Origin of the sequence: Pseudomonas sp. ACN8 (assembly GCF_002303925.1) — a bacterium.
Taxonomy (GTDB): domain Bacteria; phylum Pseudomonadota; class Gammaproteobacteria; order Pseudomonadales; family Pseudomonadaceae; genus Aquipseudomonas.
Map to the genome: position 1 here is coordinate 1 of NZ_MRCS01000011.1, position 115,343 is coordinate 115,343.

88 protein-coding genes and 1 pseudogene (1 of these 89 running past the window's edge) are annotated in these 115,343 nt (G+C 60.6%); 44 read left to right on the forward strand and 45 right to left on the reverse strand.

Annotated elements, in window-relative coordinates; genetic code table 11:
• Positions 1 to 179 (forward strand): annotated as a pseudogene (locus tag BSF44_RS30640) (IS110 family transposase); the annotation flags it as partial.
• Positions 180 to 282: 103 nt separating this feature from the next.
• On the opposite strand, the gene nagE reads toward BSF44_RS30640, so the two are convergent.
• The 7 genes from nagE to BSF44_RS08180 form a co-directional block, all read right to left on the reverse strand.
• Positions 283 to 1,998, reverse strand: a complete 1,716-nt coding sequence (nagE, locus tag BSF44_RS08150) for an N-acetylglucosamine-specific PTS transporter subunit IIBC (RefSeq protein WP_095943058.1) — start codon at positions 1,996 to 1,998, stop codon at positions 283 to 285.
• Between the two features lie 29 nt (positions 1,999 to 2,027).
• Positions 2,028 to 4,544: a phosphoenolpyruvate--protein phosphotransferase gene (ptsP, locus tag BSF44_RS08155; protein ID WP_095943059.1), complete on the reverse strand. Its 2,517-nt coding sequence runs from the start codon at positions 4,542 to 4,544 to the stop codon at positions 2,028 to 2,030.
• 151 nt (positions 4,545 to 4,695) lie between these two features.
• Positions 4,696 to 5,718 carry an SIS domain-containing protein gene (locus tag BSF44_RS08160; RefSeq protein ID WP_095943060.1) on the reverse strand — a complete coding sequence of 341 codons (1,023 nt, stop codon included), beginning with the start codon at positions 5,716 to 5,718 and terminating at the stop codon, positions 4,696 to 4,698.
• Positions 5,699 to 6,805, reverse strand: coding sequence for an N-acetylglucosamine-6-phosphate deacetylase (gene nagA / locus BSF44_RS08165; protein WP_095943061.1), 1,107 nt, complete (start codon positions 6,803 to 6,805; stop codon positions 5,699 to 5,701). Before nagA ends, BSF44_RS08160 begins: the two co-directional genes overlap by 20 nt.
• 64 nt (positions 6,806 to 6,869) lie before the next feature.
• Positions 6,870 to 7,601: a GntR family transcriptional regulator gene (locus tag BSF44_RS08170; protein ID WP_095943062.1), complete on the reverse strand. Its 732-nt coding sequence runs from the start codon at positions 7,599 to 7,601 to the stop codon at positions 6,870 to 6,872.
• A gap of 295 nt (positions 7,602 to 7,896) precedes the next feature.
• Positions 7,897 to 8,400, reverse strand: a complete 504-nt coding sequence (locus tag BSF44_RS08175) for a murein L,D-transpeptidase family protein (RefSeq protein WP_007982819.1) — start codon at positions 8,398 to 8,400, stop codon at positions 7,897 to 7,899.
• A gap of 121 nt (positions 8,401 to 8,521) precedes the next feature.
• Positions 8,522 to 9,073: an NUDIX hydrolase gene (locus tag BSF44_RS08180; protein ID WP_095943063.1), complete on the reverse strand. Its 552-nt coding sequence runs from the start codon at positions 9,071 to 9,073 to the stop codon at positions 8,522 to 8,524.
• A 14-nt stretch (positions 9,074 to 9,087) separates the two neighbouring features.
• Here BSF44_RS08180 and BSF44_RS30300 point away from each other — a divergent pair, with 14 nt between their 5' ends.
• The 9 genes from BSF44_RS30300 to guaA all read left to right on the forward strand — a co-directional run bounded on the left by BSF44_RS30300 (position 9,088) and on the right by guaA (position 16,627).
• Positions 9,088 to 9,231 carry a hypothetical protein gene (locus BSF44_RS30300; protein WP_172435319.1) on the forward strand — a complete coding sequence of 48 codons (144 nt, stop codon included), beginning with the start codon at positions 9,088 to 9,090 and terminating at the stop codon, positions 9,229 to 9,231.
• Positions 9,221 to 9,820: a CoA pyrophosphatase gene (locus BSF44_RS08185; protein ID WP_095943064.1), complete on the forward strand. Its 600-nt coding sequence runs from the start codon at positions 9,221 to 9,223 to the stop codon at positions 9,818 to 9,820. Before BSF44_RS30300 ends, BSF44_RS08185 begins: the two co-directional genes overlap by 11 nt.
• A 71-nt stretch (positions 9,821 to 9,891) precedes the next feature.
• Complete coding sequence (locus BSF44_RS08190) at positions 9,892 to 10,416, forward strand: gamma carbonic anhydrase family protein (RefSeq protein WP_057716270.1); 525 nt, start codon at positions 9,892 to 9,894, stop codon at positions 10,414 to 10,416.
• Positions 10,413 to 10,628, forward strand: coding sequence for a DUF1289 domain-containing protein (locus tag BSF44_RS08195; RefSeq protein ID WP_095943065.1), 216 nt, complete (start codon positions 10,413 to 10,415; stop codon positions 10,626 to 10,628). Before BSF44_RS08190 ends, BSF44_RS08195 begins: the two co-directional genes overlap by 4 nt.
• A 151-nt stretch (positions 10,629 to 10,779) precedes the next feature.
• On the forward strand, positions 10,780 to 11,247 hold the full coding sequence (locus BSF44_RS08200; protein WP_095943066.1) for a VUT family protein: 468 nt from the start codon (positions 10,780 to 10,782) through the stop codon (positions 11,245 to 11,247).
• A gap of 87 nt (positions 11,248 to 11,334) precedes the next feature.
• Positions 11,335 to 12,516: a formate-dependent phosphoribosylglycinamide formyltransferase gene (purT, locus tag BSF44_RS08205; protein WP_095943067.1), complete on the forward strand. Its 1,182-nt coding sequence runs from the start codon at positions 11,335 to 11,337 to the stop codon at positions 12,514 to 12,516.
• Between the two features lie 186 nt (positions 12,517 to 12,702).
• Positions 12,703 to 13,251: a sugar ABC transporter ATPase gene (locus BSF44_RS08210; RefSeq protein ID WP_095943068.1), complete on the forward strand. Its 549-nt coding sequence runs from the start codon at positions 12,703 to 12,705 to the stop codon at positions 13,249 to 13,251.
• Positions 13,252 to 13,480: 229 nt separating this feature from the next.
• On the forward strand, positions 13,481 to 14,950 hold the full coding sequence (gene guaB / locus BSF44_RS08215; protein ID WP_095943069.1) for an IMP dehydrogenase: 1,470 nt from the start codon (positions 13,481 to 13,483) through the stop codon (positions 14,948 to 14,950).
• A 99-nt stretch (positions 14,951 to 15,049) separates the two neighbouring features.
• On the forward strand, positions 15,050 to 16,627 hold the full coding sequence (guaA, locus tag BSF44_RS08220) for a glutamine-hydrolyzing GMP synthase (RefSeq protein WP_008053207.1): 1,578 nt from the start codon (positions 15,050 to 15,052) through the stop codon (positions 16,625 to 16,627).
• A gap of 82 nt (positions 16,628 to 16,709) precedes the next feature.
• On the opposite strand, the gene BSF44_RS08225 is transcribed toward guaA, so the two are convergent.
• On the reverse strand, positions 16,710 to 19,670 hold the full coding sequence (locus tag BSF44_RS08225; protein WP_095943070.1) for a membrane-targeted effector domain-containing toxin: 2,961 nt from the start codon (positions 19,668 to 19,670) through the stop codon (positions 16,710 to 16,712).
• Positions 19,671 to 19,909: 239 nt separating this feature from the next.
• On the opposite strand from BSF44_RS08225, the gene BSF44_RS08230 reads away from it, so the two are divergent.
• Positions 19,910 to 21,286: a multicopper oxidase family protein gene (locus tag BSF44_RS08230; protein WP_095943071.1), complete on the forward strand. Its 1,377-nt coding sequence runs from the start codon at positions 19,910 to 19,912 to the stop codon at positions 21,284 to 21,286.
• A complete protein-coding gene (tadA, locus tag BSF44_RS08235) occupies positions 21,286 to 21,783 on the forward strand; it encodes a tRNA adenosine(34) deaminase TadA (protein ID WP_095943072.1) in 498 nt (165 codons plus the stop codon). Before BSF44_RS08230 ends, tadA begins: the two co-directional genes overlap by 1 nt.
• Positions 21,784 to 21,916: 133 nt before the next feature.
• On the opposite strand, the gene cmoB is transcribed toward tadA, so the two are convergent.
• The 7 genes from cmoB to BSF44_RS08270 all read right to left on the reverse strand — a co-directional run bounded on the left by cmoB (position 21,917) and on the right by BSF44_RS08270 (position 31,802).
• Entirely contained in the window at positions 21,917 to 22,873 is a 957-nt protein-coding gene (gene cmoB, locus BSF44_RS08240; protein WP_095943073.1) for a tRNA 5-methoxyuridine(34)/uridine 5-oxyacetic acid(34) synthase CmoB, read from the reverse strand.
• Positions 22,870 to 23,649 (reverse strand): carboxy-S-adenosyl-L-methionine synthase CmoA, encoded by a 780-nt coding sequence (cmoA, locus tag BSF44_RS08245; RefSeq protein ID WP_172435320.1) that lies wholly within the window; start codon positions 23,647 to 23,649, stop codon positions 22,870 to 22,872. The genes cmoB and cmoA overlap by 4 nt, the downstream gene beginning before the upstream one ends.
• Before the next feature lie 180 nt (positions 23,650 to 23,829).
• On the reverse strand, positions 23,830 to 24,465 hold the full coding sequence (locus BSF44_RS08250) for a lysoplasmalogenase (RefSeq protein WP_095943075.1): 636 nt from the start codon (positions 24,463 to 24,465) through the stop codon (positions 23,830 to 23,832).
• 2 nt (positions 24,466 to 24,467) lie between these two features.
• Positions 24,468 to 24,860, reverse strand: coding sequence for a protease inhibitor I42 family protein (locus BSF44_RS08255; protein WP_095943076.1), 393 nt, complete (start codon positions 24,858 to 24,860; stop codon positions 24,468 to 24,470).
• Between the two features lie 218 nt (positions 24,861 to 25,078).
• Complete coding sequence (lon, locus tag BSF44_RS08260; protein ID WP_095943077.1) at positions 25,079 to 27,496, reverse strand: endopeptidase La; 2,418 nt, start codon at positions 27,494 to 27,496, stop codon at positions 25,079 to 25,081.
• 297 nt (positions 27,497 to 27,793) lie between these two features.
• Positions 27,794 to 30,205, reverse strand: coding sequence for a glucose/quinate/shikimate family membrane-bound PQQ-dependent dehydrogenase (locus BSF44_RS08265; protein WP_095943078.1), 2,412 nt, complete (start codon positions 30,203 to 30,205; stop codon positions 27,794 to 27,796).
• A 214-nt stretch (positions 30,206 to 30,419) separates the two neighbouring features.
• Positions 30,420 to 31,802: a carbohydrate porin gene (locus tag BSF44_RS08270; protein WP_095943079.1), complete on the reverse strand. Its 1,383-nt coding sequence runs from the start codon at positions 31,800 to 31,802 to the stop codon at positions 30,420 to 30,422.
• Between the two features lie 370 nt (positions 31,803 to 32,172).
• Between BSF44_RS08270 and BSF44_RS08280 the strand changes: the two genes are divergently transcribed.
• Together BSF44_RS08280 and BSF44_RS08285 are read left to right on the forward strand one after the other, a co-directional pair.
• Positions 32,173 to 32,403 (forward strand): VF530 family DNA-binding protein, encoded by a 231-nt coding sequence (locus tag BSF44_RS08280; protein ID WP_046041003.1) that lies wholly within the window; start codon positions 32,173 to 32,175, stop codon positions 32,401 to 32,403.
• Positions 32,404 to 32,405: 2 nt separating this feature from the next.
• Positions 32,406 to 33,065: a Pr6Pr family membrane protein gene (locus tag BSF44_RS08285; RefSeq protein ID WP_095943081.1), complete on the forward strand. Its 660-nt coding sequence runs from the start codon at positions 32,406 to 32,408 to the stop codon at positions 33,063 to 33,065.
• A gap of 99 nt (positions 33,066 to 33,164) precedes the next feature.
• Here the strand turns inward: BSF44_RS08285 and BSF44_RS08290 are convergent, their stop codons facing one another.
• Together BSF44_RS08290 and BSF44_RS08295 are read right to left on the reverse strand one after the other, a co-directional pair.
• The gene (locus BSF44_RS08290; protein WP_095943082.1) at positions 33,165 to 33,947 is read right to left on the reverse strand and encodes a siderophore-interacting protein; all 783 of its coding nucleotides are present in this window, start codon (positions 33,945 to 33,947) and stop codon (positions 33,165 to 33,167) included.
• Positions 33,944 to 34,519, reverse strand: coding sequence for a PadR family transcriptional regulator (locus BSF44_RS08295; protein ID WP_095943083.1), 576 nt, complete (start codon positions 34,517 to 34,519; stop codon positions 33,944 to 33,946). The genes BSF44_RS08290 and BSF44_RS08295 overlap by 4 nt, the downstream gene beginning before the upstream one ends.
• 506 nt (positions 34,520 to 35,025) lie before the next feature.
• On the opposite strand from BSF44_RS08295, the gene BSF44_RS08300 reads away from it, so the two are divergent.
• The 6 genes from BSF44_RS08300 (at position 35,026) to BSF44_RS08325 (ending at position 42,091) form a co-directional block, all read left to right on the forward strand.
• Positions 35,026 to 35,505: a CS1 type fimbrial major subunit gene (locus tag BSF44_RS08300; protein WP_095943084.1), complete on the forward strand. Its 480-nt coding sequence runs from the start codon at positions 35,026 to 35,028 to the stop codon at positions 35,503 to 35,505.
• A gap of 111 nt (positions 35,506 to 35,616) precedes the next feature.
• Positions 35,617 to 38,139: a CS1-pili formation C-terminal domain-containing protein gene (locus BSF44_RS08305; RefSeq protein ID WP_095943085.1), complete on the forward strand. Its 2,523-nt coding sequence runs from the start codon at positions 35,617 to 35,619 to the stop codon at positions 38,137 to 38,139.
• An 89-nt stretch (positions 38,140 to 38,228) separates the two neighbouring features.
• The gene (locus BSF44_RS08310; RefSeq protein WP_256589035.1) at positions 38,229 to 39,443 is read left to right on the forward strand and encodes a hypothetical protein; all 1,215 of its coding nucleotides are present in this window, start codon (positions 38,229 to 38,231) and stop codon (positions 39,441 to 39,443) included.
• A gap of 59 nt (positions 39,444 to 39,502) precedes the next feature.
• Positions 39,503 to 40,246 (forward strand): pilus assembly protein, encoded by a 744-nt coding sequence (locus tag BSF44_RS08315; protein WP_095943158.1) that lies wholly within the window; start codon positions 39,503 to 39,505, stop codon positions 40,244 to 40,246.
• Between the two features lie 62 nt (positions 40,247 to 40,308).
• Positions 40,309 to 40,803: a CS1 type fimbrial major subunit gene (locus BSF44_RS08320; RefSeq protein ID WP_095943087.1), complete on the forward strand. Its 495-nt coding sequence runs from the start codon at positions 40,309 to 40,311 to the stop codon at positions 40,801 to 40,803.
• A gap of 25 nt (positions 40,804 to 40,828) precedes the next feature.
• Complete coding sequence (locus tag BSF44_RS08325) at positions 40,829 to 42,091, forward strand: hypothetical protein (protein WP_095943088.1); 1,263 nt, start codon at positions 40,829 to 40,831, stop codon at positions 42,089 to 42,091.
• Between the two features lie 79 nt (positions 42,092 to 42,170).
• On the opposite strand, the gene BSF44_RS08330 is transcribed toward BSF44_RS08325, so the two are convergent.
• Positions 42,171 to 46,820 carry a dermonecrotic toxin domain-containing protein gene (locus BSF44_RS08330; protein ID WP_095943089.1) on the reverse strand — a complete coding sequence of 1,550 codons (4,650 nt, stop codon included), beginning with the start codon at positions 46,818 to 46,820 and terminating at the stop codon, positions 42,171 to 42,173.
• A gap of 171 nt (positions 46,821 to 46,991) precedes the next feature.
• Positions 46,992 to 50,114 carry a transglycosylase domain-containing protein gene (locus BSF44_RS08335; RefSeq protein WP_095943090.1) on the reverse strand — a complete coding sequence of 1,041 codons (3,123 nt, stop codon included), beginning with the start codon at positions 50,112 to 50,114 and terminating at the stop codon, positions 46,992 to 46,994.
• A 752-nt stretch (positions 50,115 to 50,866) separates the two neighbouring features.
• Here BSF44_RS08335 and BSF44_RS08340 point away from each other — a divergent pair.
• Positions 50,867 to 52,288, forward strand: coding sequence for an amino acid permease (locus tag BSF44_RS08340; protein ID WP_095943091.1), 1,422 nt, complete (start codon positions 50,867 to 50,869; stop codon positions 52,286 to 52,288).
• Positions 52,289 to 52,401: 113 nt separating this feature from the next.
• On the opposite strand, the gene BSF44_RS08345 is transcribed toward BSF44_RS08340, so the two are convergent.
• Entirely contained in the window at positions 52,402 to 53,541 is a 1,140-nt protein-coding gene (locus BSF44_RS08345) for an OpgC family protein (RefSeq protein ID WP_095943092.1), read from the reverse strand.
• 244 nt (positions 53,542 to 53,785) lie between these two features.
• Here BSF44_RS08345 and BSF44_RS08350 point away from each other — a divergent pair, with 244 nt between their 5' ends.
• The 3 genes from BSF44_RS08350 to BSF44_RS08360 are packed head-to-tail and all read left to right on the forward strand — an operon-like array spanning position 53,786 to position 56,608.
• On the forward strand, positions 53,786 to 54,160 hold the full coding sequence (locus BSF44_RS08350) for a GtrA family protein (RefSeq protein ID WP_095943093.1): 375 nt from the start codon (positions 53,786 to 53,788) through the stop codon (positions 54,158 to 54,160).
• Entirely contained in the window at positions 54,157 to 55,098 is a 942-nt protein-coding gene (locus BSF44_RS08355; protein WP_095943094.1) for a glycosyltransferase family 2 protein, read from the forward strand. Before BSF44_RS08350 ends, BSF44_RS08355 begins: the two co-directional genes overlap by 4 nt.
• Before the next feature lies 1 nt (position 55,099).
• Positions 55,100 to 56,608: a glucosyltransferase domain-containing protein gene (locus tag BSF44_RS08360; protein WP_095943095.1), complete on the forward strand. Its 1,509-nt coding sequence runs from the start codon at positions 55,100 to 55,102 to the stop codon at positions 56,606 to 56,608.
• 27 nt (positions 56,609 to 56,635) lie between these two features.
• Here BSF44_RS08360 and BSF44_RS08365 read toward each other — a convergent pair whose 3' ends face one another.
• Positions 56,636 to 58,255 (reverse strand): FMN-binding glutamate synthase family protein, encoded by a 1,620-nt coding sequence (locus BSF44_RS08365; protein ID WP_095943096.1) that lies wholly within the window; start codon positions 58,253 to 58,255, stop codon positions 56,636 to 56,638.
• A 148-nt stretch (positions 58,256 to 58,403) separates the two neighbouring features.
• Positions 58,404 to 59,204: a LuxR C-terminal-related transcriptional regulator gene (locus tag BSF44_RS08370; RefSeq protein WP_095943097.1), complete on the reverse strand. Its 801-nt coding sequence runs from the start codon at positions 59,202 to 59,204 to the stop codon at positions 58,404 to 58,406.
• Between the two features lie 124 nt (positions 59,205 to 59,328).
• Between BSF44_RS08370 and BSF44_RS08375 the strand changes: the two genes are divergently transcribed.
• Both BSF44_RS08375 and BSF44_RS08380 read left to right on the forward strand, forming a co-directional pair.
• Positions 59,329 to 60,150, forward strand: coding sequence for a carbon-nitrogen hydrolase family protein (locus BSF44_RS08375; protein ID WP_095943098.1), 822 nt, complete (start codon positions 59,329 to 59,331; stop codon positions 60,148 to 60,150).
• A gap of 232 nt (positions 60,151 to 60,382) precedes the next feature.
• Positions 60,383 to 61,708: an APC family permease gene (locus BSF44_RS08380; protein ID WP_095943099.1), complete on the forward strand. Its 1,326-nt coding sequence runs from the start codon at positions 60,383 to 60,385 to the stop codon at positions 61,706 to 61,708.
• Between the two features lie 7 nt (positions 61,709 to 61,715).
• Here the strand turns inward: BSF44_RS08380 and BSF44_RS08385 are convergent, their stop codons facing one another.
• Genes BSF44_RS08385 through BSF44_RS08405 form a run of 5 tightly spaced genes read right to left on the reverse strand, consistent with a single transcriptional unit; the run spans position 61,716 to position 70,066 of the window.
• Positions 61,716 to 63,122 carry an ATP-binding protein gene (locus BSF44_RS08385; RefSeq protein WP_095943100.1) on the reverse strand — a complete coding sequence of 469 codons (1,407 nt, stop codon included), beginning with the start codon at positions 63,120 to 63,122 and terminating at the stop codon, positions 61,716 to 61,718.
• Positions 63,119 to 64,933: a DAHL domain-containing protein gene (locus BSF44_RS08390; RefSeq protein ID WP_095943101.1), complete on the reverse strand. Its 1,815-nt coding sequence runs from the start codon at positions 64,931 to 64,933 to the stop codon at positions 63,119 to 63,121. Before BSF44_RS08390 ends, BSF44_RS08385 begins: the two co-directional genes overlap by 4 nt.
• Positions 64,930 to 65,883, reverse strand: coding sequence for a cytochrome-c peroxidase (locus BSF44_RS08395; protein ID WP_095943102.1), 954 nt, complete (start codon positions 65,881 to 65,883; stop codon positions 64,930 to 64,932). Before BSF44_RS08395 ends, BSF44_RS08390 begins: the two co-directional genes overlap by 4 nt.
• A 47-nt stretch (positions 65,884 to 65,930) precedes the next feature.
• Positions 65,931 to 67,805: a bifunctional diguanylate cyclase/phosphodiesterase gene (locus tag BSF44_RS08400; protein ID WP_095943103.1), complete on the reverse strand. Its 1,875-nt coding sequence runs from the start codon at positions 67,803 to 67,805 to the stop codon at positions 65,931 to 65,933.
• Entirely contained in the window at positions 67,802 to 70,066 is a 2,265-nt protein-coding gene (locus BSF44_RS08405) for an EAL domain-containing protein (RefSeq protein ID WP_095943104.1), read from the reverse strand. The genes BSF44_RS08400 and BSF44_RS08405 overlap by 4 nt, the downstream gene beginning before the upstream one ends.
• 252 nt (positions 70,067 to 70,318) lie before the next feature.
• On the opposite strand from BSF44_RS08405, the gene BSF44_RS08410 reads away from it, so the two are divergent.
• The 4 genes from BSF44_RS08410 to BSF44_RS08425 are packed head-to-tail and all read left to right on the forward strand — an operon-like array spanning position 70,319 to position 73,331.
• Positions 70,319 to 71,677 (forward strand): HD domain-containing phosphohydrolase, encoded by a 1,359-nt coding sequence (locus tag BSF44_RS08410; RefSeq protein WP_095943105.1) that lies wholly within the window; start codon positions 70,319 to 70,321, stop codon positions 71,675 to 71,677.
• 57 nt (positions 71,678 to 71,734) lie between these two features.
• Positions 71,735 to 72,169 carry an NUDIX domain-containing protein gene (locus BSF44_RS08415; protein WP_095943106.1) on the forward strand — a complete coding sequence of 145 codons (435 nt, stop codon included), beginning with the start codon at positions 71,735 to 71,737 and terminating at the stop codon, positions 72,167 to 72,169.
• Positions 72,170 to 72,192: 23 nt separating this feature from the next.
• Positions 72,193 to 72,831, forward strand: coding sequence for a LysE family translocator (locus BSF44_RS08420; RefSeq protein WP_095943107.1), 639 nt, complete (start codon positions 72,193 to 72,195; stop codon positions 72,829 to 72,831).
• 2 nt (positions 72,832 to 72,833) lie between these two features.
• Complete coding sequence (locus BSF44_RS08425) at positions 72,834 to 73,331, forward strand: GNAT family N-acetyltransferase (RefSeq protein WP_095943108.1); 498 nt, start codon at positions 72,834 to 72,836, stop codon at positions 73,329 to 73,331.
• Between the two features lie 121 nt (positions 73,332 to 73,452).
• Here the strand turns inward: BSF44_RS08425 and metR are convergent, their stop codons facing one another.
• Positions 73,453 to 74,370 carry a transcriptional regulator MetR gene (metR, locus tag BSF44_RS08430; RefSeq protein WP_008021042.1) on the reverse strand — a complete coding sequence of 306 codons (918 nt, stop codon included), beginning with the start codon at positions 74,368 to 74,370 and terminating at the stop codon, positions 73,453 to 73,455.
• A 117-nt stretch (positions 74,371 to 74,487) separates the two neighbouring features.
• Positions 74,488 to 79,716 (reverse strand): dermonecrotic toxin domain-containing protein, encoded by a 5,229-nt coding sequence (locus BSF44_RS08435; protein WP_095943109.1) that lies wholly within the window; start codon positions 79,714 to 79,716, stop codon positions 74,488 to 74,490.
• A gap of 217 nt (positions 79,717 to 79,933) precedes the next feature.
• On the opposite strand from BSF44_RS08435, the gene BSF44_RS08440 reads away from it, so the two are divergent.
• A complete protein-coding gene (locus BSF44_RS08440; protein ID WP_095943110.1) occupies positions 79,934 to 80,968 on the forward strand; it encodes an alpha/beta fold hydrolase in 1,035 nt (344 codons plus the stop codon).
• A 115-nt stretch (positions 80,969 to 81,083) separates the two neighbouring features.
• Here the strand turns inward: BSF44_RS08440 and BSF44_RS08445 are convergent, their stop codons facing one another.
• The 7 genes from BSF44_RS08445 to BSF44_RS08475 all read right to left on the reverse strand — a co-directional run bounded on the left by BSF44_RS08445 (position 81,084) and on the right by BSF44_RS08475 (position 89,636).
• The gene (locus tag BSF44_RS08445; RefSeq protein ID WP_095943111.1) at positions 81,084 to 82,412 is read right to left on the reverse strand and encodes a sigma-54 dependent transcriptional regulator; all 1,329 of its coding nucleotides are present in this window, start codon (positions 82,410 to 82,412) and stop codon (positions 81,084 to 81,086) included.
• Positions 82,409 to 84,304 (reverse strand): sensor histidine kinase, encoded by a 1,896-nt coding sequence (locus BSF44_RS08450; RefSeq protein WP_095943112.1) that lies wholly within the window; start codon positions 84,302 to 84,304, stop codon positions 82,409 to 82,411. Before BSF44_RS08450 ends, BSF44_RS08445 begins: the two co-directional genes overlap by 4 nt.
• 168 nt (positions 84,305 to 84,472) lie before the next feature.
• Complete coding sequence (locus BSF44_RS08455; RefSeq protein WP_056721096.1) at positions 84,473 to 85,207, reverse strand: amino acid ABC transporter ATP-binding protein; 735 nt, start codon at positions 85,205 to 85,207, stop codon at positions 84,473 to 84,475.
• Positions 85,204 to 85,875, reverse strand: coding sequence for an amino acid ABC transporter permease (locus BSF44_RS08460; protein ID WP_095943113.1), 672 nt, complete (start codon positions 85,873 to 85,875; stop codon positions 85,204 to 85,206). Before BSF44_RS08460 ends, BSF44_RS08455 begins: the two co-directional genes overlap by 4 nt.
• Positions 85,875 to 86,621 carry an amino acid ABC transporter permease gene (locus BSF44_RS08465; RefSeq protein ID WP_095943114.1) on the reverse strand — a complete coding sequence of 249 codons (747 nt, stop codon included), beginning with the start codon at positions 86,619 to 86,621 and terminating at the stop codon, positions 85,875 to 85,877. The genes BSF44_RS08460 and BSF44_RS08465 overlap by 1 nt, the downstream gene beginning before the upstream one ends.
• A gap of 194 nt (positions 86,622 to 86,815) precedes the next feature.
• Complete coding sequence (locus BSF44_RS08470) at positions 86,816 to 87,730, reverse strand: glutamate/aspartate ABC transporter substrate-binding protein (RefSeq protein WP_095943159.1); 915 nt, start codon at positions 87,728 to 87,730, stop codon at positions 86,816 to 86,818.
• A 277-nt stretch (positions 87,731 to 88,007) separates the two neighbouring features.
• On the reverse strand, positions 88,008 to 89,636 hold the full coding sequence (locus tag BSF44_RS08475) for a glucan biosynthesis protein D (RefSeq protein WP_095943115.1): 1,629 nt from the start codon (positions 89,634 to 89,636) through the stop codon (positions 88,008 to 88,010).
• Positions 89,637 to 90,054: 418 nt separating this feature from the next.
• Here BSF44_RS08475 and BSF44_RS08480 point away from each other — a divergent pair, with 418 nt between their 5' ends.
• Entirely contained in the window at positions 90,055 to 90,240 is a 186-nt protein-coding gene (locus BSF44_RS08480; RefSeq protein ID WP_095943116.1) for a hypothetical protein, read from the forward strand.
• Positions 90,241 to 90,303: 63 nt separating this feature from the next.
• Here the strand turns inward: BSF44_RS08480 and BSF44_RS08485 are convergent, their stop codons facing one another.
• The gene (locus BSF44_RS08485; RefSeq protein ID WP_095943117.1) at positions 90,304 to 90,816 is read right to left on the reverse strand and encodes a Bro-N domain-containing protein; all 513 of its coding nucleotides are present in this window, start codon (positions 90,814 to 90,816) and stop codon (positions 90,304 to 90,306) included.
• Positions 90,817 to 91,367: 551 nt separating this feature from the next.
• Here BSF44_RS08485 and BSF44_RS08490 point away from each other — a divergent pair.
• Complete coding sequence (locus tag BSF44_RS08490) at positions 91,368 to 92,405, forward strand: type II toxin-antitoxin system PemK/MazF family toxin (RefSeq protein ID WP_095943118.1); 1,038 nt, start codon at positions 91,368 to 91,370, stop codon at positions 92,403 to 92,405.
• 225 nt (positions 92,406 to 92,630) lie between these two features.
• Here BSF44_RS08490 and BSF44_RS08495 read toward each other — a convergent pair whose 3' ends face one another.
• The 8 genes from BSF44_RS08495 to BSF44_RS08530 form a co-directional block, all read right to left on the reverse strand.
• A complete protein-coding gene (locus BSF44_RS08495; RefSeq protein WP_095943119.1) occupies positions 92,631 to 94,115 on the reverse strand; it encodes an APC family permease in 1,485 nt (494 codons plus the stop codon).
• Between the two features lie 214 nt (positions 94,116 to 94,329).
• Positions 94,330 to 95,754 carry a gamma-aminobutyraldehyde dehydrogenase gene (locus BSF44_RS08500; RefSeq protein WP_095943160.1) on the reverse strand — a complete coding sequence of 475 codons (1,425 nt, stop codon included), beginning with the start codon at positions 95,752 to 95,754 and terminating at the stop codon, positions 94,330 to 94,332.
• A gap of 166 nt (positions 95,755 to 95,920) precedes the next feature.
• Positions 95,921 to 96,730 (reverse strand): ABC transporter permease, encoded by an 810-nt coding sequence (locus BSF44_RS08505; RefSeq protein WP_015093712.1) that lies wholly within the window; start codon positions 96,728 to 96,730, stop codon positions 95,921 to 95,923.
• Complete coding sequence (locus BSF44_RS08510; RefSeq protein ID WP_095943120.1) at positions 96,720 to 97,667, reverse strand: ABC transporter permease; 948 nt, start codon at positions 97,665 to 97,667, stop codon at positions 96,720 to 96,722. Before BSF44_RS08510 ends, BSF44_RS08505 begins: the two co-directional genes overlap by 11 nt.
• A 1-nt stretch (position 97,668) precedes the next feature.
• Entirely contained in the window at positions 97,669 to 98,706 is a 1,038-nt protein-coding gene (locus BSF44_RS08515; protein ID WP_095943121.1) for an ABC transporter ATP-binding protein, read from the reverse strand.
• A 217-nt stretch (positions 98,707 to 98,923) separates the two neighbouring features.
• A complete protein-coding gene (ydcS, locus tag BSF44_RS08520; RefSeq protein WP_095943122.1) occupies positions 98,924 to 100,075 on the reverse strand; it encodes a putative ABC transporter substrate-binding protein YdcS in 1,152 nt (383 codons plus the stop codon).
• Between the two features lie 84 nt (positions 100,076 to 100,159).
• Entirely contained in the window at positions 100,160 to 101,659 is a 1,500-nt protein-coding gene (locus BSF44_RS08525) for a gamma-aminobutyraldehyde dehydrogenase (protein ID WP_095943123.1), read from the reverse strand.
• 105 nt (positions 101,660 to 101,764) lie between these two features.
• Entirely contained in the window at positions 101,765 to 102,679 is a 915-nt protein-coding gene (locus tag BSF44_RS08530; RefSeq protein ID WP_007975056.1) for a LysR family transcriptional regulator, read from the reverse strand.
• A 186-nt stretch (positions 102,680 to 102,865) separates the two neighbouring features.
• On the opposite strand from BSF44_RS08530, the gene BSF44_RS08535 reads away from it, so the two are divergent.
• The 11 genes from BSF44_RS08535 to BSF44_RS08585 all read left to right on the forward strand — a co-directional run.
• A complete protein-coding gene (locus BSF44_RS08535; protein ID WP_095943124.1) occupies positions 102,866 to 103,558 on the forward strand; it encodes a tellurite resistance TerB family protein in 693 nt (230 codons plus the stop codon).
• A 290-nt stretch (positions 103,559 to 103,848) separates the two neighbouring features.
• Complete coding sequence (locus BSF44_RS08540) at positions 103,849 to 105,471, forward strand: methyl-accepting chemotaxis protein (protein ID WP_095943125.1); 1,623 nt, start codon at positions 103,849 to 103,851, stop codon at positions 105,469 to 105,471.
• Positions 105,471 to 106,007, forward strand: coding sequence for a chemotaxis protein CheW (locus BSF44_RS08545; RefSeq protein WP_095943126.1), 537 nt, complete (start codon positions 105,471 to 105,473; stop codon positions 106,005 to 106,007). The genes BSF44_RS08540 and BSF44_RS08545 overlap by 1 nt, the downstream gene beginning before the upstream one ends.
• The gene (locus tag BSF44_RS08550; protein ID WP_095943127.1) at positions 106,004 to 107,281 is read left to right on the forward strand and encodes a protein-glutamate O-methyltransferase CheR; all 1,278 of its coding nucleotides are present in this window, start codon (positions 106,004 to 106,006) and stop codon (positions 107,279 to 107,281) included. The genes BSF44_RS08545 and BSF44_RS08550 overlap by 4 nt, the downstream gene beginning before the upstream one ends.
• Entirely contained in the window at positions 107,278 to 107,958 is a 681-nt protein-coding gene (locus BSF44_RS08555) for a chemotaxis protein CheW (protein ID WP_095943128.1), read from the forward strand. The genes BSF44_RS08550 and BSF44_RS08555 overlap by 4 nt, the downstream gene beginning before the upstream one ends.
• Positions 107,955 to 110,234, forward strand: a complete 2,280-nt coding sequence (locus tag BSF44_RS08560; protein ID WP_095943129.1) for a hybrid sensor histidine kinase/response regulator — start codon at positions 107,955 to 107,957, stop codon at positions 110,232 to 110,234. The genes BSF44_RS08555 and BSF44_RS08560 overlap by 4 nt, the downstream gene beginning before the upstream one ends.
• Positions 110,231 to 111,241, forward strand: a complete 1,011-nt coding sequence (locus tag BSF44_RS08565; RefSeq protein WP_095943130.1) for a chemotaxis response regulator protein-glutamate methylesterase — start codon at positions 110,231 to 110,233, stop codon at positions 111,239 to 111,241. Before BSF44_RS08560 ends, BSF44_RS08565 begins: the two co-directional genes overlap by 4 nt.
• A gap of 48 nt (positions 111,242 to 111,289) precedes the next feature.
• Positions 111,290 to 112,291, forward strand: coding sequence for a PleD family two-component system response regulator (locus tag BSF44_RS08570; RefSeq protein ID WP_095943131.1), 1,002 nt, complete (start codon positions 111,290 to 111,292; stop codon positions 112,289 to 112,291).
• 203 nt (positions 112,292 to 112,494) lie between these two features.
• Positions 112,495 to 113,590, forward strand: a protein-coding gene (gene prfB, locus BSF44_RS08575; protein ID WP_095943132.1) for a peptide chain release factor 2 whose coding sequence is annotated in 2 segments (ribosomal slippage) — positions 112,495 to 112,566 and positions 112,568 to 113,590 — 1,095 coding nt in all. Because the reading frame shifts where the segments join, the coding sequence is not laid out codon by codon here.
• Positions 113,591 to 113,705: 115 nt separating this feature from the next.
• Positions 113,706 to 115,208, forward strand: coding sequence for a lysine--tRNA ligase (gene lysS / locus BSF44_RS08580; protein WP_056721048.1), 1,503 nt, complete (start codon positions 113,706 to 113,708; stop codon positions 115,206 to 115,208).
• Positions 115,209 to 115,306: 98 nt separating this feature from the next.
• Positions 115,307 to 115,343, forward strand: the 5' portion of a protein-coding gene (locus tag BSF44_RS08585; RefSeq protein WP_056721047.1) for a TetR/AcrR family transcriptional regulator. The gene runs 680 nt beyond the window's last position; 37 of the gene's 717 nt are visible here — the first part of the coding sequence; the start codon lies at positions 115,307 to 115,309; the stop codon falls past the right edge of the window.

A 115,343-nucleotide genomic window follows, 5' to 3' on the forward strand; every position in this document is an offset into this window, starting at 1 on the left:
TTCTGCACAATGCAGCGATGTCGGCTAGCCGTACGAAAGCCTGGAAAGGGTATTACGAAGAACAAAGAACTCGGGGGTTCAGCACCACTCAGGCGCTAGTGATGCTGGCTCGCAAGCTTGCTCGGGTGGTATTCGCCTTGCTGAAAGGGCAAAGCGAATATCAGCCAAAAGCCAGTTGAGGACTTTCCCTCAACCATAGAATCTCCCACAGTGGTCCGGTGTATGCAGATCCAATGTGGGAGCGAGCCTGCTCGCGATGACGGCCTGTCAGGCACCGAAAATCTAAACCTTCGCACTTACCTCACTGCGATTGACCAACGCTTCCAGCGCATCACTCAAGCTAGGCGCCTTGTCGCCGATCAGCAAATGCCAGATGCCGCCTTCCAACTGGCTGACACCCTGGCAACCCAACGCTTTCAAATCACATTCCGACAACGCCTTGCCATTGGCCAGTTGCAGCCGGATGCGGGTCATGGCCACGCAGTCGAGTTGCAGCACATTGTCGCCACCGCCCAGGGCATTGAGCCATTGCTGCGCCTCGGGTGCCGCCACGGCGGCAGGTAGCGGTGCGTCGATTTCTACCGCCGGTGAGGACACGATGGCCCGGCCCAGCGCCGGCATCGCCAGGCGAATCTCATCGGCAATCGCGTCGGCCATTGGTCCGACCACCACCTGCAAACTTCCGCCCTTGCCCGGACGCACCACAGCCATGGCGCCGAGCGCTTTCAAATCGGTATCCGAGGCCTTGTTGCGATCCACCATGTCCAGGCGCAAGCGGGTGGTGCAGGCGCCGACAGTGATCAGGTTTTCGGCACCGCCCAGGGCCTTGATGTAAGCCCCGGCGCGTTCATTGTCGGCCACTGCAACCTGCGGGGTGGCAGTGCTGGTTTCGCGGCCTGGTGTCTTCAGGTCGAAGCGGCGGATACAGAAATCAAACACCACGTAATAGATCACCGCATAGGCCAGGCCCACCGGGAACACCAGCCAGCCGTTGGTGGACTTGCCCCAGCCAAGAATCATGTCGATGAAGCCGCCGGAGAAGGTGAACCCCAAGTGAATGTTCAGCGCATTGGTGATGGCCATCGACAAACCGGTCAACAACGCATGCAGCAGAAACAGCAACGGTGCGAGGAACATGAAGGCGAATTCGATCGGCTCGGTGACGCCGGTCAGGAACGCGGTCAGGGCCATCGACAGGAAGATCCCACCCATCACCTTGCGCCGTTCCGGCAGGGCGTTGCGGTACATCGCCAGGCAGGCGGCGGGCAGGCCGAAGATCATCATCGGGAACATGCCGGTCATGAACTGGCCGCCTTTCGGGTCGCCGGCGAAGTAGCGCGACAGGTCGCCAGTCACCAGCGCGCCGGTGGTGGGGTCGGTGAAATTGCCGAACACGAACCACGCCATGTTGTTGAGGATGTGGTGCAGGCCGGTGACGATCAGCAGGCGGTTGAACACGCCGAAGACGAACGCGCCGAAGCTGCCGCTTTCCATCATCAGCGTGCCGAAGCTGTTGATGCCGTGCTGGATCGGCGGCCAGATGTAGCCGAACACCACGCCCAGGCCTACAGCAGCAAACCCGGTGACAATCGGCACAAAACGCCGGCCCCCGAAGAACGCCAGGTACTCCGGCAACTTGATGTCCTTGAAGCGGTTGTACAGCGCGCCGGCCATCAAACCGCTGACGATCCCGGCAAGCATGCCCATGTTGATGCTCGGGTCGAGCACCTTGAGGGTGGAGATCATCACCAGGTAGCCGATCACCCCGGCGAGCCCCGCCGTACCGTTGTTGTCCCGGGCGAAACCGACCGCGATGCCGATGGCGAAGATCATCGCCAGGTTGGCGAAAATCACCTGGCCGGCGTCGTGGATGATCGCGATATTCAGCAGGTCGGTATCGCCCAGGCGCAGCAGCAGGCCGGCAATCGGCAGGATCGCGATCGGCAGCATCAGCGCGCGGCCGAGGCGTTGCAGGCCTTCGATGAAAAGTTGGTACATGGCGGTTCTCCGTGGATTCTTGTTGTTCTTTAGCTCAGAGGCCAATGCTGGTGGCAGGCGTGACGTACCGCGCTGGCACTGCTCAGCTTGAGCAGGCCCTGGCTGATGCGCCGGCATTCGCTGGCGTCGAGATGACGCACGCGATCCTTGATTTCACCGACTTGTACCGGGCTCACCGACAGTTCACTGACCCCCAGGCCGATCAACACTGGCGTGGCCAGCGGATCGGACGCCAGTGCGCCGCACACGCCCACCCAACGGTTGTGCTGCGCCGCACCGGCGCAGGTCTGGGCGACCAACCGCAGCAATGCCGGGTGCAGCGCATCGACGCGGGCGGCGAGCCCGGCGTGATCGCGGTCCATCGCCAGGGTGTATTGCGACAGGTCGTTGGTGCCGATGGACAGGAAGTCCGCGTGCTCGGCCAGTTGCTCGGCCAGCAGCGCGGCGGCCGGAACCTCGATCATCACCCCCAGCTCCGGGCGTTGCGCCAGGCCGAGTTCACCGCACAAGGCGTCGAGGCGCTGGCGGATGTGCAGCAGTTCATCGACTTCGGTGATCATTGGCAGCAGGATCCGGCAGCGTGACAAGGGGCGGATGTGCAGCAGCGCGCGCAGTTGCTGGTCGAGCAGTTCAGGGCGAACCTGAGCCAGGCGAATGCCGCGCAGGCCGAGCACCGGATTGGCCTCGGCGGGCAGTGGCAGGTAGTCCAGTTGCTTGTCGCCGCCGACGTCGATGGTGCGGATGATCACCGACTTGTCGCCCATGGCATCGAGCACCGCTTGATAGGCGTGGTGTTGTTCCTGTTCGTTCGGGGCGGTGTGGCGGTCGACGAAGAGAAACTCGGTGCGCAGCAAGCCGACACCGTCGGCGCCATTGGCCAATGCGTCTGCTGCTTCCGTGCTGGACGCCACGTTGGCGGCGACTTCAATGCGCAGGCCGTCGGTGGTCAGCGCGGGTGTGTGCGCCTGGGCCTGCTGTTCGGCCCGGCGTTGTTGCTGTTGCTGTTGCAGCTGGCGCACGTCGGTCAGGCGCTGTGTGCCGGGTGTCAGTTCGAGGCGGCCGCCGTCGGCGTCCAGCACCACCGCTTGGCCCTGTTGCTGATCGAGCAGCGACGAGCCCAGTGCGACCATGCACGGCAGGCCTTTGCCCCGGGCCAGAATCGCCACGTGGGAGGTCGCGCCACCTTCGGCCATGCACAGCCCGGCGACGCCTTGCTGGCTCAGTTGCAGCAAATCCGATGGCGTCAGTTCATGGGCCGCGACGATGGCGCCGGCCGGCACGTCGTAATGCCAGGTATCGCCGAGCAATGCGCGCAGCGCCCGTTGCTTGAGGTCGCGCAGGTCGTTGGCGCGTTCGGCCAGCAGCGTGCTGCCGGTTTGCTGGAGGACTTCGCATTGCGCGTCGATGGCCTGGCTCCAGGCGTGGGTCGCGGCCGTGCCCTGGGCGACGCTTTGACTGGCGGCGTCCACTAGAGCCGGGTCTTCGAGCAGTGCCAGGTGTGCGGCGAAAATCGCCTCTTCAGCGGTGTCCTTGTGTTTTTTCGCCAGGGTCAGTGTGTGTTCGATTTCACTGCGCACCTGGCTCAGTGCCGCGTCCAGCACTTGCTGTTGTTGCTGCGGATCATGATGGCCGGCATCCACCGGCAGGCTGATCGCATTCAGGCGAAACAACGGCCCGCCGACCAGACCGGGCGCCGCGCAGACGCCGTGCAACACGCCGGCTTCGGCAGTGCGATTGCGTTGGGCAATCGTGGCTGGCGCGGCGGCGTGGTGGTCTTCGGCCAGGGCTGTGGATAACGCGGTCAACAAGGCTTGCAGTGCGGCTTCGGCATCCGGGCCCTGGCAACTGACCTGGACCTCCGCCTGTTCGCCGATGGCCAGCCCCATCAGGCCGATCAGGCTGTCGCAGGTGGCCGACTTGCCGGCGAAATGCAGCTGCGATTTGCTTTTGAACCCTTGCGCGGTCTGACGGATCAACGCGGCCGGCCGTGCGTGCAGGCCGCCACGGTGAGCAATGCGCACCTGACCGACAATCTCGACGCCGGCAAACTCGGTTTCGACCTGTGCGCTCGACGTCTGTCGACGAATGATGTGCAGCAGCGGCTCGCCGACCTTTACCGACTTGAGGGTGATGGGCCGTGCCTGAAAGTCCTGGCTGTTGGTGAGGATCAGCAGGCTGACCAGGCTTTTGCACTGTTGCGCGACCTTGTCCAGGTCGTAGCGCAGCAGCGGTTGGCCGTTGGCGACACGCGCGCCTTCCTTGACCAGCATCGAGAAGCCCTGGCCTTGCAGCTCGACGGTGTCGAGGCCCAGATGCAGGAGCAATTCCGCGCCATTGTCGGCACGCAGGGTCACGGCGTGGCCGGTGCGGGCGACATGCACCACCACGCCGGCGCAGGGAGCGTGAAGCGTGTCGTTGAGCGGATCGATGGCAATGCCGTCACCCATGGCGCCGCTGGCGAACACCGGGTCCGGGACTTTGGCGAGCGTGAGCACCGGGCCGCTGAGCGGGGCGCTTAAGGTCAGCTCTTTATTGTTGTTATGCATGGGCTCGGTCTCATAAAAAGTTCAGATCAGCTCGCCCTCTGTAGGAGCGAGCCTGCTCGCGAAGAACCCGAGAACAACGCGTGCATTCAGGAAGAACGCGTCATCGTTGACGTCCATCGCGAGCAGGCTCGCTCCTACAGGGTGATTGCCTTTAGTGCGTACGAGTGACTTTGCTCAGGTGCCGCGGCTGGTCCGGGTCCATGCCACGGGCCACGGCCAGGCCGGCGGCCATCACGTAGAAACTCTGGATCGCCAGAATCGGGTCGAGGGCCGGGTGTTCGGCGCGGGTCAGGGTCAGGTCGCGTTCAAGCACGTCATCCGGCGCGGCCAGCAGGACCCGGGCGCCGCGTTGGCGCATGTCGGCGGCCAGGCTCAGCAAACCGGCCTGTTCGGCACCCCGTGGGGCAAACACCAGCAACGGGTAGTTGTCGCCGATCAAGGCCATCGGGCCGTGACGGACTTCGGCGCTGCTGAAGGCTTCGGCCTGGATCGCCGAAGTCTCCTTGAACTTGAGCGCCGCTTCCTGGGCGATGGCGAAACCGGCGCCACGGCCGATCACCATCAATTGCTGGCAATCGCGCAAGGCGTCGATGGCCGGGCTCCAGTCCTGTTGCGCGGCGTGGCGCAGGCCTTCGGGCAAGGCACGACCGGCTTCGAGCAATTCGGCGTCTTCTTTCCAGTGGCCAATCAGTCGCGCGCTGGCGCTGAGGGTGGCGATGAAGCTCTTGGTCGCGGCGACGCTGCTTTCGGTGCCGGCACACAGCGGCAGGCTGAATTCGCAGGCGGCTTCCAGCGGCGACTCTTCGGCGTTGACCATCGAAATACTCAGGGCGCCGCGCTTGCGCAACAGGCGCAGACTGTTGACCAGGTCCGGGCTTTGCCCCGATTGGGAAAAGGCGAATGCCACCTGGCCACTGACCTTCAACGGCGCCTGCTGCATGGTCACCACTGACATCGGCAACGAGGCCACCGGAAAACCCAGCAGTTGCATGGTCAGGTAGGCGAAGTAGCTGGCGGCGTGGTCGGAGCTGCCGCGCGCGACGGTCATCACCACTTGCGGCGGCTGACGACGCAGGCGCCCGGCGATCTCGATCATCTGTGGGTCGAGTGTTTGCAACTGGGCCTGCACGGCTTCGAACGAGGACAGCGCCTCTTCAAGCATTTTTGAAGTCAATGTCTTCTCCTTCGACCATGACAGCGGTCAGTTTCAGTGAGCGATCCAGCCGCACGCAGTCGGCCCAGGCGCCCGGTTGCAGGCGCCCGCGTTCGGTGATGCCGAGGTAATCGGCGGGGAATTGCGACAGGCGCTGCGAAGCTTCGGCGATGGGCAGGCCGATCTTCACCAGGTTGCGCAGGGCCTGATCCATGGTCAGGGTGCTGCCGGCCAGGGTGCCGTCGGGCAGGCGCACGCCGCCCAGGCATTTGGTCACGGTGTGGCTGCCGAGCTTGTATTCACCGTCGGGCATGCCGGCGGCGGCGGTCGAGTCGGTGACGCAGTACAGGCACGGAATCGAGCGCAGAGCCACGCGGATGGCGCCGGGGTGCACGTGCAGCAAGTCCGGAATCAGTTCGGCGTATTTGGCGTGGGCCAGGGCTGCGCCGACGATCCCCGGCTCCCGGTGATGCAGCGGGCTCATGGCGTTGTAGAGGTGAGTGAAACTGCTGGCGCCGGCCTCCAGCGCGGCCACGCCTTCCTCGTAACTGCCCAGGGTGTGGCCGATCTGCATACGCACGCCACGGCCGCTCAGGTCGCGGATCAAGGCGTCGTGACCGGCGATTTCCGGGGCGATGGTGATCACCCGGATCGGTGCGAGCGCCAGGTACGCTTCGACTTCGGCCATCAGCGCGGTGTGGGCGAAGTTGGGTTGCGCGCCGAGTTTGCCGGGGTTGATGTAGGGGCCTTCGAGGTGCACGCCGAGTACCCGGGCGCAGCCTTGGGGGCGCTGCTCACAGAATTCGCCGACGGCCTTGAGCACGCTGGAGATTTCTTCGCTCGGTGCGGTCATGGTGGTGGCCAGCAGCGACGTGGTGCCGAAGCGCACGTGGGTTCGGGTGATGGTTTCGAAAGCGGGCGCGCCTTCCATGATGTCTTTGCCGCCGCCGCCGTGAACGTGCAGGTCGATGAAGCCCGGTAGCAGGTACGGCAGGTCGTTGTCCGCCGGATCGCAGGGCTGGCCTTCGATCGACACGACCTTGCCGTGCTCATGAACCAGTCGGCCGCGAACCCAGCCGTGGGGGGTGAGGATGTTGTCTTCGGACATGTCGGGATCTCGGTGTTTAGCGACGCAGCTCTTTATCTACGGAGCTCTTTATCTTCGAAGCTCTTTATCTACGAAGCTCTGCGACAAAGTCGTAGTAGTCGTTACGGCAATAGGTGTCGGTGACTTCGATGGGCGTGTTGTCTTCCAGGTAGCCGACCCGGGTCATCAGCAACATGGCGGTGCCGGGGGGGATGCCCACCAGTGCGGCGAACTCGTCCGAGGCGTTGATCGCCTGGATGTGCTGCAGGGCGCGGACCACCGGCTTGCCGATGCCGTCGAGGAATTCGTAGAGGGAGTCACCGACTATTTGCGGCTTGGGAATGATCGAGGCGGGCAGGGTGCTCATCTCGATGGCCATCACCGTGTCGTCGGCCTTGCGCAGGCGTTTGAGGCGCGCAACCTTGTCGTTGGGCGACAGACCGAGGCGGATCAGCTCTTCATGGGTCGGCAGGGTGATTTCCCGCTCCAGCCATTGCGAGCCGGGCACGAACCCCTTGAGGCGGAGCATTTCACTGAAGCCGGAAAGGCGCGACAACGGTTGTTCGAGGCGCGGCGTGATGAAGGTGCCGGAGCCCTGGTTGCGGCGGATCAGGCCTTGTTCGAACAACACTTCCAAGGCCTTGCGGGCGGTGACGCGGGAGATGCCCAGCGTCTCGCTCAGATTGCGTTCCGATGGCATCGCCTGCTCGGCTTTCCACTGGCCGGCGTGGATCGCGGCTTCCAGGTTACGTGCCAGTTGCAGGTACAACGGCGTGGGTTGGGTATCGTCGGGGCGCAGGGCCTGGAGATCGTTCATGGCGGTTGTCCGGGGCGGATATTGGAATGTTTTTGCCCGTGAATGGGCGAAAATTAATACCACTTGAATACCATGTCAACGCCAGAGCTTTGCTGTTTGTGTAAGGAAACCTGCCTTGTCGGCTGGTTGGAGTGGGGGGTGGTTTGAAGTGGTATTAGATGGGCGGATTTTGAAGGCAAAGATCGCAGCCTGCGACAGCGCCTGCAGTGCGAAATGGTATTCACGCTGCAGGCGCTGCCGAAGGCTGCGATCTTTTGAATTTATTTTTCGATGGCGACCAACGGTCGTGGGGGGATTACGGGCGGATTTCGATCATCGTGCCGTCCGGCACCAGGTTCCAGACTTCGCGCATGTCCATGTTACGCATGGCGATGCAGCCGTCGGTCCAGTCCAGGGTGTGGAACAGGTCTTCGGGGGTGTCTTCGCTGTCCGGGGTGCCGTGGATCATGATCATGCCGCCGGGCTCGACGCCCTCACGACGGGCACGGGCAGAGTCGCTGATGTTCGGGTAGGAAATGTGCATCGCCAGGTTGAAGCGATCGCTGATCTTGCGCCAGTCGACCCAGTAGAAGCCTTCCGGGGTGCGCTTGTCGCCTTCCATCAGCTTGGGCCCCTTGGGACGCTTGCCCAGGGAAATGCGATAGGTCTTGAGCGGCTTGCCGTCATTGATCAATTGCAATTGATGGGAAGACTTGAGAATCAGGATCTTCTCGATGACCTTGCCGTCCAGGGTTTCCACGGCAGAAGCCTGGGACACCGTGACGAACGACAAACAGAACAGGGCAAGCAACCAGCGCATTGAAACGATTCCCCAGGAGGTGTCGCGACTATTTATGTATAGAAGTTTTTGCAGGAGCTGCCGCAGGCTCGTGCCGCGTTCGGGCGGTCTTTCGGCGCCTTTGAGTGATGCCGGGATGACATCAGATAATGGCAGACTGAGCAAGTGGCGGGATCGATTCAGACCGAACGGGATAGACCTCGGTCCGCCGGTCAGCGAAGAAGCATTCTAAGGTACGGCCCACCGTGCGGAAAGCCAGCTCATCCCATGGAATGTCCGCTTCGTCGAATAGTTGCACTTCCAGGCTCTCGGGGCCGGCTGAAAAGTCCAGGTCCGCCAGTTCTGCACGGAAGAACACATGCACCTGGCTGATGTGCGGCACGTCGATCAGGGTATAGATGCTCAGGTTGCGCACCCGGGCGCAGGCTTCCTCGGCGGTTTCGCGAATGGCGGCCTGTTCGATGGTCTCGCCGTTCTCCATGAAACCGGCGGGCAGGGTCCAGTACCCGCGACGTGGCTCGATGGCCCGTCGGCACAACAACACCCTGGTGCCCCAGGTCGCCACGCAGCCGGCGACGATGTTGGGGTTCTGGTAGTGAATGGCCTGACAACTGTCGCAGACAAAACGCAGGCGCGAATCGCCTTCGGGAATGCGCTGGGTCACCGGGTTACCGCACTGGCTGCAAAATTTCATGCTGGGGTTCCTGAATGCTGCGCCTATCTTGGCGTGCGGCAGTGCCGGTCGGCAAGTTGTCGTTTCGCGACATGGGGCGGTTGCGGGGGTTGGGCGGCCGCAGCGATTGGTGCATGATGCCGGGTAAGGCACAGATCGAGAACACTCATGCTGGATGAGCTACTGCATCGGGTTAGTCACCACACACCACGCACACTGGAGACCGACCGTCGTTTTCCCGAGGCCGCGGTGCTGGTGCCCATCACCCGCAGTGACGAGCCCGAGCTGGTGTTGACCCTGCGTGCCAGCGGCCTGTCGACCCATGGCGGCGAAGTCGCCTTCCCGGGCGGGCGCCGTGACCCCGAAGACCCCGACCTGATTTTCACCGCCCTGCGTGAAGCCGAAGAAGAGATCGGCCTGCCGCCTGGGCTGGTCGAGGTGATCGGCCCGCTCAGCCCGCTGATCAGCCTGCATGGCATCAAGGTCACGCCCTATGTCGGGGTGATCCCGGACTTTGTCGAATACCGGGCCAACGATGCCGAGATCGCCGCGGTGTTCAGTGTGCCCCTTGAGTTCTTCCGCAAAGACCCTCGCGAACATACCCATCGCATCGATTATCAGGGCCGCAGCTGGTACGTGCCGAGCTATCGCTTTGGCGAATACAAGATCTGGGGCCTGACGGCGATCATGATCGTCGAGTTGATCAACCTGCTGTATGACGCCAAAATCAGCCTGCATCAGCCTCCCAAAAGCTTTATCAATATCTGAAGCCATCGTTCGAATGGCCTGAATCCTGGTTTTGCTGACAAAAGCCCGCCTGAGCCTTGAGGAATACCACAATGAAATACCGCCTGGGCGACGCCCGCGTCGAAACCCATCCACAGAGCTGGGTCGCACCCAATGCCGTGCTGGTGGGCAAGGTCAAGCTGGAAGAGGGCGCCAACGTCTGGTTCAACGCCGTATTGCGCGGCGACAACGAGTTGATCCTGATCGGCAAAAACAGCAACGTCCAGGACGGCACCGTGATGCACACCGACATGGGCTACCCGCTGACCATCGGCACCGGCGTGACCATCGGCCACAACGCCATGCTCCACGGCTGCACTGTCGGCGACTACAGTCTGATCGGCATCAACGCGGTGATTCTCAATGGCGCGAAGATCGGCAAGAACTGCATCATCGGCGCCAATTCGCTGATCGGCGAAGGCAAGGAAATTCCGGACGGATCGCTGGTCATGGGCTCGCCCGGCAAAGTGGTGCGCGAGTTGACCGAGCCGCAAATCAGGATGCTGGAGGCCAGCGCTGCTCACTATGTACACAACTCGCAGCGTTATGCCCGCGACCTGGCCGAGCAGGAAGAATGACCGCCACTGAACGCCCGGTTGCATCGCCCTGCGTGAACATTTGTGCACTGGATGACGATGACATCTGCACCGGTTGCCAGCGCACGGTGGAGGAGATTACCCGCTGGAGCCGCATGGACAACGACGAGCGGCGCAAGGTGCTGGGGTTGTGTCATGAGCGGGCCAAGGCCAGTGGGTTGATCTGGATGATCGGGGCAAAACCGCGGTTGTAGGAGCGAGCTTGCTCCGGGCGGCGTTCCGACGATGGACCCGCGAACGCCGCGGGGTGTCAGGTTTGCCGCGTTATCGTTCACGACCATCGCGAGCAAGCTCGCTCCTACATGAAGTATTCTGTGCGGCAAATTGACAGGTACTTTCCCGCCCATGCTCTTCCTGATCGCCTACATCAGCAGCGTCGTGCTGATCAACTACGCCTTTTCCACCGCCCCCCACCTGGACATCATCTGGTCGGCCTGGGGCGGGCTGGTGTTTGTGTTGCGCGACATGGTGCAAGCCCGGTTCGGGCATGGCGCCCTCGCGGCGATGCTGGTGGCGCTGGTGTTGTCCTATGTCACCTCCGATCCGTCCATCGCCCTGGCCAGCGCCACGGCGTTCGCGGTTTCCGAGTGCATCGACTGGCTGGTGTTCAGCATCACCAGGCGCCCGCTGCACGACCGCCTGTGGATAAGTTCGGCCCTGAGCATTCCCCTCGACACCTTTATCTTTTTCGGCATGATCGACGCCCTGACGCCGGGGGTGATCCTCACCGCCCTGGGTTCGAAATTCGCCGGGGTCACCGCCGTGTGGCTGATCATGGCCTGGCGCCTGCGCAAACAGGCTGTCGTCGGCTGAAGTTCATGTAAAATGCCGCGCTTTCTCCCCATGGGAAGCGCGCATGGCGACGCGTCCCTCGATGATCCGCTCCTTGAGGACCTTCAGATGACCCGTATCGGAACCCCATTGTCGCCGACCGCGACCCGCGTATTGATGTGTGGCTGTGGCGAGTTGGGCAAGGAAGTGGTGATCGAGCTGCAACGCCTGGGCGTTGAAGTGATCGCTGTGGACCGTTACGCCAACGCGCCGGCCATGCAGGTGGCGCACCGCAGCCATGTGATCAACATGCTCGACGGTGCCGCCCTGCGCGCCGTGATCGAAGCCGAGAAGCCGCATTTCATCGTGCCGGAAATCGAAGCCATCGCTACCGCGACCCTGGTGGAACTGGAAGCCGAAGGTTTCACCGTGATCCCGACCGCCCGCGCCGCGCAATTGACCATGAACCGCGAAGGCATCCGTCGCCTGGCCGCTGAAGAGCTGGACCTGCCAACCTCGCCGTACCACTTCGCCGACACCTTCGAGGACTACAGCAAGGCCGTCGAGGACCTCGGTTTCCCATGCGTGGTCAAGCCGGTCATGAGTTCCTCGGGCAAGGGCCAGAGCCTGCTGCGCAGCGTCGATGACGTGCAGAAAGCCTGGGACTACGCCCAGGAAGGTGGCCGCGCCGGCAAAGGTCGGGTGATCATCGAGGGCTTCATCGATTTCGACTACGAAATCACCCTGCTGACCGTGCGCCACGTCGGCGGCACCACCTTCTGCGCACCGGTCGGCCATCGTCAGGAGAAGGGCGACTATCAGGAATCCTGGCAGCCCCAAGCCATGAGCCCGATTGCCCTGGCTGAGTCCGAGCGTGTTGCCAAAGCGGTGACCGAAGCCTTGGGTGGCCGTGGTCTGTTCGGCGTCGAGCTGTTCATCAAGGGCGATCAAGTGTGGTTCAGCGAAGTCTCGCCGCGTCCGCACGACACCGGCCTGGTGACCCTGATCTCCCAGGACCTGTCGCAGTTCGCCCTGCATGCACGGGCCATTCTCGGTCTGCCGATCCCGTTGATCCGTCAGTTCGCGCCATCGGCTTCGGCGGTGATTCTGGTGGAGGGACAGTCGACCCAGACCGCTTTCGCCAACCTGGGCGCTGCCTTGAGCGAGCCGGATACCGCGCTGCGCCTGTTCGGCAAGCCGGAAGTCAACGGCCAGCGCCGCATGGGCGTGGCCCTGGCTCGCGACGAATCGATCGAAGCCGCCCGCGCCAAGGCAACCCGCGCTTCCCAGGCGGTTGTCGTAGAACTGTAAAAACAGCTATGGCGGGCCTATACCTTCTATAGGCATCGCGCCATTGCTTTACCTGTAGGAGCGAGCCTGCTCGCGATGGACTCAAGAACACCGCGGGGAACCAGACTCCCCGCATTATCGTTAACGTCCATCGCGAGCAGGCTCGCTCCTACAGGTCATTTATCAATGTTCCAGGCCTGTACCCCCATGAATTCGCAAAGCATCATCGTCCCGAAAATCTCCACCCTGCCGGTGCACGAACCCCGGGCCCGGGCCGTCGTGCGCTGGCTGGTGCGCAAGAACATCATCCAGGAAGAACTGACCACTTGCGGCCGCACCGGCAATCGCATGGCCCACGCCATCGCCGACGGTGCCCGCGCAGTGGTCCTGCACCCGGAGGCCCTGCCATTCGGCGAAGCGGTCAATGGCCTGGAGATCATCACCAAGCGTTGCATCTATACGCCAGCCAAGGGATTCCTTGAAGAGGCAGGCTGCGCCGAGTGCCGCAAGGAAATCGGTGAAGCCCTGTTCGAAAGCCTGGAAGACTGGATGCCGGGGCGCACCGACAACTTCACCTGCCCCGAATGCGGGCATGAAGACGACATCAACGGCTTCCTGTTCCTGCAGGAATGCGGCTTCTCCAACCTGGGTTTCATCTTCAACAACTGGGCCGAAGCCGGGTTCAAGCAGAGCTTTATCGATGAATTCGCCGATTGGCTGGATCAGCCTGTCAGTTGGGTGAAAGTCGAACTCTGATGACCCTGTAGGAGCGAGCCCGCTCGCGATGAACTCAAGAACACCGCGGGGAACCAGAATGTTCGCGTTATGGTTCACGACCATCGCGAGCGAGCTCGCTCCTACAGAAAAGCAGCAATATCATCCCGTACATCAGTAAAGCCAATAATAGACAGAGTTTTACATTGAACCCGAGGGGGTGTCTGACTATAATGGCGCGCTTCCATTTTCCCGCTCGGGAGCCCCCGCGATGCTGCGTATCAGCCAAGAAGCTCTGACATTCGACGACATTCTCCTAGTGCCCGGTTATTCCGAGGTGCTTCCTAACGAAGTCAGTCTCAAGACCCGCCTTACCCGTGGCATCGAGCTGAATATTCCACTGGTCTCCGCCGCCATGGACACCGTCACTGAAGCCCGTCTGGCAATCGCCATGGCTCAGGAAGGTGGTATCGGTATCATCCACAAGAACATGACCATCGAGCAGCAAGCTGCCGAAGTGCGCAAGGTCAAGCGTTACGAAGCCGGTGTGGTCAAGGACCCGATCACCATCGTCGCCGACGCCACCGTGCGCGAGTTGTTCGAACTGACCCGCATGCACAACATCTCCGGCGTTCCGGTGCTGCACAATGGCGACCTGGTCGGCATTGTCACCTCCCGTGACGTGCGTTTCGAGAACCGTCTGGAAGCCACCGTCCGTGAAGTGATGACGCCTAAAGAGCGTCTGGTCACGGTCAAGGAAGGCGCCGACAAGAACGATGTGCGTGAACTGCTGCACAAGCACCGCATCGAGCGCGTGCTGATCGTCGACGACAAATTCGTCCTCAAAGGCATGATGACCGTCAACGACATCGAAAAAGCCAAGGCTTACCCGCTGGCCAGCAAGGACGATCAAGGTCGTCTGCGCGTCGGCGCTGCAGTCGGCACCGGTAAAGACACCGGTGACCGCGTTGCCGCCCTGGTTGCTGCCGGCGTTGACGTGGTGGTGGTAGACACCGCTCACGGTCACTCCAAGGGCGTGATCGACCGCGTTCGCTGGGTCAAGCAGAACTTCCCTGAAGTGCAGGTGATCGGCGGCAACATCGCCACCGGCGCTGCCGCCAAGGCCCTGGCCGAAGCGGGCGCTGACGCCGTCAAGGTCGGTATCGGCCCTGGCTCGATCTGCACCACCCGTATCGTCGCCGGTGTCGGCGTGCCGCAAATCAGTGCCATCGCCAACGTAGCCGCTGCACTCGAAGGCACTGGCGTACCGTTGATCGCCGACGGCGGCATCCGTTTCTCCGGTGACCTGTCCAAGGCCATCGTGGCCGGTGCTTCCTGCGTGATGATGGGCTCGATGTTCGCCGGTACCGAAGAAGCGCCGGGCGAGATCGAACTGTTCCAGGGTCGTTCGTACAAGGCTTATCGCGGCATGGGTTCGCTGGGCGCCATGTCCCAGGCTCAAGGTTCCTCCGACCGTTATTTCCAGGACTCCTCGGCAGGCGCCGAGAAGCTGGTTCCGGAAGGCATCGAAGGGCGTGTTCCGTACAAGGGCACCCTGAGCGCGATCATCCACCAGTTGATGGGCGGCCTGCGTTCCTCGATGGGCTACACCGGCAGCGCCGACATCGAAGAGATGCGCACCAAGCCTGAGTTCGTGCGGATCACCGGCGCCGGCATGGCCGAATCCCACGTTCACGACGTGCAGATCACTAAGGAAGCGCCAAACTACCGCGTAGGTTGAGCCTTCAAGCAACACGCTAAGCAACCGGGGCTGTTTTATTCAGCCCCGAGTTGTTTCTGAATCACGACTGTTTCCGAATTTTTTAGACGAGACTGAATCATGGCCCTCGACATTCACGCCCACCGCATCCTGATCCTCGACTTCGGTTCCCAGTACACCCAACTGATCGCCCGCCGCGTGCGTGAAATCGGCGTGTACTGCGAACTGCACCCGTTCGACATGGACGAAGATGCGATCCGCGAATTCGCTCCTAAAGGCGTCATCCTCGCCGGCGGCCCGGAGTCGGTTCACGAAGCCAACAGCCCGCGCTGCCCGCAAGCGGTTTTCGACCTGGGCGTGCCGGTCTTCGGTATCTGCTACGGCATGCAGACCATGGCCGAGCAACTGGGCGGCAAGGTTGAAGGTTCCGAGCTGCGTGAGTTCGGTTATGCCCGCGTGGACGTGGTCGGCAAGAGCCGTCTGCTCGACGGCATCGAAGACCACATCGACGCCGACGGCCTGTTCGGCCTCGACGTGTGGATGAGTCACGGTGACAAAGTTACCCGCATGCCGGAAGACTTCCACATCCTGGCCAGCACCCCGAGCTGCCCGATCGCCGGCATGTTCAGCGACGAGCGCCGCTACTACGGCGTGCAGTTCCACCCGGAAGTGACCCACACCAAGCAGGGCGGTCGCATCCTGTCGCGCTTCATCCTCGACATCTGCGAGTGTGAAGCCCTGTGGACTCCCTCGAAAATCGCTGAAGACGCCATCGCCCAGGTGCGTGCTCAGGTCGGCACTGACAACGTCCTGCTCGGCCTGTCCGGCGGTGTTGACTCGTCCGTGGTTGCCGCGCTGCTGCACAAGGCCATCGGCGACCAGCTGACCTGCGTGTTCGTCGACAACGGCCTGCTGCGCCTGCACGAAGGTGAGCAAGTGATGGCCATGTTCGCCGAGAACATGGGCGTCAAGGTGATCCGTGCCAACGCCGAAGAGCAGTTCCTGGGCAACCTGGCCGGCGAAGCCGACCCGGAGAAGAAGCGCAAGATCATCGGCCGTACCTTCATCGACGTGTTCGATGCCGAATCCTGCAAGCTGGACAACATCAAGTACCTGGCCCAGGGCACCATCTACCCGGACGTGATCGAGTCGGCTGGCGCGAAAAGCGGCAAGGCCCACGTGATCAAGTCGCACCACAACGTGGGCGGCCTGCCGGAAGAAATGAACCTCAAGCTGGTTGAACCGCTGCGCGAGCTGTTCAAGGACGAAGTCCGTCGTCTGGGCCTGGAACTGGGCCTGCCGTACGACATGGTCTACCGTCACCCGTTCCCGGGCCCGGGCCTGGGCGTGCGCATCCTCGGTGAAGTGAAGAAGGAATACGCCGACCTGCTGCGTCGCGCCGACCACATCTTCATCGAAGAACTGCGCAAGGCCGACTGGTACCACAAGGTCAGCCAGGCGTTCGTGGTGTTCCAGCCGGTGAAATCGGTTGGCGTGGTGGGCGATGGCCGTCGTTACGCCTGGGTCGTGGCCCTGCGTGCCGTGGAAACCATCGACTTCATGACCGCGCGTTGGGCACACCTGCCTTACGAACTGCTGGAAACCGTTTCCGGCCGCATCATCAATGAAATCGAAGGCATCTCCCGCGTCACCTACGACGTGTCGAGCAAGCCGCCAGCGACCATTGAGTGGGAATGATCGAATTGAACCTGTGAAATCAGGTTCAAATCGATAATACCAAGCGAAGCCCCGGTTCGAGAGCCCCGGGGCTTTTTGCGTTTCAAGGGACGCGTGTGGGTTTCAAGCCGTTGCGACTCAGGGCTTGCGAAAGCTCGGCCAGGCTGGTGAATCGCTTGTTATTGATGCTGACCCACTGCGGACGCTCAATGTATATGCCTGTGGCGTCAGAGCGGATGAGGGTGCGCACCAGTGAGCCGTCCCGGGCACGGTGAACCAGTTCGAGCTGGTTGCCGTACTTTTCGATGCTGACCATGCCCGGTTGATTGAGTGCTGCGTCGAGTACCTGTTCTCTGGCAAGCTCGGGGGATTCCAGTTCCAGAAGCAGGTCGTTCTTGACCGTGAACACAGTACTGTCAATTCCGCCGTTGGTACCGGACTCTCCCGGGTCTGGCTCAATGGTCGTGGACTGACCGACCCTGGCACTTTTTACCCGCAAGCCGATACCACCTTCCAGTTCACTGAGGCCCGCGACACCTTCCCAGGTATTGGAATGAGTATTGCCAACCAGTGCAATCCATCGATGAGACCCTCTGGCAGCCTGATCCCCTTCGATGATGATTTTGGCGAAGTAATTCATCATTTTTTGCCGGTGGAAGGGGGTTACCCCCTGCATGTTATCGACGCGATAGCTTGCAGCGCAGTCGATCGCCTGCACACGAATGTGGTTTTTCTGCGCGGTCTTGACCAGTTTCATAAAGGTGAATCGGCCAGAGGGATCGGTGAAATGACCTGCATCGAGATTCTTCAGATAGCGTTTCAGGCTTTTCGACATTACGCCGCTCTTGTTGAAAACATCCAGGTCCGCCTGATGGAAGTCGTTGAACAGGTGTTCCATGTACAAGGTTTTAACCTTTTGTTTGCCGAGTATCTCCATGTTCTCGATCAGGAACTCTTTGCTGCCAATACTGGAGTGGCCTTCGCCGACGACCAGGGCGGGTGACTCTTCGAACAGCGTCTCGATGATGTCCTTGGGTCGGCTCACCGGGCCAAAGACCGGAGTGGTCGGCCTGGGGGGGAGTTCAGGAAGGTTTTGATAGTAGGCCTGAGCGTCTCGATACAAGGTTTTTCTCAGGGCCTTGAACTGCATCAGAGCGCTGTCGGGATTGAAAATGTCGTCGTAAGCGTCACTGAGTTCTTTGTCGGCGCCAGCTTCGGTGACGTAAGGCTTCAACTCGGCCCGTAGCGCCTGAGGGACGTCATAGGCAGTGGCAGGGCTGGCTATCTCAGGCAAAGGCGCAGGCGATCGGCCCCAAGGCCAATTGCCAAAAATCTTGCCGCCGCCATACAGACCGGGGCGGGTCAGCGGTTCCCATTCACCCTCGGCGTTCAAACGAACCGGCAGGCTGCGGTGAAACGAGAACGGGTTGGCGGGGTCGATGATGACCCAGGTCTTCAGCTCGTTGACGTAGCGCACCAGGTAGTAGTCGTCATTGATCCTGACGTAGTTGCCGCCTGTCGCTGGCTGATAGATGTTGCGGTATTTGCCTTCCTCGGCTGCCACCTCCAGGCCGTCGAGGACTTCATTGGTCTCGAAAGGGGCCAGCGGGTTTTCACCTTCCACGACATAGGTTCGACCGGGAGCGGCGACTGTGATTTTCGGTGGGGCGCCTTCGGGGTGTTCGTTTTCGCCGCCGAGATTCTCCTGTGGGGTGAACTCGTCTTTGGCTTCGCCGACTTCCGCCAACTCGGCCGAGCCACCGAGCGCCAGCGCATTGAAGAGGGTGTCGATGCTGCTGAAGATGGCGCCGAGTACACCGGCCTTGCGTTCCTGGGCGTTCATGCCGTTGACGGCCTGGTCGATGTTCAGGCCGATGTTGGCGATGCCGGCACCCACGGCGGCCAGGGCCACGGGCCAGCCGGCGCAGGACATGGCACCAAAGAGTCGGGTGAACGTACTCAGATAGCCGATCCACATTTTCTCCCGCAGGTCGGCATTGGAGCGTAAGGATATATCCGCGTCGTCGAACATGCGTTCCCTGACCGAGTCTCGGAGCCAGGTGAAGGTGTCAACATCGATATCCGGTATGTCTGGTTCGAACAGGCTATGGTCGTATTTGCCCCACGTCACATACAGCAAGTCGATGGTGTGGTTCAGGCCAACGTTGTCCTCATCCTGCTGCTGGGCCGACAAGGGGAAGTGCGCCATGAACCGGGCGCGGTTGTCCGGATGGTTGTTCTGGCACAGCAGCCACCAGTGCAGGTCGCGGGGGGGTTCTAATACATGGAAGGCATCCGTTTCCCCCGGGGTATAGAGAATCTGCCGTCCGTCTCGGTCGATGATGCGCAGTATGTCACTGGACATGTAGTTGCCGATGCACAGCGGCGTGACTCGCAGGCCTTCGACAGGCGGCTCGTGGGCCCTGAGCATGTCCAGGGTAACGGGCCAGGTGAGATGGCCGGCCACTGCCTTGAGCACGGTTTTGAGGTTTTCGTTGCTCAGGCGTGAGCCGTCGTGTTCCTCCAACGCCTTGGAAATGAAATTGAGCTTGGCCAGGGTTCGAAAATTATCCGAATGATTGCGCCAGAAAGCGCCCATCTTCTCCCAATAGCGGTCGTGAAAATTGATGCGCCACAGGTCCTTGATGACCACGCTGGGGTGCATCTTCACTTCGTTGGTTTCGTTGTAGATCCGGGCGTTCGCTCCCTCGTTGTAGAACCCGCCATCACTGTCCAGCAGGTCGGCATTGTCCTGGTCGTGGGCCTGAAAGCGCTGGACCACCAGTTGCGGCAAGGTCAGCGACTCAATGGGCTTGGGATAGTGTTCCCAGAACAGGAAGGCTTTGTTGCTGGTGACCGACGTGTTGTCGAAACGGTGCCACCAGACCCGGTCCGGGTCGATGTGCTGGATGCGGTATTTGTCCAGAATTGCCTGAGCCTCGATATGGGCCATGTCGTGCATGTCGGGACAGGCTTCCACGAACGGAAGCACCAGGTCCTTGAGGGCCTGTACATCGTCGGGGTCCGGGAGTGGGAATTGAGTACTTGTATCTGAAGAATTCATCTCTCTCTCCTTGAGAAATGGATGGGTTTGAGGTCGGCACTATGCGCTGCGGACTACAGCCGGATCTGTAGGGAAAGCGGCGCACGGTGTCAGGGATTAATAGATCTTTGTTGTCAGAGGTCGCCCGGCTGCGGCCCGTCGTCACGTCCGCTTTGCTGTTTCTTTCACAACTGCGGGTGTATCGTATTCGCCTTTTGCGGGCCCCGGGCCTGTCGCTGATACGTGAGGTAGTTGAGTTCATGTCGTTTACCCGTCGCCAAATCCTCGGTGGCCTGGCCGGTCTTGTTGTCGTTGGTGTCGGTGCGGGGGGCGCGTCGCGCTACTGGCTGGGCAAGATGGCGGACGCCGAGGCGGGCCACGACTACGAGCTAATCGCGGCGCCGCTGGACGTGGAGCTGGTAGCCGGGCACAAGACCCAGGCCTGGGCCTTCGGCCCGTCGGCGCCGGGCACCGAATTGCGGGTGCGTCAGGGTGAATGGCTGCGGGTGCGCTTCATCAACCATCTGCCGGTCGCCACCACCATCCATTGGCATGGCATCCGCCTGCCGCTGGAAATGGACGGTGTGCCTTACGTGTCGCAATTGCCGGTGTTGCCGGGTGAGTACTTCGACTACAAATTCCGTGTGCCGGATGCCGGCAGCTACTGGTACCACCCGCATGTGAACAGCAGTGAGGAGCTCGGCCGTGGCCTGGTCGGCCCATTGATTATCGACGAACGCGAGCCGACCGGATTCAAGTACGAGAAGACCTTGAGTCTCAAGAGCTGGCACGTCGACGATGTGGGTAATTTCGTCGAGTTCAGTATTCCCCGGGAAGCGGCGCGGGGTGGTACGGCGGGGCGCCTGGCGACCATCAATGGCGTCCCGCAGGCGGTGATCGACTTGCCGGCCGGGCAGATCATCCGCGTACGCCTGCTCAACCTCGATAACACCCTGACTTATCGCCTGAACATTCCTGGCGTCGAAGCGCAGATCTATGCGCTGGACGGCAACCCGGTCGAGCCACGACCGCTCGGCAAGGAATACTGGCTCGGGCCGGGCATGCGCATTTGCCTGGCGATCAAGGCTCCGCCGGCCGGTGAAGAGCTGTCGCTGCGCAACGGTCCGGTGCGTTTGGGCACGTTTCGTTCGGTGGCCAATAGCGATGCGCCGACCGAGTGGCCGCCGGCACTGCCGGCCAACCCGATCGCCGAGCCGGACCTGGCCAATGCCGAGAAACTCAACTTCAATTTTGAATGGGTCGGCTCGGTATCGGTCAACGTTGATAACGGCAAGCCGCCGAGCCTGTGGCAGATCAACGGCAAGGCCTGGGACATCACCGACAAGACCTGCGCCGACCGCCCGATTGCCAAACTCGAGAAGGGCAAGAGCTACATTTTCGAATTGAAGAACATGACTCAGTACCAGCACCCGATTCACCTGCACGGCATGAGTTTCAAGGTCATCGCCTCGAACCGGCACAAGGTCATTCCGTATTTCACCGACACTTACCTGCTGGGCAAGAACGAGCGCGCGCAGGTAGCGCTGGTGGCGGATAACCCGGGTGTATGGATGTTCCACTGCCATGTGATCGACCACATGGAAACCGGCCTGATGGCCGCTATCGAGGTGGCGTGATGCGTCAGATTCGTCCCGCCGCCATCATCGACCGCAGCCGTGATCGCGAATTCATGCGTGAGGCCCTGGCACTGGCGGCCCAAGGCGCGGCCCTCGGCGAAGTGCCCGTGGGCGCGGTGCTGGTGCAGGATGGAGAGATCATTGGTCGCGGCTTCAACTGTCCGATCACTGGCAGTGACCCAAGCGCCCACGCCGAGATGGTCGCCATCCGCGCCGCCGCCCAGGCTGTAAGCAACTATCGTCTGCCGGGCAGTACGCTGTATGTCACGCTGGAGCCGTGCAGTATGTGCGCAGGGCTGATCGTGCATTCGCGGATTGCCCGGGTGGTGTACGGCGCGCTGGAGCCGAAAGCCGGAATCGTGCAGAGCCAGGGGCAGTTCTTTACCCAAGGCTTTTTGAATCACCGGGTGTTGTATGAAGGCGGGGTGTTGGCGGAGGAATGCGGGGCGGTGCTCAGCGAGTTCTTCAAGGCCCGGCGCGCGAAACCAGCAATCTAGAAAACGACATCAAACCCTGTGGGAGCTGGCCTGCCAGCGATGGCGTCGGCACATCGAGCATTGATGTCGACTGAACCACCGCTATCGCTGGCAGGCCAGCTCCCACAGGGGTATTCGGTGTTCGGGGATTGGCTTACTTGCGAGCGACGATCACCGCCCGCATCGGCGCCGGCAGCCCTTCAACGGTCTTGCTGTGATCTTCGGGATCAAGGAAGTCGCTCAGCGACTGATACTTCATCCACTCCGTCCCACGCTGTTCCTCGACCGTGGTGGTGCTCACATCCACGCACTTTACATCGGTGAACCCGGCGCGGCGCAGCCACAGCTCCAGCGCCGGCACCGACGGCAGGAACCACACGTTGCGCATCTGCGCGTATCGGTCTTCCGGTACCAGCACCTGATGCTTGTCGCCTTCGACCACCAGGGTTTCCAGCACCAGTTCCCCGCCCTTGACCAGGCAATCCTTCAGCGCCAGCAAATGCTCGATGGGCGAACGGCGGTGGTAGAACACGCCCATGGAAAACACCGTGTCGAAACCTTCGAGGTTCGGCGGCAGGTCTTCGAACGGGAAGGGCAGGTGCCAGGCATTCGGCTCGGAAAGATAACGCTGCACCGCCTGGAACTGGCAGAAGAACAGCCAGTTCGGGTCGACACCGATCACGCTGTCGGCGCCGGCGCCGAGCATGCGCCACATGTAATAGCCGTTGCCGCAGCCGACATCGAGGATGCGCTTGCCTTTGAGGTCCAGGTGCGGGGCGACCCGTGACCACTTCCAGTCCGAGCGCCATTCGGTGTCGACGTGCACGCCGAACAGGTCGAACGGCCCTTTGCGCCAAGGCGACAAGCCCATCAGCGCAGTGCGCATTTGTGCGCGGGTCTCGTCGCTGCAATCGGTGTCCAGCTTCAGGCCATTGAGCAAGTCGACTTCACTTGGCTGGATCTTCGGCAGGGCGTCCAGCGCACTTTGCCAGCGCTCCAGATCGCCGTGGCCCTTTTCCATTTTCTTGTCGAGTTGTGCTTGCAGGGTGTTGGCCCATTCGGCCAGCGGAGTGCCGGCCAGTCGGCGGGCGAGGGGGGACAGATCAATCATGGCAAGGCAATCAACGAGGCAAAGTTAAGACACTGGAACCACGGCACGACTTTCGAGAACCCGGCGGCCAGCAGGCGTTCGCGGTGTTCTTCGAGGCTGTCGGGCTTCATGACGTTTTCGATGGCGCTGCGCTTCTGGGCGATTTCCAGCTCGCTGTAGCCGTTGGCGCGTTTGAAGGCGATGTGCAGGTCGGTGAGCAACGCGTGTTCCTGCGCGTCTTCGAAGCGCAGTTTTTCCGAGAGGATCAAGGCACCGCCAGGCAACAGCGACTGACGGATGCGCGACAGCAACGCCGTGCGCTGGTCCGGGGCGATGAATTGCAGGGTGAAGTTCAGCGCGACCACCGAGGCCGGCTGGAACTCCAGCGCGAGGATGTCGCCTTCGATCACCTCGACCGGCAGCAGCTCCTGGAACATCGAATCCTGACCGTTGAGGTACTCGCGGCAGCGTTCGACCATGGCGGCGGAGTTATCCACAGCGACCACCCGGCAACCGTCGGTGCGTACATGCCGGCGCAAGGCCTGGGTCACGGCACCCAGCGACGAGCCCAGGTCGTAGAGCACGCTGCCCGGCTGGGCGAACTGCGCGGCGAGCACGCCGAGGTTTTCGACGATGGTCGGATAACCCGGCACCGAGCGCTTGATCATGTCCGGGAACACCCGCACCACGTCCTCGTTGAAGGCGAAGTCGGGCACCTGGGCCAAGGGCTGGGCGAAAAGGCGATCGGATTCTTTGCTCACGGCGGTTCCAGCGGTGTAGGTGGAAAAGGCCGGCATTTTAGCCAAGTTGGCGCGCGGATGCGCGGGTTGTCTGATAAACCGGCGAGCTGAATCAGGAATCTTCGTTGCCCGTGATATGGCTATCGCGAGCAAGCTCGCTCCCACAATGGATCTGTCGAACACAAATCATGTGTTCACAGTCGATCCATTGTGGGAGCGAGCCTGCTCGCGAAGAATTCAACGCGGTCTTTGGCTGAACGCCGAGGCAGTGATACCCCATTGCCCCAGCCAGTAACTGAGGATGATCACATAAGGCGCCGCGTCGAACGGCACCACAAACCGGCTGATACCAATCACGCTGTCGGAAAACACGAACGCCACTGCCCCCGCCGCCGCCAGCAACGCCGAGCGTTTGGGCACATCGGTCCCGAGTCGGGCCAGGGCGCGCCAGAGCATGGCGCTGATCGCCGTGCCATAGACAATCACGGGCACCAGCAATGGCCCGAGGCCGTTGGAAATCAGAATTCCCAGCAGCACGGCGCCGACGCCGAGGGCCAGCACCAGCGGCAGCACGGCCAGGCGTCGGCAATCACTCAGATAAGCCTTGAGATAAGCCAGATGCGCGACCAGAAACGCGCCCAGCCCAAACACGAACAAGTCCCCCGGCCATGCCAGCAACACGTCGCCGAGCAGGGAGAAAATCAGGCCCAGGCTGATCCAGCGTCGATAATCGCCGGGCGGTGCGTCGTGCAGCCAGCCGAGCAGAGCCAGTACCGGCAGCGGCTTGACCAGCAGGCACAGCAGAGACGCATGCACGCTCACGCCGTAAAGAAAGGTCACTGCGCCCATCAGCGCCAGAATCAGCCAGCCCACGGTCAGTTCACCGAGATCGTGCAGTCGAATGAATCCACCGGCAGCACTTCGGGTGCCCATGGCTGTTGCGAAGTCAGGCGCAAACGCCCGGTGCCGGTCGCAAAAGCCTGAAAGCGCCAGGTCGAGACCCCGGCCGCGCCGATGATGCCGGCATCTTCCGGGTTTCGATAAACCTCAGGCCCCAGTGCGTGCAGCACACCGCCGGCCGAATCCTGGATCGCCCAGCGATAGCCCGTGGTCGGATTGCTCGGCAGGGTCAGGATCAGGTTTTGCCCGTTGCTGAGTTGCACCGGACATTCGCTTTGTTTTTCCACGGTCACGTTGTGCGCAGGTTGCGTGGCGCATCCAGCCAGCAGGGCAAGGGCGAGGGGGACAAACAGGCGAATGGGGGACATAGGCTTCAGGGGCTCCGGCGTTCACGACGAACGGCGAGCATAACTTAAGATGAGACAAAGTGTGACAGCCGGGCAGAATAGCGGTGGCTGGGCTGACGCCATCGCGAGCAGGCTCACTCCTACAGTGGTTGGCGGTGTTCACAAATTGTGTGTTCATCGCAACACCCTGTAGGAGCGAGCCTGCTCGCGATAGCGATGGAGCAGGCACTACATCACTTTCAGAACAACACCTTCGCCACATCCGCAAACCGCTTGGCGAAGTGCACGGTGATGCCTTCCTTCAGATACTCCGGCAGCTCCTCGAAATTGCCCTGGTTCGCCTCCGGCAGAATCAGTTCGAAAATCTTCTGTCGCCGCGCCGCAATCACTTTTTCCCGCACGCCGCCAATCGGCAGTACATGCCCGGTCAACGTCAGTTCTCCGGTCATGGCCACGCCTTTTTTCGGTGGCTGATTGCGCGCCAGCGAAAGCAGGGCACTGGCCATGGTCACGCCGGCGCTCGGGCCGTCTTTCGGCGTGGCGCCTTCCGGTACGTGCAGGTGGACGAAGGCTTCGTCGAAGAACTTCGGATCGCCGCCATAGGACTTCAGGTGCGAGCTGACGTAGCTGTAGGCGATTTCCGCCGACTCCTTCATCACATCACCCAACTGCCCGGTGAGTTTGAAGCCACGGTTGAGGGTGTGGATGCGCGTGGCTTCGATCGGCAGGGTCGCGCCACCCATGCTGGTCCAGGCAAGGCCGGTGATCACGCCGACACCCGACAGCACCTGTTCGTTGCGGAACACCGGTTTGCCGAGGGACGCCTCGAGGTCCTTCGGGCCGAGCTTGATCACGGCTTTCGGCTCGTCGAGCAGTTTCATCACCGCTTTGCGCACCAGTTTGCCAAGGTTTTTTTCCAGCTGGCGCACGCCGGCTTCACGGGCGTAACCGTCAACCAACGCCTTGAGCGCACTGTCGCTGATGCTCAGGCTGCCCTTGGATACGCCGGCTTTTTCAAGCTGCTTGGGCCACAGGTGACGCTTGGCGATGGCGACTTTTTCTTCGGTGATGTAGCCCGACAGGCGTATCACTTCCATCCGGTCCAGCAACGGGCCGGGGATCGAATCGAGGGTGTTGGCGGTGCAGATGAACAGCACTTTCGACAGGTCCATCCGCAGATCCAGATAGTGGTCGAGGAATTCGACGTTCTGCTCTGGATCCAGGGTTTCCAGCAGCGCCGAGGCCGGGTCGCCCTGGTAGCTCTGGCCCATCTTGTCGATTTCGTCGAGCATGATCACCGGGTTCATCACTTCGACGTCTTTCAACGCTTGCACCAGTTTGCCCGGCTGTGCGCCGATGTAGGTGCGGCGATGGCCCTTGATCTCGGCTTCGTCGCGCATGCCGCCGACGCTGAAGCGGTAGAACGGCCGGCCCAGGGATTCGGCAATGGATTTGCCGACGCTGGTTTTACCAACGCCCGGCGGCCCCACCAGCAGTACGATGGAACCGCTGATCTCGCCCTTATAGGCGCCGACCGCGAGGAATTCGAGGATGCGGTCCTTGATGTCGTCGAGGCCGGCGTGGTGTTTGTCCAGCACCTTGCGCGCGTGCTTGAGGTCGAGTTTGTCCTCGCCGTACACGCCCCACGGCACCGAGGTCGCCCAGTCGATGTAATTGCGGGTCACCGCATATTCCGGCGAACCGGTTTCGAGGATCGACAGTTTGTTCATTTCTTCTTCGAGGCGTTTCTGCACCTGCGCCGGCAGGACTTTACCCACCAGCCGCTGCTCGAACTGTTCGAGGTCGGCGCTGCGGTCGTCCTTGGTCAGCCCCAGCTCCTGCTGGATGACCTTGAGTTGTTCCTTGAGGAAGAACTCGCGCTGATGTTCACCGATCTTGCGGTTAACTTCGGCAGAAATCTCTTTTTGCAGGCGCGCGACTTCGACTTCCTTGCGCAGCATCGGCAGGACTTTTTCCATGCGCTTGAGCATCGGCACGCAGTCGAGCACTTCCTGCAGCTCACTGCCGGTGGCCGAAGTGAGCGCGGCGGCGAAATCGGTCAGCGGCGACGGATCGTTGGGGCTGAAGCGGTTGAGGTAGTTCTTCAACTCTTCGCTGTACAGCGGGTTGAGCGGCAGCAGTTCCTTGATCGCATTGATCAGCGCCATGCCGTAGGCCTTGACCTCGTCGGTCGGCTCGGTGGGCTGGTGCGGGTATTCGACTTCCACCAGGTACGGCGGGCGGTGGTGCTTGAGCCAGGTCTTGAGGCGTACGCGGGTCAGGCCCTGGGCGACGAATTGCAGCTTGCCGTTCTCGCGACTGGCGTGGTGCACCTTGACCAGGGTGCCGTAGAGCGGCAGGGCCGAGGTGTCGAAGTGGCGCGGGTCTTCCTGGGGCGTGTCCATGTAGAACAGGGCCAGGCAATGGTGTTCGGACTTGGCCACCAGGTCCAGGGTCTCGGCCCACGGCTCTTCGTTGACGATGACCGGCAGGACCTGGGCCGGGAAGAACGGTCGGTTGTGGATCGGGATGATGTAGACCTTGTCCGGCAGGTTTTGGCCAGGCAGGGCCAGGCCTTTGCCAGGTTTGTGCTGCGGGGCGTTTTCCGGATCGGCGTATTCGCTTGGGTCTTCGGGGAATTCCTGCTGGTCGCTCATGGGGGCACCTGCGCAATGGGTATGGGTCTTAGATGGGGCAGGTTGGCGGTGGTTTCAACGGTCATTTTCTGCGAAGCCGTGTTTCAAAGGCGTGTTCAGCGCACAGACAGGTTAGCTGGGATTCGGCGCGACACCGTTCAACTGTAGGAGCGAGCCTGCTCGCGATGGTGTGTCAGTCGGCATCAATTTGGCTGACACACCATCGCGAGCAGGCTCGCTCCTACAATGGGACGATGGTGACCATAAAAAAGGCGACGCCTGTGAGGGCGTCGCCTTTGTTTTGACTGCCGCTAAAACTTACTCGGACAGTTTGTACGCAATCACATAGTCACCCATCTTGGTGCCCAGTGAGCCGTGGCCCCCGACGACCAGCAGCACGTACTGCTTGCCGTCCTTGCCGGTGTAGGTCATTGGCGTAGCCTGACCGCCAGCCGGCAGGCGCGACTTCCAAAGCTCGTTGCCGGTGTTGACGTCATAGGCGCGCAGGTATTGATCCAGCGTGCCGCTGAGGAAGCCGACGCCGCCGGCGGTGACTATCGAACCGCCCATGCTTGGCACGCCGAGTGGCAGGCCGATAGGCAATGGCGAGCTGTCGCGGCTGGTGCCGTTCTTGCGTTTCCACACGACTTTGCTGGTGGTCAGGTCAATGCCGGCCACATAGCCCCAGGCCGGAGCCTGGCACGGTACGCCGAACGGCGACATGAACGGGTGCATGATCACCGCATAAGGTGCACCCGTGTTCGGTTGCACGCCCGCGGTTTCGCTCTCGCGCTTGCTGCCGGCCGCGACTTCGGCGCGGGGCACCATTTTCGAGACGAAGGCCATGTAGTTCGGGCTGGTGAAGAGCATCTGGCGAACCGGGTCGACCGAAACGCCGCCCCAGTTGAAGACGCCGACGTTACCCGGATAGATCAGGCTGCCCTGTTCCGACGGCGGGGTGTACTGGCCTTCGTAACGCAGTTCCTTGAACTGGATGCGGCACAGCATCTGGTCAAACGGGCTGGCGCCCCACATGGCTTTTTCGGTCAGTTCCGGGGCCAGCAGGTTCAGGTCCGAACGGGCCTGGGTCGGCGCGGTGTGGTCACCTTTCACGGCGCCTTGCGGTACCGGGATTTCCTTGATCGGGATGATCGGCGTGCCGTCACGACGGTCGAGGACGTACAGGCTGCCTTGCTTGGTCGGCTGGATCACAGCCGGCTTGATGCCGTCGGCGGTTTTCATGTCCAGCAGGGTTGGCTGGCTGCCGACGTCCATGTCCCACAGGTCGTGGTGAGTGAACTGGTAGTTCCAGCGCACCTTGCCGGTGGCCAGATCCAGCGCGACCAGGCCGGCACTGAATTTCTCGGCGCCCGGGGTGCGGTCTGCGCCCCACTGGTCAGGGGTCTGGTTGCCCAGTGGCAGGTAGACCATGCCGAGTTTCTCGTCGACGCTGGCCAGCGACCACATGTTGGCCGAGTTGCGGCTGTAGTGCTCGCCCTCTGGCAGCGGTTCGGTCGCGTCGGGATTGTTGCTGTCCCAGTTCCACACCAAATGGCCGTCGTGTACGTCAAAGGCACGGATCACGCCGGATGGCTCGTTGGTCGACTCGTTGTCGGTGACGTGGCCGCCCATGATCACCAGATCGCGGGTGATCGCTGCCGGCGAGGTTGCGTAGTAGCCACCGGGGGTGAATGGTCCGATGCCTTGAGTCAGGTCAACCACACCGTTTTTACCGAAACCTTCGCAGACCTTGCCGGTGTCGGCGTTGAGCGCGATCAGGCGTGCATCGGCGGTTGGCAGGTACAGACGACGCGGGCAGGCCTGGGCGACGGCTTTGCCGGCCTCGGAAATCACTGCCGAAGCAGCGTTTTCAGACTTGGCGTAGGCCGCTTCGTCGTAGTACGACACGCCACGGCAGGTCATGTGGGCGAAGCCCTTGAAGCCCACCGGGCTCTTGATCTGCGGGTCGAAACGCCACAGTTCCTTGCCGGTGTCCGGGTCCAGCGCCAGCACCCTGCTATGGGCGGTGCAGGCATAGAGCATGCCGTTGGCCTTGAGTGGGGTGTTTTCGTTGGTCAGCTCCACCGGATCATCGGCGGTTGGCAGATCGCCGGTCTGGATGCGCCAGGCTTCTTGCAGCTTGCCGACGTTGGCCGGGGTGATCTGCTTGAGCGGCGAGTAGCGGTCACCGAATTCGCTGCGGCCATAGGCCTGCCAGTCGCCTTCGGGCATTTGCGGTGCAGCGCTGGTCATGTCAGCCGAGTCACGACCCAGTTCGCCCAAGGTCTCGCCCGGATGGGTGAACTGGCTGGCCGCGGCGGTGGCGCCGGCCAGGACCACGGCCACGCTCAAGGCACCGGTGCCCAGGGGGGCAGGGCCGTTGATCAGCAATGGACGACGGAACCACGGCAGCAGCATCACTACACCGAGAGCAAACCACAGCGCCAGGCGCGGCACCAGTTGCCACCAGTCCAGGCCGACTTCCCATAGCGCCCAAACAGTACTGGCGAACAGCACCAGTGCGTACAGGCCCAGCGCCGCACGGCGGGCGGCGATCAGCAACACGCCACTCAGCGCGATGCCGATACCGGCCAGCAGGTAATACAGCGAGCCGCCAAGCATGCTCAGCTTGATCCCCCCGGCCAGCATGGCCAGGCCCATCAGTAGAAGCAGAATGCCGAGCAGGGTCGGCCATAGACGGCTTCGACTCGAGGCACTATCAGTGCTCATAGTGTGATTCTCCGTGACGTTTCAAGTAGTCCTGCGCAAGTTCACTGTAGATGACGATCCGGCGCGGGCATGGTTCAGATAAATCGATTCAGTTGACGCATACCCCTGTAGGAGTGAGCCTGCTCGCGATAGCGGTGGGTCAGGCAACATCAATGTTGGCTGTGATGGCCTCATCGCGAGCAGGCTCGCTCCTACAGGGTTTTTTCGGTGTTTTTTAGAACGAGGACTGGACCTTGATCCCGCCGATCAGCGCGTCATCGACCTCGTTCACGCCACCGGGATGGCGGATGTATTGCAGGTTCGGGCGCACGGTCAGCCAATGGGTCACGTGCACGCCGTAATAGAGTTCGGCGCTGTATTCGGTGTCCTGGGGCGGCAGGTAGGACGGATCGTCGTAGTCGAAGACGACATTGGCCTGGTTGGTCGCCTCGGCATTCTTGCGAAAGGCCGGATTGACGTGAACGCGGGCCATGGCGAAACCGATGTCGTCCCGGGCGCGCGCGTCGAACGGGCCTTTGTAGACAAGGCCCGCCTGGACGTAGTTGTCGATGGCGTTGGTCTTCTTGTCGTGCATCGTGCCGTTGGCGAACAGGCTCAGGCCCCGGGAGTGGTCACTGGCGAGGCTGGTGACTTGCTGCTGAAGGCCCAGCCACACGCCGTGTTTGCTCGACGCGCTGCGATAGGCTTCGCCACTCAGGGCGGCAGGCTGGCCATTGCTGTCCTTGTAGACGTCGGTGGCGCTGGCGCTGCTGTAGTAGTAACCGGCGCGGTATTCACCCGGCAGGCCGTTGAGTTTCGGCGTCCACACCAGCTCCACCGGTACGACTGCGCCCTGGGTGCCGCTGCCGCTGAGCTTGAAACCGTTGTCGCGGTCAAGGTTCGACGGGTTCTGCTCGTACGCGCCGATCTGTGCATAAAGCTCTGGCGTCAGGTGATATTTGACCCGCATCGCCCACTGGCTGACCGGCCAGTTGTACCAAATGTCGCCCGCCCAGTTGCCGACCTGGGAGCCGCAGAACGCCAGGTTCTGGAAGTCGCAGGGGAAGCTGTTGAAGTCTTCGCCTTCGCCGAATCGGCCGACCTTGATGTCGAGTCTTTCATCGAGGAACTTCTGTTGATACCACATCTGCGTCAGGCGCCAGGTCTGGCCGCGGCCCCAGACTTCCTGCGCCGAGGTGAAGCCGCCGACACGCGGGTCGTTGATGCGGTCGTTGCTGATGTTGTTGCCGCTGCGTTCGGTGATGGTCAACTGGAACTCGGCGTCGTCCCATCCGAGGATCTTCTGCAAGTCCAGGTGAGTACCCAGGGCGAACTGGTCGCTGTAGCGCGCGGTGCGGTCATGGTCGTAGCCGCCGTGAAGATTGCTGCCCATTTCACCGGTGTAGTCGACTTTGAAGTCGTAGCCTTTTTCCGCGAGTTCTGTGCGAGTGCCGTTCCAGTCGCCGAGCATCCACGGTGAATCGCTATCGAAGGCCGGCGCCGCCTGAACATAGGTGGCAAGGCCCAGCGCGGTGAGGCCGCCGATCAGGGGCAGGACGTTTCGGTGGACAGCAGCTGCAAAGACAGCGCTGTCTCGCAAGGATTTGAAGTCAGGCATAGAGACGGAGTTCTTGATCTTTTTCTGGGGATAAACGGAAAGCAGCAGGCGTGAAGCGAAAGCAGAAGCGTTTCAGCAGGCAGCGGGGCGCAAGGATAATGATCTGTTACAAATAGAGAAAGTGCTTTCGCTGACATGCAGCCTTTCGGATTTTGTAACAGTCAGCTCGTTGTAGGAGCGAGCTTGCTCGCGATGGTCGTGAACGATAACGCGTCAAACCAGATACCCAGCGGCGTCGTTGCGTTTTTCGCGAGCAAGCTCGCTCCTACAGGATTCCAGGATCACCTACATTTAACAGATCGCTTCCACCCAACGAAACCCTCGGCTAAGGTGCGCGACTTCCAATTCACACTCTGCTCGAAGGCCCGGCATGACCGAACACAACACCGATCCGTTGCATGGCGTGACGCTGGAACAGATCCTCAACGCGCTGGTTGAACACTACGAGTGGTCGGGGCTGGCCGAGCGCATCGATATCCGCTGCTTCAAGAGCGAACCGAGCATCAAGTCAAGCCTGACGTTCCTGCGCAAGACCCCGTGGGCGCGGGAGAAGGTCGAACGCTTGTATGTGAAGTTGATGCGCACTAAACGACCGCTTTGAACATGGTCAATCCGCCCGGCTTACGCCGTCGTTTTGTGGCGGTGGCTGCCATGCTCGGCTGGGCGGGATTGAGCATCCAGATGTACCTGATTTTCCATTCACGCTGGACGCTGGGCGCCAGCCTGATCGGCGGGCTGGTGAGTTTTTTCAGCTATTTCACCGTGCTGAGCAACACCCTGGTGGCGACCGTGCTGACCTGCGAATGGACATCCCGCGAGTCAGCCGCGCGTCGCTGGTTCCTGCAGCCCTGGGTCAGCAGTGGGATTGCCGTGAGCATCGCCGTGGTGAGCCTGGCGTACAACCTGCTGCTGCGCCACTTGTGGCACCCCGAGGGTTGGCAATGGCTGGCCGATGAGCTGTTGCACGACATCATGCCGCTGCTGTTCCTGGGGTATTGGTGGCGGTGTGTGCCCAAGGGCACATTACGCGGGTGGCATATCGCGCCGTGGGTGATTTATCCACTGCTGTATTTCGCCTATTCACTGTTGCGCGGGCATCTGCTGGCGGTTTACCCGTATCCGTTCATCGATGTCGACAAGCTGGGTTATCCACAGGTGTTCATCAATGCCGGCGGGTTGTTGGCGGGGTTTGTGGTGATTGCGTTGCTGGTGATCGGGCTGGATCGGTGGCTTGGGTCTCGTACCAAGAGTCAGCGTTTGTAGTGTCTGAGGCGCCGCCATCGCGAGCAAGCTCCCACGTTGGATTGCGTACATCCGCCCTTTGTGGGAGCAAGCCTGCTCGCGAAGAGGCCCGTGAGCAGGTCACTCCTCGTCGCTGTCAGCCAATTTCCAGTACCCCACCGCCTTGACGAACTGCTCGTCCAGCCCGTGTTCATCGAGCAACACCCGACGAATCTGCCGCGACACTTTGCTCTCGGTCGCCACCCAGGCGTACAGGCTACCGGCCGGCACCTGGATCTGGCGCGCGGTGGTCAGCAGGTTGTCCTTGCCTCCTTCGCGCAGCACCCAGATCACATTGACCTCGGCTGCACTGTGCAGCACTTGCTGCTCCTTGCCGTTTTCCACTTCGACGATCACCAGCGCACGGCGATTGGCCGCCAGGCCTTCCAGACGGCGGGCGATGGCGGGCAGGGCGGTTTCGTCGCCGATCAGCAAATAGCTGTCGAAGATGTCCGGCACGATCATCGAACCCCGTGGCCCGCCGATGTGCAGGAACTGCCCGGGTTGGGCCTGCGCCGCCCAGGTCGAGGCCGGGCCGTCGCCGTGCAGCACGAAGTCGATGTCCAGTTCCAGGGTATCGAGGTCGTAGCGGCGCGGGGTGTAGTCGCGCATCTCGGGCAGCGGACCGTTGTCCTTACCGGCGCCCAGCACCAGGGTTTCCAGGGCCGCCGCCTGCTCGGCGTTCTGCGGGAACAACAGTTTGACGTGATCGTCCGTGCCCAGGCTGACAAAACCTGCCAGCTCAGGGCCGCCGAGGGTAATCCTGCGCATGCGTGGAGTCAGGTCGACCACGCGCAACACCTCCAGGCGACGGCGTTTGATCTCATGCATGACGCGGTGAATGGTGGTGATCACTTCAGTCATTCGGCTTTCTCCTGAACGGGTTGAACGGCGGGGCCGTCGACGATGGCCTTGGCGGTGTCGTTGAGCAGGTCACGTACCCGCAGGATCTCGTCAGGGCTCCAGCGCCCATGGTGCATTTGCAGGGCGTGGCGCAGGTTATGCACAGCCTCATGGATTTCCGCCGGGCGATCATGGCCGCGCAGCGAACGCTTGCTGACGTCAATGCGCATCCGCACGCCATCCAGGGCAACGGCTTGCTCTTGCAGGAACAGACGTCCGGCGTCGGTGATGGTGTAGCGTTTTTTTCCGCCTTCGGCGTCGCCCAGGATCAGTTCGCTTTCTTCCAGGAACGTCAGGGTCGGGTAGATCACGCCGGGGCTGGGGCAGTAGGCACCCTCGAACATGCCTTCGATCTGGCGGATCAGGTCGTAGCCATGGCACGGCTGCTCGGCGATCAATGCCGGCAGCAACAACTTCAGATCGCCGGGGGCAAACACCCGGGGCCCGCGGCCGCCGCGTTCGCGGGCGGGGCGTTTCTCGAAGCCGTCACGACCGTTGCCGTGGTCGCGGTGGGGGGAATGATGGTCTCTCATTTTTTGCTTTCTCTCGTCGCGTTTAGATACAACTTAAGATATATCTTTGCGAGAAGGCAAGACCTCCCGACCAGCGGCCACTCCCGGCAGCGGACTGGAAATCATCTTCAAATCACAAAAAACAAGGGTCAGCAGAGCAGGTGCAAATGCCAAAATTAGTGTTAACTCTCTAATCTGTTGTTTTGGGCCATTGTTTACGGGGAGTGTGGTATTAGTCTTACAGAAGCTACTTTGTTAATATCGCCCAGGTCGTGGTGGTTAAAAGGCTGTTTGTAGTCTGTCTCTTACAGTCAAACATTGAGTTTATAGTCATTTCCGGTTTTTTCTTTCTAGAGTCATAGCACTTTGGCTACGCACTTGCAGGAACTTGCCTGCTTACTTTCAAGATAAATTTCACGATCATCTTTCGGCGTTGAAAGTTCAGCTGGGTAAATGACTGCTCGTGACGGTTTTTTACTCGAGATGAATTTTCAGCACTCATCCTTTTTAAAAACAGGTACTGAAAGATGTTCAAGAAAATTGCGTTCGCTGCTCCCTTGGCTGTTCTGGCTCTGAGTTCTTCCATGGCATTTGCCGCTTCCGAAGCCAAGCACTCCATCAGCCTGATCGCCCATGTTCCTTCCGATGACTTCTACGCAGTGCCGGTTGATTCCGACCTGGTCAACAAGGATCAGGACATGAGTTACAACCCAGGCATCGACGCCATGAAAACCGTCGACGGGCATTTTGACGTCCTGCATACCGCCGGCAAGGTCAACGCGCGGCTCGAAGGCGTGCCAAAGCTGATTGCCGGTAGCAAAACCATTGATTTGAAAGTCGAACTCAATGGCAAGACGCTGACCACCACTTCGCAAGAAGTCGTTGGAGATACTGAGTCCAATACGCGTTATCGCGCACCGTTCAAAATCAGTGCAGTTAATGGCGGCAAACCTGATGCCGGCGACTACACCGGTGTTGTCATGTTGGTCGTTGAACCTTCTGTTTAATTAAGGTATTCGACGCTAAAACGCTTACTTGTTCCAAGTAACGTACCCGGTCGGCAAACGTTCCGGTTTGTCGGCCGTGTTTTGACTTCTTTGCAATCAGAGTATTCGTTCATGTTCCCGATGACGCCCATCGCGGCGGCGCTTGCGCTGCTGTTATGTAGCAGTGCATTTGCGGCGCCCACTTCCATTGATAACACGCCGCGGAGTTTGCTGGCACAGGCCAAGGGCCTGCCGGCTGAGTTCGAGGAGCATTTCTTCGATGTTCCGTTGGCGGTTCGGGTCGAGCTCGATCAACAACCCCTCGGCGAGTCGATGATCGTGTTGTCCCGCGATGACCGGGTGACGTTGCTCGACTTCACCGACACCAGCGAAAGCCGTTTCAGTGCCAGCGAGCGCGAGACCTGGGCCGATATCCTGAAACCCGGCGTGACGCTGGGCGCCTGTAGCGGGCAATGTCCGGAACAGATGCTGGCGGTGCACTACAACCTTGAAAATTCATTGCTGTCGATCGTCACCGAAAATGCCGAGCGCGACAGCGAAGCCAAGCGTTATTACGAGCAACCGGAAGGCGGCAGCAGTGGCCTGATGGTGCGTAACCAACTCAATCTCAACGGCGGCCAGGATCAAGATCTGGGCGGTCGTTACGGTCTGGAGGCCAGCGGCAGCCTGGGCAACTGGACCCAGACCTTCAACATGCAACTGTCTCGTCTTGGCGGTCCGGACGACAAGACTTATCACGCGGTGCATGAGCTCTATAGCCAGCGTGAACTGGAAGGCCGTTTTTTCCGTCTGGGCTACTTCACCCCCAACTCCGAAGGCCTGACGCGCGAGCCCCGTTCGTTCGGCACAAGCCCCGATACGGCAGTGGGTGTGATGTTCGGCAGCTCCGACAGCCTGGCGATCGACAACCCCAAACCCAGCGTGTACCCGGTTTATGTCACGGCCAACCGGCAAGGCTCCGTGGAAATCTATCGCGATGGCCTGCTGATCAACACCCAGTCAGTCCCGGCCGGTTTGCAAACCCTCGACACCCGTCCGTTGCCGGGCGGTATCTATGAAGTGGAAGTGCGACTGATTGAGGATGGTCAAATCACCTCGACCACACAGGAGCTGATTTACAAGCCGAGTAACTGGCGCAACTTTGATGAGCGCTGGCGCTACAACCTGTTCGCCGGGCAGGAAAGCAAATTGCTCAGCAACTGGGATCAACAGGCCAGTGGTGATGCCACCGTCGGCGCAGCGATCAACTACTTGCTGCATCCACGGGTGATTCTCGGCCTGTCGGCCCGTCAGGTGCAGGAAACGCTGCAATATGGCAGCTCCATTGACTGGACCCTGGGCAACAGCGTCAGTCTCTACGCCAACCTGTACCAGACTGAAGACCACGGCACCGGCACCGACTTGCAAGGCCTGTACAACTATGGCGCCGGCAGTCTGGTGATCAGCCACAACCGCAGTTGGCTCGACACCACCAACACCTACGAGACCTTGCCCGACGGCACCCGTGTGCGTCAGCGCAACGTATTCACCGGGCAGACCAGCAATTCATCGCTGGCGCTCAATCACCGGATCAGCCGTAAAAGTTCGTTCAACGCGCGGGTGTCTCACAGCGAGGGCAACGTCGAAGGCGTGGGCGCCGATCTGGGCTGGACACAACGCACCGTGTTGTTCGGCAGCGACGCCAACTGGCGGTTGTCGCTGTTTGATCGTCCGGGCAGTTTCAGCAGCGGTGATGCGCGCAATCGTGGCGTCGACCTGAGTATCAACATGGCGTTGGGCGGTCCGGGGCAGCAGATTTCCGGCAGCATCGGCAGCCGCACGGCCCGCGATGGCAGCCGTGACAATAATGGCTCGCTCGGTTACCGCAAGGACCTGCAAGACCACGTGCTGCAAAGCGTCTCGGTGACGGCGCTCAGCGATACCTATGGTGTCGGTCTTTCGAGCCTGGCGAACTTTCGTACCGACGCGATCAACGGCGATGGCTTTATCCAACGCTCGTCGTTCAACGACAACTTCACCGGCGGCCTGAACCTGGACAGCACGCTAGTGGTTGGTGCCCGGCGCATGGCCTTGACCAGCCGGCATCAGGGACGCGGGGCGGGGATGATCGTCGACGTCGAGTCCGACATCGACGGCATCGCCTTGCGCGCCGACGACCTCAGTGGCGGCAGCGCGGCCTTGCGCCCGGGGCGCAATTTCATTCCGCTCACAGCCTACAAAAACAGCTCGGTGAGCTTCGACTTCGAAGGCAATCACGTGCCGGCGGCAAGCATCGAACCGGCGCGTACCCGCTATCACCTGAACAAGGGCGGCGTGGAGTACCGCAAGGTGCGGGTGATGAAAACCCTGACCGTGCTCGGTCGGCTGGTCGACCCGCAAGGGCGGCCGCTCAAGGGGCACCACGTGATCAATCACGCCAGCCGCGGGGTCAGCGAAGTCGATGGCTTCTTCTCGATGGAAATGAATGCCGGCTCGCCCACCCTGGAAGTGCGTTATGCCGACCAGTTGCTGTGCCAGTTCCGACTCGACGTCGATCAGCACCGCAGTGAAAACAACGTGCTGATGATCGGTGATCTGCGTTGTTCGCCGGACACCTTGGCGGATGCCTCTTCCAACCGGCGTACGGCAGGTTGAGCGGCCCCGATTCCGATGTTCAAGAGAGTGTGATCATGAAACCAACCTCTACATGTTCCCGCTTGCTGCGACGCGGTCGCTGGCTGGGGATGCTGGTGGTCGTAGCGGCGCCTTCGGTACAGGCGGTGAATCAGGAGATCCGGGCGCTGTTCACCCCGGACTCTGCCAACCCACAACGAAACATGTTCGTCAATAAAACGCCGGTCAGTGGCTATTGTGCCGACTATCCAAGTGAATGCCGGGACAACGAGACCTTCAGCATTCGCCTGCCCATGCGTTTCGAGTCGACGAGCCCCATGCAACCCAATGCGTCGCCGCGCAACAGTGCGATGTTCAGCATTCCGGCCCTGTGGCGTCCGTTAACGGTGACGAACAGGGAAACGGGCGAAGTGGAAACCGTCGAGGTGCGTATTGCCGGTTTCGGTTCCCGATACATCCTCAGTGATACCGCGGTCAATCTGACAGGTGCCGCCACGGCCATTGAAGGGCATCGCGCCTTATGGGGCGGTCCAGGGGGAGGCTGGGTAAACGCGGCACCTCCGTGTACCTACAGTGGTGTCGGACTGTATTCGGACAACTACTACCGGTTTTTCTGGAAGACTCCGGTACAAGGGACTTGCGTCAAGACTGCGAGTTTTCCGATACCGGCCATGACTTATGACTACCTGGACTTCTCCTATGAACTTAAAACCCCCAATCCGCTGACGATGTCATCCGGTCTCTATACGGGGGACGTGAGTTATCGCATCGGCCCCGGAGGTGACTTCGACATGGGCGACGTGATGCTGCCAAACGACTCCGACTTGACGCTGGATTTCGTCCTGGAAGTTCAGCACACGCTCAAGGTCGATATCCCGCCCGGTGGCGAAAAAGTCCAACTGGTTCCGGCCGGCGGCTGGCAAAGCTGGTTGCACGCGGGGCGCAAGCCTGTGCGTTTGTTTCGGGATCAGACGTTCAATATCTCCGCATCGTCGCGCTTCAAGATGAGTCTGGAATGCGAATACAGCCTGCTGTTCAACTGCATGATTCGCGATTCTGTTTCCCAGCGAACCGCCGTGGTTCAGGTCAGTGTCAGTCTGCCGAACGGTTTGACCGATCTGGCCGGGCAACCGGTTCATCGTCGCCCATTACGTATGGGCCTGGGGCAGGAGAGTTTGAAGTTTCAGCCTGGTTTCTATGTTGATCGGGCGCCCGGTGTTTTGCACTTCGAAATGTCTCCTTATTACGTTAACTCCATTGTGCAATCCGGTGAGGCGGCCAGCTATATCGGAAACATTACCGTGATCTGGGATTCGGAAGTCTGATGGCTCGCGTATCGATTTCGCGTGTCCGATTTGTGTTCTATGTGATGAGGTTCAAAAGTATGAAACGTTTGTGGGCACTGCTGGGCTTGAGTGGTTTTTCCTTCGCGGTTTGCGCCGGGCCGCAAATCAACGTCGGAACGGTCTACGACTATCTGGACAGCGACAAGAGCACCTACCTCAAACGTGTGTTCAACAGCGGCGACAGCACGGCATTCGTCAAGGTCAACATCCTGGAAATCGTCTACGACGCCGATGGCAGTCATCGCGAAATTCCGGTCAAGACCCAGGCGGACGGCAGCGGCCGGGATGGCTTGATGGCCAGCCCTGCGCGGCTGATCGTGCCGGCCAAGGGCATGCAGGGTACGCGTCTGTTGGTCATGGGCGACCGTGACACCGAACGTTACTTCCGTGTGCGCTTCGTACCGGTGGTGCCGGAAAAGGAAGATGAGTTCGCTGTGTCGGCTGAAGACCGGGAAGCCTACAAGGAGAACCTGTCGGCGGGTGTCAACGTGATGACCGGGTTTGGCACGGTGTTTTTCGTGCGACCGAAAAACAGTCGGTTCGACACTGTGATCGATGACAGCGCCGGTGTTTATCGACTGCGCAACAACGGCAACACCGTGGTGCTGATCGATGAGTTCCGCAACTGTTCGCTGAAAAACGAAACCGAGTGCGAGCCGGTCACCAAGCATCACATTCTGGCCGGCAAAACCTTCGAATTCGAGAAGAAGCCCGGTCGTGAGTACCGCTTCAATCTGGTCGAGGGCGCGTCGAAAAAAGCGCTACGCATCGCCAGCCAGTAACACAGCAGGGGCGAGTCGCCCTGGCGGGCTCGCGGCATTTTTTGACGTAACAGGTAGCTGACATGATCAAGCAATCGGCCATTGCCGTGTGCGCAGGTGTTATGGCGCTGGTGACTTCCCTCACGTTCGCGGCACGGGAAGAGCGCACGTTCGAGGTGCGGGTGGATATCCCGACCTTGGGGTTTTACGTGATACCTGCCGAGACGAACTGGATACATCGCGAACAGATATTGCCATGGAACATTCACACAAAAACGCTGGAGGGGCTACGCAAGAATTTCGACGTCAAGCACGACACCAGTGCCATCGAGGCACGGCTGGAGGCCGAGCCTTACTTGTCCAACGGGCGCGACGACCAGAACATCTATTTGCGCGTCAGCTTCAACGGCAAGGAATTGAGCCATGACCCACGACCGCAAGAAGTGGTGCCTGTGGCGCAGGCCGTGGCGGGTGGACGCTTCCCGCTGGAGATCCAGCCGAAAGTGCCCGCTGGCGGTTACAAGCCGGGCCATTACTACGGCAATGTCCAGTTGATATTCACCGCTGCCGCGCCTTGACGTGAGGCAGACTGACGGAGTTCATATGAACGTCTCGCGTTCTTTCGTTTCACGCCCTTTTTGTTGGTTGGCGGGCGCTTTGCTTGCTTGTGCAGCAGCAAGCCCGGTCGAGGCTCAGGTGGCTACGATCACCGCGTTATTCAAGCCGGACTCGGCGCGTCCGCACCTCAACAAGTTCACCAATACCACGCCGCCCAGCGGCTATTGCGCGAATTACCCGCAGCAATGTGAGGCGAATCAGTTTTTCAGCCTGCAGGTGCCGATTCAATTCAATTCCCGTGCGCCGATCCCGGCCAACCATTCTTCCCCCAGGCAAGGGGCAATGTTGAAAGTCCCGGCGCAATGGCGCGAACTGACGGTGCATCACGAAACCACCGGTGACCCTCAGAAGGTCAGGGTGCGTATCGCCGGCATTGGCTCGAAGGCCGTGACGGATGATGTGAAGGAACTGGTGGGGGGCGCCGATGACTACCAGATTGCGCACAATCGATTGTGGGGGGCGAGTTGGGTATACGCACCTTCACCTTGCCAGACCAGCGGGAATGGCTATTACGGTACGTACTTCTACTTGTTTTTCTGGAAAACGCCCATTGTGGGTGCATGTGCAAAACAGGCCAAATTCGACGTCCCCTGGCTGCGTTTCGATTACCTGGATTTCGGCTACGAACTGGAGACCCCCAATCCCCTGGGCATGGCTTCAGGGCAATATACCGGTTCGCTCACCTATAGCGTCGGACCCAATGGCGATTTCGATTTCGGCGATGTCCTGTTGCCGACCGATTCGGCATTGACCCTGGACTTCAACCTCGATGTGCAACACACCCTCAAGGTCGACATTCCCCCCGGTGGCGAAAAACTCCAGCTGGTCCCGGCGGGCGGCTGGCAAAGCTGGTTGCACGCGGGACGCAAACCAGTGCGATTGTTCCGTGACCAGACTTTCCATATTTCAGCGTCGTCGCGTTTCAAAATGTATTTCGAGTGTGAGCGATGGAGTACTTATGATTGCGTGATCAAGGATGCAATCGGCAGGCGACCGGTCGAACTGCGGGTCGGCGTGAGCCTGCCCAATGGTTTGACGGATTTGTCCGGTCAACCGGTCAAGCATCAGCGACTCAAGTGGGGACCCGAAGGCGCGCAAATATTCCAACCCGGTTTCTATGTGGACAGGGCACCCGGCGTTCTGCACTTCGAGGTGCCGGAGTATGAGGTGGAGTGGATGCTGCAACAGCCCAACATCGCGAGCCCGTACACCGGTCGTGTCACGGTGATCTGGGATTCGGAAGTCTGACGGGCTGAATATCAATGGCAAGCAGGCGGCCTGACGCTGTTGCCAGTCGTCAGGCTGCCCGCGGGTCATGTCGGGATGGTCATTGTCCGGCTTTACGCAGGGCCGCTCGGGTCAAGCGCCTGGCCAACTCTTTCTCGCTGTCACCGAGGTCGGTGAGCATCCTGTCGAATTGCGCTTCGCTGATGGGTTCATCGGCAAAGACCACGGTATCGGGCGCCGGCAGATCATTCATGAGTGTCCGGAGCCGGTTGCGCAGTTCGGCGCGCTGGATGTCCGAGGTCGACTCCACCCATTCAAGCTGGGTGGCGCGCAGCGTTTCGAGCGCTTCGTACTTCTTCAGGTACAGTTGTTTGTTGGATTCGATCTGTATCGGCCAAGTGTCCCGCAGATAGCTCTCCCAGAACTCCTGTTCGAGCATGGCGTTGACCAGACCGTCGCCTTCGCTGAGGGCCAGAACGGTGTCGTAGGCCTGATCGATCATCTCGTCAGTGACGCCGGACACCGGCCGATACAGCATGCCTTTGGATTGCCATGGCAGGTTCAACCGCGAGGCGAGGCCGGTCTGGTAGGCCAGATAGACTTCGACTTCGTCCGGGTTGCCGCCACGACTGGCGACATCGGCCCGGGCCACCTCGTTGACCAGTTCCAGGCGCGCGGCGCCTTTGGCCAGGGTCACCAGTTTTTGCTCAAGCTGCGCCGGGTCGGTGGAATACGAATAGGCCTCGGAGACGAGCACGCGAATGCCCATGTTGTTGAATAACTGCGCACCGGCATCGGCGCAATCGACAGGGGCGATGGCCATGGTGTAGAGCTGCTCGCGCAGCTGAGTGTCGATGTACACGGCATCGATCATGCGCGCGATGCGCTGCTCCAATTGCCGGCGAGTTGGGCCAGCAGCGGCAAAATCCGCCGATCTTCCCTGTTTGAGCACCACTTCGATGAACTCAAGGGACCGAGGTTCCTCGGTCAGTTCTCTTAAAGTGCCGATCCTTTCTATCCCCAACCCGGGCACGTCGGCCCAATCATCCGCAGTGCCGTCGAATACTGTCGGGTGAGAAATCACCAGAGGTTCGGGCGGCAATCCCACTGAGCGACGAGTCTCCTGGTATTGCAGTTGGTTCATCTCCGACAGATCACCGACGTTGAGTCGGGTGCGCGCAATGACCCAGGCTTCCGGCCTGCCGGGCACCACCTCGGGAATGACGCTGAGGGGATTGTCCCGCAGGTCCAGGAGAAACCCCCTTGGTCGGGTTTTGGCCAGGGTGCCGGCGGGCCAGGTGGTCAGGCCGGTTTTTTTCAAGGCCACAAGTTTGAGCCTGGGCATGCGACCAATGTCCGGCACTCTCCCCAGGGGGTTGCCGTCGAGCTTGAGTATTTCCAGGTAGGTCAGTTGCTTGAGCCGTAGGACTGCGTCGGTATCGAGCACAATGGCATTGTCGCTCAACTGCAGGCGTTCCAGCCGGTGCATGGCCCCGATCCTGTCGGGCAGCGTCTTGAGCTTGCAACGTCTGGCGCTGAGTTGGCGCAGATTGGGGAAGTCTTGCAGCAAGCCATCCGGCGTTGCCATAAAACGCGTGTTGTCGAGCTTCAGCACCGTGACTTTATCCAGGTATTTTTTCAGCTCCGGCCGTTCCGGCCATGCGTCTTCCAGGTCCACGGGAAAAAACTCCCGCGATAGATCCAGTGCATATCCATCCGGATTGGCACGGTTGCCGAGTTCACTGTTTTTTCGCTCGAAACACTCAAGCAGGCGCTCGGCAATGTGCAGGCGCGTGCCGCGTAGCGGTATCGGATTATCGGCATCCAGCCCGGCGAATTGGTGCTCCCAGAGTTCGACGGTTTTGCGTAGTTCGTCGAGATCCTTTTCCTGTTCCTCCAAAAGCTTCATCGGTTCGCCCTTTTCGATCAGGGCCTGGGCAAAGATGTCGACTTCATTGTCGCTGAAGTGTGGATGCAGGTCGTGAATCCGTTCGTGCAGCGTTTGACCGGACTTGCTGGTACCGGCACCGCGTACCAACAGCATGGTCTCGTGCTCGGCCACAGTACGAATCGGTGGCGTGGCCAGAACCGTCCGGCGCTCGCTCGGTGTTTCGATCTTTGCGATGATCCACTGCTTGAAGAACTCGGTATCGCCCGGTCGATATCCCACCGCTCTCATCCCATCCCTGCCCATGGCCTGGAGCAGGGCTGGAAGAAAATCATCGGCCGCATGGATCTGCTGATCTTCGGCGTCACGCACTTCATACTTTCCGGATTCGTCGCGGATCATCAATCGCACCCGGGTTGCATCTTCCGGCCCGGCGCTGCATCGCAGTTCGCCGTCGATGGCGCCCTGGCGGATCTCGATACGCAGGTTGCCGAAGGTATCGGTTTGCATCCGCAAGGTACCCAGCACCAGGCGTTCGGTATTGCCGCTGACCAACGCGTCGTCGTACAGGCCGTGGGCGGCGCGGACCGCCTGGGTCTCGAACTGAAGCTCCCGGGCCTGGCTTCTCAGACGCAAGGGCAGGCGCTTGTGCCGGGTCATCTGCTGGCGTTCCGACGGGGTGGCGCCAGCGAAGATTTTTTCCGCGACGGTTTCAGGCAGTTCGGGAAAATCGCTGAAAAGTGCGGCCATTTCGGAGGACAACGCAGGAGGCGGATTCACCGGTGCCCCCAGACGTTGCAGGGTATCGGTCAGCAAGGGCGGTGGAGGGGCGTGCTCGATGTGCATCCTGCGCAGCGCGGCCTCTTCAGTACCGCTGATCTGACGGATCTGCTCCAGTTGCGTGTCGCTGAAGGCATCGGTCGTATGGCCTAGGCGGCGCATCAGTGTCGTGCCTTCCCAGCTCCGCGGATTCTCCGTTTCGCAGACCCAGGCACCCTGGCCGTTGTGTCGCAGAGTCGGTGCATAGGCGTCGAACCGCTGCGGATGGCGGATGCGCTGTTGCCCGCTGACCGGGTCGTCCAGCACCTCGAAGTGTTGATTGTTCAGGCGCAAAATTCGCCGGCCGTGATGCAGGTGAATACCCTGTCCATCAGGCTGTGCATCCGCCGGCAAAACCACGTCGGCTCGTTGATAAGGGCTGAGATCAGGGTTCCACAGGCGTGTCTCACCGTTTGCCAACTGCACCGGTTTCAGGCTTTCGAAAAACGGCGAGAGTTTCGCTCGCGCCACATTACCGATTGCGCCACCCGCCGCAAATGCGCCCAACTGGACGATGCTTTCCAGCACACCGATGGTTTGCTCACCGGCCTCTGCCAGGCGACCTTCGGCCAGGTCGACAATGCCCTCGACCACCTCATTGGTCAGTTGATACGCGGTGTACGCCAGCATCAACTCGCCCATGCCGGGCACCAGCGGCGTGACCACCAGCAGTGCGGCGTTGAGTATGTCCGAGAGCATTTTTTCCAGGTTATCCCACCAGGCCCAGCGGGCCATGCGGTCGGCGTACTCGGTGGAAATCGCGATGTCCCGTGCGTCGTTGAACACCTTGTTGATTTTTTGCCGGTGGAAGTAACCCCACAGATCGCCTTTGAAAACGGTTTCCCGATCGATCCTGACGCTCGACAGGCCATATTGCAGGTTGGGGTTATCCACAGGGGTTTCACGCCAGCTCGGCAGGTTGGAGCCGGGCGCAACCGGTTGCCATTTGACCTTGCTCAGCCGGTCGTTCAGCCCGGCAAAGAAATGTCCGCGCTGCTGATGAGGCACGAACTGGCTGAAGAATTGTTGATAGCTCCCGGGGGCGCTGGCATCGCGCAACTGGCGCGTCAGTTCAGCCATGAATTCGAGCGACGACGGGTATTGTTTGAGTGGGTGTTGCGGGTCATGGGGAACATACGCGATGACGGGAAGCGGGTTGGCCGCAGTGTTTGCTTCAGGGGTGATCAGAACGATGCCGGTCAGGCGAATGTCCATCATCGTCAGGTTGTAGCAGTCGACGGAGCGACCGCTCCAGCGCAGGTTCTTGCGGTCATCGAGCAGACCCTGCACCACGTCGAAGGCGTCCTGCTCGATGTCGTTTTTCATCAGTGCCATGTGCGCCGCGATGTTGAGCGCAGTCTTGTGGCTGAGGGTGACTCTGTGGCGCAGGACGTTGCTGGCCACGCGGTTGTGCGGCAGCAGGAATTCGTTCAGGTGCTTTTGATATTGCGCACCAATGTCCAGTTCACGGCACAACGATTTGAACTGCTCGATGCTCAGCTTGTGCTTGAGCTGGACCACGTCGAAATGCCCACGGGCGTTGGGGCGGGTGATGAACTCGGAGTTCTGGGTGAACGCCTCGTCACGGGAAAAATTATGCAGGGCGGCATCCAGCAGCGAGACAGTGCGGCTGGTGGTCCCGGCAGAAAAGTCATGCACCCACCATGACGTTTTTGCCGGTGCATACAACCGCAGCCAAGTCTCTTCGACGTCCTCTTCAACGCCGAAACGCTCCTTCAGTGCCTGTTGCAACAAGGGTTTGGCGAAGGCGTAAACGTCCTGCAGTTCGCTCAGGGCCCGGTCGACATCGTTTTGCGCATACCAGCCAAGCTTGATGCCATGTTTCAAGCGTTCCTGTAGCGCTTGTGCCGCGTTCGCCTGCCAATCGGGAATGCTTACCCGGTCAGCCTTCAGCGCAGTGATACGAGACAGTGGAGCTTCTGAGAGCCAGGAAGGGATGGCCTTTCTGACCAGGTCGAAATGAATGCTTTGATCCGCCAGGTCGTTGGCGAGTGAGTCTGAAATTCTATACGGGTGGGGCATTGCCTGATCGTCCGTTGATCATGGATGGAACGAACAGACTAGATAGGCGGAAGCCCCAAAAAAAGCGCAAAAACAGGTTGGAAACAACGTCTATTGCTCCTCGATCCCCGCAAAATCCAGGAGTTAAAAATATATGGTTACCGCCACGCGGGCGTATCTGTCGATCCATGCCTAGCGGCGGACGGTTGCCTCGGTGGCCGCGGTTGGTTGGCACATCGTGTGGGTGCCCGGTTGCAGGTACGGCGTCAGAATCGGTGCCATGCCCTTGAGCACCTGCACCGGCAACGCCGAGGTGAAGGTAAAGCTTTCCGCCGAGCGACCCGGCACATACGCCGTCAGGGTGCCGAAGTGGGTATCGCCAATGTAGAACACGAACGTGGCCGTGCGGTTGAGCGATTTCGAACTCAGGATCCGCCCGCCGGAGCCAATGGCTTCGATACGGTTGTCACCGGTACCGGTCTTGCCGCCCATGGCCAGCGGAGTACCGTCGGGCAGCTTGAAGCTGCCGGCCACGCGTTTGGCCGTACCGGCATCCACCACTTGTGACAGGGCTTCGCGCATGGCCGTGGCGACCTCGGACGGCATCACCCGTTTGCCGACGTCCGGGTCGTTGATCAGTTGGGTTTCAAAGGGGGTGTGCGCGGCGAAATGCAGGCTGTCGATGCGCAGGGTCGGCATGCGCACGCCATCGTTGAGGATGGTGCCGATCAGTTCGGCCAGGGCGGCGGGACGGTCGCCGGAGCTGCCGATGGCGGTGGCCAGCGACGGTACCAGGTGGTCGAACGGATAGCCGACTTTCTGCCAGCGCTGATGGATGTCGAGGAACGCTTCGATCTCCAGCATGGTGCGGATGCGACTGTCGCGGGCGCCCTTGTGCCGGCTTTTGAACAGCCAGCTGTAGACCTCCTGGCGCTCGAATTGACTGGCTTTGACGATGTCGCTCCACTTGGCGTCGGGGTGATTGAGCAGGTAGCCCATCAGCCACAGGTCCAAGGGGTGGACCTTGGCGATGAAGCCCTGGTCCGGCAAGTCGTAGGAGCCTGGACCGTAGGCCTCGTAGAGCCGCACAAGACGTTCGTCGGTGAGTTTCTCCGTGAGCGTGGCGCCCTTGAGGTGCGAGCGCACGAAGGCGTTGAAGCTTTCCTGGCTGGCCTGCGGCAGCAGGTAGCGGTGCACGGCGGCCATGCGGATCGGGGTCGGGCGCATGCTGTCGAGGAAGGTGTCGAGGCGGTCCTGGGTATCCTTGTTCTTGTACTTCTTCCAGAACTTGAGCAGGAACGAAGTGCCTTCGCGGTCGGCGAATTCGGCCAGGTACTCCTGACGCCGCGGGTCGCGGTCGTCCTTGAGCAGTTCGGCACTGCTGTTGGGGCCGGAGTAGATGGTGTAGCGCACCAGGTCTCGCATCAGGCGAATGAACGGCAGGTTGATCGATTCGCGCAGGGCATCGCGCAGGGGCGGTATCCGGCCGTTGTCTTCCTTGCGGAAGTTGTTGAACACGTGCAGGCCGCCACCGGTGAAGAACGCCTCGCCGGGGCTGGCGGAGTATTTGCGGTCGAGGGCGGCGCCGAGCATTTTTTTCAGGTCGCGGTCCTTGTTCTCGATCAGGTAATCGACCGCCCAGCGGCTCAGGCGGTCCTGGTCCGGTACGTCGACTTTCTTCAGTTCCGCAACGGTCATGCCGACGTATTTGTCGTGCAGTTCGGCGATGATTTGCAGATAGGTGGTCAGCACGCGCATTTTCGCGGTAGAGCCCAGTTCCAGTTTGCTGCCTTCGTTGATGTCGAATGGCTGGTCGGTGCTGTCGGTCTGTACCCGAACCCGCGAGCCGTCCGGGGTCAGTTCGAACAAGGTGAAGCTGTAGCGTACCTGGGTGGTGCTGGTGGGGGTCAGGAGGCGTTCGCCGATCAGGCCGATTTGCGTGGCAAACTCAGGGTCGGCCAGTTTTTTCAGGTACTCGGTGGCTTCGCTTTGCAACTCGCCTTGCAGGGTGCTGGTGGCGGAGAGGTCGAGGCGGTCGAGGTCATACAGCGGGCGATTGAGCATGCCGGCCAGACGGCTTCGCGCCACACTGATGCCCTTGTTGGTTTCAATCGGTTGAATGGTCGGTTGGGTGGCCCAGTCGCGGTAGGTCACTTTGCTGGCCAGGGCGGCGGCGGCGAACTCGGCGTCGATCACATGGTTTTGCGCCAGCAGGCGAATATGGCTGTCGGTGAGGTCGGCCAGTTCATCATGACCCTTGGTCAGGTAGTGCGACGGACGGCGCTGGGCAATCATCAACGACAGCATCTCGCGCAGGGCCAGGCCTTTTTCCGCCATGGTCTTTGGATCCGTCGCGGTGCTGGTCAGCGCTTCGTTGGCCTGATTGAAATCGGAGCCGTACCACACGCGCAACCCTTCAGCCATGCCGTGCACTTCACCGTGGCCCGGTACGGCCGACAGCGGCACGCTGTTGAGGTAGTCGCGAACCACGTTCTGCCGGGCTTCGAGGGTTTGTGGCCCGGCCTGATAGGCGCGTACGGTGGCGGAAATCATCTGGCGAATCTTTTCCGCGCCATTGACCGTCAAGCCATCGGGAGAATGCCGGTACTTCTCAAGTTGCGTGGCCAGGGTACTGCCACCGGCGGATTGGCCGGGCACGTGCAACATCTTGGCCAGTTGGGACCACGCCGCCATGCCGAACCTTGGCCAGTCCACCGCCGGGTTGGCCAGTGGTTGCCTGGGGTCGAGCAGGAAGCGGTTCTCGATGAACAGCAGGCTGTTGACCACCACCGGCGGGATCGAGGCAAAGGTCGAGTAAAGCTGCTGTGGATAGTTGTACTGGTACAGCGGCGCTGCACGGCAATCGGTGATCGACAGCCCGGCCTGGATTTTCTCGGCATAAGGCACGAACAGGCCCTTGTCGCTGTACTTCAACAGCGCCGGGGAAAAGCGGGTTTGCGCCTCGACGACGAAATCGCGCTTGATCAGGCGCGGCAGGAATTCATCCAGAGAGCTGTAGCCCAGGCGCCGATCGAACGGGCCTTCCCCCGGATAGCGAATCGCATCGCTGGGGCCGGGTTTGAGCTCATAGCTCAAGGAGGCGGCGTATTTGCTGACTTCCCGGGCCTGGAACTTCGATGTACGCATCTCCCTTGCAGCCGCCAGCCCCACGACAACCGCGATGATCAACAGCAATAGCCAGAACGCTCCCCATCCGTGCCTGGAACGACGGGGTTTTTCAGGTATAGGCGCTTCATCCTCACATTCATTCGGAACCACGGTTTTACTCGAATCGGTTTGCCACAAAGCGCCCATAGTCGACTGATCCATTCACGCAGATTGATCGGACTTGAATGAAGCTTAGACGGTGGTTGGCGGGGGGGAAGAAAATGTGAAGGGCAAAACGTCGGGTAATGGCTAATTCTGTTCGGTTAAGGAAACTGTAGGAGCGAGCTTGCTCCGGGCGGCGTTCCGACGATGGACTTAAGAGCACCGCGTTTAGCCAGTAAATACGCATTATCGTTAACGACCATCGCGAGCAGGCTCGCTCCTGCAGAGGACCACATTCGCTTAAGTGAACAGCATTAGGGTAATGGCCTCTTTTTTGTGGCGAGCTTGCTCCCGCTGGACTGCGAAGCGGCCCCCATACCAGCAACTCTGATCTGTCTGGAAGATCTGGTTTTTTGGTTTTGCATCTGCTGCGCCAGTAGGCAGGAAGGCTGAAACACTTGAACTAGAGCTTTATAGGCTTTGGCTGGGGGCATGACGACGCACCAAGGCTGTGCAATACTCCGCGCCCTTTAAATGGCGAAAATTCCTACATAATCTAGGTGATGCCCCTCCGTAAGTCGGGTTTTTGCCGGGATTTATGGCTGAATTTTGTGATTTATAGAGTGAATATCTCTGTCGCCAGCTTTTTATACTGCACGACCCGCTGATCTTGCAGGTTTTGTCCTGCAGGACGGTTCTGCTTACAAAGCAGGCCCGGTTACACGAAGCCATCGGCCTATCGGTCGGTGGCTTCAATGCTCGGTGGTCATATCCAACAACAAGATGAGGTGCCCCTTATGCCCGTAGGCAATCACCAGCCCAACGGCGAGACCGCTCAGGGCGGTCCGCTTAAACGCGAACTTGGCGAACGGCATATTCGCCTGATGGCACTCGGTGCCTGTATCGGCGTCGGCCTGTTCCTGGGCTCGGCCAAGGCCATCGAAATGGCCGGTCCTGCCATCATGCTGTCTTACATCATTGGCGGTCTGGCGATCCTGGTGATCATGCGCGCCCTCGGCGAGATGGCCGTGCACAACCCGGTCGCCGGCTCGTTCAGCCGTTACGCCCAAGACTACCTTGGCCCGTTGGCGGGCTTCCTGACCGGCTGGAACTACTGGTTCCTGTGGCTGGTGACCTGCGTCGCGGAAATCACTGCCGTGGCGGTGTACATGGGTATCTGGTTCCCCGACGTGCCACGCTGGATCTGGGCGCTCGCTGCGCTGATCAGCATGGGCTCGATCAACCTGATCGCGGTCAAGGCCTTCGGTGAGTTCGAGTTCTGGTTTGCCCTGATCAAGATCGTCACCATCATTGCAATGGTGTTCGGTGGCATCGGCATCATCGCCTTCGGTTTCGGCAACGACGGCGTGGCCCTGGGGATTTCCAACCTGTGGACCCACGGCGGCTTCATGCCCAACGGTGTGCAAGGCGTGTTGATGTCGCTGCAAATGGTGATGTTCGCCTACCTGGGCGTGGAGATGATCGGCCTGACCGCCGGTGAGGCGAAGAACCCGCAAAAGACCATCCCCGACGCCATCGGCTCGGTGTTCTGGCGGATTCTGCTGTTCTACGTCGGTGCGTTGTTCGTGATCCTGTCGATCTACCCGTGGAACGAAATCGGTACTCAGGGCAGTCCGTTCGTGATGACTTTCGAGCGCCTGGGCATCAAGACCGCGGCGGGTATCATCAACTTCGTGGTGATCACCGCGGCGTTGTCGTCCTGCAACGGCGGCATCTTCAGTACCGGGCGCATGCTCTACAGCCTGGCGCAGAACGGCCAGGCCCCGGCGGGTTTCGCCAAAACGTCGAACAACGGCGTGCCGCGCCGTGCGTTGCTGCTGTCGATTGGCGCGTTGCTGCTGGGCGTACTGCTCAACTATCTGGTGCCGGAAAAGGTGTTTGTCTGGGTGACGGCGATTGCCACCTTCGGCGCGATCTGGACCTGGGCGATGATCCTGCTGGCCCAGTTGAAATTCCGCAAAGGCCTGAGCGCCAGCGAAGCGGCCGGCCTGAAATACCGCATGTGGCTGTACCCGGTCAGTTCGTACCTGGCGCTGGCGTTCCTGGTGCTGGTGGTCGGCCTGATGGCGTACTTCCCGGACACCCGCGTGGCGCTGTATGTGGGCCCTGCGTTCCTGGTGCTGCTGACGGTGCTGTTCTACGTGTTCAAGCTGCAACCGACCAATGTTTCGCAGGGGGCGGTGCGTTCGGCTTCGTAAGCTGTAATGCCTGAAAACCGTAGGAGCGAGCTTGCTCGCGATGGACTCAAGGTCAACACACTCGTCCAGACTGCAAGCGTTATCGTTGACTTCCATCGCGAGCAAGCTCGCGCCTACAGGATTGCGGTTGATCCCTGGGCTGCTTGAGCAGTCCGGTTCAACCGCTTGTTGAACTCAAGCCACGCCCCCAGCAACGCCATCAACCCGGCACCCACCAGCGCCGTGAAGATCTGCATGGCAACAGCGTCGTCGGTCAACGCATTGACCATGTCCGCCAAGGGCGCCAACAGCACGCCCAGACAGAAAATCTCCAGTGAGAATCGGCCCATGCGGCAACTTTGCTGCGCGAGCCAGTTTTGCGTCCATCCGCTGTCGGGAATCAGTTTCGCCGTGACATAGGCCAGTGCGAGGAAGTGCAGCAGGCGCACGGGGGACAGGTCGGTCTTACTGATCGGGTACAGGAAGTCTCGCAGGCTCGCCGGCACCATGGCATCGTGTATGTCCGGCCAACGCCACAGCACGGTCAGCACCGCCGCGACCACGACATACAGCGCCGCACCGACAAACAACGGCTGGCGAATCAATGGGCGGATCTCGGGCAAGCGCGGGCGCTGGCTGTGGATCGCAGCGGCACCGCCGAGCACAAACAGCAACTGCCAGGCGACCGGGTTGAAATACCACACGCCGTCCTTGATGGCCGCCAGGTTCCAGCCGGCCAGCGGCACCATCAGATACAGCGCCAATGACATCGCGACCACCACCCAGGCCTTGCGCACCAGCAGCGGCAGCACCAGGGGCAAGCCCGCCAACAGCACGATGTACAGCGGCAACGGGTCCATCAGGTTCGGCTTGAAGCGCAACAGCAGCTCATCGATCAGGGCCTGCTGAGGATTGCTGATGAAGTGATGCATGCCCATTTCTTCCACCAGGTCCCGTGTTTCCACGTGGCTGTTGGCGAAAAACACAATGCCCATCAGCATCGCCAACAGGAAGATGTGCACCACGTAGAGCACCCACGCCCGGCGCAGGATTTTCACGCAGGCGATCAGAAAGCCTTCGCGCGCCAGGACTTTGCCGTACGCCAGGACGGACGCGAAACCTGCCAGAAACACGAAAACCTCGGCCGCATCGCTGAAACCGAAGTTACGCAGGGTGATTTGCCCCAAGGGGTTGTGGGGCACGTGATCCCAAAAGATGAAGATCAGTGCCAGACCACGGAAAAAGTCGATCCGGTGATCGCGCGCTAAGGTCATGACAGCAGGCTCGTAACAACGGGTGAAAATGGGATTGGCCACGGGCGCAAAGGCCACGCGCCCGATCGGCGGCGCGCAGGGTGGACTGATTCGCGGGCAATTGCAAAGTCGGGATATTACCGGATGTCTCGGGCGTTGCTTCAAGGCTCAACCGCTGGTCTGAAAGGTCGGTCACCCTGCGATTTCTGACAGTAGACAGGCTCCAATATTAATGAGTGCGTCGTTCTTGAAACGGGAGCCTCCCATGAGACTGTTGTGGAAAGGGCTGTCCAGTTACACGGTGATCGGGGTCGCCAACACCCTGATTCACTGGCAGATCTTTTTCCTGCTCAGCGTGGCGGCCGGCTTCAGCCAAGCGGTCAGCAACCTGGCGGCCTTCTGCGTGGCTGCGTCGTTTTCCTTCTACATGAATGCGCAATTCACCTTCGCCGCCAGTGCCACGGTCGCAGGTTACCTGCTGTTCCTTTTGGGCATGGGGGCATTGAGCCTCGGGGTCGGCCATCTGGGCGACCTCTGGCGATTGCACGGTTTGCTCACGGTGGCCGTGTTTTCGGCGTTGAGCCTGGTGTTCGGCTTCCTGTATTCCAAATACGTGGTGTTCCGCGAGCGTGATCAATGAAAATCTCGCTCATTGTCCCGGTGTTCAACGAAGAGCAGTCCATCAACCTGTTTTATCAGGCGGTGCGACGGGAGTTGAGGCTGGGCGACACCGAAGTCGAGATCGTGTTCATCAACGACGGCAGCTCCGACCGCACGGCCGAACAGGCTACGGCACTGACCCAGACGGACGATCAGGTCATGCTGATCAATTTTTCGCGCAACTTCGGCAAGGAACCGGCACTGTTTGCCGGCCTGGAGCATGCCAGCGGCGATGCCGTGATACCGATGGATGTCGACCTGCAGGACCCGATCAACGTCATTCCGTTGTTGATCGAGCAATGGCAAAAGGGTGCCGACGTGGTCCTCGCCAAGCGCCGCAGCCGGGCCGCCGACGGCTACCTCAGGCGCCACAGCGCGTCGATTTTCTACCATGTGCTCAATCGCATCGCCTACACCCGCATCGAGGAAAACGTCGGGGACTTCCGGCTGATGGATCGCAAGGTGGTCAATGTGATCCGGTCCCTGCCCGAGCACCAGTTGTTCATGAAAGGCGTGCTGTCGTGGGCCGGGTTCAACACCGTGGTGGTGGAGTTCGAGCGGCCAGGAAGGGTGGCGGGGAGCAGCAAGTTCAATGGCTGGAAGCTGTGGAACCTGGCCCTGGAAGGCGTAACCTCGTTCAGCACCGTGCCGCTGCGCTTGTGGACTTACGTCGGTGGCGGCATTTCGATTTTCGCGGTGCTCTATGCGGTGTACATGGTGCTGGACAAGATTTTCTTCGGTAACAGCGTCCCCGGTTATCCGTCGCTGATGACCGCGATCCTGTTTCTCGGCGGCGTGCAACTGATCGGCATCGGCATCCTCGGCGAATACATCGGACGCATCTACATCGAGGCCAAGCACCGGCCGCGCTATGTGATCAAGGACATCGTCGGCGGCAAAGACCGGGGCGGACGCTAGCATGGGCCGGTTTGGCGATTTCTTCGTTCGCGAGCTCAGTCGGCATCAGGTCTGGCGGTTTTTTCTGTTTGCGACCTTCTTGTATGTCCTGCCGTTGATCCTCGCGGACTATCCCTACATCGATGATAACTGGCGCTCGCTGGCGGCAGGCATGGCCTGGGCCGAACAGGGCCGACTCTTTGCCCAGTTGTTCTACAACGCGCTGACCTTCAGCCATGCCGCGCCGAACATCTTTCCCTTGCCCTTGCTGATCGCCACGCTGGCCATGGCGTCGGCACTGAGCAGTCTGACGTTCCACTATTTCCGCCAGCCCACCATTGCTTGCTGCCTGGTGCTGTTACCGCTCTGGTACAACCCGTTCTTCCTGCAAAATCTGTCCTATCAATACGACGGTCCCACCACGACGCTGAGCCTGGTGGCGGTGATCTACGCCATCACCTTTCGTCACCCGTGGCGCAGCGTGCAATGGCTGGTGCCTTCGTTCCTGATTGCACTGGCGCTGGGGTTGTATCAGGTCAGCCTGAATGTGTTCCTGGGCCTGTGTTGCCTGGAGTTGCTCAGGGCCGCCAACGATAAGACGGCCCCGGTGCCATGGCGCGACCTGCTGGGCTGGAAAACCGCCCAGGTCATCCTCGGCTTGTTGATCTACAGCGTCAGTGCCGGTCCGTACATGGACTCCAATCGCACATTGCTGCTCGATTGGACAGCGCATCCCTTATTGCAGATCGAGATCAACATTGGCCGGGTCCTGGAAAAAGTCGTGCTGCTGTTCCATGGCGGATGGCTCTGGGTGTTCGGTGGATTGCTGTTGCTCGCGATAGCCGGGGTGGTGCGGTTGGGATTGAACGTAGCGGCGCGTCAGGACGGCGGGCCGAAGAAGCTGTTGATCGGCCTGATGTGTTTGCTGACCGTGCCGGTGGTGACGCTGCTGGTGTCCGGTGTCGCGCTGATTTTCCGCGATTTCAACGAGGGCGCGCGCACCTTGATGGGTTTCGCCGTGCTGCTGGTGTTGCTGTGCTATTTGAGTCATCTGGCGCTGGCGTCGATCCATGAACGACTGCCACTGCTGTTGATCATTCCACTGCTGGCCATGTTGTCGTTGTCGTTCGCCTATGGCCGGGTGCTGACCGTGCAGAAAACCTTCGCGTCCACGGCGCTGGCCAGCCTTGATTACGACATCGCCAGCCGTCAGGCACTGCGCGAGGCCAGGCGGATCTACATGTCGGTGAGTTATTCCGACTACTGGTTGCTGGCGGCGGCAGGCTCGTTCAAGCAGATGCCGGTGCTGCACTACCTGCTCAATACCGACTTTTACATGCTGGCCGAGAATCTGCCGAAAGCGGGGATCACCAACGTGGTGGCGGAGCGGGAGCGGCGCAATGCGACGCGGGTGGGTTATCAGGGCTATGCGCCGCTGGTGGACAGCCAGTTCTACCGGATCTACCTGATCGGTGATTACGGTTTCATCGTGATGAAGGAGCCGACCCCGAGCAAAACATTGCGTTGGTGACGCGCGATTTCGATCGGGGTGGCGAGGTCATGCAGCCGCTATGTCTTGGGGTTCGAAACTGTCGGCCCGGGCCATTTGCCACATCCGCGAATAGAACTCGCCGTTCACTTCACCGGTCAGCAACTCGCCCGGTTTGAGGAACACATGCAGCTGTGAGAACAGCTTGATCTCGGTCGCCGACATGCGTCGCACCAGGTGCTTGGCCGACAGCTGCGACGGATGTTCGAGGCCGGCGGCGGCGAGCATTTCCGCCAGAGCCTTGAGGGTGTTGCGGTGGAAGTTGAACACGCGCTGGGCCTTGTCCGGCACCACCAGCGCGCGCTGGCGCAGGGTGTCCTGAGTGGCGACGCCGGTCGGGCATTTGTTGGTGTGGCAGCTCTGAGACTGGATGCAGCCAATGGCGAACATGAAGCCGCGCGCCGAGTTGGCCCAGTCGGCACCGATGGCCAGCACGCTGGCGATGTCGAAGGCGCTGACGATCTTGCCGCTGGCGCCGAGTTTGATCTTGTCCCGCAGGTTCAGCCCCACCAGGGTGTTGTGCACGAACAACAGACCTTCGCGCATCGGCACACCGATGTGGTCGGTGAACTCCACAGGCGCCGCGCCGGTGCCGCCTTCCTTGCCGTCGACGACGATGAAGTCCGGGAGGATGCCTGTTTCCAGCATGGCCTTGGCGATGCCCATGAACTCCCACGGATGGCCGAGGCAGAACTTGAAGCCCACCGGTTTGCCGCCGGACAACTCACGCAGTTGCGCGATGAAATGCATCATTTCGATCGGCGTGGAAAACGCAGTGTGGCGCGACGGTGACACGCAGTCCTCGCCCATCAGGATGCCGCGGGTCTCGGCGATTTCCCGTGTGACCTTGTGCTTGGGCAGGATACCGCCGTGGCCGGGCTTGGCGCCCTGGCTCATCTTGATTTCGATCATCCGCACCTGCGGCGTCCGGGCTTGAGCCGCGAAGCGTTCCGGGTCGAAGTGGCCGTCGCTGGTGCGGCAGCCGAAGTAGCCGCTGCCCAGCTCCCAGGTCAGGTCGCCACCGTTTTCCCGGTGATAGGGGCTGATGCTGCCTTCACCGGTGTCATGGGCGAAATTGCCGAGCCTGGCGCCCTGGTTCAAGGCGCGGATGGCGTTGGCGCTGAGGGAACCGAAACTCATGGCCGAGATATTGAACACCGACGCCGAATAGGGCTGGGTGCACTGCGGGCCGCCGACGGTGACGCGAAAACTGCTCGGGTCGCTCAAGGGCGCCGGGCGCATGGAGTGGCCGATGAATTCGAAGCCTGATTGATACACATCGATCAGCGTGCCGAAGGGTTTGTCGGCGGTTTCATTCTTGGCCCGGGAATAGACCAGCGAGCGCTGGGCCCGGGAGAAGGGCAGGGCGTCGCTGTCGGATTCGAGCAGGTACTGGCGGATTTCCGGGCGGATGCCTTCGACCAGATAGCGGATGTTGCCGAGGATCGGGTAATTTCGGCGCACAGCGTGCGGGCTTTGCAGCAGATCGAACAGGCCGATCAGGCTGAGGACAGCGGTGACGGCGGTGATCGGCCAGAGCCAGTCGTATTCAAGAAAAGGCAGGCTGGCGAGGGTGAAGATCACGCAGACGGCAAAGAAGGCGTAACGGCTCAGGAGTGACAGGCTCATACGGTTTCCTTGGGTTCGGACTCAATATTGTGGCTAAAACACAAAACACTGTAGGAGCGAGCCTGCTCGCGAAGGCGGCGGTGCAGTCGACATCGATGTTGGCTGACATACCGCTATCGCGAGCAGGCTCGCTCCTACAGAAAAGCTGTCAGGCATTTTGTGCCTGCAGAAAAATCGAAAACAGCTCGGACTGGGATTTGATCCCCAGCTTGCTGTACATGTGTTTCTTGTGAACTTTCACGGTTTCGACCGAGATTTCCAGCTTACGGGCGATTTCTTTACTGGAGCAACCGCTGAGCATCAAACGCCCGACATCCAGCTCCCGGGCCGTCAACTGCGCGCCTTTGAGCTGCTGCACCGAGGCTTCCAGCTGAACCCGCCAGTCGGCTTGCGGCGGGGTGGGGGCCAGGGCCACGACTTCGTTGATTTCATAGGGTAGACGCTGGCGCAACAGGCCGAGTACCCACGGTTGGATCAGCGACAACAAGGCGATCTGCTGGCCGTTGAAGCGTTGCTTGCTGCCCAGGGACAGGCACAGCGTGCGGTCGCCTTCGAGCTGACAATTGAACTGGATTTCATCGGCCACCACATTCAGACGAAAGTAGCGCTGGTAATACTCGGTCAGCTCGAAGTGCTCCGGGGCCACTTCCGACAGGCGATACAGCCCGGTGCGCGACTGTTCGCGGCAGGCGATGTAGAAGGGATCGAGCAGGTACAGGCCGCGCAGGTAATCCTGGAACAACTGGTCGGGGCTGCCGTCTTCGCCGGGGCATTCGGCGAACACCTGCGGGCGCTGATCGGCGCTGAAAAGCAGCGCCACCCAGCTGTCGAAAGGCACGTACTGGTCCAGCAACCGGACAAGCTGAGTCCAGAAATTGGGCTTGTCCAGGGCGTCGATCAGTTGCCCCACCGAACGGTGCCAGGCGATGTCGTCCAGCGAGAGTGTCATGCATCTACCCCTATCGTGTTACCCCGGCGGCGTAATTCCCCGCCCGGTTGCTTGCTGCGCATACTGGCGCACAGACACCGACCGGGCAATCTTTCTGCCGCCCGGCCCATGACAAGGAATACCCATGAAGGTCGAACTCGCCCAATTGGCAGGCCGTGACAACGACACGGCCTACAACCTCGAACGCACCCTGGCGGCGATGGCTGCGTGCGCAGCCGACACGCAGCTGATCCTGTTCCCCGAAGGCCACTTGATGGGCTTCCCTTCGGCGCAGTCCGTGGCGGATGTGGCCGAGGCGCTGGATGGCCCGTCCGTCAGTGCGGTGATCGCCGCCGCACGCCAGCGCAATATCGCCGTGGCCATCGGCATGGCCGAGAACGACAACGGCCGTTTCTACAACACCACGCTGCTGATCACCCCTGAAGGCATCGCGCTGAAGTACCGCAAGACGCACTTGTGGGCCTCGGATCGCGGTGTCTACGAGGCGGGCGATCGCTACGCCACCTGCTTGTGGAACGGCGTACGCGTGGGCCTGCTGATTTGCTACGACATCGAATTCCCCGAAAGCGCCCGCGCCCTGGCGCAACTGGGGGCCGAACTGTTGATTGTCACCAACGGCAACATGGACCCGTACGGCCCGACCCACCGCACCGCGATCATGGCCCGCGCCCAGGAAAACCAGGCGTTTGCGCTGATGGTCAACCGGGTGGAAGCCGGTGACGGTGGTTTGCTGTTTGCCGGCGGCAGCGCATTGGTCGATCCGCTGGGCACCCTGTTGTTCGAAGCCGGACGCGAGGAAGGGCAGTTTGCGCTCGAACTGGACCTGAACCAGTTGACGGCGGCGCGCCAGGATTATCGCTATCTGGATGATCAGCGGCTGAAGTTGCCGGGGGAGGTGATTGAACAGGCTTCTGGATTGCGGGAGTTGCTGATTCCTGCGCGTTGATCCGGGTTCTGTGCTGGCTGGGCTGACGCCTTCGCGAGCAGGCTCGCTCCCACAGGGGGCTCCAGTGGATTCAGATTTTGTGATCGACACAAATCCTGTGGGATCGAGCCTGCTCGCGATGAGGCCCTCCCGGACGACACACCTGCCTGACCAAAGAACAACAACGAAACACCTGTAACTTGCGCCGAACTCGGCTCTGCCATAAATCCAATAAAATCCGGAGTAGTCGCTCATGGCTCGTTTGCAACGCACCCTGTCACTGGGGTCGGTGGTGCTGTTTGGCATCGCCTACATGACGCCGATCATTGTGCTCGGCACCTTTGGCATCCTCGCTCAATCCACCGCCGGCATGGTGCCGGCCGCGTACCTCGCGGCGCTGGTGGCGATGTTCTTCACCGCCATGAGCTACGGGCGCATGGCCTCGGCGTTCCCGGTGGCCGGCTCGGCCTACAGCTATGTGCGCAAGGCCATCAGCCCGAAACTCGGGTTCATCGCCGGTTGGGCGGTGCTGCTCGATTACCTGTTCCTGCCGATGGCGATCTGGCTGATCGGCGCGGCCTACCTCAACTCCGCTTTCCCGGCGGTGCCGCAGTGGGTTTGGGTACTGGCGTTCATCGGCATCACCAGCGCGATCAACATCGTCGGCCTGAAACTGGCCAACGGCATCAACGCCTTGTTGATGCTGGTGCAGTTCCTGGTGCTGATCGCCTTCGTCGCGTTGTGCGTGCATTACGTCGGCGGTGATGGGAGCACGCCGTTGTGGTCGATCAAGCCGTTCTTCAATGGCGACATGCAAATGCCGCTGATCATGAGCGGCGCGGCCATCGCCTGTTACTCGTTCCTGGGCTTCGACGCCGTCAGTACCCTGACCGAAGAAACCCGCGATCCACGCCGCACCATCCCGCGGGCGATCATGCTGATCACTCTGATCGGCGGGCTTGTTTTCGTCGGCGTATCGTACTTCGTACAGATTGCTCATCCGTCGTTCCAGTTCGCCAGCGTCGACTCGGCGGCCTATGAAATTGCCCGCAACATCGGTGGCGACCTGTTCGTCTCGATCTTCCTGATCGGCCTGATCGTCGGCCAGTTCGCCTCGGGCCTGTCAGCCCAGGCCAGCGGGTCGCGACTGCTGTACGCCATGGGCCGCGACGGCGTACTGCCGAAGTCGTTTTTCGGCACCTTGCACGAACGCTTCGGCACGCCGATCAACAGCATCCTGCTGTGCGCGGTGGTGGCTTTGCTGGCACTGAAACTGGACGTCACCACCTCGACCTCGTTCATCAACTTCGGCGCATTCCTGTCCTTTAGCCTGGTCAACCTGTCGGTGATCTTCCATTACTGGATCGGTGGCGAAAACAAAGGTCTGCGCGAATTCGTGCTGTTCCTGCTGTTCCCGTTCATCGGCCTGGCGGCGGATGTGTGGCTGATGGTCAGCCTCGATCACCTGGCGGTTTATCTGGGGTTGAGCTGGTTGGCGATCGGCGTGGTGTACCTGGCGGTGTTGACCGGCGGGTTCCGTCGGCAGCCGCCGGAAATGGATTTCCAGGAAGCGCTCTGAGGCGCCGTCAGGCGGCCGGTCGGGTCTGGCGTAGCGGCAGTTGTACGCGAAACGTCGTACCGGCCCCCAGTTCGCTGCTCACCGAAATATCGCCACCGTGTTTTTTCACAATGCCATAGGACAGGGACAGGCCCAGCCCTGTCCCTTGGCCCACCGGTTTTGTGGTGAAAAACGGATCGAAGATTTTTGGCAGGGTGTCGGGCGCGATACCTGATCCTGTATCGGCGATTTCGATCCACGCCGTCTCGCCTTGCGTCCCGGTACGAAGGGTGATGGTGCCGCGTTCGGGGCCCATGGCCTGCGCGGCGTTGACCACGAGGTTCATGATGACCTGGTTGATTTGCGACGGCAGGCACTCGATTTCCGGCAGCACCTGATAGTCCTTGACCACATCGGCCTTGTACTTGAGTTCGCTGGCGACGATGTTCAGTGTCGACTCGATGCCCTGTTGCAGATTGGCCCATTGCCATTCCTGACTGTTGTCGACCCGGGAGAAATCTTTCAGGTCCCTGACGATCTGCCCGACCCGGCTGATGCCTTCCTTCGATTCCTTGATCAACAGCGGCACGTCCTCGCGCAGATACTCAAGTTCGATCTGCTCGCGCATGTGCTCCAGTTGCAGAGCGGTCGGGCTGCCCGCCAGAACCTGTTCAGCGCTGTGGTAGGCGTCGAGCATGGTCAGCAATTGCTGAAAGTAACCGTCCAGGGTGCCAAGGTTGGAGGAGATGAACCCGATCGGATTGTTGATCTCATGCGCGACACCGGCCGCCAGTTGGCCCAGCGAAGCGAGCTTTTCCGATTGCACCAACTGGCCTTCCAGTTGCTTGCGCTCGTCGATTTCCCGCTGCAAGGCCTCACTGGCCTGCTTGAACTGGGCGGTGCGCTGATCCACCAGATGTTCCAGGTGATGCATCTGCAGCGAGGCCCGTTCGGTCATTTCCCATTTGGTCAGCAAGGTGTTGGCCATCTGCTGGACTTCGATGTTGTCGAACGGTTTCTTCAGGATCAGCAGCCGGTCATGGGCATTCAGGCGATTGAGCAGATCGTCCCAGGAATAATCGGAGTAGGCGGTACAGACCACTACCTGCAGTTGCGGATCCTGCTGCCACAGGTGTTCGATGGTTTTTGCCCCGTCCCAGCCGTCGGGCATACGCATGTCGACAAACGCCAGCGCGTAGGGGCGTTGTTCCTGTAGCGCGCGGTTGAGTTTGCCCAGGCCTTCTTCGCCACCATAGGCCGAATCCAGTTCGAACATCGGGCGCTCGGGTTGGGCCTGTTCGCCAAACAATGCGGCCTCCATCTCGTCGAGTTCTGCCGAGTGAGCCTGGGGCGGGGCGAGGATCTTGCGAAAATCGTCGTGGATCGACGGCATGTCGTCGATCAACAGAATGCGGCGGTTCGAGAGCTCACTCATGCGTTCTCCGTTACGGTGATCAGCGGTATCTGCAAGGTAAACAACGCGCCCAGGCCTGGGCCATCGCTGTGGGCGGTGAGGTGGCCGTTCATCTCGATGGCCGCCAGCGCGCAGCTGTGCAGGCCGAAACCATGACCTTCCTTGCGGGTGGTGAAACCGTGGGCAAAGATCCGCGTCATGTTTTCCGGGGCGATACCTTCGCCATCATCCCTGACGCTGATTTCCAGGAAAGTGTCATCGACGATTCGCACACCGAGGGTCATTTCCCTTGAGCGGTTGCTGAGGTCGGACATCGCGTACTTGGCATTGCTGATCAGGTTGATCAGGATCAGCAGCAAGCGGTGCTTGTCCCCCATCACCTGAGGCACCTCGCTGTATTCCTTGATCACCGTGACGTGATGCCGGGTCAGCGCGCCGGCATTCATGCGCAGTGCGTCTTCGAGCAGTTCGCTGATGTACAGCGGTTCGGTGATGCTGTTGGCCCCGGCATAGGATTGCTGGGTGGCAACGATGTCCTTGATATGGTCGACGCTCTTGCTCATCTGCCCCAGTTCGTCGGTCATCTCCTGCTGTTCCTGGGCGATGGCGCCGACCAGTTGATTGAGATAACCGGGCAGTAGCTTGCCCTTGTCGTCCTCGGTCAGGAAATGGCCAAGATCCTCCGGATGGCCGTTGATCAGTTGCATTGCCTTGCCCAGTCCGAGGGTCTTGCTGCTGCGAAGCTTTCGCGCGATCAGGTCGGCAGAGATGTTCACGCTATTGAGCACGTTGCCGACGTTGTGCAGCACGTTGGTCGCGATTTCGGCCATGCCGGCCTGGCGTGCGGTGGCGAGCAATTCGCTCTGGGCATTCCTGAGCTCGCGGGTACGTTCCTCGACCCGCTGTTCGAGCACGTCGTTGGCGGTTTGCAGAGCGCTGTTGACCCGATTGATCTCGGCGAAGCTGCGGATCAGGCGAAAGGCCAGCCACATCAGCAGCAACACCAGCAGGCCGGAAAACGCCAGCAGGTAGAAATGGTATTTCTTGTCGATTTTCTCGGCCCGTTGCTGATCCTGGTTGAGCATGTTGGTGATGTCGTCCAGACGATCCGCCACGGGAACCTCTTCGATGTCTTCGAGCAAAGCGTTGACAAGCGGCTGCTCGCGCAGGATCAGGGCGACGTGATTGCTGAGGATCCTGATCGGGGTATGAAACTCCCCAGGCAAGCGTTGCGCGTTCACCGCCAGTTTGCTCAGCCCCACCTGAATGTCGGCGGCTTTGTCGACGGAGGTGACCTGGGCGAACTCCAGGGCACTGAGCAACAGGTCATAGGTATCGGTGGCGATGTTTTGCACTTGCAGCTTGTCGAGGTCAGGCAGGTCGGCCAGTTGCGCCTGGATGTCGTCCTCGGCGGTGGGCAGGAAGGCCAGCGAGTTGCGCAGTAAGGCGTTGTGCGACTTGAACTGCTCCACCAGGCGGGTCTTTTCCTGCATCGTCTGCAGAAAAGCCTCGTGGGCATCGTTCCATTGCTGTGACTCGTTGCGCCCATGACCTGACTCCATGGTTTCGAACTGCTCCCATAGCCGGTTCATCTCGTTCATTGGCGAAACCAGAGGGTCGTAGTTATGCGAAATCGCCACCCGGGCCTTGAGGACCTCGTTTTCCCACTGGGCGTCCTGCTGTTTCATCAGGCGGATCAGATCCCGGGATTCCGAGTAGTTCACGGTCTGTTCCGAGTTGGATTTGAAGTACAGAAAAACCAGGGTCGAGGCCAGGAGCACGGCGACGAGCGCGAGTAACAGCAGGCTGAAGCGGCGTGACAGCTTTATCATGACTTACCCTTCCATTCGCCGGTCAGGGTCTTGAGAAACTTCACAATCAGCGCTTTGTCTTCAGCGCTCGGCATGCGTCCCAACTGATACTGGAACATGACGTCCACGGCTCTTTCGAGGGTGGGCGCCGAGCCGTCGTGAAAGTAGGGGGCGGTCAGGGCGACATTGCGCAGGCTCGGGACCTTGAACACCGAGCGGTCCGCTTCGTCACCGGTAATGTTGAACCGTCCCTGGTCGGCGGCGGTCGGGTTGCCGCGATCGGCGATGTAATCACCGAACACCCCGAACTTCTGGAACATGTTGCCACCGATGTTCACGCCCTGATGACAGGCGATGCAGCCGTAGTCCTTGAAGCGCTGATAGCCGTATTTCTCGTCGAGGGTCAGGATGCTCGTATTGCCCAGCAGGTATTGATCGAAACGGGATCCGGGTGTCAGCAGGGTGCGCTCGTAGGCGGCCAGTGCGCTCTGTATGTTGGCCTTGGTCACTGCATTCGGGTACGCCGCGCTGAAGCCTGCGCGGTAGTCTGAATCCTCGTTGATCCGCTGGACGATGGTGTTCCAGTCGCTGCCCATTTCGTGGGGACTGGTAATGACGATGTTGCTTTGCGCCTCGAGCGTTTCGACGCGGCCGTCCCAGAATTGGCGAAAGTTGAGGCTGGCGTTGAACACCGTCGGCGTGTTGATCGATACCGGTTGTCCATCGAAGCCGAGGGACAGTGCACGGGTGTCCGCTCCGCTCTTGTCCAGTTGATGACAACTGGCGCAGGACAGGGTGTTGTTGACCGACAGGCGCGGATCACTGAAGAGCTTGCGACCGAGTTCAACCTGACCGGGGTTCTGTTTCGGTATTTCGGGCAAGGGTTTGAGCGGTTCGTCCAGCGGCGCGGCACCGGCGATTGCACTGAGCCCGTAAAGCAGGATCGCAAGGGAGCGGGGGACAAGGGACATGGGCCATCGTCTCGCGAATTTACCGCCGGACTGTCGTTTCTGCCTGTTCATGATTCGTCTCGCTGTTCTGCCCAGCCAACGGCCAGCAGCCGCGCAAAAGCGTCTGCCGGCAGGGCCTTGCTGAAGTAGTAACCTTGGCCTTCCTCACATTGATGGGCCTTGAGAAACGCCAGTTGTTCCTCGGTCTCGACGCCTTCGGCGATGACATTCAGATCGAGGCTCCTGCCCAGGCTGATGATCGCGCTGACCAGGGCGGCATCGTTGGTGTCATTGCTCAAGCCACGAATGAACGACTGATCGATTTTCAGCACATCGATGGGGAACCGGCGCAGATAGCTCAAGCTGGAATATCCGGTGCCGAAGTCATCGATGGCCAGCCGCACCCCCAGCGTCTTCAGTCGGTTCAGCGCGGTCATGGTCGTCTCGACGTTCTGCATCAGCACACCTTCGGTGATCTCCAGTTCCAGCAGGCAGGGGGGCATTCCCGTCTGTTCGAGTATCTGTTCGATGCCTTCGACGAAATCACGTTGACGAAAGTCGATGGCCGATGTGTTGACCGACATGCGGATCGCCGGCAGTCCGGCCGCTTGCCAGAGCCGTGTCTGGCGACAGGCTTCGGCCAATACCCACTTGCTCAATGGCACGATCAGACCGCTGTCTTCGGCCACGGGGATGAACTCGGACGGATAGACCAGGCCATGCCCGGGTTTTTGCCAACGCACCAGCGCCTCCGCACCGACTACCCGTCCGCTGCTCAGTTCGATTTTCGGTTGGTAGTGCAGGACGAATTCGTGCCTTTGCAGGGCCTGACGAATGCCCGATTCGATGCTCTGCTGCTCCCGGGCACGCTGGTTCATGGCTTCGATGAAGAAACCGATGTCGTTCGGACCGCTTTCCTTGATGTGGCGCATGGCGGATTCGGCTTTTTTGATCAGATCAATGGCCTCGAACCCGTCATCGGGGTAAACGCTGATGCCCAGACTGGCGGTGATGCTGATCTCCTGGCCGGCGATCGACTGTGGGCTGCGCACGGCACTCAGCAATTTTTCGGCGATGCCGCGGGTCTGCTGGGGGTGGTTGATGTCGCTGAGGATCACCACGAATTCGTCGGCGCCATAGCGAAAGACCGAATCGGACTCTCGCACGTACTTGAGCAGTTGTTGCCCGACCCGTTTGAGCATTTCGTCCCCTGCCGGGTGGCCCAGAGCGTTGTTGATGCGCTTGAATCGGTCCAGCCCGAGAAACATCACCACCAGATGCTTGTCATGGCGTCGGCAAGTGGCCAGCGACTGGCTCAGGCGATCACCCAGCAATGTGCTGTTGGGCAACCCTGTAAGGGCGTCGTACTGCAGCAGGTGCGATACCTTGAGCAGTTCGTGTACCCGTGCCTCGATGGTCTGCTCAAGGCTCAACAACTTCAGCGCCGCGTCCTGTGCCAACTGCCATTTCCAGGTCAGGGCGTTGGCCATCTGGCGGATTTCCAGGATGTCGAAAGGCTTTTTCAGAATCAGCAACTGGTCACCGAACTGCAGTCGTTCGGCCACGGCTTCCCAGCTGTAGTCGGAATAAGCGGTGCACAAGGCAATTTGCAGGTTCGGGTCGGCATTCCACAGGTGTTCGATGGTTTCCAGGCCGTCCCAGCCGGGCGGCATACGCATGTCGATAAACGCCAGGGCGTAGGGGTGGCCATCGGCTAGTGCGCGTTCGACCAACGCCAGGGCTTCTTTGCCCTGGTAGGCGGAGTCGAGCTGGAAGTTGAGGCGCGATGATTGCCGAGTCCCGAACAGCGAATGCTCGAGACTGTTCAGATCTGCTTCGGAGCCGGTATCCGGGGTGAGGATCTTGCGAAAATCGGCATGGATCGCCGGTGTGTCATCGATGATGAGAATACGTCGGTTGGTCTGGGGGGAAAGTGTTTTCATCCCTCATCCTCCCTGGAGGACGGAGGAGCGATGCTGCCGTCCTTGAGCAATCGGGCCGCTTGTTCAGGATTCACGGCCTCGCTGAAGTAGAGGCCTTGTGCGCTTGATAGCGGGGCGGCTGACTCTGGCGTGCGGGGCCGATCCGACGGCTGGACACCTTCGGTAATGATGCCGATTCCCAGGTCCCGGGCGAAGTTGACGATTGCCCGCAGGCTGTTGGCGCCAGCCGCATCCTGGGTCGCGCCGTCGATAAAGGATTGGTTGAGCTTCAGGTGATTGACCCGGTAGGTTTTCAGGTAATCGAATGATGAATATTCGGTGCCGAAATCATCGATGGCGATTTTTACCCCCAGCTCCCGCAGGCGAGGCAATACATCGTTCTGGGTCCACTTGGTTTGCGCCAGAGTCGCTTCGGTCACGTCGAAACGCAGGTCCCAGGGGGCGAGCTCCCATCGCGCAGTGGTGCGCAGCACGTCGTAAATGAGCTCCGGACCACTCTTTAGCTGCGCCAGGGACAGTTTGATCGCCATCACGGGGGGTGCCATTCCCTCGTTACGCCACAGGCTCATCTGCCGGCAGGCCTGGTTCAGCACCCAGCGTCCGAGAGGGATGATGGCACCGGTCTTTTCCGCCGCGGGCACGAAAGCCGGCGCCTGCAGTTCGCCGCGCAGGGGATGGCACCAGCGCACTTGCGCTTCCATGCCCAGGATCCTGCCGCTGTGCATATCCACTTCCGGAACGTAATGCAGCGCCAGTTCATCGCGCTCGATGGCCGTCATCAAGTCATTGGCGATGGTCATGCGCTCGGCCACCTCCTGAGTGATCTCCTGCGAGTGGAAGTGATATTGGTTGCGGCCCATTTCCTTGGAACGGTACAGCGCCATGTCCGCCTGGCTCAGCAGGCTGTCGGCGTCGAGGCAGGCGACGCCGTAGCTGCTGATACCGATGCTGACTGAAATATGCAGGGCATTGCCGGCGAGGTTGTACGGCGTCAGCAGCGCATCGCGGATATTGGCTGCCATGGCGGCGGACTGGGTCGGGTCGCTGACGTCCAGTTGCAGGATCGCGAACTCGTCCCCGCCCAGGCGTGCGACCACATCGTTTTCCCGCACGCCGGATTTGATGCGCCGGGCCACTTCCTGCAACAACAGATCACCCACCGGATGGCCGAGGGTGTCGTTGATCCGCTTGAAGTGATCCAGGTCCAGATAAAATACCGCGAATGCCTCTGCGCCTCGACGTGCGGCAGCAAAGGCCTGATGCAGGCGTTCGATCAGGGTGGCGCGATTGGCCAGGCCGGTGAGCCCGTCGGTGCGGGCGAGCAGGGCCATTTTTTCTTCGGCCAGCCGGCGTTCGGTAATGTCGAGAATGATCCCCTCGACTTCCAGCAGGCGACCGTCATGGTCGCGTACGGGAATGTAGCGGTTCTCCACCCAGCGCCATGTACCCTGGCCGGTGCGCAGGCGAAACTCAATCGAGGCGCCCAGCGCATGGCGGTCCAGCACCCGGGCCATGGCCGCATCGACACTGGCCTGGTCTTCCGGGTGGATCAACTGCTGGGCCCAGTTGGCCGAGCTCACCAGATCGGCGGCGACGTGTCCGTAGCGGGTGATGTTATGGGAAATGTACATCAGCGGAAACGATGGCTCGCCGCGCAACCGGTAAAGGATCGTCGGGCTGTTCTGCACGATGATATTGGCGTCGGACAGTTCCCGGGTACGCTCCTGGACCGCCTGTTCCAGCAGGTTCATCTTGAGCGCGGCATCTTCGGTCATCTGCCATTTGACCGTGAGTGCGCTGGCCATCTGGCGTATCTCGATGGCGTCGAAGGGCTTCTTCAGAATCAGCAGGCGGTCGTTCAGCGCCAGCCGTTGGTCGATGTCCTCCCAGGAATAGTCGGAGTAGGCGGTGCACAGCGCCACCTGCAATTTGGGATCGACCTGCCATAACCGTTCGATGGTCTCCAGGCCATCCCAGCCAGGTGGCATGCGCATATCGATGAATGCCATTGCATAGGGACGATCATCGGCCAGGGCGGCTTCGAGCTTGTCCAGGGCTTCGCGGCCCTGAAACGCCGAGTCCAGCTCAAAGTGTTGGGTCTGCGTGGGGGACAGGGTGCCGAACAGGAGGTTTTCGGTTTGTCCCAGGCTGTCGTCCTCGGCAATGCCGGGGCTGAGAATTTTGGCGAAATCGGCATGAATCGACGCGGTGTCGTCGACAATGAGTACGCGGCGATTGATTTGCGGCGGCCGGATATTCATTGATCGGCACCCGCCGGGGTACACGCGTTCAACATCGGGAGCATCCTTTTCCCCTCCACACGTCTGCACACAGGCCGGTTGTATCGTCCAGTGTGCTGAGCATAGTTGCCAGTTCGTCATTTTGCCTGTCGGGTTCAAGCGGTGATTTGCGCCCATGGCGGAAAAATCATCTAGCCTGTCACTCAAGCAAGGGCAAGAAAGGACGTAGGCCCGCGCCAACTGACACATTCACGGTTCACTTGAGGCCATGCCATGGAAGAGCAGTCCGCCCCGCCTTTGCCCCGTCGACCCAAGGTGTTGCTGGTCGATGACGAGGAATCGATCCTCAGCAGTTTGCGCCGCCTGTTGCGCGGCCAACCCTACGATGTGCTGCTGGCCGGCAGTGGCGCGCAGGCGCTGGAAATCATGGCGCAGCAGCCGGTGGATCTGGTGATGAGCGATGCACGCATGCCCAATATGGACGGTGCCACGTTGCTGGCGCATGTCCATCGGCTCTATCCGCAGACCACGCGGATCATGCTGACCGGGCACGTCGACCCGTCGGCGATCATCAAGGCCATCAACGAGGGGCAGATTCACCGCTACATCAGCAAACCCTGGAATGACGACGAAATGCTCCTGACCCTGCGCCAGGCCCTGGAGCACCAGCACTCGGAGCGTGAACGCCAGCGCCTGGAACAATTGACCCGGGTGCAGAACGATCAGCTCAAGCTGCTCAACAGCACACTGGAAAAACATGTCGCCGCCCGCACCGCTGAATTGCAGCAGACTGCCGACATGCTCGACCTGGCTTACGAGGAGCTCAAGCACAGCTATGTCACCGGCACCGAAGTGTTCTCGCTGCTGGCCAACCTGCGCCTGCCACCGACCAAGCAGACCAACCGGCAGATCATCGAACTGTTGCGCGGCTACTGTACGAAACATGGGCTGGATGAAGCCGCCAGCCGCGACCTGACCATGGCGGCCGCGTTGTACAACATCGGCAAGCTGAGCTGGTCCGACAGCATGATGGTCACCCCTTCGGATCTGCTGAGGCACACTGACCGCGACCGCTATCGTGGCTATCCGAAGCAGAGTGAATCGCTACTGATGACCCTGGATCCGTTGAAGGACGCGGCGCAGTTGATCCTGCACCATCAGGAACGCTGGGACGGCAGCGGTTTCCCCGACCGGCTCAAGGGCAATGCCATTCCGTTCGGCTCGCGATTGCTGAAGCTGGCGGTCGACTTCGTCGAGTTGCAGCGCGGATTGATTCTCGAACGACAGATGAACAGCGACGAAGCGCTGCTCTACCTGCGCCAGTACGCCGGACGGCTTTACGATCCTGATCTGCTCGAGGATTTCATTCAGGTCTGCGTCACGTTCGTGAGCGATATCGCTCAGGCCGATCCGCAGGTCAAGGTCCTGACTACCCGCGAGCTGACGGCCGGAATGCTGCTGGCGCGCAATCTCAACGCCGACAACGGCATGCTCCTGCTCAATGCCGGAAAGGTGTTGAACGGCCCGCTGGTGGAAAAACTGATCGCGTTCGAAGCCATGGAAGGCGGCAAGTACAGGATTTTCGTGAAGGTCCCGCAGGATACGCCGCAGGTGCTTCAGGCCAAGGCATGACGGCGGACGGTCGGACATGGGATCCTTGTGATTTCCATCAGGGTCCATGGCTGACACATGACATCTGCATCCACTGTTTCACCGCACATTATCCATATCGCCGCCGCCCTGCTGATCGGCCCTGATGGCCGCACACTGTTGGTGCGCAAGCGCGGCACCACGGCGTTCATGCAGCCGGGTGGCAAGATCGAGCCTCACGAGTTGCCGGTCCACGCCCTGGCCCGGGAGCTGGAAGAAGAGCTGGGTCTGGGCATCGACCCGGCGCAGGCCGCTTACCTCGGTCACTTCTCGGCACCGGCCGCCAACGAGCCGGGCTTTGTCGTACACGCCGAGATTTTTCAGCTGCACATCGATGTCGACGTGACGCCCGCGGCAGAGATCGAAGAAGTGATCTGGATCGATCCGGCCACCGACGGCGGTGTCAGCCTGGCACCATTGACACGGGACCTGATCCTGCCGTTTTATCGAGCGTCGCTGACCGCGATCGCCTGATCATTACGCAAAGGACCTCGCCCATGATCCCGCTTCAAGACCTGCTGATTTTTGCTGCTGCCGCGTTGCTGATGGTACTGACACCGGGGCCGAACATGATCTACCTGATCTCCCGTTCGATCTGCCAGGGTCGCAAGGCCGGGGTGATTTCGTTGCTTGGGGTGGTTGCGGGATTCTTCGTGCACCTGTTTGCCGCCGCCGCCGGTTTGACCGCGGTGTTCCTGGCCGTGCCGATGGCCTATGAGGTGTTGAAGTGGGCCGGTGCGTTGTACCTGTTGTGGCTGGCCTGGCAGGCGATCAAGCCCGGTGCGCGCTCGCCGTTCGAGGCGCAGCAGTTGCCCCCGGATTCGTCGCGCAAGTTGATCACCATGGGCTTTCTGACCAGCGCCCTGAACCCGAAAATCGCGGTGTTCTATCTGTCGGTGTTTCCGCAGTTCATCACGCCGGAGCACGGCTCGGTGTTCAGCCAGAGCGTCATCCTCGGCCTGACCCAGATCAGCGTCAGTTTCTGCGTCAACCTGTTGATCGCCATGTTTGCCGCGGGCATCGCCTCGTGGTTCGTCAACAACCCGACCTGGCTGGCGATGCAGCGCTATTTCATGGGCTTCGTGTTGTCGGCGCTGGCGCTGCGACTGATGCTTGAGCAAAAACGGATGGCTTGAGGATGTGGATCGAACGACTGGATGCCAGCCATGCCCTGGACTACCGGGCGCTCATGCTCGAGGCCTACGACCTGCACCCGCAGGCCTTCACCTCGAGCGTGCGTGAGCGGGCGGCGATGCCGCTGGGCTGGTGGGAGTCGCGCCTGAGCGGCAAGCTGGACGTGGTGTTCGGGGCGTTCGAAGAAGGCCGGTTGGCGGGCATCGCCGGCCTCGCATTCGAGTCTCGGGAAAAGGCCCGGCACAAGGTGACGCTGTTTGGCATGTATGTTTCACCGACGGTCCGCCAGCGCGGGCTCGGCTATCAACTGGTTCAGGCGGCATTGGCCGAGGCGCAGAACGATGCGGGTTTGCGCCTGATCCAGTTGACCGTCACCGCCGGCAATGATGCCGCGTTCAACCTCTACCAGCGCTGCGGTTTCGTCCAGTTCGGACTTGAGCCGATGGCGGTGCGGGTGGGGGAGGATTACTTCGACAAGATCCACATGTGGCGTGAGCTCTAAGGATCACCAGGATCCCTGTAGGAGCGAGCCTGCTCGCGATGGCGGCGTGTCAGTCAATGCAGATATTGAATGTCAGACCGCTATCGCGAGCAGGCTCACTCCTACAGGGATTTTTGTTGCTCTATCGAACGGCGCTGACACCATCGAGCGTCGAAAACGACGTGTCCTTGGCCGTCAGCAAGAAGTCACGCATGTACGGCGCATCGAGCATGTCGGCGCGGATCGCCGCATACAGTGTGGCGAACAAGCCTTTCTCACCCAGCCGCTTGGCTTTCACATAGCCTCGCGAGCTGTATTCATGCAGTGCCCAATGGGGCATGCCGCACACGCCGCGTCCGCTGGCCACCAATTGCATCATCATCACCGTCAGTTCCGAGGTGCGGACCTGGGCCGGTTCGATGTCGGCGGGTTCGAGGAAACGGGTGAAAATGTCCAGCCGATCCCGTTCCACCGGGTAGGTGATCAAGGTTTCCGGGAGCAAGTCTTCGGGAACGATATAGGCCTTGCCGGCCAGGCGGTGCTGGTTGGCCACCGCGAGCATCGCTTCATAAGTGAACAACGGTACATAGGTGATCCCGGCCAGGTCCACCGGATCGGAGGTCACCACCAGGTCCAGATCGCCACGGGCCAGGGCCGGCAACGGGGCGAAGGAAAACCCCGAGGCCAGGTCCAGCTCGACTTCCGGCCAGGCGTCGCGGAACTGGTCGATGGTCGGCATCAGCCACTGGAAGCAACTGTGGCACTCGATGGCCATGTGCAAACGACCGGCGGTGCCACCGGCCAGGCGACTGATGTCGCGTTCGGCGGCGCGCAGCAGCGGCAGGGTGGCGTCGGCCAGTTGCAGCAGGCGCAAACCGGCGCTGGTGAAGCGCACCGGTTTGGTCTTGCGCACGAACAGCGGCATGCCCATGCGCTCCTCCAGCTCCTTGAACTGGTGGGACAGGGCCGATTGGGTCAGGTGCAGGCGATCGGCTGCATCCACCAGGCTGTCGGCTTCGCGCAAGGCGTGCAGGGTCTTGAGGTGACGGATTTCAAGCACCGGGGGCTCCATGAGGAAAACTTGTCGACAAATCGAAAAGGTTGAGTTTGTCTCATGTTGAAGCCGCTGTCGACCACAAGCACGGCGGAGCACATTGCGTGCCCCGCCGTTGTTACTTTACAGCGCGGAAAAGTGTTTGTTGCCCAGCGGTTTGCCGATGTCGCCGCGCCAGATCGCCTCGACCGTACCGCCGCTGGCGGCCACGTCCTTCTGCCATTGCAGGCCCAGGTTGCGTTGTTCCGGCAGTTTCAGATGGCCTTTGACGAAGTCACTGAATTGCGGCTTGGCCGAGGTGTAGTGGAAGTGTGCATACCACAGGGTTCGGGCCGGTACGCTGCGCAGGTCGCGCACCTCGTACTCCTGCAGGAAGTCCCGTCGCCCGTCGGCGCGTTTGCCCAGATCACGCAAGCCACCTTCCTTGCGGATGTCCACCACCTGCTGTTCCATCAAATAGTCCAGATAACCTTCGGTCGGGGTTTTGCTGTTCATGCTTTGATCGATGCGCAGGGTGCGCCCCGTGCGCAACATCTCATCCGCCCGATTGCGCAATTGCAGCGCCACGGCCTCGGCGGGGGATAGGCGTTCGATGTCCAGGGCGCGCGTGGTCAACTCCGTGGCCTCGCTGCTCATCATGTGTTCCAGGTCGACGGGCAGCATGTTTTTCTGAGCATAGCCTTTGACTTTGTTGGTATAGGCGTCCGCGGCCCCCAGCCTTTTTCCGGCCTCTGTCAACAGCAGCCTGACATCGGTCAGCAGCATCGGTTGCGCGGAGACGGCGGGTTCACTGAGGTGATATTTACCGGTGGAGCGGGGCAGCCAGGTTTCCTTGTAGCCATTGATATCTACGATGAAGTGCTGTTGTCGAGTCACGACATCGGTACTGGGCTCGCCAATCAGCAATCGGTTGTCTTCAGTCTCGAACAGTTGTTTTCCGGTGCTTTTTGTCGGAGGTGGGGCTGCAGATCGATTTCCGATGGCATGGCGGGCGAGCGCTTCCATCTGGTCGAGGTCGTCCAGAAACGCACGGACTTGTTTCATATCCAGGTGTTGCGGATAGCCTAGCGTCCAAGCGCCAAGCTGGCGGCGGAACTCGCTGTAAGTGGTCAGGCATTCTTCGAAAACGCGGTTGCGCTGGCCGATATTGGAACGGACTTGTGGTAGTTGATATTGGGTGAATAGGACACGCCCGACCTTTTCGCGGGATTGTTTCAATCGCACTTGGAAGTAAAGCCACGTAAGGTCGTCAACGGCTTCAAAATGGGGGATGGTCTCCAGGACATACGCCGTCCTCAAGTAACGGTAAGTCGAGTCACTGTACGTGTCGTTTAGAAGCTGCATGGTCTTGGCCGCCTCCTCTTTTTGCGGGGAGTGAGTGATTCGACGGACCCATTGTCTGGCGTCTTCGACAGCTTGGTGTTGCTGGCCAAACTCTTTGATAAAGTCCATTCGGGCCTCTTTGCGCTCGGCCAGCAGTTTCAAGTGTGTGGAGGTATTGGTGTCAGGCGTTGCGCTCGAACGATCGATCAACTGGTCGATCCTTGCGTTGTACTCTTGCAGGCGTTCCGTGGAGAGGGCGATCCGTTGGTCCTGACGGTAAAAGACAGTCGCGGCGCAAGTACTTTGGTCTCTGTTGATCAAGGCGCGCTTGTTGCCATGGCTTAACACTTTCAACTCGCCCAAAGTCAGGTACAGGGTCTGCGCGGCTTCGATATCTTCCAGGCAGGCACGGTCGGCAGTCGCGAGAGGCGGACGCTGAGTACCTTCAGGCTTGAAGTAGCTCTTCAGTAAGGCGTCGGTGTTTCTGATTTGAGATTTGAGGCGACGGATATTGGCGTCGACGGTGTTATTCAAGGTCAATTGACGACGCAAGGCACGATCGGTCCACCAGCGTGGCAGCCAGCGGCGAATGGCGACCGGCCAGAGTGGGTCCAATCCATCGGCCATGTGCCCAAGCGCCGCGCCACCACCCACGCCGCCGCCTTCGATCACGGTGCCGTACACCGCGTAATGGGTGTTCCAATGGCCGGATTCATCGAGGGCGATCGGCTGTTTGTAGGTTCGCGTGCTGGTGCCGCTCAAGCGCCAGCGGGGTGGTTTGCCCTCCAGTTCGATGCGATAAATTCGCCCCTGGCTGAGCATGAAGTCGCCATCGGCGTGACGATACACGTTGCGATACAGGCCCTCGGTGCCCGGTTGTAGCCCCGCGAGGGAAACCGGCTTTTCATATTCATAACCCTTGAAGCGTTCCAGGGCGCGCTTCGCCTGATGTCGTGTCGATACCTGAAACGCCCGCGGACTTTTGCTCAGCGCCCGCCACTGTCGGCTGCGGGTGGCGATGCGAGCGGCAGCAGGGGCGGCAGATATGCCGGGGAGAATGTCCATGGCCGCATCGATCAACGACAACAGCACCGCCTCCACCTCGGCCAGGCCATGGCCGACATCACCGCGCAGGAAGGCCGCCACGGCCAGGTTGGCACTGTTCCAGGCGTCGTACAGGGCGATGGTCGTACCGATGAAGGGCAGCATACCCACGGCCATTTTCAGGTAGTTGAACATGGCGCCGGATTGCAGCGCGACCTGTTCCAGATACAGCGCATCGTTGGAGCGCGATGTCGCCCGATGGGCTTCCAACAATCGGCCCATGTGCACGTTCAACAGATGCGTCGCCAGGGATGTGCTGGATGGCCAGGGCGTGCCGACACCGATCAGCCCGTCGAAGTTTTTCAAGCGGGCCTGATTGATCCGGCTGACGTGATGGGCGACATCGCCCTTCAAGGCACGGTCGGCCAGGTAGTTGACCATCGGGGTGCGCAGGCAATCGTTGAACAGGCGCAGCCGTGCCTGCTCAAGGCTGTCGAACTGGCGCAGAAAAACACCGTCGGGACTGTCGGACAGATAGAGCAGGGTCAGACCGCTGACCTGCTCCACGATAAAGGTGACGCCGGAAAGCGTGGTCGGCCCTTGGCCTGAGGTGTCCTTGCCGCCCACGGTCAGGTGTGCCGGCAGCAGTTCGATGCGCTTGCCGTCGCGCGCAAAGGCTTCACGGCTGCTGGCCTCGATGGCGATTTCCAGCACTTGCTGGCCGTTGGTATCGATGTCCTTTGTCAGCACGGCGAATTCGCCTTGCAAACGCAGCATCAGGCGCCAGGGTTCGCTCAGGCATTCACGCCGGTATTCGTTGCTGAATTTCGATGCCGTCGAGGTGCCGAGGAAGGTTTCACGGATCAGCTTTTCATACTGTCCAGCCAGGTCCAGTTCGGTGACCATCTTGCGCAGCCAGGACGTAGTGATGCCGCTTTTCACCTTCTGCCGTTGTACGGCGTCGGCACCGCTGACCTCTACCTGCATCAGCGACAGTCGCCACCACATTTCCTGGTCGATGTTGCTCAGCGCCAGGTCGCCGAGGGACAGCTTGCTGCGTTGCTGGCTGGCGACCAGTATATTTTCCTGGGGTGTCCCTGGTGCCGCGCCTTCAGTGACGACCTTGCGCCAGGTGGTGGAGTCAGGCGCGTCCAGTATCACATCAACGTTCCGGCTCAGGCCGAACGCCTGGCGCAGGTGAGCATCGACGGCCTTTTTACTGAAGGCATCGCGGGGTGGCAACTCACGCTCCAGCCATTCATGGGAGCGCTTCATGGCCGTGATGTATGACTTGAACAGCGTCTTGATCCGCTCACGTTGCACGGCGGACAGAGTGCTTTGCCACGCTGGCAAACGTGCGGCCAGTGCACTGCTGTGAACTTGCTCGACAATGTGCTGGTACGCCAGCTCCCGGGCTGCGGGGACAGGGACCGTCAGACAGGCGAGGGTCTGTTCGCGCAGCTTTTCCAGTTCTGTCTCGCGTTGACTGGCACGGGACGGAACCGGGTTGGCGGTCAACAGCCGGGTCACTTGTTGTTCACAGCTGTGAAGCTGGTTCTGCAAGGCGTACTCGAACGGGTTTGCAGTCAGCGGCAGCAGATGCAGCGTTTGAGTGTTGTCATTGGCCGCAAGCTTGAACAGCGTCTGTTCCAGCGTCTGTCGAGAGGCAAACCGTTGCAGGCCACCGAAACGGCCGGGCCAGTAGAGCAACAGGCTTTCGGTCGAGGACGGCAGCAAGGTCGATGGTTGGGCGAATAGCAATACGCCGTCCAGTTCATGGGTTTGTGTGCCGGTGGTGTCACCTTCGGTATCCGTCATCGACAACACCAGGCGCGCCACCACCACCCCGGCCGGGCGTGGTTGATCCGGTGCATCCAGTACGCTGATCAGCCATTGATGTTCCTCGTGGTTAATCTGGTTCAGGCTCAGTTGCAATTCGGCTTCGGCGCGCAGGCCGTCCAGGCGTGCCTGGTAAAGGGTGGCGTAGTGCGGGCGGTTTTTGTGGCGCAGTTCCAGCATTTTCTGCGCACTGTCGGTGTGCAGCAGCGCGGTTGCGGCAGTGGTACTGGCCTGCTCGGCCATCGTGAGGGCGTTCATTTGCTGTTGCAGACGTTGCAGGCGCTGGTCTGCGTGGTTGCCCTGAAAGTTCTCGCCCAGCAAGGCATCCATTGCCGTGCGCTGTTGCGCCAGTGCCTGGCGACGGATGCCCAGTGGAATGTCGGGGCTTATCTGGCTGAACAGGACACCGTCGTCGTGGGTATCCGCGTCCGGCAGGGTGGCGGGCAGGGCCAGGATCGATTCGTTACGCGACCGGTCCTCAAGTGCGACGTGCAAACGCGACCACAGGGATTCGGCGCTGGTCTGCAGCACCCTCTGCTCAAGCATTGTGTACTCGACCCTGAGGGTGCCTGTCGGTAGCCGGGGTTGGTCGAATAGCTGAGGCTGATGTTCGATCAGCCAGCTTTCCATATCGACACGTTTTTCAAAGGTCATCCAGGCGGATGGCAGGGAAGGCAAGTACAACAACTGAGCGACCGGTTGCTTCGTATCCCGGGTGATGACCAAGGCGCCCGATAGTTTGACTGACAGGCCTTTTTCATCCTTGAACTGCATGTGCTCGACGTAGACCCGTGGAGTGGGAGGCGTTGCTGTCCGCGCGGGTGGGTCGATGATCGCCTGCAGTGTCTGGAACTGTTCGGTATCCAGGATACCCTGGGCAAAAGCCCATTGGCTCGACGCTTCGAAATGCTGGCGGTACAAGCGGTTTGCCTGTGCCTTGCGTGACTGATCCGTACCACGCGCACGGGCATTCCACCAGGTGCTAGCGAGCGGCGACTGCGGGTTTTGCGCCATAAGTGCCCGCCACTGCTCACAGCATTCGTTCCAGCGTTCCGAGGCGCTCAGGGTCAGCCCCTGATCCGGGTTCGCGGACAAAGGGAAGGCAAGGCCGAAATCGGCCGTTAGGGGTGTGGTTTCGTCAACCATGACGATGAATCTCCAGAAGGCCGGACCGTGCCGGCGGTTCGGGCATTAGGAGGCAGTCGTCAAACGGTCGGGTGGTACATAGTTATGGCGAGGCTGAATTTGACGCCGGATGACCGCTCGGCACTCTTCATCAAATTGTCATGGAACTGTGGCAGCGCGCTTGAACAAACTTCATCAGACTCGCGCTCTACTGGGGTTCTGCGTTTTGGTGTTTTTCATGGGTGCTTCATTCCTTTCACGAATCGTATTGTTGGCCGCGCTGTTGTTCGGCCTGCCGTCCATGGCGGCTTCGCGTTGTGACGTCAATGTTCCGACCGAACGGGTGGATCTGGCCCAGGTAAGCCTGGCGTACCAGAGCATCGGTCGTGCGTCGGACCCGGCCTTGTTGCTGGTGATGGGCCTGGGCGGGCAGTTGATTCACTGGCCGGACGAGGTGGTGGTCGCCCTGTGCCAGCAGGGTTTCCGGGTGATCCGCTATGACAATCGCGATGTCGGCCTGTCGACCTGGCGGCAAGCACCGGCCGAAGCCAACCTGACCTTCGAAGTGCTGCGCTACAAACTCGGATTGCCGGTGTCGTCGCCGTATTCGCTGACCGACATGGCCGACGATGGCCTGGGCTTGATGGATGCCTTGCACATCGATCAATTCCACGTGTTGGGCGCCAGCATGGGCGGGATGATCGCCCAGCATATGGCGGCCATGGCACCGCAGCGGGTCGAGAGCCTGACCCTGATCATGACCACCTCCGGCGCCGAAGGCTTGCCGGCGCCGAGTGCGGCGCTGGTGCAGTTGTTGGCCCGGCGCGGCGCACCGAACCGCGAAGTGGCTCTGGAGCAACAGGCCGATCTGCTGGCGGCGCTGGGCAGCCCGATGGTCACCGATGATCGCCAGGCGTTGCTGCATCAGGCGGCGCTGTCCTATGACCGTGCATTCAATCCCGAGGGCGTGAAACGCCAGATCATGGCCATTCTTGCCGAGCCGAGCCGGGTGGTGCTGCTCAATCAGTTGCGGGTGCCGGCGCTGGTGGTGCATGGCACGGCCGACCCGCTGCTGCCGGTGATGCACGGGGTGCATCTGGCGGCGCATCTGCGTGGCAGTCGGTTGATCCTGATTCCGGGCCTGGCCCATCGTTTCCAGGAGGCGTTCAAGGCGCCATTGCTGGGGGCTGTGTTGCCGTATTTGCGCGAGCACCGCGAGGACACTTCGCACTGGGCGCAGATCGAGCCGGTGGCCGATCGCAACCTCCTCTAACCCCCCGATCACCTGTAGGAGCGAGCCTGCTCGCGATAGCGGTGTTTCAGCCAACGACGATGTCGACTGACCCGCCGCTATCGCGAGCAGGCTCGCTCCCACAGGAGAACACCTTCTAATGGCTCAGGCCGTACTTTTTCACTTTGTCGAACAGCGTGGTCTTGGCCATGCCCAGTTCCTGGCTGGCCTGGGTCAGGTTGCCGCCGCTGCGTTGCAAGGCATCGCTGAGCAGGTTGCGCTCAAATGCCTCCACCGCTTCGGCAAAGGCCAGGCCCTGATTGCCGGCGCCGGCGCCGGTCTTCTTGAACGCCGGCAGGCCCAGGGCAAAGCGTTCGGCGACGTTGCGCAGTTCACGCACGTTGCCCGGCCAGTCGTGGCTCATCAGGTTCGAAACGGTCTGGTTGTCCAGTTCCGGCGCCGTGCGGTCGAAGCGCAGACACGACTGCTGCAAGAAGTGTTCGAACAATTGCAGGATGTCCTCACGGCGCTCGCGCAGCGGCGGCAGTTCCAGGGTCACCACGTTGAGGCGGTAATACAGGTCGCTGCGGAACTCGCCGGCCTTGCTCGACTCGACGAGGTCGGATTTGGTCGCCGCGATCACCCGGCAATCCACCGCTACGCTCTGGTTCGAACCGAGGCGTTCCAGGGTGCGTTCCTGCAATACCCGCAACAACTTGATCTGCAAGGGCAGGGGCATGCTTTCCACTTCGTCGAGGAACAGCGTGCCGCCGTCGGCGTGTTCGATCTTGCCGATCCGCCGTTTACCCGCGCCGGTAAAGGCGTTGGCCTCGTGGCCGAAAATTTCGCTTTCGAACAGGTTCTCCGGCAGGCCGCCGCAGTTCAAGGCGACGAACTGCTTGGTGTGGCGGCGACTGAAATCATGCAGGCAGCGCGCAACCAGTTCCTTGCCGGTGCCGGTCTCGCCTTCGATCAGCACGTTGGCCGAGGTATCGGCAACGTTGGCGATCAGCTCCCGCAGGTTCTGCATGGCCGGCGAGCGACCGATGATCCGCCCTTCGAGGGAATCGCGTTCGGCCAGTTGCCGGCGCAACGACGAGACTTCCCGCGCCAGGCTGCGTTGCTCCAGGGCGCGGCGGGCGACATCCACCAGGCGCTCTGGGGAGAACGGCTTTTCCATGAAGTCGTAGGCGCCTTTCTGCATCGCGCCGACGGCCATGGAGATGTCGCCGTGCCCGGTGATCAGCACCACCGGCAGGCTGCGGTCGCGCTCCTTGAGTCGCGTCAGCAGTTCCAGGCCATCGATGCCCGGCAGGCGGATGTCGCTGACGACGATGCCGGCGAAGTTGTCGCCGACCCGCTCCAGGGCTTCTTCGGCGCTGCCCACGCCGATGCAGGGAATGTCTTCCAGGGTCAGCGCCTGCTGGCAGCCGAGCAGCACATGGGGGTCGTCTTCGACGATCAATACACTAAGGTCGTTGTTCATATTGGCTCGGCGGGAGTGAGGCTTACCAACGGTAAACTGAGGACGAATGCGGTACCACCGCTGGCCGGGTGCTCGACACCCAGGTGACCTCCGGTGGCGGCGGCAAGGCTGGCGGAAAGGGTCAGGCCCAGGCCCAGGCCCTGTTCGCCGGGTTTGGTGGTGAAGAACGGCTCGAACAGGTGCTTGCGCGCTTCGGCGTCGATGCCGTGGCCGTTGTCACGTACGCGCAGGCGGTATTTGCCATCGAACGCTTCGCCTTCGAGCCACAGTTCGGGTTGCGGTTGCGCTTGCATGGCGTCCAGGGCGTTACCGATCAGGTTGACCAGAATCTGCTCCAGGCGGGTCTGGTCGATCTGCACCTGCACCTCTTCGAAATGGCGGTGCAGCTGCGTGTTTTTCATTCGTCCATCGAGCAACTGCAACGCCGCGTCCACACCTTTGCCGAGGCAGGCCTGGCCCTTGTCATCACCGCGCCGGGCGAACGAGCGCAGGCTGGCGGTGATTCGGCCCATGCGGTCGATCAGTTCGTTGATGGTCTTGAGGTTGGTGCTGGCCACGTCGAGCTGGCCGCGTTCGAGGAAGCGCACGGTATTGCCGGACAAGGTACGCAGCGCCGCCAGCGGCTGGTTCAGTTCGTGGGCGATGCTGGTGGACATCTGGCCGATGGCTGCGAGTTTTCCGGCCTGTACCAATTCATCCTGGGCGCGGCGCAAGGTCTCTTCGGCCTGCCGGCGTTCGCGGATCTGGCCCTTGAGCCGTTCGTTGCTGGCGCGCAGGTCGGTGGTGCGTTCGGTAATCCGACGCTCCAGCTGATTGTTGGCTTCCTGCAAGGCTTCCCGGGCCGCCAGGCGGGTGGCGATCACCTTGCGCCGCTCGTTCCAGGCGATCAAAAGGAACGCCAGGAGGGCAAACGCCACGGCCACCAGGATCCCCCGGTTGATCGCTTCGCTGCGCAGATCCTGGAGCGGCGTGAGCAGGGTGAAATTCCACGGCGTATCGCCGAGCGGCCGGGTTTGCGCCAGGTAGCTGATGTTTTCGTCGTCGGACACCAGCTCACTGTTGGCCGGGAACGTGAGTTTTTCCACACCTTCGGACAGGGTTTCCCGAGCCAGCGGCTGCAATTCGTTGAGCGGGAACCAGTAGTACTGCAGGCTGCGGGCGAGCTTTTCCTTGGTTTCTTCGCTCAGCGGCACCACCGACTTCAAACGCCGCGCCGGATCGCTGGACAGAATGATGATGCCGTTTTCGTCGCTGACGAAGGCCTCCAGGCGTGCCCGTTGCCAGCGTTCTTCCATGGCTTCCAGGCGGACCTTGACCACCGCGACGCCGATGATCTTGCCGTGTTCTTCCAGGCCATGGGCCAGGTAGTAACCGGGTTCGCCGTTGGTGCTGCCGATGCCGTAGAAGCGCCCCGGCTGACCGCGCACGGCGTTCTGGAAATAGGCGCGGAAGGACAGGTCTTCACCCAGGTAACTGTCGACATCGCGCCAGTTGCTGGTGGCCATGACGCGGCCGGTGGTGTCCATCACGTAGATGGCCCGACTGCGGCTGCGCCGGTTCAGGCCTTCGAGGTAATCGTTGACCGTTTGCCGGTGTTCCGGGGTCGGGTCGGCCAGCAACTGCGAAACACTGGTTTCGAGCTCCAGCAGGCTGGGCAGGTAGGTGTATTTGCTGATTTCGCTTTCGACGGCGCGGGCGTGCAGTTCCAGCTGGCGCTGGCCGTTTTCGCTGAGGCTGCGGATGCCGTAGTGCTCACTGATCCAGAAGCCGATATAGCCCAGGCCGACCATCATGGCGATGATCAGCGGCGGCAGGAACAAATGACGAACCAGACGGGGTTTCACGGCAAGTGATGGCATTGCTGCGCGATAAAGGGTGGGGTCGCATTTCATCACAGATGCCTTGGGTCAACCAGCGATTGCCTGCCTACTCCGACTGTAGGAGCGAGCTTGCTCGCGAAGAACTCAAGGACAACGCGTGCATTCAGGATGAACGCGTCATCGTTAACGACCATCGCGAGCAAGCTCGCTCCTACAGGGTAGGGGCGAGCTACGTTGGTATTAGTGCTGCAGAATCTTGTTGAGGAAGTGCTGTGTACGCTCGGCGCGGGCGTTGATGTCACCGAAGAACTCTTCTTTCTTGCAGTCTTCGATGATTTTGCCGGCGTCCATGAAGATGACGCGGTCGGCCACTTTACGGGCGAAGCCCATTTCGTGGGTCACGCACATCATGGTCATGCCTTCGTGGGCCAGTTGCACCATCACGTCGAGCACTTCGTTGACCATTTCCGGGTCCAGCGCCGAGGTCGGTTCGTCGAACAGCATGACGATCGGGTCCATCGCCAGCGCACGGGCAATCGCCACACGCTGCTGCTGACCACCGGACAGTTGGCCCGGATGCTTGTGGGCGTGAGCCGAGAGGCCGACGCGCTCAAGCAGTTGCAGGCCTTTCTTGGTGGCTTCTTCCTTGCTGCGGCCCAACACCTTGATCTGCGCGATGGTCAGGTTTTCGGTGATGGTCAGGTGCGGGAACAGCTCGAAGTGCTGGAACACCATGCCCACGCGCGAACGCAGTTTCGGCAGGTTGGTCTTTGGGTCGGCGATGGAGGTGCCGTCGACCACGATGTCGCCTTTCTGGAACGGTTCCAGGGCGTTGACGCACTTGATCAGGGTCGACTTGCCGGAACCGGACGGCCCGCACACCACGATCACTTCGCCTTTTTTGACCTCGGTGCTGCAATCAGTCAGTACCTGGAAGTCCCCATACCACTTGTTGATGCTTTTGATAGAGATCATACGGCGAACCTTTTTTGCAGACGCTTGACCAGCTGCGAGGCGGCAAAGCTGATGATGAAGTACACGAGACCGGCGAAAACCAGGAACTCATTGGAGCGGCCAATGATGTCGCCACTGGCGCGCGAAGCATTGAGGAAGTCCACCAGGCCGACGGCGTAGACCAGCGAGGTGTCCTGAAACAGGATGATGCTCTGTTGCAGCAACAGTGGTGTCATCTTGCGGAACGCTTGCGGCAGGATGATCAGGCGCATCATCTGCCCGTACGTCATGCCCAGTGCCTGGGCAGCGCCCATCTGGCCCTTGGGAATCGACTGCACACCGGCGCGGACGATTTCGCAGAAGTACGCCGCTTCGAACATCATGAAGGCCACGATGCAGGATGCGAACGCACCGATCGGCGTGTCTTCGCCAGTGATCCAGCGCAGCACGAACGGTACCGCCAGGTAGAACCAGGTGATCACCAGCAGCAAGGGGATCGAGCGGAAATAGTTGACGTACGCGCCGGCGATGTTCGACAGCACTTTGTTGTGGGACAGGCGCATCAGGGCAAGGATGGTGCCGAGAATGATGCCGCCGATCACGCCCATGGCCATCAGCTTGAGGGTCATGATCATGCCGTTCCACAGGCCCGGCAGGGACGGGATGATGCCCGAGAAGTCGAATTCCATCATTTACCCCCTACGGAAATCAGGCCCGGTACGGCGACTTTCTTCTCGACCATACGCATCAGCAACATCAGGCTCATGTTCAGGGTGAAGTAGATCAGCGTTGCCAGGGTAAAGGCTTCGAACAGGTTGGCGGAGAACTCGGCGGTCTGCTTGGTCTGCGCGAGCAGCTCCATCAAACCGATCAGCGAGGCCACGGAGGTGTTCTTGAAGACGTTCAGGAACTCCGAGGTAAGCGGCGGAATGATGATCCGGTAGGCTTGGGGCAGCAGCACGTTCCAGTAGATTTGTGGCAGCTTGAAACCCATGGCGCGGGCCGCGGACTCCTGGCCTTTTGGCAGGGCCTGGATACCGGTGCGCACCTGTTCGCAAACCCGGGCGGTGGTGAACAGGCCCAGGCATACGACGACGCTGAGGAAGGCCGAGGTGGTCGGGTTCAGGTCCTGCTTGTACCACTCTTGCAGGTCCGCCGGCAGCAGGTCGGGTACCAGGAAGTACCAGATGAACAGCTGAACCAGCAGCGGCACGTTACGGAAGAGTTCGACGTAGCAGGTGGCGATACCCGATACGATGCGGTTCGGCACGGTACGCATGACGCCCAGGATCGAGCCCAGTGTCAGGGCAATGATCCAGGCCGCGATGGCGATGCCGATGGTCCAGGCCAAGCCGGTCACGTACCAGTCGAAATAGGTCTCGCTGCCCACGCCGGTGGACTTGAAGAACACGCCCCAGTCCCAGTTGTAATTCATTAGGGTCTCCCCTCAGTTCAATCGATGTACAAGTGCCCGCTTGGGGGAAGCTCCGTTCCCGCCCGACCTTTACGATCAGGCACACGCTCCCGGCTCGACAGCCACCGGTTCGAGTGTTTCCAAAAAATGCCAGCAGGAAGTGACCACCTCCTGAAAGGGCCAGGGCCCTCTCAGGAGATAAGGTTAGTCAGAAATCAGGACTTCTTGTCGTCAGCCGCTTTATCAGTCGGTTTGGCGATCAGGGCCTTGAGTTCTTCGCTCATCGGGAAGTTCAGGTTCAGGCCTTTTGGCGGGATCGGTTGCATGAACCATTTTTCGTAGATCTTGTTGATCTCGCCCGATGCGTAGGTGGCCTTGATGGCGTCATCCACAGCCTTTTTGAACGGCTCGTCGCCTTTACGCACCATGCAGCCGTAGATTTCGTACGACTGTGGCGTGCCGGTCACGGCCCAGTCATCGGCCTTCTTGGCCTTGGCTGCTTCACCGGCCAGCAGGGCGTCGTCCATCATGAAAGCCACGGCACGGCCGGTTTCCAGCATCTGGAAGGATTCGCCGTGGTCTTTGGCGGAGATGACGTTCATGCCCATCTGCTTGTCGGCGTTCATCGCCTTGAGGATGCGCTCGGACGTGGTGCCGGCGGTGGTCACGACGTTTTTGCCTGCCAGATCGGGGAAATCCTTGTACTTGGAGTCTTTCTTGGACAGCAGACGAGTACCGATTTCGAAGATGCCAACGGAGAAGTCAACCTGCTGCTGACGCTCGACGTTGTTGGTGGTGGAACCGCACTCCAGGTCCACGGTGCCGTTCTGCACCAGCGGGATACGGGTTTGCGAAGTCACCAGGTTGTACTTGACCTGCAGGTTCGGCATGTCCAGGTCTTTTTTCAGCGCTTCGACGACTTTCAGCTGGATGTCGTGGGAGTAGCCGACCGGTTTGCCGGAAGCGTCTGCAATGTAGGAAAACGGGATGGAAGCGTCGCGATGGCCCAGGGTGATGGTGCCGGACTCTTTGATCTTCTTCAGGGTGCCGGTGAGTTCGGCGGCGAAAACTGGCGTGCTGATCAGAGCGGCAGCAATGGCTGCGCCCAGGATATGGGGAACGATGCGCATCAAATTTTCCTCGACATTGTTTTTTTTATGGAGCCAGTTCATCGGCCCTTTTGTGCTGCAAAACACCTGAGCGCTATTGAGAGTCGGCGCAAAGGACATTCGTCGAAGAAGTGTAGAGCATGACTCGTGCCAGACCAGTCTCAATTGATCAACGTATTGATTTATAAGGGAATTAAATATTTTTTGCGTTGAAATTTCAGTGAGATGATCCGGTTAACCGAACCGACCCGCAGGTCGCGTTCGGAAAACCGAATGGCGGCAGGGTGCTACCCGGTCATCAGGTGTACTTGCGTTTGTCCGGCGCAGGCGGGAAGTACTGGTACAACCAGGTTTCACTCAGGGTGCGGTCGTTGGTGCGGATGAACAGGCGCAGCTCGACTGGCTCCACGCTGTCATTGGTCGGGTACCAGTCAAACAGGATGCGGTAGCCCTTGATGTCGTCGAGCTTCAGGATGCTGAAATCCTTGACCTCGCCGTTCGAGCAGGTAACGACCGGCTCGATGCCCGTACCTTCGGGCAAGCGGTCCAGGCCGCCACCGGTGAAGTCCACGGCAAAGCGCCGCGCCCACACCGGCGGATAGTGTTCGCCCGGCGCCCAGCCTTCGGTGAAGCCGCCCATGCCTGAACGAGTCGCGTTGACCCGTGCCAACGGCGTTCCGACTGGCGGCAATGCGCTCCAGTACAACTTGTAGCCGTAGTTCAGCGAATCCCCTGCAGCCACAGGTTTCTTCGGCGTCCAGAAGGCGACGATGTTGTCCATGGTCTCGCCGGTGGTCGGGATCTCCAGCAGATCGACCGAGCCTTCGCCCCATGCGGTGGTCGGTTCAACCCACAGGCTCGGGCGACGGCTGTACCAGTCGACGGTGTCCTGATAGCTGGCGAACTCGTGGTCGGTCTGCACCAGGCCGAAGCCCTTCGGGTCGGTATCGGCGAAGGCATTGAATTGCAGGGTCGCCGGGTTGTTCAGCGGGCGGCAGATCCACTCGCCGTTGCCGCGCCACATGGCCAGGCGGTCGGAGTCATGGATTTGCGGGTGAATGGTGTCGCACATGCGGCGCTCGTGGGTGCCGCAACTGAACATGCTGGTCATCGGCGCAATGCCCAACTGGTCGATGGCGGTGCGTGCATTGACGTGGGCGTCGATCTCCATCACCACGCGCTCGGCCTGGCAGTCGATATCGAAGCGGTAGGCACCGGTGGCGCTCGGCGAGTCGAGCAGGGCGTAGACCACGAAGCGGGTGCTGTCCTTGTCCGGGGTCTCGAACCAGAACTTGGTGAAATCGGGGAATTCTTCGCGCTTCTTGGCGTAGGTATCGATGGCCAGCCCGCGGGCCGACAAGCCGTACTGGCCGGTGGCGTCCACCGCACGGAAGTAACTGGCGCCGAGGAACGACACGACATCGTGCTTGTCCAGTTCCGGGGCCTTGAACAGCTTGAAGCCGGAGAAACCCAGGTCGCCCTTGAGCTGCGCGGTGTCGACCGTGGTGTTTTCATAGTTGAACAGCGACGGGCGGAAATGCACCTCGCGGGCCATCCGGGTTTTCGGATCGACGCTGTACATGCGCACCGGCTGCTTGAACCCCATGCCAACGTGGAAAAACTGCACGTCCAGCTGGCCCTTGAGCTCTTTCCACAAGGAATGATTGCCGTCGTAGCGGATCGCATTGAAGTTCTGCGGCGTCATGGTCGCCAGGGTCGGCGGCAACTGTTGCTTGGTGTCCTGATAGCGGTTGCTGGCGAGCTGTTTGGCCTGGAGTTTCAGCGCCTCGAAATCGAACGCGGTGGCCTCGCCATCAGCGGTGCCACCGGTGGCGGCCCAGGCCTTGGCGGCCAACAGGCCCGTAGCGGACAAACCGGTGTAGGCCGCGATGGCCATGGAGGCTTTGAGCAAGTTCCTGCGGTGCATAAATACAACCTGTCGTGAACAATCCCGTGCCGTTCCTGGCACGTGCTGGATCAGAAATATCGGTTCGGACATGCCTTCGGCCAAACACAACGGACTTTTACACAGATGCCCGACAGCTTAAACCGTTCGATTGAAGAGCAAAATTGATTGATGGCACTGCGCCGTCTCGGCAATGAAACAAGACATGTCGGGAAACAATTCCGACAGGGGTTTCTGATTTAGAGGGCATTTCTGCTTTTTTCGACTAATTACTCTAAAAACCGCTTTTCAGCGCCCGGAATATTTCTATTCTGTGCACATGACCGGTTTATGCCCTTCGGACCGGTGCGGTTCAGCGGGCACCCAGCGGCTGCTGAAAAAGGGATAGGGCGATGCGGTTTTTTGCAGTTTCTTTGACGTCTAGAGAAGGACATCGTCCATGTCGAAAGTACAAGGCATCACCGAAATGTTGGGAATCTTTCCGTGTCTGGCACTGGTGCGACGAAGACGCCGGCTCAACAGCGAGGAAATGAAACTGGTGGAACGCTATCGGGAACTGTCGGAGAGCGACAGGATCGCGATGAGGTATCTGGTGGATGCGATGAGGAGTGTTTCGAGGTTTTAATAAGGCAAACCAAAGGGACGGACTGTGAAGTCTGTCCCTTTTTTATCAGCTCGATTTATCCCTTCAGCGGCAAGTGCCAGCGATTGGGAAGGGTCGCTGCACCTGCATCAACTCAGGCATGTCTCGCCACTTGATCCAGGCGTGATGTTGGTAATGCAGCAAGGGCACTGAAACTCCGGCCCAATTCAAGGAACTCAGGCTTGGCAGGTTTTCCACAGGCGCTGATTTCGCATCACGCAACGAGGGTATGACTTCATTGCTCAACCACTGGCGCAGGTTGCGGTTTTCCGGGACGAAGTGGTGAACCAGCAAGGCGTACATGCCTGATTCGCTGACCATCAGGGTTTCGATTGTTTTGCCGTCCTTGCGCAGCCAGACGGTGCGACGTTGGTCGGGATCGAGTTTCAGGGTCAGGCGTTCATTGAGTGGTTTGCCCATCAAGCGACCCAGATCCTGGGCACAGAACCAGGCTTGGTTGTTTTGCATGAAGGCGTGGAGGAAACGGTTGTGGCGGGTGAAGACATTAGGAATGAAGCAGGAAGGAATTTCAGTCGGATGTGATGTGTGCTTGTGCATTTTTCGACTCCATGTTGAAGAAAGGAGCCGCCAATAATCCTTCGACAGATTTGGGTGGCGGACCGTGGGGCGTTCGAAGTCGGAACGTTCTCGATCAACATGGAAGCCGAGAGGCCCGCGCCACACGGCCCGCCATAACGCGAAACTGAAAGGCAAAAAAATGCCCCAGCTCATATGGGGGCGCGGATGCGCCATGTTGATATGTTCCGGCTTCGACTCCGGGCCGCTGATTAGGCAGCGACGGAGCAAAGCCTATCGGTCAGGCGCTCGCGGCGCCAAGTCTACTCTGGCGACGCTTGTTGTAGGAATCGAGGGTTTTTCAGGAAGGCTGTATCTGTAGGAATTTCCTGTTTTTGCATCTACCGAGGTGACATAGCGTTGCTCCCCTGATTTTTCCTATAACTTTTCCGGGTTCAAGAATGGACTGCAGATTTTTCTGCATTGATCGAGTTTCCAGCTAGTGCTTCTTCTATAAAACGCTTGTGGGAGGCGCGAGTTTTTTCAGAAGAGTCCAGCGAAAAAAACGTTCTTTCTACAAGTCAGGGAAGCAAATGCAGACGATCGTTGTCCGTTATCTCGAAACGGTGATCAATAAAACTACCGGCGGATCCAGCCAAGTCGTTCTGGGAACGGAAATTTACGAAGATATCCGTGAAACACTGATTCCAGGGATGCCGCGCTCCAAGCCGGGGACAGCCCTACACCCGGTTTTCCTGACCAAATGCTTCATCAATGACAGCAATCACCTTTGGCGACTCGAATCGATAAAGTCGACCGCCGCCACGGCTACGCGGCCCGCTGTTTTTTCGGTGCTGATTCAAAGACAGGATGTTTCTAAAGAGATTTTTCTGAATCAGACGCTGAAAAAAGACAAAAGCTTGAAGCTACAGAAACTTCTGGGGCGCCAAGGGAAACTGGTCGAAGTGGACTATGGGTTCGTGCAGCGAAGCGCACGCACAGATGCGTCGAGCAAGTCCAACAAGCGGTACATGGACACGCTGCTTGAGGCCGAGATGCATAAGCGCAGGCTTGCTGTCGTTGTGAAGGTGATATCAAAAAATCTTGTTCAGGTTGCCCCTGTGACATCAAGAGCTATTGCCGTCGAAGACAGGTCAGCCTTCAAGCTGGAACAGGCTACCTTGGACAAAATGCCTCGCTACCAAAACAGCGGAAAAGAAAGCTATGTGCTTTGCAGCATGCTTGAGTGCGTTTCGACCCAACGAATTTTGCCTCCAATCAGCTATTTCGGCGACGGGAGGGATACAGGGAGGAGCGTTAAGTACCCTGTTGCGCTGAGTGTCACCGAGAGCAAGTTGCTGAGGTCAGCGCTGATTCACGCCGTGGGAGCCTCCGGTTATGTTCCGTACAACGACTTACTTCAGGCTCAGCTTAAAGCTCAAAAGCTGCAGGAAGTCGTCGACCAACTCAATACAGCGTTGGACATTCGCAATACCGCATTGAGGCAGCTTGTTGCTGTCCAGAAGCTAGCCAAAAGGTGGGCGGCGGAAATGGGGCTTGAGTATGAGGATGAGCTCGAATTTCAACGAAATCTGGATGCTGAAAATGAAGTCGCGGCCACTGTTTTTTAACAAGCAAAACGAATTGACACCGCCTTCATCGGTTAATATCATTGGCTCACATGGCCTGGCAAAGAGAGCAGAACTCTACCCAGGCGACAGGGTTAATACCCTCTTCTGTGAAAGTAAAACCGCCTTTAGGGGCGGTTTTTTTATGTCTGTTCAAATGCTCAATTTGTTTTAGCAACCTCAACCCTGCCCGCATCGCTGCGGGCAGCGCGTCCGATCAACGAACTATTACCGACTAACCTTCCACGCATCCCCCGCAGGTGCCGTACCGTGGTCATACGGCTTGGCGATCCACATGTAAAGCAGGCCCAGGCCAATCACGATGACAGTGCTCAGCACCATCGCGTAGTTGATGTACCACGCGGCGTCCGGGGTGCGTGGCCAGGCCATGTTGATGATGGCGCCGACGCCGTAGACCAGCGCGCCGACGTTCACCACCCAGCCCCAGGCGCCGAGGGTGAATTTGCCGCTGGGTTTCCAGCCCTTCATGCGGGCGTACAGGGCTGCGAGCACGATCATCTGAAACGCCAGGTAGATGCCGATGGCCGCGAAACTGACGATGGTGGCGACCGCGTCTTGCAGGAAGAAGCCGAGAATGATGATCAGTGCCGGCAGGACACCGGACACGAACAGTGCGGCAACTGGAACCTGAGTCGTAGGGGAAATTTTTTTCAGTAGTCGGCTGCCGATGACCATTTCGTCACGGGCGTAGGAATACAGCAGACGACTGGCCGCCGCTTGCAGGCTGATCACGCAGGAGATGAAGGAAATCATCACCACGCCCATCACCACTTTCGAACCGACCGGGCCGAAGGCGTTGTTGAGGATGGTGGTGACCGGGTCCTTGTCGGTGCCGTTGATCACCGCCTGCATGTCCGGCACGGCCAGGATCAGCGCCAGGCAGGCGAACATCGCCGCGATGCCGCCGATGTAGATGGTCATGCGCATGGCCACCGGGATCTGCTTGCTCGGGTTGGGGGTTTCTTCGGCCACGTCGCCGCAGGCCTCGAAGCCGTAGTACAGGAACATCCCCGCCAGCGACGCGGTGAGGAACGCCGGCAGGTACGAGCCGTCGACGCTGATATCGAAGGTGTTGAACAACACGCTGATGGGTTGATGACGCTCGAAAATCAGCAGGTAAACGCCAACGATCACCGCGCCCACCAGTTCGCAGAGGAAGCCGAACATGGCGATCCGCGCCAGCACCTTGGTGCCGCTGAGGTTGACCAGGGTGGCGAACAACGTCAGGAACAGAGCGATGATGATGTTGGTGTTGTTGCTCGGTTCAAAGCCCATCATGGCGGCGAGGTACGGACCGGCACCTACAGCAACGGCGGCGATGGTGACGCACAGGGCGATGGAGTAGATCCAGCCGACCATCCACGCCCAGCGCTTGCCCACCAAGCGGCGAGCCCACGGGTACACACCGCCGGAAATCGGGAACTGCGAAACCACTTCACCGAAGATCAGGCACACCAGCAACTGGCCGCAACCGACCAGCAAGTAGGCCCAGAACATCGGTGGCCCGCCCGCGGCGAGGCACAGGCCGAAGAGGGTATAAACCCCTACGACCGGAGAGAGATAGGTGAAGCCCAGGGCGAAGTTTTCCCACAGGCTCATGCTGCGGTTGAAGTTGGAGGTGTAACCCAGTTTGCGTAGTTGCTCGGCATCGCTGTCGGCAAGGGCTGCAGAGAGATCGGGTGATGCACTCATGTGTGATTGCTCCGGAAAATCGGCAGATTTCGGATGTCCGAAACCGTGGCGGGGCATTTGCAGCGCCGCCAGGATCGGTGGTTATTATTTTGAATTCCTGATGGTGCTTAGTGCCGGTTTCTACCTTGAAGCCGGGGTGACGCAATCGCCAGCAGGCTGGCTCCCACAGGGAAATGCATTCCAAACTGTGGGAGCCAGCCTGCTGGCGATGCTTTTAGTGCTTGAACATCACATGCCGAACGACGGTGTAGTCCTCAAGCCCGTACATGGACATGTCCTTGCCATAGCCGGACAGTTTCTGACCTCCGTGAGGCATTTCGCTGACCAGCATGAAGTGCGTATTGACCCAGGTGCAGCCGTACTGCAAACGCGCCGACAGGCGATGAGCGCGGCCGACGTCGGCGGTCCACACGGAGGAGGCCAGGCCGTAGTCCGAATCGTTGGCCCAGCCCAGCACCTGTGTTTCATCGCTGAATTTAGTCACCGAGACCACCGGCCCGAACACTTCACGGCGCACGATTTCGTCGTCCTGTTGTGCATCGGCCAACACCGTCGGTTCGAAGAAGTAGCCATTGCCCTCAACCGCCTTGCCGCCAGTGATCAAACGAATGTGCGGCTGGGCAACGGCGCGCTCGACGAAACCGGTCACGCGGTCGCGGTGTTGCGCGGTGATCAGCGGGCCGAGTTCGGTCGACGGATCATCCTGCAAGCCGTACTTGATGCTGCTGACGGCGGCGCCGAGTTTCTCCACGAACTTGTCGTAGATGCCTTCCTGGGCATAGATGCGGCAGGCGGCGGTGCAGTCCTGGCCTGCGTTGTAGAAACCGAAGGTGCGGATGCCTTCGACGGCGGCATCGATGTCGGCGTCGTCGAAGATGATCACCGGGGCCTTGCCGCCCAGTTCCATGTGCATGCGTTTGACGCTGTCGGCGGTGCTGGAAATGATGTTCGAACCGGTGGCGATCGAACCGGTCAGCGACACCATGCGCACTTTCGGGTGGGTCACCAGTGGACTGCCGACGGTAGGACCACGGCCGAACACCAGGTTGAGTACACCGGCCGGGAAAATCTCCGACGCCAGTTCGGCCAGACGCAGGGCGGTCAGCGGGGTTTGTTCCGACGGCTTGAGTACCACAGTATTACCGGCGGCCAGGGCCGGGGCGATTTTCCAGGCGACCATCATCAGCGGGTAGTTCCACGGTGCGATGGAAGCGATCACGCCCACCGGGTCGCGGCGGATCATCGAGGTGTGCCCCGGCAGGTACTCGCCACCGGCTGAACCGCTCATGCAGCGGCTGGCGCCGGCGAAGAAACGGAACACGTCGGCAATCGCCGGGATCTCGTCGTTCAGTGCGGCGCTGTAGGGTTTGCCGCAGTTGTCCGATTCCAGTTTGGCCAGCTCTTCGCCGTGGGCCTCGATGACATCGGCGAGTTTGAGCAGCAGCCGTGAACGCTCTTTCGGCGGGGTTTGCGACCAGCTGTCGAACGCGGCGTCGGCAGCGCGTACGGCGGCATCGACCTGGGCCTCGCTGGCTTCGTTGATTTCCACCAGCACACGACCCAAAGCCGGGTTGAAGACGGGTTGGGCGGGGCCTTCGCCGTCGAGCAGTTGGCCGTTGATCAAGAGTTTGGTTTGCATGGCTTTGTCCTCACTAACACTTTTATTGTTCTGCTTGAACCGGCCCCCTGTAGGAGCGAGCCTGCTCGCGATGGTCTCAAACACACCGCGTTGAACCAGACTGAACGCGTCTTCGTTCACGTCCATCGCGAGCAGGCTCGCTCCTACAGGGGATGTTGGTTGTCGGTTACTTCCCACCACTGCCCGCCACACTCTCACCACCCCGCGTCAGGTAATAGGCACCAAGAATCGGCAGCATGGTCACGATCATCACCAGCATCGCCACGACGTTGGTCACCGGCACGTCCCGTGGGCGGCTGAGCTGGTTGAGCAGCCACAACGGCAGGGTGCGTTCATGGCCGGCGGTGAAGGTGGTGACGATGATTTCGTCGAACGACAGGGCAAACGCCAGCATGCCGCCGGCCAGCAACGCCGAGCCGAGGTTCGGCAGGATGATGTAGCGGAAGGTCTGCCAGCCGTCGGCACCGAGGTCCATCGAGGCTTCGATCAAACTGTGGGAGGTACGGCGCAAACGGGCGATGACGTTGTTGTAGACGATCACCACGCAGAAGGTCGCGTGGCCGACGATGATGGTGAACATCCCCGGTTCGATGCCCAGTGTCTTGAAGGTCGCCAGCAGCGCGATCCCGGTGATGATCCCCGGCAGGGCAATCGGCAGGATCAGCATCAGCGAGATGCCTTGCTTGCCGAAGAAATCCCGGCGATACAACGCGGCCGAAGCCAATGTGCCAAGGACCATGGCGATCAGGGTGGCAATCGAGGCGATCTGCAACGACAGCTTGATGGCTTCCAGCACGTCCGGGCGCGAGAACGCCACGCCGATCCACTTCCAGGTGAAACCCTTGGGTGGAAAACTGAACGCCGCGTCTTCGGTGTTGAAGGCGTACAGGAAGATGATCAGGATCGGGAAGTGCAGAAACACCAGCCCGCCCCAGGCTGCGATGCGCAGGCCCAAAGAAGCTTTCTCAGAGTGCATCGAAGGCCCCCAGTCGTTTGACGATGGACAGGTAGATGGCGATCAGCACGATCGGCACCAGGGTGAAGGCCGCGGCCATTGGCATGTTGCCGATCGCGCCTTGCTGGGCATACACCATGCTGCCGACGAAGTAGCCGGGCGGGCCGACCAGTTGCGGCACGATGAAGTCGCCCAGGGTCAGCGAGAAGGTGAAGATCGAGCCTGCGGCAATGCCCGGGACCGACAGCGGCAGAATCACTTGCGTGAAGGTCTGGCGCGGCTTGGCACCGAGGTCGGCGGAGGCTTGCAGCAGCGAGGGCGGCAGGCGTTCCAGCGAGGCCTGGATCGGCAGGATCATGAACGGCAGCCAGATGTAGACGAACACCATGAAGCGCCCCAGGTGCGAGGTCGACAAGGTGCTGCCGCCGACGCCAGGAATCCCCAGCACGAACTGCAGGACCGGTTCCAGTCCCAGGTGCTGCACGAACCACTGCGCCACGCCGCCCTTGGCCAACAGCAGCGTCCAGGCGTAGGCCTTGACGATGTAACTGGCCCACATCGGCATCATCACCGCGATGTAGAAAAACGCCTTGGTCTTGCCGGTGGTGTAGCGCGCCATGTAGTAGGCAATCGGGAACGCGATGACGGCGCTGGCCATCGACACGACGACCGCCATGCCCAGGGTGCGCAGGATGATGTCGAAGTTCGACGGCTGGAACAGCGCGGTGAAGTTCGCCAGGGTCAGGTCGGGTGTGACCGCCATGGTGAAGTCATCGAAGGTGTAGAAGCCTTGCCACAGCAGCACCAGCAATGAGCCCAGGTAGATCGCGCCGAACCACAGCAACGGCGGCACCAGCAGCATCGACAGGTACAGGTTCGGCCGGCGATACAACAGGTTGGAAAACCTGCGCAACGGCGAGCCGCCTGACGAGGTTTGAGAAATAGCCAGGGTGTTCATCTCACACCCCGCCTGCAAGGGTATCGTGCAACTGGACCATCGCTTCCCGCGCCCAGCGTGCGCTGAGGCGCTGCCCGGTCTGGTGTTGCGCGCTGCTGTCGATCCACTGGATGTTGGCCTGGCTGATGTTCAGGGTCTGGCCGTTTTCCAGTTTCAGTTCATAGCGGGTGGCGCTGCCCTGGTACTGGATGTCGTGCAGCAAACCGCTGACTTCGATCTCGTGACTGGCCAGCGGGCCTTCGGCGAAGCGCACGTGTTCCGGACGAATCGAGAACGGCTGCGGATGGCCACTGAGCTGCTTGGCCAGATCACCGCGAATCACGTTGGAGGTGCCGACGAATTCCGCCACGAAGGTGGTGGCCGGTTTCATGTACAGGTTGCGCGGGCTATCGACCTGTTCGATGCGCCCCTTATTGAACACCGCCACCCGGTCGGACATCGACAACGCTTCGGTCTGGTCGTGGGTGACGAAAATGAAGGTGATGCCGAGCTGGCGTTGCAGCTTCTTCAGTTCGCCCTGCATTTGCTCGCGCAACTTCAGGTCGAGGGCGCCGAGGGGTTCGTCGAGCAACAGTACGCGAGGACGGTTGACCAAGGCACGGGCCAGGGCCACACGCTGGCGTTGGCCTCCGGAGAGCTGCACCGGCTTGCGCTCGCCATAGCCGCCGAGGGCGACCATCTCCAGGGATTCCTGGGCGCGCTTGAGGCGTTCGACCTTGCCGATGCCTTTGACTTTCAAGCCGTAGGCGACGTTATCGCGAACGTTCATGTGCGGGAACAGCGCGTAATCCTGGAACACGGTGTTCACGTCACGCTGGTACGGCGGCAGGCCGGCGGCCTCTTCGCCATGAATACGGATGGAGCCTGCGCTCGGTTGTTCAAAACCGGCGATCAGGCGCAAACAGGTGGTCTTGCCCGAGCCGGACGGCCCCAGCATGGAGAAGAACTCGCCGTCCTGGATGTCGATGGAAACCCGGTCGACGGCTTTCACTTCGCCGAACTGACGGGAGACGTTGGTGAACTGGACTGCAAGCGTCATGGTGCGGTGCTCCAAAAAGGCGAAGGCCGTCGCAGCGGCCCTGCCTGGACTTCTGAAAAAACGAACATCTTTTATCGGTGGGCCGAGCACGATAGTGGCAACGGCGCTGATCAACTGTAGGAGTGAGCCTGCTCGCGATGAGGGCGGAACAGTCAGAATCGTTGTCGACTGACACTCCGCCATCGCGAGCAGGCTCGCTCCTACAGGGTGGGGCGGGTTATCTACCGCCCATGATCGCGATGTAATCCTGGGTCCAGCGGCTGTACGGCACGAACTTGCCGCCTTCAGCCTGTGGAGTTTTCCAGAAGGCGATCTTGTCGAACTGGTCGAAACCGTTGGTCTTGCAGCCTTCGGCGCCGAGCAATTCACTGCCCTGGCACGCCGCCGGAACCGCTGGCAGCGAGCCGAACCACGCCGCGACGTCACCCTGGACTTTCGGTTGCAGCGACCAGTCCATCCATTTGTAGGCGCAGTTCGGGTGCTTGGCCTCGGCGTGCAGCATGGTGGTGTCGGCCCAACCGGTAGCGCCTTCTTTCGGGATGGTCGAGGCGATTGGCTGCTTCTCGTTCATCAGGCCGTTGACCTGATATGGCCACGCACCGGAGGCGACTACGCCTTCGTTCTTGAAGTCGCTCATTTGCACAGTGGTGTCGTGCCAGTAGCGGTGGATCAACGGCTGCTGGGCGCGCAGCAGGTCGAGTACGGCCTTGTACTGGGCTTCGGTCAGTTCATAGGGGTTCTGGATGCCCAGTTCCGGCTTGGCGGTCTTCAGATACAGCGCCGCGTCGGCGATGTAGATCGGGCCGTCATAGGCCTGCACGCGGCCCTTGTTCGGCTTGCCGTCCGGCAGGTTTTCCGCATTGAACAGCACGCCCCAGCTGGTGGGCGGGGTCTTGAACACGTTGGTGTTGTACATCAACACGTTCGGGCCCCACTGATACGGGGCGCCGTAGGTCTGCTTGTTGACCACGTACCAGGGTCCATCCTTGAGGCGCGGGTCGAGGTTTTTCCAGTTCGGGATCAACGCGGTGTTGATCGGTTGCACACGCTTGCCGACGATCAGGCGCAGGGACGCGTCGCCGGACGCCGTGACCAGGTCGTAGCCGCCCTTGGCCATCAGGCTGACCATTTCATCGGAGGTGGCAGCGGTCTTGACGTTGACCTTGCAGCCGGTTTCCTTCTCGAAACCGGTTACCCAGTCGTAGGCCTTGTCACTCTCGCCACGTTCGATGTAGCCAGGCCAGGCCACAATATCCAGTTGGCCTTCGCCCGCCCCGACAGCTTTGAGCGGCTCGGCGGCCTGGACACTGGCGCTGGCCAGCAGCGCGGTGGTGATTGCACTGAGCAGTGCGGTCTTGTGCACGGACATGGGAATTCCCTCTTCTTTAATTATGGTCGGGGCAGTGTCTTGAACGTGGTGAAGCGCGCCGTTGGTGGCTTGTTATTAGCGTAGTCAGAGATGCTCGCCATGGCGGGCCATGATGTGCCGCACCACGCTGTAGTCCTGAAGCGAATCGCTGGACAGGTCTTTGCCGTAGCCCGAGCGTTTCAGGCCGCCATGGGGCATTTCGCTGACCAGCATGAAATGGCTGTTGATCCAGGTGCAGCCGTACTGCAAGCGCGCCGCGACCTGCATGGCCTTGTCGAGATTCTGGGTCCAGACCGACGAAGCCAGGCCGTATTCAGAATCGTTGGCCCAGTCCACCGCTTGTTCCAGCTCATCGAAGCGGGTCACGGTGACCACCGGCCCGAACACTTCGCGCTGGACGATCTCGTCACTTTGCTTGCAACCGGCGAGCAGGGTCGGCTGGTAATAGAAGCCGGCGCCGGAATGCACCGCCGCGCCGGTCACCCGCTCGATGTGCGGCTGGCCGAGGGCACGCTCGACAAAACTGGCCACGCGGTCACGCTGGCGGGTGCTGATCAGCGGGCCGATTTCGTTGTCGGCGTCGCGTTTACCGGCGAAGCGCAGGCTGCTGACCGCCGCGCCGAGCTCGGCCACCAGGCGGTCATGAATCCCGGCCTGGGCATAAATGCGGCAAGCGGCGGTGCAATCCTGGCCGGCGTTGTAATAGCCGTAGGTGCGTACGCCTTCGACCACGGCCTGAATGTCGGCATCGTTGCAGACGATCACCGGGGCCTTGCCGCCGAGTTCGAGGTGGGTACGCTTGAGTGTTTTCGATGCGGCCTGAAGAATCTTCTGGCCGGTGACGATATCGCCGGTTAGCGACACCATGCGCACTTTTGGATGGCTGACCAAATGGCTGCCAACGCCTTCGCCGCCACCGCAAACGATGTTGATCACACCCCGTGGCAGGATTTCGGCGAGTGCCGGGGCCAGGGCCAGGATCGACAACGGCGTGTGTTCCGACGGCTTGAACACCAGGGTGTTGCCGGCGGCGAGGGCCGGGGCGATCTTCCACGCGGCCATCATGATCGGGTAGTTCCACGGCGCGATCGACGCCACGACCCCGATAGGATCGCGCCGGACCATGCTGGTGTAGCCCGGCAGGTATTCGCCGCTGAGCTGGCCGGTCTGGCAACGCACGGCACCGGCGAAGAAGCGGAACACGTCGACCGTGGCGCTCAAGTCGTCCTGGCGGGCCAGGTGCAGTGGCTTGCCGCAGTTCATGGATTCGAGGCGGGCCAGCAGGTCGGCGTTTTTTTCGATGGTGTTGGCGATCTCCAGCAGCAGGTTCGAGCGTTGCTGTGGCGTGGTCCGCGACCAGTTGGCAAAGGCGCGGTGGGCGGCGAGGATGGCGGCTTCGACTTGCTCGGTGCTGGCTTCGGCGATCTGCGTCAGGACTTCGCCGGTGGCCGGGTTGAGGATCGGCTCGACAAAGCCTTGCCCGGCGACCAGTTCACCATCGATCAACAGTGCGGTGAACAACGGGGTCTGCGCGCCAGCCATTTTTCGGGTTCTCGTTTTTTGTGTGGCTTGTTGTGTAGACATGGCAGCGCTCCCTGTGACTGGGGCCCGGCCGTCTTTATTAGATGCAACAAGACTAGTTCGCGGACCCGAGGACAACAAATACTAAATACTGAAGGTGGCGTTCGATTAAATAGATGGCTTGCGCCCGCCGTGGGGTTGTTCGCGAGCGACCGTAAGGAAGGGGTCTACCAGTGCCGGCCGCGCGGTGCCGCGACGCCAGGCCAGGCCGACATCCAGGGTCTGGCTGAGGTCGGCGATCGGTCGCGCTTCGATGATGTCGCCCTCCAGTGACCACGGGCGATAGGTCATGTCGGGCTGGATCGATACGCCCAATCCGGCGGCCACCAGGCTTCGCACCGCTTCGGTCGAAGCTGTGCGCAGGGTGATGCGCGGTTGCAGGGAGGCTGCCGACCACATGCGCTGGGCGTTGCGGTCCATTTCATCGACGTTCAGTTGAATCAATGGCTCGCGGGCCACGTCGGCGAGGTTGATGCTGTCGTGTTCCAGCAACGGGTGCTGGGCCGGCAGCCATAGTCGGTGCGGCGAGTGGGTCAGCACTTCGGTCTGCAAAGCGTGGCGGTCTTCGAGATTGGAGAGGATCAACACGCCGACATCGATTTCGCCGCTGACCAGCAAATGCTCAATGTACGGGCGCTCATCCTCCATTACGCGGATTTCCACGTTGGGGTAGGCGCGCTGGAAGCGGGTGAGCAGATCCGCCAGGTAATAACCGGCCACCAGGCTGGTTACACCGACGATCAATTGCCCGGCGACCTGGTCGGTGCTCTGTTGCAGGCTGCGCTTGGCGTTATCCACGGTAGCCAGGATCAAGTGCGCCTGACGCAGGAATTGATGCCCCTGGTGGGTCAGGGTCATGCCTTTGGCGTGGCGGCTGAACAGGCTGACGCCGATTTCCTCTTCCAGTTGCTGGATCGCCAGGGTCAACGTCGACTGGGAAATGAACGCGGTTTGCGCGGCGGCCGAAATCGAGCCGGTCTCGGCCACGGCGATGAAGTGACGGATCTGACGCAAGGTCATCATGGGAAAGCACCCGGTGGGCTGTTTTTATCGATTGGCCAGAGTGTATATCGTTTTTTCTGATAGTCAGGTTCGAGCGGCAATACGCGCAATGCAACATCTGGAAGCACTCTCGCCCACGGGGCGTGGGCACTTTCGTTTTAGGCTGGTGGTCCTGGTTTAAGGTTAAACGTCTTGTGGAGGCGGTAAATGAACACCCGTGGATTGCTCGATCAACTACTCAAGTCCGGCCAGGACCTGTTGCAGAACAAGGCCGGCAGCTCACAGCAAAAGGGCGCGAGCGGTGGCAACGGTGCCCTCGGCAGTTTGCTTTCCGGCGCGAGTGGCGGGGCATTGGCGGCCGGCGCCATGGGCTTGCTGCTCGGCAGCAAAAAGGCCCGTAAAGTCGGGGGCAAGGTCGCGGTCTACGGCGGTCTCGCCGCGTTGGGCGTACTGGCTTATAAAGCCTACGGCAACTGGCAAGCGCAGCAGGGCGGCGCGGCCGGTACGGAACCGCAAACCCTGGACCGCGTGCCGGCCGCGCAAGTCGAGCTGCACAGTCAGGCGATTCTCAAGGCGCTGGTGGCCGCGGCCAAGGCTGACGGCCATGTCGATGAGCGCGAGCGTGCCTTGATCGAAGGTGAATTCACCCGCCTCGACAGCGACCAGGAGCTGCAACACTGGCTGCACGCCGAGCTCAACAAGCCGCTGGACCCGAGCGATGTCGCCCGCGCCGCCCGCTCCCCGGAAATCGCCGCCGAGATGTACATCGCCAGCGTGATGATGGTGGACGAGGAAAACTTCATGGAGAAGGCCTACCTCGATGAGCTGGCGCGCCAGCTCAAGCTCGAGCCGGGGTTGAAAGCCGAGCTGGAGAAGCAGGTTCGCCAGGCTTCCCTGTAAACCTTCAATCCGTTATCGCGAGCAAGCTCGCTCCCACAAAGAAGTCAAATGTGGGAGCGAGCCTGCTCGCGATGGCGTTTTCAGCCGCCCCACCGCCCCAATGGCCATTGCACGGCCCCTTTCTGCCCAATCACCCCTGGCACCCATCCCCTCCATTAGCGGACAGTCCCAACCCTGAGCCCATCCCGCCTTTTTTCAACGGGATGCGAAGTGGCGCGCATCCGTCTTATAAATGAAACACCGCCCTCGGCTATACTCCCCGCATTTCGAATCAGGCCCGAGGATTGACTGTGAAGAACTGGACGTTGCGCCAACGCATTTTGGCGAGCTTTGCGGTGATTATCACCATCATGTTGCTGATGGTGGTCGTGTCGTATTCCCGTTTATTGTCGATTGAGTCCAGTGAGAGCGTTGTGCGCTCGGACAGTGTTCCCGGGATTCACTACAGCTCCCTGATTCGCGGTGCCTGGGTCGATGATTACGTGCTGACCCAGCAACTGGTCGGGCTGGGGGGTGGTCGAGGCCTGACCCAGGCTGACAAGGAGATGTACCAGGGTATTGAGGAACGGCTGCAACGCGCGATGGCCAGCTACCAGGGCACCATCTTCGAGAAAGATGATCAGGCAAGGTTCGAGGCGTTTGAAAAGCTGCACGATCAATATGACAAGCTGCTCGAAGAGGTGCTCGATGCCTACCAGCAAAAGGACTTCGAACAGGCCCGTCGCATCCTCGCCGAACAGATGACCCCGGCATGGGCTGCCGGCCGCAAACAGCTGGATGAACTCATTGAGTTCAACAGGGAGGCGGCTGAGGCGGCCACTGACTCGATCATTTCATCGGTAGCGATGGCGAAGCTGATCATGGTCATTTCGTTGCTGGTCGCAGTCATTAGTGCCGGGTTGTGTGGTCTTTTGTTGATGCGCGCGATCATGGCGCCGATGAACCGCATCGTGAGAATCCTCGAAATCATGCGCACTGGCGACCTCAGCAGCCGCCTGAATCTGGAGCGCAAGGACGAATTCGGCGCGGTAGAGACCGGTTTCAACGACATGATGACCGAGCTCACTTCTCTGGTGTCCCAGGCCCAGCGGTCGTCGGTGCAGGTGACTACGTCGGTGACCGAGATCGCCGCGACATCCAAGCAGCAACAAGCCACCGCCACCGAAACTGCCGCCACCACCACGGAAATCGGCGCGACCTCCCGTGAGATCGCCGCCACTTCCCGGGATCTGGTGCGCACCATGACCGAGGTCTCCACCGCCGCCGATCAGGCTTCAGTGGCCGCCGGCTCCGGACAACAGGGCCTGGCGCGCATGGAGGAAACCATGCACTCGGTGATGGGCGCGGCCGATCTGGTCAACGCCAAGCTGGCGATCCTCAACGAGAAGGCCGGCAACATCAATCAGGTGGTGGTGACCATCGTCAAGGTTGCCGACCAGACCAACCTGTTGTCGCTCAACGCCGCCATCGAGGCCGAGAAGGCCGGGGAATACGGACGCGGTTTTGCCGTGGTCGCCACCGAAGTGCGGCGTCTGGCGGACCAGACGGCGGTGGCCACCTACGACATCGAACAAATGGTGCGCGAGATCCAGTCGGCGGTGTCGGCCGGGGTGATGGGCATGGACAAGTTCTCTGAAGAAGTGCGCCGCGGCATGTCCGAGGTGCAGCAAATCGGCGAGCAGTTGTCGCAGATCATCCATCAGGTTCAGGCGTTGGCGCCGCGGGTGTTGATGGTCAACGAAGGCATGCAGGCCCAGGCCACGGGCGCGGAGCAGATCAACCATGCGCTGGTGCAGTTGGGCGATGCCAGCAGCCAGACGGTCGAGTCTCTGCGCCAGGCCAGTTTCGCCATCGATGAGCTGAGCCAGGTGGCCGTCGGGCTGCGCAGCGGCGTTTCGCGATTCAAAGTCTGATGAGCGAAATCACGGCCAAACGCTCTGTCGTGACGCAGGCGCTGCATGCCTTGTTTCTGGTGTTTCGCATCGGCAACGAGCGCTATGCCTTGAAGGCTGTCGAAGTGGCTGAAGTGTTGCCGCGTCTGCCCTTGAAGCCCATCCCCCATGCCCCCGCCTGGGTCGCCGGGGTGTTCGCCTATCGGGGCACCGTAGTGCCGGTGATCGACTTGAGCGCACTGACCTTTGGTACGCCTGCACAGGCCCGTACCAGCACGCGACTGGTGCTGGTCAACTATCACCCGGATGAATCCTCCGAGTCGCAGCTACTCGGGTTGATTCTGGAACAGGCGACTGACACCTTGCGCTGCGATCCGGCGGATTTTCAGCCCTACGGCCTGGACAATCGCCAGACGCCTTACCTCGGGCCCGTCCGCAAGGACGAACAGGGTTTGCTGCAATGGGTACGGGTCGGCGATCTGCTGGACGATCAGGTGCGCGCCTTGTTGTTTCCCTCGCCGCCAATGGATCCGGCGCTGCTGCAGGAGCGGCCATGAACAGCGACCAGCGTTTTTTCGACTTCCTCAAGGAAACTATCGGACTGGACGTAACCTCGGTAGGGCCTGCGATCATCGAGCGAGCGGTGCGCCAGCGCAGCATCGTTTCGCAAGCAGTGTCGGCCGATGAATATTGGCGCACCCTGCAGGGCTCGCGGGACGAGCAGCAGGCATTGATCGAAGCGGTGATCGTTCCGGAAACCTGGTTCTACCGCTATCCGGAATCCTTCGTCACCCTGGCGAAACTGGCGGGCAAGCGTCTGGCCGAGATCAACAACCTGCGCGCACTGCGAATTCTCAGCCTGCCGTGCTCCACCGGCGAAGAACCGTACTCGATCGCCATGGCGTTGCTCGATGCCGGGCTCAAACCGCACCAGTTCAAGGTCGATGGCCTGGACGTCAGCCCGTTGTCAGTGGAAAAAGCCCGGCGGGCGTTGTACGGCAAGAATTCCTTTCGGGGTGACGAGATTGCGTTTCGCGACCGTCATTTCATCGTCGAAGGCGAGAGCTATCGCCTCGATCAGCGGGTGCTCGAGCAAGTGCGACTGCAGGTCGGCAACCTGCTGGACCCGGCCTTGCTGGCCGGTGAGCCGCCCTTCGATTTCGTGTTTTGTCGCAACCTGCTGATCTATTTCGACCAGCCGACCCAGAAGCAAGTCTTCGAAGTGCTCAAGTGCCTGACCCACGTTGACGGCGTGCTGTTTATCGGACCGGCCGAAGGCAGTCTGCTGGGGCGTTTGGGGATGCGTTCGATCGGTATCGCGCAGTCCTTTGCGTTCAGTCGACAGGGGGCTGCGGACCCTGACCCCTTGCCGGCGTTCGTTCCAGCGCCGTTGCCAGTGCCGCAACCGCTGCGCAATCCACCGCCTGCGCCAGTGCGCAGCCGTTCGTTTGCCCAGGTTGCGCCGCTGCGGCCTGCGCCTGCAACCTCCGGCCCCGGCTCCGACACTGCCGCGCTGCTGGCCAATATCGCCGTGCTGGCCGATGAAGGCAAAAGCGCCGAGGCGCGAGCGGCGTGTGAAAGCTACTTGCGCAGCCATGAGCCGGTGGCCCAGGTCTTTTATTGGCTGGGACTGCTCAGCGATGTGGCCGGCAATACCCTTGAAGCCCAGGGTTTTTACCGCAAGGCGTTGTACCTCGAACCGCAACATCCCGAAGCGTTGATGCACCTGGCCGGTTTGCTGCAGGCCCAGGGCGACGCGATGGGAGCCAGACGATTACAGGAGCGTGCCGCCCGCAGCGCACGCGCCGCCGACAGTGAGCGTAAACGATGATCGCCTCCGACACCTTCAGCGTCACCCGGGATGCCCAGGCCATCGACGATTGCTGGAATCGCATCGGTATCCACGGCGACAAGTCCTGCCCACTGCTCGGCGAGCATATTCATTGCCGCAATTGTGCTGTGTATTCGGCGGCCGCCACACGCTTGCTCGATCGCTATGCGTTGCAGCAGGAAGACCGCGGGACCGTGTCCGTCACGGTCGAGAGCGAGGTGAAAACCCGCTCGCTGTTGATGTTCCGTCTGGGTGAAGAGTGGCTGGGGCTCGCGACCCGTAGCCTGGTCGAGGTGGCGCCGCTGCAAGCGATTCACTCTTTGCCGCATCAACGTTCCCGGGCCTTGCTCGGCGTGGCGAATGTGCGCGGCGCACTGGTCGCCTGTCTGTCGCTGGTGGAACTGCTCGGGCTCGACGGCGCCAGCAGCATGGCCACCGGTGCACGGGTCATGCCGCGCATGCTGATCATCGCGGCCCACGGCGGGCCGGTGGTGGTGCCGGTGGACGAAGTCGACGGGATTCACGCCATCGACGAGCGCACCCTCGATGCCGCATCGCGCTCGGGTGCTCAGGCCAGCGCCAAATACACCCGTGGCGTGTTGCAATTCAAAGGTCGCAGCCTGCGTTGGCTGGATGAAGAACAGCTGCTGTCCGCCGTGACCCGGAGCCTCACATGACCCCCGAGCAAATGCGCGACGCCTCTCTGCTGGAGCTGTTCAGCCTGGAGGCCGAAGCCCAGACCCAGGTCTTGAGCGCCGGCCTGCTGGCGCTTGAACGCGACCCGACCCAGGCCGATCAACTTGAATCGTGCATGCGTGCCGCGCACTCGCTCAAGGGTGCGGCGCGGATCGTCGGTGTCGACGCCGGGGTCAGCGTCTCCCATGTGATGGAAGATTGCCTGGTCAGTGCCCAGGAAGGCCGCCTGTTGCTGCGCCCCGAGCACATCGATGCGTTGCTGCAAGGCACCGATTTGCTGATGCGCATCGCCACGCCGAACAGCACGCCGGGGGCCGCGGACATCGACGCCTATGTGGTATTGATGGCGCGGTTGCTGGACCCAGCGGCCTTCCTGGTTGCGGCTGTTGCACCGGTGATGGCCGAGCTACAACTCGAGGCACCCGCGCCCAAGGTCGAGCCGCCGGCGCCTGCAGTCGAACCGCCATCGGCGCCAGCCCCAAGCAAGTCCAAGCGCACCACCGAAAACGGCGAACGTGTACTGCGTGTCACCGCCGAGCGCCTGAACAGCCTGCTCGATCTGTCGAGTAAATCCCTGGTGGAAACCCTGCGGCTCAAACCGCACCTGGCGACCATGCAGCGACTCAAGCGCATGCAGAGCAACAGCCTGCGCGCACTGGAGAATCTCAATGTGCATCTCAAGGATCACGTCTTGAGCCTGGAGGCTCAGGAGACCCTTGAGGATGCGCGACGATTGCTCGCGCAATCCCAGCAACTGCTCATGGAAAAGAACGCCGAACTCGATGAGTTCGCCTGGCATGCCAGCCAGCGGGCACAGGTGTTGTACGACACGGCGTTGGCCTGTCGCATGCGGCCGTTTGCAGATGTGCTGACCGGGCAGGTGCGGATGGTCCGGGATCTGGGGCGCGATCTGGGCAAACAGGTGCGGCTGGAAATTGAAGGCGAAAAAACCCAGGTCGATCGCGACGTACTGGAAAAGCTCGAAGCACCGCTGACTCACCTGTTGCGCAATGCGGTCGACCACGGCATCGAAACCCCGGAGCAGCGCCTGCTGGCGGGCAAGCCGGCTGAAGGTTTGATTCGACTGCGCGCTTCTCATCAGGCCGGTTTGCTGGTGCTCGAATTGAGCGATGACGGCAACGGCGTGGACCTGGAAAAGGTCCGTCGCAGCATTGTTGAACGAAGTTTGTCGCCCGCGCAAACCGCTGCTCAGTTGAGTGAAGAGGAGTTGCTGACGTTCCTGTTCCTGCCCGGTTTCAGTCTGCGCGACACAGTCACCGAGGTGTCCGGTCGCGGCGTCGGCCTGGATGCGGTGCAGCACATGGTCCGGCAGTTGCGCGGCGCGGTGGTGCTGGAGCAGGCGGCGGGCGAGGGCAGTCGTTTCCACCTTGAGGTACCGCTGACCCTGTCGGTGGTGCGCAGCCTCGTGGTGGACGTCGGCGACGAAGCCTATGCCTTCCCGCTGGCCCATATCGAGCGTATGTGCGACCTGGAGCCGGCGGATATCGTGCAGGTCGAAGGCCGCCAGCATTTCTGGCACGAAGGCCGGCATGTCGGCCTGGTGGCGGCCAGTCAGTTGCTGCAACGTCCGGCCAGCCAGAACAGCGGGCAAACCCTGAAAGTCGTGGTGATTCGCGAGCGCGATGCGATCTACGGGGTGGCGGTGGAACGGTTTATCGGTGAGCGCACCTTGGTGGTGCTGCCGCTGGATGAGCGTCTGGGCAAGGTGCAGGACATTTCCGCCGGGGCCCTGCTCGACGACGGTTCGGTGGTGCTGATCGTCGATGTCGAAGACATGCTGCGTTCGGTGGAGAAATTGCTCAATACCGGGCGTCTGGAGCGTATTGCCCGTCACAGCAATCAGATGGTCGAGGCGGTCCGCAAACGGATTCTGGTGGTGGATGATTCCCTGACCGTGCGAGAGTTGCAGCGCAAACTGTTGCTCAATCGCGGCTATGACGTGGCGGTTGCGGTGGACGGCATGGACGGCTGGAACGCGCTGCGTTCGGAGGATTTCGACCTGCTGATTACCGACATTGATATGCCGCGCATGGACGGCATCGAACTGGTCACGCTGCTGCGTCGGGACAATCGACTGCAATCGCTGCCGGTGATGGTGGTGTCCTACAAGGATCGTGAAGAGGACCGGCGCCGTGGACTGGATGCCGGGGCCGACTATTATCTAGCCAAGGCCAGTTTTCATGACGACGCCTTGCTCGATGCAGTGGTCGAGCTCATCGGAGGAGCACGAGCATGAGGATCGCAATCGTCAATGACATGCCCATGGCGGTGGAGGCCCTGCGTCGCGCCCTGGCATTCGAGCCGGCCCACGAGGTGGTCTGGGTCGCCGGCAATGGCGCCGAGGCGGTGCGCCAGTGCGCGCTGAACACGCCGGACCTGATTCTGATGGACCTGATCATGCCGGTGATGGATGGCGTCGAGGCCACGCGGCGGATCATGGCCGAGACCCCGTGTGCCATCGTCATCGTCACCGTGGATCGCCAGCAGAACGTGCACCGGGTGTTCGAGGCCATGGGGCACGGTGCGCTGGACGTGGTCGACACCCCGGCCCTCGGCGCCGGCAATGCCCAGGAAGCGGCCGCGCCGTTGCTGCGCAAGATCTTGAACATCGTCTGGCTGATCGGCGACAAGGGTAACCGCCCGCGCTTGGCGCCGACACCCGTGCGAAGTTCCGGCTCGCGCCAGAGCCTGATCGCCATTGGCTCATCCGCCGGCGGGCCGGCAGCGCTGGAGATCTTGCTCAAGGGACTGCCGCGTGATTTCTCTCCGGCCATCGTGCTGGTGCAGCACGTTGACCAGGTGTTTGCCGCCGGCATGGCCGAGTGGCTCGGCAGCGCCAGCGGCCTCGACGTGCGCCTGGCCCAGGAAGGCGAACCGCCGCAAAGTGGCGCGGTGTTGCTGGCCGGCACCAATCATCATATTCGCTTGCTGAAAAACGGCACGCTGGCTTACACCGCCGAGCCGGTCAACGAGATCTACCGGCCCTCCATCGATGTGTTCTTCGAGAGTGTGGCCAGTTACTGGAATGGCGACGCCGTAGGCGTTTTGCTAACCGGCATGGGGCGTGATGGCGCCCAAGGGCTTAAACTCATGCGCGAACAGGGCTACCTGACCATCGCACAGGACCAAAGCAGCAGTGCGGTATATGGCATGCCGAAGGCGGCCGCGGCCATCGACGCTGCCGTGGAGATTCGCCCGCTGGACAAGATAGCGCCACGATTGCTGGAGATTTTCGCCAAATGAGCACATTTTTCCTCATTCCTGGCTCAGGTAGTACTCAGGTGACCGCACATGACTGAATTACAGCTCGACGACTTCAAGACCGACGAAAACGCCGCCATGGTGTTGCTGGTGGACGATCAGGCCATGATCGGCGAAGCCGTGCGTCGCGGCCTGTCGAACGAAGAGAACATCGATTTCCACTTCTGCGCCGACCCGCACCAGGCCATCGCCCACGCGGTGCGTATCAAGCCGACGGTGATCCTGCAGGATCTGGTCATGCCCGGTCTTGATGGCCTGAGCCTGGTGCGCGAGTACCGCAATCACCCGGCGACCAAGGACATTCCGATCATCGTCCTGTCGACCAAGGAAGACCCGTTGATCAAGAGCGCGGCCTTTGCCGCCGGGGCCAACGATTATCTGGTCAAGCTGCCGGACAACATCGAACTGGTCGCGCGCATCCGCTATCACTCGCGCTCTTATATGACCCTATTGCAACGGGACGCGGCGTACCGCGCGTTGCGGGTCAGCCAGCAGCAACTGCTCGACACCAACCTGGTGCTGCAACGCCTGATGAACTCCGATGGCCTGACCGGGTTGTCGAACCGCCGGCACTTCGACGAATACATGGAGCTGGAGTGGCGCCGCGCTCTGCGTGAGCAGAGCCAGATGTCGTTGTTGATGATCGACGTGGATTACTTCAAGACCTACAACGACACCTTCGGCCACCTGGAAGGTGATGAAGCCCTGCGCAAGGTCGCCACCGCCATCCGTGAAGCCAGTGCCCGGCCTTCCGACCTGCCGGCCCGCTATGGCGGCGAAGAGTTCGCCCTGGTGCTGCCCAACACCTCCCAGGGCGGTGCACGATTGATGGCGGAAAAGCTGCGCATGACCGTGGCAGCCCTCAAGATCCCGCACATTTCGCCGAGCGAAGGGGCGAGCCTGACCATCAGCATCGGCCTGTCGACCATGACGCCGACAGCGGGCAGCAATTGCCGCGAATTGATCTCGGCGGCGGACAAGGGGCTGTATTCGGCGAAGAACAATGGGCGTAATCAGGTGGGGATCGGGTAAGCGCATCGAAACCTGTAGGAGCGAGCTTGCTCGCGATGGTCGTGAACGATAACGCATAGAGCAAGATGCCCAGCGGTGCTTTTGGCTTTTTCGCGAGCAAGCTCGCTCCTACAGTCCCTTTTCAGCCAAGCGGACTGCCGTTTCAAGCCGTTTCCCGGTATACTCGCCGGCTTTCAAAAGTTCGCCAACGAGTGCTGCCCGTCATGGAAATCAACCCGATCCTGAACACCATCAAGGACCTGTCCGAGCGCTCCGAAACTATTCGGGGGTATCTTTGACTACGATCAAAAGCATGAGCGTCTGACCGAAGTCAATCGCGAGCTTGAAGATCCGGCTGTCTGGAACAAACCTGAATACGCCCAGGAACTGGGCCGCGAGCGCGCTGCGCTGGCGCAGATCGTCGATACCCTGGACGAATTGAACACGGGTCTGGCCGATTGCCGCGACCTGCTGGACATGGCCGTTGAAGAAAACGACGAAGGCGCAGTGGGCGATGTCGTCGCCGAGCTGGCCCGTCTCGAGGAAAATCTGGCGAAGCTGGAATTCCGACGTATGTTCAGCCATGAAATGGACCCGAACAACGCCTATCTGGACATCCAGGCCGGTTCCGGCGGCACCGAAGCCCAGGACTGGGCCAACATCCTGTTGCGCATGTACTTGCGCTGGGCTGACAAACGCGGTTTCGACGCGACCATCATGGAGCTGTCTGCCGGTGAAGTCGCCGGGATCAAGGGCGCGACCGTGCACATCAAGGGCGAATACGCCTTTGGCTGGTTGCGGACCGAGATCGGCGTGCACCGTCTGGTGCGCAAGAGCCCGTTCGACTCCGGCAACCGTCGCCATACATCTTTCTCTGCGGTGTTCGTTTCCCCCGAGATCGATGACAAGGTGGAAATCGAGATCAACCCGGCAGACCTGCGGATCGACACCTATCGTTCCTCCGGTGCCGGTGGTCAGCACGTAAACACCACCGACTCGGCCGTACGTATCACCCACGTACCGACCAACACCGTGGTCAGCTGCCAGAACGAACGCTCCCAGCACGCCAACAAGGACACCGCCATGAAAATGCTGCGGGCCAAGTTGTACGAGCAGGAAATGCAGAAGCGCAACGCGGCGTCCCAGGCGCTGGAAGACACCAAGTCCGATATCGGCTGGGGTCATCAGATCCGTTCGTACGTGCTCGATGCCTCGCGCATCAAGGACCTGCGGACGAACATCGAACGCAGCGACTGCGACAAGGTGCTCGACGGCGACATCGACGAGTACCTGGAAGCCAGCCTGAAATCGGGCCTGTAACAGACGCCAACACAGGATCGACCGTTTCAGCTCGATCCCTGTAGGAGCCAGCCCTGCTGGCGATCCCCGGGCCGCAAGGTCCGGGGGCAACGAACCTGATGGAATATTTAAAGACATGAGCGACCTAGAACTCGACCCGCAAGCCCTGCAACAGGAAGAAAACTCCCTGATCGCCCTGCGCAAGGAAAAGCTTGCTGCCGAGCGCGCCAAGGGCAATGCCTTCCCGAACGACTTCCGCCGCGAAAACTACTGCGAACAACTGCAGAAACAGTATGCGGACAAGACCAAGGAAGAGCTGGCGGAGGCTGCGATCCCGGTCAAGGTTGCCGGTCGTATCATGCTCAACCGTGGCTCGTTCATGGTGATCCAGGACATGACCGGTCGCATCCAGGTCTATGTCAACCGCAAGACCCTGTCCGAAGAAACCCTGGCGGCGGTGAAAACCTGGGACATGGGCGACATCATTGCCGCCGAAGGCACCCTGGCCCGTTCCGGCAAGGGCGACCTGTACGTTGAAATGACCAGCGTGCGCCTGCTGACCAAATCCCTGCGCCCGCTGCCGGACAAGCACCACGGCCTGACCGACACCGAACAGCGCTACCGCCAGCGCTACGTTGACCTGATCGTCAACGAAGACGTGCGCCAGACGTTCCGCGTGCGTTCGCAAGTCATCGCCCACATCCGCAGCTTCCTGATGAAGCGTGACTTCCTGGAAGTGGAAACGCCGATGCTGCAGACCATTCCTGGCGGCGCGGCAGCCAAGCCGTTCGAAACCCACCACAACGCGCTGGACATGGAAATGTTCCTGCGTATCGCGCCGGAGCTGTACCTCAAGCGCCTGGTTGTCGGCGGCTTCGAGAAAGTGTTCGAGATCAACCGCAACTTCCGTAACGAAGGCGTTTCGACTCGTCACAACCCTGAATTCACCATGTTGGAGTTCTACCAGGCCTACGCCGACTACGAAGACAACATGGACCTGACCGAAGAACTGTTCCGCGAACTGGCGCAGTTGGTCCTGGGCAGCACCGACGTGCCGTACGGCGACAAGGTGTTCCACTTCGGCGAGCCGTTCGTGCGTCTGTCGGTGTTCGACTCGATCCTCAAGTACAACCCCGAGCTGACCGCCGATGACCTGAACGACATCGACAAGGCCCGTGCCATTGCCAAGAAGGCCGGCGCCAAGGTGCTGGGCTTCGAAGGCCTGGGCAAGCTGCAGGTGATGATTTTCGAAGAGCTGGTCGAGCACAAGCTGGAACAGCCGCACTTCATTACCCAGTACCCGTTCGAAGTGTCGCCGCTGGCCCGTCGCAACGACGACAACCCGAACGTCACCGACCGTTTCGAGCTGTTCATCGGTGGTCGTGAAATCGCCAACGCCTACTCCGAGTTGAACGACGCGGAAGACCAGGCCGAGCGCTTCATGGCCCAGGTGGCCGACAAGGACGCCGGCGACGACGAAGCCATGCACTACGACGCCGACTTCGTTCGTGCGCTGGAGTACGGCATGCCGCCAACGGCGGGTGAAGGCATCGGTATCGACCGTCTGGTGATGCTGCTGACCAACTCTCCGTCGATCCGCGACGTGATCCTGTTCCCGCACATGCGGCCGCAAGCGTAAGTGTTTCAAATAAAAAGCCGCCTTTGAGGCGGCTTTTTATTGCCTGTCTGGTACAAACGTATCAACTTGTTACTTTCATCTGAGAGGAAATACCTGTCGTGATTCGTGCAATAGCTCAAGAAGGTGCAGCGGGTG

Excerpts from the sequence above, each read along its gene's own strand:
- nagE (WP_095943058.1), bottom strand. The coding sequence starts at position 1,998 with ATGTACCAACTTTTCATCGAAGGCCTGCAACGCCTCGGCCGCGCGCTG.
- ptsP (WP_095943059.1), bottom strand. The coding sequence starts at position 4,544 with ATGCATAACAACAATAAAGAGCTGACCTTAAGCGCCCCGCTCAGCGGC.
- nagA (WP_095943061.1), bottom strand. The coding sequence starts at position 6,805 with ATGTCCGAAGACAACATCCTCACCCCCCACGGCTGGGTTCGCGGCCGA.
- BSF44_RS08170 (WP_095943062.1), bottom strand. The coding sequence starts at position 7,601 with ATGAACGATCTCCAGGCCCTGCGCCCCGACGATACCCAACCCACGCCG.
- BSF44_RS08175 (WP_007982819.1), bottom strand. The coding sequence starts at position 8,400 with ATGCGCTGGTTGCTTGCCCTGTTCTGTTTGTCGTTCGTCACGGTGTCC.
- BSF44_RS08180 (WP_095943063.1), bottom strand. The coding sequence starts at position 9,073 with ATGAAATTTTGCAGCCAGTGCGGTAACCCGGTGACCCAGCGCATTCCC.
- BSF44_RS30300 (WP_172435319.1), top strand. The coding sequence starts at position 9,088 with ATGCTGCGCCTATCTTGGCGTGCGGCAGTGCCGGTCGGCAAGTTGTCG.
- BSF44_RS08185 (WP_095943064.1), top strand. The coding sequence starts at position 9,221 with ATGCTGGATGAGCTACTGCATCGGGTTAGTCACCACACACCACGCACA.
- BSF44_RS08190 (WP_057716270.1), top strand. The coding sequence starts at position 9,892 with ATGAAATACCGCCTGGGCGACGCCCGCGTCGAAACCCATCCACAGAGC.
- BSF44_RS08195 (WP_095943065.1), top strand. The coding sequence starts at position 10,413 with ATGACCGCCACTGAACGCCCGGTTGCATCGCCCTGCGTGAACATTTGT.
- BSF44_RS08200 (WP_095943066.1), top strand. The coding sequence starts at position 10,780 with ATGCTCTTCCTGATCGCCTACATCAGCAGCGTCGTGCTGATCAACTAC.
- purT (WP_095943067.1), top strand. The coding sequence starts at position 11,335 with ATGACCCGTATCGGAACCCCATTGTCGCCGACCGCGACCCGCGTATTG.
- BSF44_RS08210 (WP_095943068.1), top strand. The coding sequence starts at position 12,703 with ATGAATTCGCAAAGCATCATCGTCCCGAAAATCTCCACCCTGCCGGTG.
- guaB (WP_095943069.1), top strand. The coding sequence starts at position 13,481 with ATGCTGCGTATCAGCCAAGAAGCTCTGACATTCGACGACATTCTCCTA.
- guaA (WP_008053207.1), top strand. The coding sequence starts at position 15,050 with ATGGCCCTCGACATTCACGCCCACCGCATCCTGATCCTCGACTTCGGT.
- BSF44_RS08225 (WP_095943070.1), bottom strand. The coding sequence starts at position 19,670 with ATGAATTCTTCAGATACAAGTACTCAATTCCCACTCCCGGACCCCGAC.
- BSF44_RS08230 (WP_095943071.1), top strand. The coding sequence starts at position 19,910 with ATGTCGTTTACCCGTCGCCAAATCCTCGGTGGCCTGGCCGGTCTTGTT.
- tadA (WP_095943072.1), top strand. The coding sequence starts at position 21,286 with ATGCGTCAGATTCGTCCCGCCGCCATCATCGACCGCAGCCGTGATCGC.
- cmoB (WP_095943073.1), bottom strand. The coding sequence starts at position 22,873 with ATGATTGATCTGTCCCCCCTCGCCCGCCGACTGGCCGGCACTCCGCTG.
- cmoA (WP_172435320.1), bottom strand. The coding sequence starts at position 23,649 with ATGCCGGCCTTTTCCACCTACACCGCTGGAACCGCCGTGAGCAAAGAA.
- BSF44_RS08255 (WP_095943076.1), bottom strand. The coding sequence starts at position 24,860 with ATGTCCCCCATTCGCCTGTTTGTCCCCCTCGCCCTTGCCCTGCTGGCT.
- lon (WP_095943077.1), bottom strand. The coding sequence starts at position 27,496 with ATGAGCGACCAGCAGGAATTCCCCGAAGACCCAAGCGAATACGCCGAT.
- BSF44_RS08265 (WP_095943078.1), bottom strand. The coding sequence starts at position 30,205 with ATGAGCACTGATAGTGCCTCGAGTCGAAGCCGTCTATGGCCGACCCTG.
- BSF44_RS08270 (WP_095943079.1), bottom strand. The coding sequence starts at position 31,802 with ATGCCTGACTTCAAATCCTTGCGAGACAGCGCTGTCTTTGCAGCTGCT.
- BSF44_RS08280 (WP_046041003.1), top strand. The coding sequence starts at position 32,173 with ATGACCGAACACAACACCGATCCGTTGCATGGCGTGACGCTGGAACAG.
- BSF44_RS08285 (WP_095943081.1), top strand. The coding sequence starts at position 32,406 with ATGGTCAATCCGCCCGGCTTACGCCGTCGTTTTGTGGCGGTGGCTGCC.
- BSF44_RS08290 (WP_095943082.1), bottom strand. The coding sequence starts at position 33,947 with ATGACTGAAGTGATCACCACCATTCACCGCGTCATGCATGAGATCAAA.
- BSF44_RS08295 (WP_095943083.1), bottom strand. The coding sequence starts at position 34,519 with ATGAGAGACCATCATTCCCCCCACCGCGACCACGGCAACGGTCGTGAC.
- BSF44_RS08300 (WP_095943084.1), top strand. The coding sequence starts at position 35,026 with ATGTTCAAGAAAATTGCGTTCGCTGCTCCCTTGGCTGTTCTGGCTCTG.
- BSF44_RS08305 (WP_095943085.1), top strand. The coding sequence starts at position 35,617 with ATGTTCCCGATGACGCCCATCGCGGCGGCGCTTGCGCTGCTGTTATGT.
- BSF44_RS08310 (WP_256589035.1), top strand. The coding sequence starts at position 38,229 with ATGCTGGTGGTCGTAGCGGCGCCTTCGGTACAGGCGGTGAATCAGGAG.
- BSF44_RS08315 (WP_095943158.1), top strand. The coding sequence starts at position 39,503 with ATGAAACGTTTGTGGGCACTGCTGGGCTTGAGTGGTTTTTCCTTCGCG.
- BSF44_RS08320 (WP_095943087.1), top strand. The coding sequence starts at position 40,309 with ATGATCAAGCAATCGGCCATTGCCGTGTGCGCAGGTGTTATGGCGCTG.
- BSF44_RS08325 (WP_095943088.1), top strand. The coding sequence starts at position 40,829 with ATGAACGTCTCGCGTTCTTTCGTTTCACGCCCTTTTTGTTGGTTGGCG.
- BSF44_RS08330 (WP_095943089.1), bottom strand. The coding sequence starts at position 46,820 with ATGCCCCACCCGTATAGAATTTCAGACTCACTCGCCAACGACCTGGCG.
- BSF44_RS08335 (WP_095943090.1), bottom strand. The coding sequence starts at position 50,114 with ATGGGCGCTTTGTGGCAAACCGATTCGAGTAAAACCGTGGTTCCGAAT.
- BSF44_RS08340 (WP_095943091.1), top strand. The coding sequence starts at position 50,867 with ATGCCCGTAGGCAATCACCAGCCCAACGGCGAGACCGCTCAGGGCGGT.
- BSF44_RS08345 (WP_095943092.1), bottom strand. The coding sequence starts at position 53,541 with ATGACCTTAGCGCGCGATCACCGGATCGACTTTTTCCGTGGTCTGGCA.
- BSF44_RS08350 (WP_095943093.1), top strand. The coding sequence starts at position 53,786 with ATGAGACTGTTGTGGAAAGGGCTGTCCAGTTACACGGTGATCGGGGTC.
- BSF44_RS08355 (WP_095943094.1), top strand. The coding sequence starts at position 54,157 with ATGAAAATCTCGCTCATTGTCCCGGTGTTCAACGAAGAGCAGTCCATC.
- BSF44_RS08360 (WP_095943095.1), top strand. The coding sequence starts at position 55,100 with ATGGGCCGGTTTGGCGATTTCTTCGTTCGCGAGCTCAGTCGGCATCAG.
- BSF44_RS08365 (WP_095943096.1), bottom strand. The coding sequence starts at position 58,255 with ATGAGCCTGTCACTCCTGAGCCGTTACGCCTTCTTTGCCGTCTGCGTG.
- BSF44_RS08370 (WP_095943097.1), bottom strand. The coding sequence starts at position 59,204 with ATGACACTCTCGCTGGACGACATCGCCTGGCACCGTTCGGTGGGGCAA.
- BSF44_RS08375 (WP_095943098.1), top strand. The coding sequence starts at position 59,329 with ATGAAGGTCGAACTCGCCCAATTGGCAGGCCGTGACAACGACACGGCC.
- BSF44_RS08380 (WP_095943099.1), top strand. The coding sequence starts at position 60,383 with ATGGCTCGTTTGCAACGCACCCTGTCACTGGGGTCGGTGGTGCTGTTT.
- BSF44_RS08385 (WP_095943100.1), bottom strand. The coding sequence starts at position 63,122 with ATGAGTGAGCTCTCGAACCGCCGCATTCTGTTGATCGACGACATGCCG.
- BSF44_RS08390 (WP_095943101.1), bottom strand. The coding sequence starts at position 64,933 with ATGATAAAGCTGTCACGCCGCTTCAGCCTGCTGTTACTCGCGCTCGTC.
- BSF44_RS08395 (WP_095943102.1), bottom strand. The coding sequence starts at position 65,883 with ATGTCCCTTGTCCCCCGCTCCCTTGCGATCCTGCTTTACGGGCTCAGT.
- BSF44_RS08400 (WP_095943103.1), bottom strand. The coding sequence starts at position 67,805 with ATGAAAACACTTTCCCCCCAGACCAACCGACGTATTCTCATCATCGAT.
- BSF44_RS08405 (WP_095943104.1), bottom strand. The coding sequence starts at position 70,066 with ATGAATATCCGGCCGCCGCAAATCAATCGCCGCGTACTCATTGTCGAC.
- BSF44_RS08410 (WP_095943105.1), top strand. The coding sequence starts at position 70,319 with ATGGAAGAGCAGTCCGCCCCGCCTTTGCCCCGTCGACCCAAGGTGTTG.
- BSF44_RS08415 (WP_095943106.1), top strand. The coding sequence starts at position 71,735 with ATGACATCTGCATCCACTGTTTCACCGCACATTATCCATATCGCCGCC.
- BSF44_RS08420 (WP_095943107.1), top strand. The coding sequence starts at position 72,193 with ATGATCCCGCTTCAAGACCTGCTGATTTTTGCTGCTGCCGCGTTGCTG.
- BSF44_RS08425 (WP_095943108.1), top strand. The coding sequence starts at position 72,834 with ATGTGGATCGAACGACTGGATGCCAGCCATGCCCTGGACTACCGGGCG.
- BSF44_RS08435 (WP_095943109.1), bottom strand. The coding sequence starts at position 79,716 with ATGGTTGACGAAACCACACCCCTAACGGCCGATTTCGGCCTTGCCTTC.
- BSF44_RS08440 (WP_095943110.1), top strand. The coding sequence starts at position 79,934 with ATGGGTGCTTCATTCCTTTCACGAATCGTATTGTTGGCCGCGCTGTTG.
- BSF44_RS08445 (WP_095943111.1), bottom strand. The coding sequence starts at position 82,412 with ATGAACAACGACCTTAGTGTATTGATCGTCGAAGACGACCCCCATGTG.
- BSF44_RS08450 (WP_095943112.1), bottom strand. The coding sequence starts at position 84,304 with ATGAAATGCGACCCCACCCTTTATCGCGCAGCAATGCCATCACTTGCC.
- BSF44_RS08455 (WP_056721096.1), bottom strand. The coding sequence starts at position 85,207 with ATGATCTCTATCAAAAGCATCAACAAGTGGTATGGGGACTTCCAGGTA.
- BSF44_RS08460 (WP_095943113.1), bottom strand. The coding sequence starts at position 85,875 with ATGGAATTCGACTTCTCGGGCATCATCCCGTCCCTGCCGGGCCTGTGG.
- BSF44_RS08465 (WP_095943114.1), bottom strand. The coding sequence starts at position 86,621 with ATGAATTACAACTGGGACTGGGGCGTGTTCTTCAAGTCCACCGGCGTG.
- BSF44_RS08470 (WP_095943159.1), bottom strand. The coding sequence starts at position 87,730 with ATGCGCATCGTTCCCCATATCCTGGGCGCAGCCATTGCTGCCGCTCTG.
- BSF44_RS08475 (WP_095943115.1), bottom strand. The coding sequence starts at position 89,636 with ATGCACCGCAGGAACTTGCTCAAAGCCTCCATGGCCATCGCGGCCTAC.
- BSF44_RS08480 (WP_095943116.1), top strand. The coding sequence starts at position 90,055 with ATGTCGAAAGTACAAGGCATCACCGAAATGTTGGGAATCTTTCCGTGT.
- BSF44_RS08485 (WP_095943117.1), bottom strand. The coding sequence starts at position 90,816 with ATGCACAAGCACACATCACATCCGACTGAAATTCCTTCCTGCTTCATT.
- BSF44_RS08490 (WP_095943118.1), top strand. The coding sequence starts at position 91,368 with ATGCAGACGATCGTTGTCCGTTATCTCGAAACGGTGATCAATAAAACT.
- BSF44_RS08495 (WP_095943119.1), bottom strand. The coding sequence starts at position 94,115 with ATGAGTGCATCACCCGATCTCTCTGCAGCCCTTGCCGACAGCGATGCC.
- BSF44_RS08500 (WP_095943160.1), bottom strand. The coding sequence starts at position 95,754 with ATGCAAACCAAACTCTTGATCAACGGCCAACTGCTCGACGGCGAAGGC.
- BSF44_RS08505 (WP_015093712.1), bottom strand. The coding sequence starts at position 96,730 with ATGCACTCTGAGAAAGCTTCTTTGGGCCTGCGCATCGCAGCCTGGGGC.
- BSF44_RS08510 (WP_095943120.1), bottom strand. The coding sequence starts at position 97,667 with ATGAACACCCTGGCTATTTCTCAAACCTCGTCAGGCGGCTCGCCGTTG.
- BSF44_RS08515 (WP_095943121.1), bottom strand. The coding sequence starts at position 98,706 with ATGACGCTTGCAGTCCAGTTCACCAACGTCTCCCGTCAGTTCGGCGAA.
- ydcS (WP_095943122.1), bottom strand. The coding sequence starts at position 100,075 with ATGTCCGTGCACAAGACCGCACTGCTCAGTGCAATCACCACCGCGCTG.
- BSF44_RS08525 (WP_095943123.1), bottom strand. The coding sequence starts at position 101,659 with ATGTCTACACAACAAGCCACACAAAAAACGAGAACCCGAAAAATGGCT.
- BSF44_RS08530 (WP_007975056.1), bottom strand. The coding sequence starts at position 102,679 with ATGATGACCTTGCGTCAGATCCGTCACTTCATCGCCGTGGCCGAGACC.
- BSF44_RS08535 (WP_095943124.1), top strand. The coding sequence starts at position 102,866 with ATGAACACCCGTGGATTGCTCGATCAACTACTCAAGTCCGGCCAGGAC.
- BSF44_RS08545 (WP_095943126.1), top strand. The coding sequence starts at position 105,471 with ATGAGCGAAATCACGGCCAAACGCTCTGTCGTGACGCAGGCGCTGCAT.
- BSF44_RS08550 (WP_095943127.1), top strand. The coding sequence starts at position 106,004 with ATGAACAGCGACCAGCGTTTTTTCGACTTCCTCAAGGAAACTATCGGA.
- BSF44_RS08555 (WP_095943128.1), top strand. The coding sequence starts at position 107,278 with ATGATCGCCTCCGACACCTTCAGCGTCACCCGGGATGCCCAGGCCATC.
- BSF44_RS08560 (WP_095943129.1), top strand. The coding sequence starts at position 107,955 with ATGACCCCCGAGCAAATGCGCGACGCCTCTCTGCTGGAGCTGTTCAGC.
- BSF44_RS08565 (WP_095943130.1), top strand. The coding sequence starts at position 110,231 with ATGAGGATCGCAATCGTCAATGACATGCCCATGGCGGTGGAGGCCCTG.
- BSF44_RS08570 (WP_095943131.1), top strand. The coding sequence starts at position 111,290 with ATGACTGAATTACAGCTCGACGACTTCAAGACCGACGAAAACGCCGCC.
- lysS (WP_056721048.1), top strand. The coding sequence starts at position 113,706 with ATGAGCGACCTAGAACTCGACCCGCAAGCCCTGCAACAGGAAGAAAAC.